At 59.2% G+C, this 114623-nt stretch carries 100 protein-coding genes (2 of these 100 only partly in view); 54 read left to right on the top strand and 46 right to left on the bottom strand.

What is annotated here, in order from left to right:
• Window positions 1-857: the 3' portion of an aconitate hydratase AcnA gene (acnA, locus tag ACF8YQ_RS17020; protein ID WP_396622095.1), read on the top strand. Its footprint begins 1903 nt before the window's first position; only the last 857 of its 2760 coding nucleotides appear in the window; its start codon lies off the left edge, out of view; the stop codon is at window positions 855-857.
• A gap of 110 nt (window positions 858-967) precedes the next feature.
• On the opposite strand, the gene ACF8YQ_RS17015 is transcribed toward acnA, so the two are convergent.
• Both ACF8YQ_RS17015 and ACF8YQ_RS17010 read right to left on the bottom strand, forming a co-directional pair.
• Entirely contained in the window at window positions 968-3013 is a 2046-nt protein-coding gene (locus ACF8YQ_RS17015) for a GAF domain-containing protein (protein WP_396622094.1), read from the bottom strand.
• On the bottom strand, window positions 3000-4724 hold the full coding sequence (locus ACF8YQ_RS17010) for an ATP-binding protein (protein WP_396622093.1): 1725 nt from the start codon (window positions 4722-4724) through the stop codon (window positions 3000-3002). Before ACF8YQ_RS17010 ends, ACF8YQ_RS17015 begins: the two co-directional genes overlap by 14 nt.
• 161 nt (window positions 4725-4885) lie before the next feature.
• Here ACF8YQ_RS17010 and ACF8YQ_RS17005 point away from each other — a divergent pair, with 161 nt between their 5' ends.
• From ACF8YQ_RS17005 to ACF8YQ_RS16975, 7 genes are all read left to right on the top strand, one after another.
• Complete coding sequence (locus tag ACF8YQ_RS17005) at window positions 4886-6571, top strand: diguanylate cyclase (protein WP_222562204.1); 1686 nt, start codon at window positions 4886-4888, stop codon at window positions 6569-6571.
• Window positions 6572-6595: 24 nt separating this feature from the next.
• A complete protein-coding gene (locus ACF8YQ_RS17000) occupies window positions 6596-7735 on the top strand; it encodes a response regulator (protein ID WP_222562205.1) in 1140 nt (379 codons plus the stop codon).
• A complete protein-coding gene (locus ACF8YQ_RS16995; RefSeq protein ID WP_114435218.1) occupies window positions 7732-8124 on the top strand; it encodes a response regulator in 393 nt (130 codons plus the stop codon). The genes ACF8YQ_RS17000 and ACF8YQ_RS16995 overlap by 4 nt, the downstream gene beginning before the upstream one ends.
• Before the next feature lie 69 nt (window positions 8125-8193).
• Window positions 8194-8514, top strand: coding sequence for a DUF2288 domain-containing protein (locus ACF8YQ_RS16990; protein WP_023012109.1), 321 nt, complete (start codon window positions 8194-8196; stop codon window positions 8512-8514).
• Between the two features lie 61 nt (window positions 8515-8575).
• On the top strand, window positions 8576-9484 hold the full coding sequence (locus ACF8YQ_RS16985) for a lysine exporter LysO family protein (RefSeq protein ID WP_224850430.1): 909 nt from the start codon (window positions 8576-8578) through the stop codon (window positions 9482-9484).
• A gap of 108 nt (window positions 9485-9592) precedes the next feature.
• Complete coding sequence (locus tag ACF8YQ_RS16980) at window positions 9593-10549, top strand: ABC transporter substrate-binding protein (protein WP_396622092.1); 957 nt, start codon at window positions 9593-9595, stop codon at window positions 10547-10549.
• Window positions 10546-12825 carry a diguanylate cyclase domain-containing protein gene (locus ACF8YQ_RS16975; protein ID WP_396622091.1) on the top strand — a complete coding sequence of 760 codons (2280 nt, stop codon included), beginning with the start codon at window positions 10546-10548 and terminating at the stop codon, window positions 12823-12825. Before ACF8YQ_RS16980 ends, ACF8YQ_RS16975 begins: the two co-directional genes overlap by 4 nt.
• Here the strand turns inward: ACF8YQ_RS16975 and ACF8YQ_RS16970 are convergent.
• The 3 genes from ACF8YQ_RS16970 to ACF8YQ_RS16960 all read right to left on the bottom strand — a co-directional run bounded on the left by ACF8YQ_RS16970 (window position 12807) and on the right by ACF8YQ_RS16960 (window position 16498).
• On the bottom strand, window positions 12807-14414 hold the full coding sequence (locus ACF8YQ_RS16970; RefSeq protein ID WP_396622090.1) for a Na/Pi cotransporter family protein: 1608 nt from the start codon (window positions 14412-14414) through the stop codon (window positions 12807-12809). The genes ACF8YQ_RS16975 and ACF8YQ_RS16970 overlap by 19 nt on opposite strands.
• A 69-nt stretch (window positions 14415-14483) precedes the next feature.
• On the bottom strand, window positions 14484-15692 hold the full coding sequence (locus tag ACF8YQ_RS16965) for an HD-GYP domain-containing protein (protein ID WP_396622089.1): 1209 nt from the start codon (window positions 15690-15692) through the stop codon (window positions 14484-14486).
• Window positions 15689-16498: a TatD family hydrolase gene (locus ACF8YQ_RS16960; RefSeq protein WP_014422913.1), complete on the bottom strand. Its 810-nt coding sequence runs from the start codon at window positions 16496-16498 to the stop codon at window positions 15689-15691. Before ACF8YQ_RS16960 ends, ACF8YQ_RS16965 begins: the two co-directional genes overlap by 4 nt.
• Before the next feature lie 119 nt (window positions 16499-16617).
• Between ACF8YQ_RS16960 and ACF8YQ_RS16955 the strand changes: the two genes are divergently transcribed.
• The gene (locus ACF8YQ_RS16955; protein WP_396622088.1) at window positions 16618-17448 is read left to right on the top strand and encodes a polyphosphate kinase 2 family protein; all 831 of its coding nucleotides are present in this window, start codon (window positions 16618-16620) and stop codon (window positions 17446-17448) included.
• Between the two features lie 10 nt (window positions 17449-17458).
• Window positions 17459-18730 carry a D-amino acid dehydrogenase gene (locus tag ACF8YQ_RS16950; RefSeq protein ID WP_396622087.1) on the top strand — a complete coding sequence of 424 codons (1272 nt, stop codon included), beginning with the start codon at window positions 17459-17461 and terminating at the stop codon, window positions 18728-18730.
• Window positions 18731-18732: 2 nt separating this feature from the next.
• Here the strand turns inward: ACF8YQ_RS16950 and ACF8YQ_RS16945 are convergent, their stop codons facing one another.
• On the bottom strand, window positions 18733-19413 hold the full coding sequence (locus tag ACF8YQ_RS16945; protein WP_396622086.1) for a tRNA/rRNA methyltransferase: 681 nt from the start codon (window positions 19411-19413) through the stop codon (window positions 18733-18735).
• Here ACF8YQ_RS16945 and ACF8YQ_RS16940 point away from each other — a divergent pair.
• Entirely contained in the window at window positions 19412-20656 is a 1245-nt protein-coding gene (locus ACF8YQ_RS16940) for a methyltransferase (protein WP_396622085.1), read from the top strand. The two genes, ACF8YQ_RS16945 and ACF8YQ_RS16940, sit on opposite strands and share 2 nt — an antisense overlap.
• A 76-nt stretch (window positions 20657-20732) precedes the next feature.
• On the opposite strand, the gene ACF8YQ_RS16935 is transcribed toward ACF8YQ_RS16940, so the two are convergent.
• Complete coding sequence (locus tag ACF8YQ_RS16935) at window positions 20733-21938, bottom strand: OmpA family protein (protein WP_226596078.1); 1206 nt, start codon at window positions 21936-21938, stop codon at window positions 20733-20735.
• A 168-nt stretch (window positions 21939-22106) separates the two neighbouring features.
• Window positions 22107-24431 (bottom strand): ATP-dependent helicase, encoded by a 2325-nt coding sequence (locus ACF8YQ_RS16930; protein WP_396623326.1) that lies wholly within the window; start codon window positions 24429-24431, stop codon window positions 22107-22109.
• A gap of 57 nt (window positions 24432-24488) precedes the next feature.
• On the opposite strand from ACF8YQ_RS16930, the gene ACF8YQ_RS16925 reads away from it, so the two are divergent.
• Both ACF8YQ_RS16925 and ACF8YQ_RS16920 read left to right on the top strand, forming a co-directional pair.
• Complete coding sequence (locus ACF8YQ_RS16925) at window positions 24489-26630, top strand: tRNA(Met) cytidine acetyltransferase TmcA (RefSeq protein ID WP_396622084.1); 2142 nt, start codon at window positions 24489-24491, stop codon at window positions 26628-26630.
• A gap of 69 nt (window positions 26631-26699) precedes the next feature.
• Complete coding sequence (locus tag ACF8YQ_RS16920) at window positions 26700-27287, top strand: ankyrin repeat domain-containing protein (protein ID WP_396622083.1); 588 nt, start codon at window positions 26700-26702, stop codon at window positions 27285-27287.
• 1 nt (window position 27288) lies between these two features.
• On the opposite strand, the gene ACF8YQ_RS16915 is transcribed toward ACF8YQ_RS16920, so the two are convergent.
• Entirely contained in the window at window positions 27289-28398 is a 1110-nt protein-coding gene (locus tag ACF8YQ_RS16915; RefSeq protein WP_396622082.1) for an enoyl-CoA hydratase/isomerase family protein, read from the bottom strand.
• Between the two features lie 215 nt (window positions 28399-28613).
• Here ACF8YQ_RS16915 and ACF8YQ_RS16910 point away from each other — a divergent pair, with 215 nt between their 5' ends.
• The gene (locus ACF8YQ_RS16910; RefSeq protein ID WP_396622081.1) at window positions 28614-28949 is read left to right on the top strand and encodes a c-type cytochrome; all 336 of its coding nucleotides are present in this window, start codon (window positions 28614-28616) and stop codon (window positions 28947-28949) included.
• Between the two features lie 20 nt (window positions 28950-28969).
• On the opposite strand, the gene ppnN is transcribed toward ACF8YQ_RS16910, so the two are convergent.
• Window positions 28970-30352, bottom strand: coding sequence for a nucleotide 5'-monophosphate nucleosidase PpnN (ppnN, locus tag ACF8YQ_RS16905; RefSeq protein WP_011787057.1), 1383 nt, complete (start codon window positions 30350-30352; stop codon window positions 28970-28972).
• A gap of 122 nt (window positions 30353-30474) precedes the next feature.
• Between ppnN and thiI the strand changes: the two genes are divergently transcribed.
• Window positions 30475-31929 carry a tRNA uracil 4-sulfurtransferase ThiI gene (thiI, locus tag ACF8YQ_RS16900; RefSeq protein ID WP_396622080.1) on the top strand — a complete coding sequence of 485 codons (1455 nt, stop codon included), beginning with the start codon at window positions 30475-30477 and terminating at the stop codon, window positions 31927-31929.
• On the opposite strand, the gene ACF8YQ_RS16895 is transcribed toward thiI, so the two are convergent.
• Window positions 31930-32943, bottom strand: coding sequence for a histone deacetylase family protein (locus ACF8YQ_RS16895; RefSeq protein WP_224850444.1), 1014 nt, complete (start codon window positions 32941-32943; stop codon window positions 31930-31932). It lies immediately after the preceding gene.
• A gap of 207 nt (window positions 32944-33150) precedes the next feature.
• On the opposite strand from ACF8YQ_RS16895, the gene ACF8YQ_RS16890 reads away from it, so the two are divergent.
• Window positions 33151-34599: an NAD-dependent succinate-semialdehyde dehydrogenase gene (locus tag ACF8YQ_RS16890; RefSeq protein WP_011787054.1), complete on the top strand. Its 1449-nt coding sequence runs from the start codon at window positions 33151-33153 to the stop codon at window positions 34597-34599.
• Window positions 34600-34666: 67 nt separating this feature from the next.
• On the opposite strand, the gene ACF8YQ_RS16885 is transcribed toward ACF8YQ_RS16890, so the two are convergent.
• The 3 genes from ACF8YQ_RS16885 to ACF8YQ_RS16875 are packed head-to-tail and all read right to left on the bottom strand — an operon-like array spanning window position 34667 to window position 37947.
• Window positions 34667-35080 carry a substrate-binding domain-containing protein gene (locus ACF8YQ_RS16885; protein ID WP_011787053.1) on the bottom strand — a complete coding sequence of 138 codons (414 nt, stop codon included), beginning with the start codon at window positions 35078-35080 and terminating at the stop codon, window positions 34667-34669.
• Between the two features lie 9 nt (window positions 35081-35089).
• Window positions 35090-36304, bottom strand: coding sequence for a hypothetical protein (locus ACF8YQ_RS16880; RefSeq protein ID WP_396622079.1), 1215 nt, complete (start codon window positions 36302-36304; stop codon window positions 35090-35092).
• A 29-nt stretch (window positions 36305-36333) separates the two neighbouring features.
• A complete protein-coding gene (locus tag ACF8YQ_RS16875) occupies window positions 36334-37947 on the bottom strand; it encodes a methyl-accepting chemotaxis protein (RefSeq protein ID WP_396622078.1) in 1614 nt (537 codons plus the stop codon).
• A 250-nt stretch (window positions 37948-38197) separates the two neighbouring features.
• Between ACF8YQ_RS16875 and uvrD the strand changes: the two genes are divergently transcribed.
• Window positions 38198-40363 (top strand): DNA helicase II, encoded by a 2166-nt coding sequence (gene uvrD, locus ACF8YQ_RS16870; RefSeq protein WP_396622077.1) that lies wholly within the window; start codon window positions 38198-38200, stop codon window positions 40361-40363.
• A gap of 389 nt (window positions 40364-40752) precedes the next feature.
• Here the strand turns inward: uvrD and ACF8YQ_RS16865 are convergent, their stop codons facing one another.
• The 5 genes from ACF8YQ_RS16865 to ACF8YQ_RS16845 form a co-directional block, all read right to left on the bottom strand.
• Window positions 40753-41550 carry an undecaprenyl-diphosphate phosphatase gene (locus tag ACF8YQ_RS16865; protein ID WP_396622076.1) on the bottom strand — a complete coding sequence of 266 codons (798 nt, stop codon included), beginning with the start codon at window positions 41548-41550 and terminating at the stop codon, window positions 40753-40755.
• 124 nt (window positions 41551-41674) lie between these two features.
• Window positions 41675-42745, bottom strand: a complete 1071-nt coding sequence (gene arsB / locus ACF8YQ_RS16860) for an ACR3 family arsenite efflux transporter (RefSeq protein WP_396622075.1) — start codon at window positions 42743-42745, stop codon at window positions 41675-41677.
• A 9-nt stretch (window positions 42746-42754) separates the two neighbouring features.
• The gene (gene arsH / locus ACF8YQ_RS16855) at window positions 42755-43471 is read right to left on the bottom strand and encodes an arsenical resistance protein ArsH (RefSeq protein ID WP_396622074.1); all 717 of its coding nucleotides are present in this window, start codon (window positions 43469-43471) and stop codon (window positions 42755-42757) included.
• Window positions 43472-43473: 2 nt separating this feature from the next.
• Entirely contained in the window at window positions 43474-43704 is a 231-nt protein-coding gene (locus tag ACF8YQ_RS16850) for a thioredoxin family protein (protein ID WP_310966476.1), read from the bottom strand.
• Between the two features lie 30 nt (window positions 43705-43734).
• Window positions 43735-45057: a permease gene (locus ACF8YQ_RS16845; protein WP_396622073.1), complete on the bottom strand. Its 1323-nt coding sequence runs from the start codon at window positions 45055-45057 to the stop codon at window positions 43735-43737.
• A gap of 143 nt (window positions 45058-45200) precedes the next feature.
• Between ACF8YQ_RS16845 and ACF8YQ_RS16840 the strand changes: the two genes are divergently transcribed.
• The 8 genes from ACF8YQ_RS16840 (at window position 45201) to ACF8YQ_RS16805 (ending at window position 52675) form a co-directional block, all read left to right on the top strand.
• Window positions 45201-45965 (top strand): metalloregulator ArsR/SmtB family transcription factor, encoded by a 765-nt coding sequence (locus ACF8YQ_RS16840; protein ID WP_396622072.1) that lies wholly within the window; start codon window positions 45201-45203, stop codon window positions 45963-45965.
• A 42-nt stretch (window positions 45966-46007) separates the two neighbouring features.
• Window positions 46008-47012 carry an ArsJ-associated glyceraldehyde-3-phosphate dehydrogenase gene (locus ACF8YQ_RS16835; RefSeq protein WP_396622071.1) on the top strand — a complete coding sequence of 335 codons (1005 nt, stop codon included), beginning with the start codon at window positions 46008-46010 and terminating at the stop codon, window positions 47010-47012.
• Window position 47013: 1 nt separating this feature from the next.
• Window positions 47014-48225 (top strand): organoarsenical effux MFS transporter ArsJ, encoded by a 1212-nt coding sequence (gene arsJ, locus ACF8YQ_RS16830; RefSeq protein WP_396622070.1) that lies wholly within the window; start codon window positions 47014-47016, stop codon window positions 48223-48225.
• The gene (locus ACF8YQ_RS16825) at window positions 48218-48889 is read left to right on the top strand and encodes an SDR family oxidoreductase (protein WP_396622069.1); all 672 of its coding nucleotides are present in this window, start codon (window positions 48218-48220) and stop codon (window positions 48887-48889) included. Before arsJ ends, ACF8YQ_RS16825 begins: the two co-directional genes overlap by 8 nt.
• A 7-nt stretch (window positions 48890-48896) precedes the next feature.
• The gene (locus ACF8YQ_RS16820; protein ID WP_396622068.1) at window positions 48897-49505 is read left to right on the top strand and encodes an ATP-binding cassette domain-containing protein; all 609 of its coding nucleotides are present in this window, start codon (window positions 48897-48899) and stop codon (window positions 49503-49505) included.
• Complete coding sequence (locus ACF8YQ_RS16815; RefSeq protein ID WP_396622067.1) at window positions 49492-50289, top strand: ABC transporter permease; 798 nt, start codon at window positions 49492-49494, stop codon at window positions 50287-50289. The genes ACF8YQ_RS16820 and ACF8YQ_RS16815 overlap by 14 nt, the downstream gene beginning before the upstream one ends.
• 78 nt (window positions 50290-50367) lie before the next feature.
• Window positions 50368-51543, top strand: a complete 1176-nt coding sequence (locus ACF8YQ_RS16810) for an MFS transporter (RefSeq protein WP_396622066.1) — start codon at window positions 50368-50370, stop codon at window positions 51541-51543.
• Between the two features lie 40 nt (window positions 51544-51583).
• Window positions 51584-52675, top strand: coding sequence for a DUF3524 domain-containing protein (locus ACF8YQ_RS16805; RefSeq protein WP_396622065.1), 1092 nt, complete (start codon window positions 51584-51586; stop codon window positions 52673-52675).
• Here ACF8YQ_RS16805 and ACF8YQ_RS16800 read toward each other — a convergent pair.
• Window positions 52672-53076 (bottom strand): acyl-CoA thioesterase, encoded by a 405-nt coding sequence (locus ACF8YQ_RS16800; RefSeq protein ID WP_011787037.1) that lies wholly within the window; start codon window positions 53074-53076, stop codon window positions 52672-52674. The genes ACF8YQ_RS16805 and ACF8YQ_RS16800 overlap by 4 nt on opposite strands.
• A gap of 192 nt (window positions 53077-53268) precedes the next feature.
• Between ACF8YQ_RS16800 and ACF8YQ_RS16795 the strand changes: the two genes are divergently transcribed.
• The 5 genes from ACF8YQ_RS16795 (at window position 53269) to phoU (ending at window position 58771) form a co-directional block, all read left to right on the top strand.
• Entirely contained in the window at window positions 53269-54321 is a 1053-nt protein-coding gene (locus ACF8YQ_RS16795; protein ID WP_396622064.1) for a substrate-binding domain-containing protein, read from the top strand.
• Window positions 54322-54462: 141 nt separating this feature from the next.
• On the top strand, window positions 54463-55851 hold the full coding sequence (gene pstC, locus ACF8YQ_RS16790; protein ID WP_396622063.1) for a phosphate ABC transporter permease subunit PstC: 1389 nt from the start codon (window positions 54463-54465) through the stop codon (window positions 55849-55851).
• Window positions 55844-57118 carry a phosphate ABC transporter permease PstA gene (gene pstA / locus ACF8YQ_RS16785; RefSeq protein WP_396622062.1) on the top strand — a complete coding sequence of 425 codons (1275 nt, stop codon included), beginning with the start codon at window positions 55844-55846 and terminating at the stop codon, window positions 57116-57118. Before pstC ends, pstA begins: the two co-directional genes overlap by 8 nt.
• An 11-nt stretch (window positions 57119-57129) precedes the next feature.
• Window positions 57130-58017 carry a phosphate ABC transporter ATP-binding protein PstB gene (gene pstB / locus ACF8YQ_RS16780; RefSeq protein ID WP_396622061.1) on the top strand — a complete coding sequence of 296 codons (888 nt, stop codon included), beginning with the start codon at window positions 57130-57132 and terminating at the stop codon, window positions 58015-58017.
• A 31-nt stretch (window positions 58018-58048) separates the two neighbouring features.
• A complete protein-coding gene (gene phoU, locus ACF8YQ_RS16775) occupies window positions 58049-58771 on the top strand; it encodes a phosphate signaling complex protein PhoU (RefSeq protein ID WP_226596055.1) in 723 nt (240 codons plus the stop codon).
• A 54-nt stretch (window positions 58772-58825) separates the two neighbouring features.
• Here phoU and ACF8YQ_RS16770 read toward each other — a convergent pair whose 3' ends face one another.
• From ACF8YQ_RS16770 to mnmH, 5 genes are all read right to left on the bottom strand, one after another.
• Window positions 58826-59191 carry a histidine triad nucleotide-binding protein gene (locus ACF8YQ_RS16770; protein ID WP_396622060.1) on the bottom strand — a complete coding sequence of 122 codons (366 nt, stop codon included), beginning with the start codon at window positions 59189-59191 and terminating at the stop codon, window positions 58826-58828.
• Between the two features lie 36 nt (window positions 59192-59227).
• Window positions 59228-60523, bottom strand: a complete 1296-nt coding sequence (locus tag ACF8YQ_RS16765; protein ID WP_396622059.1) for an FAD-dependent monooxygenase — start codon at window positions 60521-60523, stop codon at window positions 59228-59230.
• Window positions 60524-60600: 77 nt separating this feature from the next.
• Complete coding sequence (locus ACF8YQ_RS16760; protein WP_396622058.1) at window positions 60601-61158, bottom strand: aminoacyl-tRNA deacylase; 558 nt, start codon at window positions 61156-61158, stop codon at window positions 60601-60603.
• A gap of 160 nt (window positions 61159-61318) precedes the next feature.
• On the bottom strand, window positions 61319-62149 hold the full coding sequence (locus tag ACF8YQ_RS16755; RefSeq protein ID WP_396622057.1) for a mechanosensitive ion channel family protein: 831 nt from the start codon (window positions 62147-62149) through the stop codon (window positions 61319-61321).
• A 137-nt stretch (window positions 62150-62286) separates the two neighbouring features.
• Window positions 62287-63396, bottom strand: coding sequence for a tRNA 2-selenouridine(34) synthase MnmH (mnmH, locus tag ACF8YQ_RS16750; protein WP_396622056.1), 1110 nt, complete (start codon window positions 63394-63396; stop codon window positions 62287-62289).
• Between the two features lie 114 nt (window positions 63397-63510).
• On the opposite strand from mnmH, the gene ACF8YQ_RS16745 reads away from it, so the two are divergent.
• Window positions 63511-64167, top strand: a complete 657-nt coding sequence (locus ACF8YQ_RS16745; protein ID WP_396622055.1) for a 50S ribosomal protein L11 methyltransferase — start codon at window positions 63511-63513, stop codon at window positions 64165-64167.
• Window positions 64168-64630: 463 nt separating this feature from the next.
• On the opposite strand, the gene ACF8YQ_RS16740 is transcribed toward ACF8YQ_RS16745, so the two are convergent.
• Entirely contained in the window at window positions 64631-65035 is a 405-nt protein-coding gene (locus ACF8YQ_RS16740) for a teicoplanin resistance protein VanZ (protein ID WP_023012078.1), read from the bottom strand.
• 95 nt (window positions 65036-65130) lie between these two features.
• Here ACF8YQ_RS16740 and cysZ point away from each other — a divergent pair, with 95 nt between their 5' ends.
• From cysZ to ACF8YQ_RS16715, 5 genes are all read left to right on the top strand, one after another.
• Complete coding sequence (cysZ, locus tag ACF8YQ_RS16735) at window positions 65131-65880, top strand: sulfate transporter CysZ (protein ID WP_011787023.1); 750 nt, start codon at window positions 65131-65133, stop codon at window positions 65878-65880.
• An 18-nt stretch (window positions 65881-65898) separates the two neighbouring features.
• A complete protein-coding gene (gene rapA, locus ACF8YQ_RS16730; protein WP_396622054.1) occupies window positions 65899-68760 on the top strand; it encodes an RNA polymerase-associated protein RapA in 2862 nt (953 codons plus the stop codon).
• Window positions 68761-68898: 138 nt separating this feature from the next.
• A complete protein-coding gene (locus ACF8YQ_RS16725) occupies window positions 68899-71346 on the top strand; it encodes an acyl-CoA dehydrogenase (RefSeq protein ID WP_396622053.1) in 2448 nt (815 codons plus the stop codon).
• 14 nt (window positions 71347-71360) lie between these two features.
• The gene (gene crcB / locus ACF8YQ_RS16720; protein ID WP_141067373.1) at window positions 71361-71741 is read left to right on the top strand and encodes a fluoride efflux transporter CrcB; all 381 of its coding nucleotides are present in this window, start codon (window positions 71361-71363) and stop codon (window positions 71739-71741) included.
• Window positions 71742-72001: 260 nt separating this feature from the next.
• A complete protein-coding gene (locus tag ACF8YQ_RS16715) occupies window positions 72002-72208 on the top strand; it encodes a cold-shock protein (RefSeq protein WP_008172950.1) in 207 nt (68 codons plus the stop codon).
• Between the two features lie 62 nt (window positions 72209-72270).
• On the opposite strand, the gene ACF8YQ_RS16710 is transcribed toward ACF8YQ_RS16715, so the two are convergent.
• Window positions 72271-73074 (bottom strand): dienelactone hydrolase family protein, encoded by an 804-nt coding sequence (locus ACF8YQ_RS16710; protein ID WP_396622052.1) that lies wholly within the window; start codon window positions 73072-73074, stop codon window positions 72271-72273.
• Window positions 73075-73334: 260 nt separating this feature from the next.
• Between ACF8YQ_RS16710 and ACF8YQ_RS16705 the strand changes: the two genes are divergently transcribed.
• The 3 genes from ACF8YQ_RS16705 (at window position 73335) to ACF8YQ_RS16695 (ending at window position 78724) form a co-directional block, all read left to right on the top strand.
• Window positions 73335-73946, top strand: coding sequence for a Yip1 family protein (locus ACF8YQ_RS16705; protein ID WP_011787018.1), 612 nt, complete (start codon window positions 73335-73337; stop codon window positions 73944-73946).
• A gap of 211 nt (window positions 73947-74157) precedes the next feature.
• Complete coding sequence (locus ACF8YQ_RS16700) at window positions 74158-75888, top strand: alkaline phosphatase D family protein (protein WP_396622051.1); 1731 nt, start codon at window positions 74158-74160, stop codon at window positions 75886-75888.
• Window positions 75889-75991: 103 nt separating this feature from the next.
• Window positions 75992-78724 carry an HAD-IC family P-type ATPase gene (locus tag ACF8YQ_RS16695; RefSeq protein WP_226596044.1) on the top strand — a complete coding sequence of 911 codons (2733 nt, stop codon included), beginning with the start codon at window positions 75992-75994 and terminating at the stop codon, window positions 78722-78724.
• Here the strand turns inward: ACF8YQ_RS16695 and ACF8YQ_RS16690 are convergent.
• Window positions 78705-81125 (bottom strand): xylulose 5-phosphate 3-epimerase, encoded by a 2421-nt coding sequence (locus ACF8YQ_RS16690; protein ID WP_396622050.1) that lies wholly within the window; start codon window positions 81123-81125, stop codon window positions 78705-78707. The two genes, ACF8YQ_RS16695 and ACF8YQ_RS16690, sit on opposite strands and share 20 nt — an antisense overlap.
• 180 nt (window positions 81126-81305) lie before the next feature.
• On the opposite strand from ACF8YQ_RS16690, the gene ACF8YQ_RS16685 reads away from it, so the two are divergent.
• Entirely contained in the window at window positions 81306-81596 is a 291-nt protein-coding gene (locus ACF8YQ_RS16685; RefSeq protein WP_273031757.1) for a type VI secretion system PAAR protein, read from the top strand.
• On the opposite strand, the gene ACF8YQ_RS16680 is transcribed toward ACF8YQ_RS16685, so the two are convergent.
• The gene (locus ACF8YQ_RS16680) at window positions 81593-84196 is read right to left on the bottom strand and encodes an EAL domain-containing protein (RefSeq protein WP_396622049.1); all 2604 of its coding nucleotides are present in this window, start codon (window positions 84194-84196) and stop codon (window positions 81593-81595) included. The two genes, ACF8YQ_RS16685 and ACF8YQ_RS16680, sit on opposite strands and share 4 nt — an antisense overlap.
• A gap of 229 nt (window positions 84197-84425) precedes the next feature.
• Here ACF8YQ_RS16680 and pbpG point away from each other — a divergent pair, with 229 nt between their 5' ends.
• Window positions 84426-85352, top strand: coding sequence for a D-alanyl-D-alanine endopeptidase (pbpG, locus tag ACF8YQ_RS16675; RefSeq protein WP_396622048.1), 927 nt, complete (start codon window positions 84426-84428; stop codon window positions 85350-85352).
• Window positions 85353-85368: 16 nt separating this feature from the next.
• Window positions 85369-85848 (top strand): asparaginase domain-containing protein, encoded by a 480-nt coding sequence (locus ACF8YQ_RS16670; RefSeq protein ID WP_396622047.1) that lies wholly within the window; start codon window positions 85369-85371, stop codon window positions 85846-85848.
• A 10-nt stretch (window positions 85849-85858) separates the two neighbouring features.
• Here ACF8YQ_RS16670 and ACF8YQ_RS16665 read toward each other — a convergent pair whose 3' ends face one another.
• The 4 genes from ACF8YQ_RS16665 to ACF8YQ_RS16650 form a co-directional block, all read right to left on the bottom strand.
• The gene (locus ACF8YQ_RS16665; protein ID WP_396622046.1) at window positions 85859-86554 is read right to left on the bottom strand and encodes a pseudouridine synthase; all 696 of its coding nucleotides are present in this window, start codon (window positions 86552-86554) and stop codon (window positions 85859-85861) included.
• The gene (locus tag ACF8YQ_RS16660; protein ID WP_396622045.1) at window positions 86554-87582 is read right to left on the bottom strand and encodes a metal-dependent hydrolase; all 1029 of its coding nucleotides are present in this window, start codon (window positions 87580-87582) and stop codon (window positions 86554-86556) included. The genes ACF8YQ_RS16665 and ACF8YQ_RS16660 overlap by 1 nt, the downstream gene beginning before the upstream one ends.
• A 117-nt stretch (window positions 87583-87699) precedes the next feature.
• Entirely contained in the window at window positions 87700-88437 is a 738-nt protein-coding gene (locus ACF8YQ_RS16655; RefSeq protein ID WP_224850477.1) for a THxN family PEP-CTERM protein, read from the bottom strand.
• 153 nt (window positions 88438-88590) lie between these two features.
• Window positions 88591-89823, bottom strand: a complete 1233-nt coding sequence (locus ACF8YQ_RS16650) for a lytic murein transglycosylase (protein WP_224850478.1) — start codon at window positions 89821-89823, stop codon at window positions 88591-88593.
• Window positions 89824-90041: 218 nt separating this feature from the next.
• Here ACF8YQ_RS16650 and ACF8YQ_RS16645 point away from each other — a divergent pair, with 218 nt between their 5' ends.
• Window positions 90042-90938: a response regulator gene (locus ACF8YQ_RS16645; protein WP_022993202.1), complete on the top strand. Its 897-nt coding sequence runs from the start codon at window positions 90042-90044 to the stop codon at window positions 90936-90938.
• An 11-nt stretch (window positions 90939-90949) separates the two neighbouring features.
• On the opposite strand, the gene phoR is transcribed toward ACF8YQ_RS16645, so the two are convergent.
• The 5 genes from phoR to ACF8YQ_RS16620 form a co-directional block, all read right to left on the bottom strand.
• Complete coding sequence (gene phoR, locus ACF8YQ_RS16640) at window positions 90950-92272, bottom strand: phosphate regulon sensor histidine kinase PhoR (protein WP_396622044.1); 1323 nt, start codon at window positions 92270-92272, stop codon at window positions 90950-90952.
• 86 nt (window positions 92273-92358) lie between these two features.
• On the bottom strand, window positions 92359-93051 hold the full coding sequence (gene phoB / locus ACF8YQ_RS16635) for a phosphate regulon transcriptional regulator PhoB (RefSeq protein ID WP_011787004.1): 693 nt from the start codon (window positions 93049-93051) through the stop codon (window positions 92359-92361).
• Window positions 93052-93172: 121 nt separating this feature from the next.
• Window positions 93173-94057, bottom strand: a complete 885-nt coding sequence (gene ubiA / locus ACF8YQ_RS16630) for a 4-hydroxybenzoate octaprenyltransferase (protein WP_226596036.1) — start codon at window positions 94055-94057, stop codon at window positions 93173-93175.
• Window positions 94058-94123: 66 nt separating this feature from the next.
• A complete protein-coding gene (locus tag ACF8YQ_RS16625; RefSeq protein WP_396622043.1) occupies window positions 94124-94690 on the bottom strand; it encodes a chorismate--pyruvate lyase family protein in 567 nt (188 codons plus the stop codon).
• Complete coding sequence (locus ACF8YQ_RS16620; protein ID WP_396622042.1) at window positions 94671-95228, bottom strand: hypoxanthine-guanine phosphoribosyltransferase; 558 nt, start codon at window positions 95226-95228, stop codon at window positions 94671-94673. The genes ACF8YQ_RS16625 and ACF8YQ_RS16620 overlap by 20 nt, the downstream gene beginning before the upstream one ends.
• A 76-nt stretch (window positions 95229-95304) precedes the next feature.
• Between ACF8YQ_RS16620 and ACF8YQ_RS16615 the strand changes: the two genes are divergently transcribed.
• From ACF8YQ_RS16615 to tesB, 4 genes are all read left to right on the top strand, one after another.
• Window positions 95305-95442, top strand: coding sequence for a hypothetical protein (locus tag ACF8YQ_RS16615; protein ID WP_396622041.1), 138 nt, complete (start codon window positions 95305-95307; stop codon window positions 95440-95442).
• A 67-nt stretch (window positions 95443-95509) separates the two neighbouring features.
• Window positions 95510-95677, top strand: a complete 168-nt coding sequence (locus ACF8YQ_RS16610; RefSeq protein WP_008173532.1) for a rubredoxin — start codon at window positions 95510-95512, stop codon at window positions 95675-95677.
• 15 nt (window positions 95678-95692) lie between these two features.
• Complete coding sequence (locus ACF8YQ_RS16605) at window positions 95693-96850, top strand: NAD(P)/FAD-dependent oxidoreductase (protein ID WP_011787000.1); 1158 nt, start codon at window positions 95693-95695, stop codon at window positions 96848-96850.
• Window positions 96851-96975: 125 nt separating this feature from the next.
• On the top strand, window positions 96976-97836 hold the full coding sequence (tesB, locus tag ACF8YQ_RS16600) for an acyl-CoA thioesterase II (protein ID WP_278800059.1): 861 nt from the start codon (window positions 96976-96978) through the stop codon (window positions 97834-97836).
• On the opposite strand, the gene ACF8YQ_RS16595 is transcribed toward tesB, so the two are convergent.
• The 3 genes from ACF8YQ_RS16595 to ACF8YQ_RS16585 all read right to left on the bottom strand — a co-directional run bounded on the left by ACF8YQ_RS16595 (window position 97803) and on the right by ACF8YQ_RS16585 (window position 102080).
• Window positions 97803-100364: an EAL domain-containing protein gene (locus tag ACF8YQ_RS16595; protein ID WP_396623325.1), complete on the bottom strand. Its 2562-nt coding sequence runs from the start codon at window positions 100362-100364 to the stop codon at window positions 97803-97805. The two genes, tesB and ACF8YQ_RS16595, sit on opposite strands and share 34 nt — an antisense overlap.
• Before the next feature lie 107 nt (window positions 100365-100471).
• On the bottom strand, window positions 100472-100918 hold the full coding sequence (locus ACF8YQ_RS16590) for a flavodoxin (protein ID WP_206853685.1): 447 nt from the start codon (window positions 100916-100918) through the stop codon (window positions 100472-100474).
• Between the two features lie 67 nt (window positions 100919-100985).
• Window positions 100986-102080 (bottom strand): GGDEF domain-containing protein, encoded by a 1095-nt coding sequence (locus ACF8YQ_RS16585; RefSeq protein ID WP_396622040.1) that lies wholly within the window; start codon window positions 102078-102080, stop codon window positions 100986-100988.
• A 195-nt stretch (window positions 102081-102275) separates the two neighbouring features.
• On the opposite strand from ACF8YQ_RS16585, the gene ACF8YQ_RS16580 reads away from it, so the two are divergent.
• Together ACF8YQ_RS16580 and ACF8YQ_RS16575 are read left to right on the top strand one after the other, a co-directional pair.
• Entirely contained in the window at window positions 102276-103841 is a 1566-nt protein-coding gene (locus tag ACF8YQ_RS16580; RefSeq protein ID WP_396622039.1) for an inorganic phosphate transporter, read from the top strand.
• Window positions 103842-103941: 100 nt separating this feature from the next.
• Window positions 103942-104208, top strand: a complete 267-nt coding sequence (locus tag ACF8YQ_RS16575) for a hypothetical protein (protein WP_031210303.1) — start codon at window positions 103942-103944, stop codon at window positions 104206-104208.
• 69 nt (window positions 104209-104277) lie between these two features.
• Here ACF8YQ_RS16575 and panP read toward each other — a convergent pair whose 3' ends face one another.
• The 4 genes from panP to ACF8YQ_RS16555 all read right to left on the bottom strand — a co-directional run bounded on the left by panP (window position 104278) and on the right by ACF8YQ_RS16555 (window position 109026).
• Complete coding sequence (gene panP, locus ACF8YQ_RS16570) at window positions 104278-105954, bottom strand: pyridoxal-dependent aspartate 1-decarboxylase PanP (protein ID WP_396622038.1); 1677 nt, start codon at window positions 105952-105954, stop codon at window positions 104278-104280.
• Between the two features lie 181 nt (window positions 105955-106135).
• The gene (locus tag ACF8YQ_RS16565) at window positions 106136-106576 is read right to left on the bottom strand and encodes a DUF503 domain-containing protein (protein WP_396622037.1); all 441 of its coding nucleotides are present in this window, start codon (window positions 106574-106576) and stop codon (window positions 106136-106138) included.
• Window positions 106577-106702: 126 nt separating this feature from the next.
• Window positions 106703-108394, bottom strand: a complete 1692-nt coding sequence (locus tag ACF8YQ_RS16560) for an isovaleryl-CoA dehydrogenase (RefSeq protein ID WP_396622036.1) — start codon at window positions 108392-108394, stop codon at window positions 106703-106705.
• Window positions 108395-108396: 2 nt separating this feature from the next.
• A complete protein-coding gene (locus ACF8YQ_RS16555; protein WP_011786990.1) occupies window positions 108397-109026 on the bottom strand; it encodes a TetR/AcrR family transcriptional regulator in 630 nt (209 codons plus the stop codon).
• Window positions 109027-109035: 9 nt separating this feature from the next.
• Here ACF8YQ_RS16555 and ACF8YQ_RS16550 point away from each other — a divergent pair, with 9 nt between their 5' ends.
• The 5 genes from ACF8YQ_RS16550 (at window position 109036) to ACF8YQ_RS16530 (ending at window position 114241) form a co-directional block, all read left to right on the top strand.
• Window positions 109036-109299 carry a hypothetical protein gene (locus tag ACF8YQ_RS16550; protein WP_396622035.1) on the top strand — a complete coding sequence of 88 codons (264 nt, stop codon included), beginning with the start codon at window positions 109036-109038 and terminating at the stop codon, window positions 109297-109299.
• A complete protein-coding gene (locus ACF8YQ_RS16545; RefSeq protein ID WP_011786988.1) occupies window positions 109296-109517 on the top strand; it encodes a hypothetical protein in 222 nt (73 codons plus the stop codon). The genes ACF8YQ_RS16550 and ACF8YQ_RS16545 overlap by 4 nt, the downstream gene beginning before the upstream one ends.
• 149 nt (window positions 109518-109666) lie before the next feature.
• Window positions 109667-110716 (top strand): porphobilinogen synthase, encoded by a 1050-nt coding sequence (gene hemB, locus ACF8YQ_RS16540; RefSeq protein WP_049756904.1) that lies wholly within the window; start codon window positions 109667-109669, stop codon window positions 110714-110716.
• 52 nt (window positions 110717-110768) lie between these two features.
• Window positions 110769-112907 (top strand): polyphosphate kinase 1, encoded by a 2139-nt coding sequence (ppk1, locus tag ACF8YQ_RS16535; protein WP_396622034.1) that lies wholly within the window; start codon window positions 110769-110771, stop codon window positions 112905-112907.
• A 41-nt stretch (window positions 112908-112948) separates the two neighbouring features.
• Entirely contained in the window at window positions 112949-114241 is a 1293-nt protein-coding gene (locus ACF8YQ_RS16530; RefSeq protein ID WP_396622033.1) for a DUF945 family protein, read from the top strand.
• Between the two features lie 77 nt (window positions 114242-114318).
• Here the strand turns inward: ACF8YQ_RS16530 and coaD are convergent, their stop codons facing one another.
• On the bottom strand, window positions 114319-114623 hold the 3' portion of the coding sequence (gene coaD, locus ACF8YQ_RS16525; RefSeq protein ID WP_014422845.1) for a pantetheine-phosphate adenylyltransferase. Its footprint extends 178 nt past the window's final position; only the last 305 of its 483 coding nucleotides appear in the window; the start codon falls outside the window, past its right edge; the stop codon is at window positions 114319-114321.

Below are 114623 nucleotides of genomic sequence, written 5' to 3'. Positions count from 1 at the left end.
ACGGTGAGGTGTTCGAGGGCGACGACATCTGGAAGTCCATCAAGGTGCCGGAGAGCAAGGTGTACGAGTGGAGCGATAAATCCACCTACATCCAGCATCCGCCCTTCTTCGAAGGCATGGGTGAACAGCCCGAGGCCATTGATGACATAAAGGATGCCAACATCCTGGCCCTGTTGGGGGATTCGGTGACCACCGACCATATCTCACCGGCCGGTTCCTTCAAGCCGGATACCCCGGCGGGCAAATACCTGCAGGAACATGGGGTAGACCCAAAAGACTTCAACTCCTACGGCTCCCGCCGGGGCAACCACGAGGTGATGATGCGCGGCACCTTTGCCAACGTGCGCATACGCAATGAAATGCTCGACGGCGTGGAAGGCGGCTTCACCAAATTTGTGCCCACCGGGGAACAAATGGCCATCTACGATGCCGCCATGAAATACCAGGAGCAGGGCACGCCGCTGGTTGTGATTGCCGGCAAGGAATACGGCACCGGCTCCAGTCGGGATTGGGCCGCCAAGGGCACCCGGTTGCTGGGCGTAAAAGCCGTGGTAGCGGAATCCTATGAGCGCATCCATCGCTCCAACCTGATTGGCATGGGCGTGATGCCGCTGCAATTCCCGGAGGGGACTGATCGCAAGAGCCTGAAACTCACCGGGGAGGAAACGATCAGCATTCAGGGACTGTCTGGCAAGATCAAGCCGGGCCAGACCCTGACCATGACGGTGAAATACAAGGATGGCTCTACCGAAACCTGCGAGCTGAAGTCACGGATTGATACTGCCAACGAGGCAGTGTATTTCCAGCATGGTGGTATCCTGCATTACGTGGTGCGGGAGATGCTGAAAAACGCCTGAGGGGGCGGGGTGCTCAATGAAACGGGTGGCTCCCGGACTATGTCCTTTCTGGACATGGTCCGCCCGACGCCACCATTTCTTCACCCGCCTTTAACCTGGCGAACGTAAGTTCACATTAATGGCAATTCCAGCCAAAATGTTGATCCTTGCCCTTCGGTAGAAGTGAAGCCTACACTGCCATCCATCTGCGCCATGATTTCCTTGGTGATTGACAGTCCAAGGCCGGTCCCGCCTTGTCCGCGGGTAACAGAGCCATCTGCCTGCGCGAACTTCTGAAAGATCCTGGATCGGAAGCTCTCAGGTACGCCGATCCCCTGGTCTTTCACCGAGATGCGGACCGCCGATTCTGACGATTCAATATCGACGAGGACTTCGCCGTGCTCGTGTGAGAATTTGACGGCGTTGGACAAAAGGTTGGTGATAGCCTGTTTCAGCCGGATGCTGTCAAACAGCGCCGTGAGCCCCGGTGAACCGTCCCGCAGAGTGATGCGCACCTGACGCTGTTTGGCGAAGGGCTGGATTTCTTCAATGGCGGTGGTTACGCACGTTCCAATGTTCTGTTCCTCAGACGCGATGGGCATGTTGCCCGCAATCAGTTTTTCGATATCCAGGAGATCGTCTATCAGCAGCTTCAGGTGGTCGGCGTTGCGCTTTGCGATGGAGAGCATGTGACGGCCTTTCTCGTCGATGTTCCCCGTAACGCCACCCAAAATCAGCCCCAGGGACCCGGAAATCGAAGTGAGGGGAGTTCGCAATTCGTGGCTGACGGTGGAGATGAACTGATTCTTCATCTGTTCGGCTCCGTATCGCTCATTGATGTCTACGATATAGCCGTGCCAGAGAATGCTGCCATCCGGCAGTTTTTCGGGGTTGGCCTGCCCCTCGACCCAGTGCCAGTTCTGGCCTTGCCACTGAATCCGATAACGCTGGTGCCAACGGCTCAAGTTGTCTGCGGATTCTTGAATGCTCTCCGCAACCTGTGGAAGGTCTTCCGGGTGAATGACGCCGAAGACCGGGCTGGCATCGTTTGCCGCAGCTTCGGCGCTGATGTTGTAGATCTGCTGGATACCTTGGCTGGTGTAGGGAAAGGTGCTATGGCCGTCCGGCCAGAGGCGGTACTGGTAGAGCATTCCCGGCGCGCTGCTGACGAGTTTTTCCAGGGTGTCGGCCTGTCGGGACTGGTGAATGGCATCGGCAACCCAGCGGGCCAGCAGGTTTACAAACATCTTTTCCGTTTCGGTAAACGGTGGTTTGCGCGGTATGGAGGATGAAAAGTTCAGGGTTCCGAACAGTGTGTCATCTATCCAGATTGGCGCGGCCAGGTAGCTTTCCAGACCAAACTCGGCGTAGCAGGGGTGGTCCTGAAATCGCGAGCGCCCCATGTGGTTGATGGCGAGTACGTCACTCCGCTCGAGAAGAATGGAGCAGTAGGTTTGCTCAACGGGCAAGGTGAGTCCGTTCTCAAGCGCCTTGTTTCGGCGTGCATGGTGCCAGAGTATGGTGTAGGTGCCACCATTGATTTCGCTGACAATGGCCGTCTCTGTTCCGAGGAAATGGTTGGCCTTTTTGAGCGCCAGCGGAATGGCGGTATCAAGGTTGCCTTTCACTTCCAGAACGATTTCGTTCAGTGCATTCAGTGCCCGGGTGCGCTCACTGTAGTAGTTGCCCAGCTCCTGAAACTGGAGTTCGCGTTCGATGATATCGGCCAGGTCTCTGAGCGTTTTCTCGTCCCGGTTCGAAAAGTCCCGAGGTTTTTTGTCGATAATGCACAGGGTGCCAATGCGAAAGCCGGAGCGGTCTTCCAGCGGTGCGCCCGCATAGAAACGGATGTGAGGTTCTCCCGTGACCAGGGGGTTGTCGGAGAAGCGTTCATCGGCGAGGGCATCGGAAACCACGAAGGCTTCGGATTTCAGGATGGCATGGCCGCAGAACGAAATGTCACGACCGGTTTCCCGGACTCCCAGGCCATAGCAGGACTTGAACCACTGGCGTTCCCGGTCGACCAGTGACACCAACGCAATGGGCACATCGAACGCCTCGGCGGCAAGCCTTGTTACCCGATCGAAGCGCTCCTCCGGGGGAGTGTCGAGCAGCTTTGTCGCCTCCAGGGCGGAGAGCCGCTGTGGTTCTTCGGGTGGGTACTCAGGTGACTTCATGATCAGGCTCCCTTGAGGTCTCCTGGCGGGGAATGTCGAGCCAGAAATGGGCCCCTTGCTGGTAATAGTAGCCCACTTGGCCGTGCATCAGATGGGCCAGCTCACGGCAAATGGCCAGCCCCAGGCCAGTGCCGGACTGTGCCTGTTTTGAGGATGGATTGGCTTGTGCAAACCGCTCGAACAAATGTGGAATAAACTGCTCATCCACCCCCGGGCCGTGGTCCGAAACGATGAATCGGATGGTGTTCTGATTAACTGCTCGGGCGGACAGCTGAACGGCGGCGCCAGTGGGTGAGAACTTGATGGCGTTGCTGATAAAGTTGTCCAGTATCTGTCGCAGTCGTTGGGGGTCGGCTCGGACCACCAAGGGTTCAGCGGCCGGGACTGCGCACAAAGAGACTCCATAATGGGTGGCCATTGAGCGATTGCCCTCAATGGCCTGCTCCAGGGCTTCACTGGCCTGGATTGTGCCAATCTGCAACATCATTTTTCCGGCGATGGCTTTATTGAAATCCAGCAGATCTGAAATCAGCAGCTGCAGTTGTTCGCCGTTGCGCAGCGCTACTTCCACCATTTTCCTGGCCTTTTCCGGAAGCTCGCCGGCCGCCTCCCGGTCCAGCAGTTTCAAAGAACCGTTGATTGAGGTCAGAGGCGTTCTCAATTCATGACTCACGGTGGCCACAAACTGGTCTTTCATCTGGTCCAGAGCTTCCCGTTCCTCCATCAGCCGGTTGAAGGCCAGCGCAAGATTGCGGGTTTCCGGCGGGCCCTTGGGCTTCAACCGGCGGGTATCCGATGCGCCATCCACCATGGCCCTTATCCGTGTGGACATGTGTTCCAGGGGCCGGGTGGCGGTGCGCCCGAGTAGCCAGGCTGCGGTGGCCAGAATCAGTGCCGCCAGTACACTGAGCAGCAGAAAGCTTTCAAATGAGGCCCTGGCCGGGCCGGTCACGCCTTCATAGGGCTCGGCGCGCAGAAACAACCAGCCGACACGCTCCAGGTGACGGGTCGCATAAATCCAGCGTTTACCGGATTTGTCGGTCACGACACCCGATGTGACGCCAGACAGCGCAGCGTCAATAATCAGGTTCTCGCCGGGTGGTGGTAGCTCAGGCATCGGAGCCCCTGGGGTCAGCGAATCCACCTGTGTAAAGTGCCCGGTATCGAGCACCATGAAGATGGCGTTACTCCTTTCACTCAAGGAGTCGGGAATGATGCCTGATTCAGCCAGGTTGATGCTGCCGCCCGCCAAGCCCAGCAGATCGCCGTCGTCACTGACAATGGGAGCCAGAAAAGACAACAGCGGCAATCCGGTGGTGCGGCCGATAATGGGGCGGCTGATCACTGCTTGCCGGCTGGTCAGGGCTTCCCGGAAATGCGGGCGGTCTGAGTAGTTGGTGCCGATTCGTCTGGGCACAAAACGGTTCTCTGCAATGGCGACCCCCTTGTCATCAAAAATGAGCAGGCCGCCTTCGAAATAGCGTTCAAGACTGGGTTGGCGTCCGAGAAGTTCTTTCAGCTCAGGCAGAGGGCGCAGGTTGTCGCCGTCAGTGAGAAAAGCCGAGAAGGCCTTCAGGGCCTCCAGGCGAATCTGAAGTTGTTGGTCTACAACTCGGGCAGCCGAGTCAGTTTCCAGCAGCTGCCGTTGGGTCAGAACGCTCTCGAAATCCCTTACCAGCCCGTTGTAGGCAAAAAACAACACGGCTGCCATGGTCGCAATACTGCTGGAGATCGTAATCAGGGTAACGCGTATACCTAACGATGGGGATCTCAACGGTAATCCTTAGTGGCGTGGTCGAGAGCGGAAAAACGTGCTTACATAGAGCTTAGAGTATTTCCAGAGTCGGAAAAACCAGGATTCGGGGAGTTTTTTTGGATAACCAACGGCAAGACGACATCAGTGATCGCCTGAACGTTCTGAAACTGCGTTTTATCGAGCGTTTAAGGGGCGAGTTGACCTACCTTTCGGGGTTCGCGACCCTGATTCGAGAGGGCCGGGTGGATGAGCTGACCCTCAGTGACTGTAGCCAAAGGCTTCATAAGTTGGCGGGATCTGCGGGCACGTTTGGTTTCCCCTCCCTTGGAGAATTTGCACGAGAGCTCGAAAAACGTCTCAAGCGGGAGCAAAAAGTGTTGGTGGAGGAATCCGACGCCCAGTTCGATTGTCTTCCCGTTGATGAAAACTTGGCCGATCAGCTCGAACTCCTGATTGGCATCGCCGATCTGGATAACCCGTTGTCCACGGAGCGGGAAAGATCGACGCAACCTGATGAAGAGCTGGTCTCCCATGGCATGCAGGTTCGGCTGATCGTGGTTCTTGACGCCACGGATCAATTGGCGTCCTTGCCGGATGAATTGCAGAAATACGGGTTTTCTGTCGAGACGATAGAGAGCCGGGAAGGCGTGGTGCAGGCTTCAAGTACTGATCCTGGTAATGCCGCAGCCGTGATCTGCAGCGATGCCAGTATTGAAAGTGTGGCTCGTTGGTTGGAGGCCCATCCCCGCGGCGCCTATCAGCCACCGGTGCCGGTTGTTTGCATCGGACAGGCCGAAAACTTCGATCGTCGCTATCACGTTGCCCAGCACGGGGCACGTGCCTTCATGTCGGCGCCGGTGGATTTGCCCGAGCTGGTGGAGCGGCTGGAAACCCTGGTTCAGGAACTGGCCGCCGGCACCAAAGGCCGCGTGATGATCGTCGACGACGACCGGGAACTGGCCGAGCACTATTGCCTGGTGCTCAATTCTGTCGGTATTGAGGCCCATGCCGTATCGGACCCTTTGACGCTGCTGTCAGAACTCTACGCGTTCGAACCTGAGCTGTTGCTGATGGATATTGAGCTTGGCGCGCATTCTGGCGTAGTTCTGGCTCGAATGATCCGCTTCCATGCCCGCTGGTTGAGCCTGCCGATTGTTTACTTGTCTTCCGAAGATGATCCGGAGCGCCAGCTTCGGGCGCTGTCCGGCGGTGCCGATGAGTTCCTGGTCAAACCGATTTCCGATGATTACCTCATCCGGGCCGTCCAGATGCGCTGTCATCGGGCTCGGCAGCTGTCTGAGCTGATGAACCGCGATAGTCTGACGCGACTGCTGAAGCACTCGGTAATCAAACAGGAAGTGGAAAGGGAGCGTCAGCGTTGCACCCGGGGCGATTACAGCTCTGTTGCGGTACTGCTGGACATTGATCATTTCAAGCAGGTGAATGACACCTGGGGGCATGCACAGGGTGATGTCGTCATCCGGACTCTGGCCAATCTTTTGCGCAACCGGCTGAGGGAATCCGATGCCATCGGTCGCTACGGTGGTGAAGAATTTCTTGTGGTACTGCCGCATTGTGAGCCGTCAGCAGCCCTGCGACTGATGTCCGGTATTCTTGAGAGCTTTTCTGAACTGGAGTTTTCCAGTGAAGACGACGTGTTCCACGTGACGTTCAGCGCGGGGGTCGCAAAAATCAATGATTTTTCTGCCGGTGATCAAATCATCGAGGCGGCTGACAAGGCACTCTATGAGCGGAAACGAAACGGCCGCAATGGCGTTACGTTGTATACCGATAACGCGTAGGTCAATCATGTTGCGGAGAATGCCTTGAAAGCATTGGTGCTTGAAGACGATGATCTCTTTTCGGAGCTGCTGGAGACCGTAGTGGCGGGGCTCCGTCCAGGCATGCGGGTGACGGTGGCGAGCCGGCTGTCCGAAGCCTTCCGATATGTTGAAGATGACGATTTTGATCTGATTATTGCGGACTGGAACCTGCCGGATGGCTCGGGGCTGGAGCTGGTTCGCAGGGTGCGTTCGGCTAAAGCGACCATGCCCGTTGTGATCGTCTCGGCCCGGGCCGATCGGGACTCCGTTTTGAAGGCCGCCCATTACGGCATCAATGGCTATATCACCAAGCCTCTGGACGTTCGTGTCCTGCATCAAAGACTCACGGAGCTTCTTTCTGACACACCCGCCCGGTTGCCCGCGGTCTCGAGTTATCTGGCTGATGCTCTGGAGAACATCACGCAGTTGCCGTCCGATCTGGATGCTGCTGAGATTCTGGATTTATACCGGCGTCAGGAAGAGCTTTCTGCTTCGCAACTTGCAGAACGGTGGCGGGATCACCCAGCGCTGACGCTGCGCCTGCTGGATGTGGCCAACAGCACCTCCTTTCGCCGTACGGGTGAACCTCTGGATACAGTCCGGGACGCGATCAGTTCGATCGGGGTTGCGATGGCGTTAAACCAGGCGCTGGCATTGTCTCTGGATGTCTCGCGGAATATCCAGCATCCGCCGTTGCGCGCCCGGGCTGACGTCTATTATGGCCAGGCGCTCAGTGTCGCAAAATCCGCCCAGGCTCTGGCGCTGAGACTCAAAAAGCAGCCGATGCTGTTCCAGCAGGCTGGCTTGCTCAGTCGCCTTGGTGAGATGGCCCTGGTCAAAGTGCTGGATGAATACGTGGCGCTGGGTGGCGAGGTCGAGGAGGCCGCGTTTGAAGCCCTGTTTCGGGAATGGTCCGCACCGTTTGGAAACCGACTGAAAATTCACTGGCATCTGCCACTTGGTTTGAGGGAATTGATTGGGGCAGTGCATTCGCTTGGTTCTGACTGTACCCGTGAAGACCGGCTGCTGATGCGGGCGGCCTCTCTGGAAGCGGCGGGGGCGAAAGCCGGCGAAGAATGCCAGCGTTTACTGCGACGGCTGGGCCTGGATGAGACACAATCAGAGGAGTTAAAGCCCTCGTGAGCCAACAAGTTGATCGTGTGCTTTACGTTGAAGATGATGAGGACATTCGCAGTGTGGCTGAGCTGGCACTGGTGGATGTGGGCGGCTTCGACGTCTGCCTTTGTGCCTCTGGTCAGGAAGCCTTATCGCGCATTGAGGAATTTGGACCGGATCTGGTTTTACTGGATGTGATGATGCCGGGTATGGATGGGCCTCAGACTCTGAAAGCCCTGCAGCAGCGCCCGGAGGGGCTGAATATTCCGGTTATCTTTATGACCGCTCGTTTGCAGCCCTCGGAAATTGAAGAATACCGATCGCTGGGCGCTATCGGTGTCATTCCGAAACCCTTTGATCCCATGACTCTGGCCGATGATATCCGGCGTCTGGTGGCCGACCACCCGGAGCGTTGAACCGGGTGCGTCGTCATCGGTTTTAGGGTAGGCTGGCGCGCCGCAAATGAACTGATCACCGAGGTTGTCATGTCATCCCCCCAGTCGCCGGAAGAAATCAAGGCCAAACTCAACCTGGAGACCTCCCGCATTCACTGGCATGAGCTGCAAACCTATTATGCCCGTGGCCAGGTGGTGCGAGTGGCGCCAGAGCTGGATCTACTCAATGTGGCAACCCAGTTGGCGGCGGACAACAAGGCCCAGTTCGAGCACTGGATGTCCGGCGGGCAGGTGGGCGAGGTGGCACCTGACCTCGCGCGCGCCTGGTACGATCGCAACGCCGAACTCTGGGCGGTCGTCATTGCCCCCTGGGTGTTGGTACAGGACCGCTCCGGCGAGCGCCTGCACTGAACGCCCCTGATTTTCGCCGCAGCTGTCCTGCACTTTATTCCTGTATTCATTCGAGGTTGTCATGCTGACCGGTGCGCTCCTGATACTGGCTCCGTTGTTCCTGGGTTTTGCCATTGCCCTCTCCAATCGCCAGCTGATGACCCTGATTCACTATTCGGTGGAAGCCCTGGTGTATTTCATTCTGGCTCTGCTGGGATTGGGGCTGGGGCAGATGGAAGGGCTGCTGGGCCAACTGGGTACCATGGCCGCCCAGGTGGCGGGGCTGGTGCTGGTCTTGCTGGTGGCGAACATGGCGGGCCTTTGGCTGTTTCACCGCTGGCAGCCCATGCACACGGAGGCGGCTGAAACAGGTTCCAGGCCCGGTTATGGCCGCCTGTTCCTGGCCGGCCTCAAACCTCTATTGTCCGTGCTTATCGGTGCTCTGCTCGGGTATTTCCTGTTCCCGGAGCTGCCCATGGTGGACGATGTGGCTACCTGGGCGTTGATGTTGCTGCTGTTCCTTATAGGCCTGCAACTGCGCAATGCCGGCCTGTCATTGCGCAAACTGCTGATGAACCGCCAGGGGCTGGGCATTGCACTGGCCCTGGTGGTTAGCTCGCTGGTGGCGGGGCTGGCTCTGGTACCGGTGCTGGATATTCCCTGGCATCAGTCTTTGGCCCTGGCCTCCGGGTTTGGTTGGTATTCTCTCTCAGGCATTGTTATTGGCGATGCCCTGGGGCCGGCCTGGGGCGGTGTTGCTTTCCTGAACGATGTCCTTCGGGAGATCATCGCCCTGGCCCTGATTCCGCTGGTGATCCATGCCCGGCCGGCCATGGCCATCGGTTATGGCGGTGCCACCGCCATGGATTTCACGCTGCCGGTCATTCGCAGCAGTGGCGGCCTGGCCTGTGTGCCGGTGGCTATCGCCTCCGGATTCCTGCTGTCCTTGCTTTCTCCGGTGCTGATGGGCGTTTTTCTGTCGCTGGGATAGGTTGATTTTGCTCAATTTGACCCGGTGCAATGCTTTGGTCAGATTTACGGCTATAGTGGCTACGGATTAGTATGCAAAGAATAACCATCGCTTTTCCGGAGCCTCTGGATGCACCGCCGTCAATTTCTGCAACTGACGATAGCTGCCGCTGTTGCCGCGGGCGTGAGCGGTTGCACCCGGTCTGCCCCCCTGAGAACCGGTATCCACCCCTGGATTGGTTACGAACCCCTGTACCTCGCAGAAGAATTTGGTTGGCTGCCGGCAACGGTGCAACTGGTAAAAGGCCAGGCAGCCAGTGATTCCATCGGTGGACTGATTTCTGGCAACCTGTACGCCGCAGCCCTGACCTTGGATGAAACCCTGAGAGTTCTTGCCGCAGGTGTACCGGTGAAGGCTGTAGCCGTCACCAATGTCTCCGTGGGCGCGGATGTGCTGCTGGTTCGGCCCGAAATCACCGGTCTTTCGGGGTTGAGGGGCCGGCGGGTGGCCGTGGAACTCGGTGGCGTGTCCGGCATCCTGCTGTTCTCGGTGCTGGAGCGTGCGGGCCTGACCAGCAACGACATATCGGTGGTGGATTTACCGGTCAACGAACATATCCGGGCCTGGCAGCGTGGTGATATCGATGCTTCCATCAGCTACGAACCGGAGGCCTCCCGGCTGGTGGCCGAAGGTGCGGTACGTCTGTTTGACAGCAGCCAACTGCCGGAAACCATATTCGATCTGCTGGTGGTCACGGATGCTGCGGCCAGTCGGCAGCCGGCTGCGGTACGGGATCTGGTGAAAGGACATTTTCTTGGCCTGCAGCATCTGGTTCGCAACATGCACGATGCGGTCTATCGGGTAGCCACACGCCAGGAGGTGTCACCGGATATGGTGCGCCAGTCCCTGGCAAACGTGATGTTGCCGGAACTCTCGGCCAATCACCGGTACCTCACGCACAACGGTCGGCTGGAAGTGGTGGCGAAGACTCTGGAAAATATCATGGTTCGTGAGGGGCTGATGGATAAGCCTCTGCGCTATGAGCACCTGACCGATCCGGCTTTCCTGCCACGGAGCCTGCCATGATAAAGGCTTTGCTTTCCCACTGCCTGGTTTGGCTGTTGCTGGTTGCTGCCAGCGTGCCTGCACCGGTGGCAGCCGGGGACTCGGTAACGCTCGGCGTTTTTGCCTACCGGCCAGATAATGTGATCAATGAACGTTATCAGCCCCTGGCCGACTACCTGACCCTGGAAACCGGCATGCCGGTGAACCTGAGGGTATTCAATCAAGATGATATGAACCGGGCGCTGGCGGCCAACCAGATCGACTTCTTCCTCACCAATCCCAGTCATTTTCTGGTGATTCGCAGTGAACGCAGTCTGACCGGAGCCCTCGCAACCCTGCGCCGCAGCTGGCGGGGCGAAACCACGGGCAGTATTGGTGGCGTGATTATTACCCGTGTTGAACGGGACGATATCAACCGCCTGCAGGATCTGGAGAAAAAGAGTATTGCTATGCCGGGGCTGACGTATCTGGGAGGTTATCAGGCCCAGGCGCTGGAGCTGGTCAATGCGGGCGTGGATGTCCGCCGCCACAACCGGATGGTGTTTCTGGGCAATCACGATAGGGTAATCCGCTCGGTGCTGTCGGGCGATACCGATGTCGGATTCATCCGTACCGGTATCTATGAAGAACTGCTGAGCGAGAACCCGAACCTTGCCGGCGAACTGAAAATCATCAATTCGCAGCAGCTTCGAGGCTATCCGTTTGTGTTGTCCACCCGGCTGTACCCGGAGTGGCCTCTGGTTTCTCTGCCCCATGTCGATAGCCGGACGGTGCGCCGGGTAGCGTCGGCACTGTTTGCTCTGGAGCCAGAGCATGCCGCGGCGCAGGCGGCTGGTCTGGCGGGGTTTTCACCGCCAGCGGACTATCAGTCGGTCGAGATGCTGACTCGAACCCTGCGTATGCCGCCCTACGATCAGGTGCCGAGGGTAACCTGGGTGGACATACTCCACCAATACCGCAACTGGGTGATTACCGTTGCTGTATTGTTCGTACTGCTGGTGATCACCAGTCTCTGGCTTGGCCGCAAGAAGAAACAACTGGCTTCTGAAGAGCGTCGGCTGCGTTCACTGATTGCCAGCTGGCCCCAGCCGATGCTGATGATCCGTAATGGCGAGCTGGTGGATTGCAATCGGGCCGCAGTGGATCTGGTGGGCTACACGTCAGAAGCGTCGCTGCTGGGCAAATCCCTGGCGGCCTTCTCGCCCCATAGCCAGCCGGATGGAACTCCGTCGTCACAGAAGTCCGAGGCGCTTTTTGCCCGGGTGACGGCCGGAGAGGTGTCCCAGACAGAATGGTTGTTTGTACGCTCGGACGGGGGCCGGGTGTGGGTGGCCATGACCCTGGCTCCGGTTTATGAACACGACAGTGACATCCCTTCGGTACTTTGTTCCTGGCACGACATCAGCCGCCGAAAACAGGCCGAGGAACAGCAACGGTTGGCGCTGAGGGTGTTCAAGAATGCCCGCGAAGCCATATTCATTACGGATGCCCACGGCGTGGTGATGGATATCAATGAAGCCTATACCCAGATTACCGGGCGGGATCACAAGTCTGCCATTGGCAGTTTGCCGCCCATGCCGGTGGATGAGGGCAGTGCCATACTGGTGGCTGCCAACCGGCACGGTGTGTGGAGCGGGGAATTCGCCGCCCGGCACCAGGAAGGCCAGGCCATTGTACTGAACCTTACCCTGAGCAGCGTACTGGATGAGCAGGGCGAGCTGTCCCACTTTGTAGGTGTGTTCAGTGATATCACCCGACAGAAAGAGATCGAGAAGCAGCTCAAGATCATGGCGCACTACGACGCCCTGACCAATCTGCCGAACCGGGTACTGTTCTCGGATCGTCTGCACCAGTCCATGGCCCAGGCCCGCCGGCAGAATTACCGGTTGGCGGTTGTCTACATCGATCTGGACCAGTTCAAACCGGTGAATGATGCCTTTGGTCACGATGCCGGTGATGGCTTGCTGGTGGAAGTGGCCCGGCGAATGCGTGCGACCCTCCGGGAGGAGGACAGTCTGGCACGGTTGGGCGGCGACGAGTTTGCCGCCATCATCGTCAATGTCCCGGACGCGGCGACCCTGGATGTTCTGCTTTCACGGTTGCTAACGGTGATTGCCGAACCGGTGTGGGTGGCCAATCACAGCGTTGAAGTGTCCGCGAGTATGGGTTACACCCTGTACCCGCAAGGTGAGGAGATTGACGGTGATCAGCTGCTTCGCCAGGCTGACCAGGCCATGTATCGGGCCAAGCGCGAAGGCAAGAACCGCTACTGCTGTTTTCAGGATACCGATGCCTGATCATGGCTGTGGTTGAGTAACCCCACACCATCCTGCCAATACAGTGCCTTGCTCCACTGATCGGTGAGCCGGCGCACAGCGCTGAGTTCGTCCAGAACCTGGTCACCCAGGCTGGAACTGAACTCCCGCCGGATCATCTTCTGCAGGGTGGCGGCTTTAAGCTGATGGTAGACTGTTTCGGCTTCCTGGAACTGCTCCGGCGCTGGCGCTTCTGACGCCACCAGCACCCGAATAACCTCGAAATAACGGTTGAAAACCGGCTCCAGTGTGTCGAAATCCGTGCGGCGTGCCAGCGCCCGGAGCCTGACCAGATGCAGGGTCAGCTCAGTGGCTTCCGCCAGGTAACGGCAGGTGCGAATGCTCAGCGTCAGCGCATCCACCACCGACGGGTGCATTTTCTCGGCTCTCAGGCGCCCGATATAGTCGTTAATGGCTAGGTTCAGATTACGCACGGCATCGGCCTTCGGGCGCACATCGGATTCCCCCAGGCTTTCCCGATCCAGGCATACCCGCAGCAACCCCCGGCTGTGGCCAATCAACCGCTTCATCTCCTGATCCACGGCGCCGATGGCCAGTTCTGGTGTCGTCACCAGGGTGTCATCGAGATATCGCGGTTCGGCGTTGTCTTCTTCCTTGCTGCGGAATAGCCGGCCCAGAAAACGGGCGAATGGCAGGGTGAAGGGCAGCATGATGGCGGCACCCAGAACGTTGAACAGGGTATGGAACAGGGCCAGCGAAACCGCCGGGTTGGCTTCCAGATCCAGCCAGTCGGTCAGGATATTCACCAGCCAGAGCATGGCCGGCAGCACCAGCAGGGCGATGATGCCGGTGACCAGGTTGAACAGGATATGGCCGGTGGCCAGCCGGCGGGCGTTTGCCGTGGCTTTCAGGGCCGACAGCGCGGCGGTCGACGTTGAGCCCAGGTTGGCGCCAATCACCGCCGCCGCGGCGTTATCGAGCGAAATCAGGCCGCCGGCCGCAGCGGTGAGTACGATGGCCAGGGCGGCGCTGGAGGACTGGGTAAGAACCGTGGCCAGCAGGCCCATCAGCATGTAGGCCGGCAGGCCGTAGTCGGCATTGATCAGGTTGCCGTTCTGGAAGCCCAGGGCTGATGATTCGAGCGCGGTTTTGAGAATCGACAGGCCCAGGAAAAACAGCGCAAAGCCTGCCAGCGCTTCCCCCAGAAACTGGTTTCTCGGGTTGCGGCTGATCAGTTTGAAGCCCACCCCGGCCGCCAGCAGCGGCAGCGCCATGGCCTCGATCTTGAAGCCGAAGCCAATCAGGCTGACCAGCCAGCCGGTCATGGTGGTACCAATGTTGGAGCCGAAAACGACACCCAGGGACTGGGCCAGCGTCATCAGGCCGGCATTCACAAAACCGATGGTTGCCACGGTAACCGCCCCGGAATGCTGCACGATACCGGTAATGACAAAGCCGGCAAACAGACCGCGTAGCGGAGTCCTGGTCCAGTGTCCCAGCATATGGCGCAGATGATGGCCGGCGGCGTTTTTCAGACCGTTAGTCATCATCTCCATAGCCAGGAGAAACAGGGCCAGACCGCCCAGAACCTGGAAAACCGATGACAGCATGATGGAGTATCTTTGTTGTGGATGGGGCTCTACCACTAGCCTAGCAGAGCCCGGGCGGGTTTCGGAGCGTCAGATCAGAAACTTCCGGATATCGAGCTTGTAGTCTTCCGGGTCGACTGCCCTGACAATCCGGTCCTGATTGCCAGGCCGTGACAGATCAATGGTTTCCACAGTAATCGGCAGCCGGAAGCGGGTGTGGTACATCACACGCACTACGGGCAACCGCTGGTCGGCGTCGTTGGTTTCCACCACCACGCCCAGCCGCCCGCTCTCCAGCAGCACCAGCGAACCGACCGGGTACAGGCCAATGCAGCGGATAAACTGTTTTACCAGAACCGGGTCCAGATGGTCGCCGGACCATTCCAGCAGTTTTTTCAGGCCCTGGGTCGGCGTCATGCCTTTATGGTAGACGCGGTCAGAGGTGATGGCGTCGTAGACATCGGTTATGGCCACCATGCGCCCGTATTCGGTAATTTCTTCCCCTTTGAGGCCTTCTGGATAGCCGCTGCCATCGAGTTTTTCGTGGTGCTGGGCTGCCGTGATGACCGCGATTTCGCCAATGCCCTCGGTGCTGGCAAGAATATCCCGGGAGTGGCGGGCATGCAGTTTCATCACCTCGAATTCTTCCGCCGTCAGCCGGCCGGGTTTATGCAGAATCTCATCGGGGGTGAGGATTTTGCCCAGATCATGCAGCAGCGCACCGACGATGGTCTGGTGCAGGATGTCGGCCGCCAGTTTCCGATAACTGCCGAACAGCGACATCAGTACGCTCAGGTTGACCGAATGCTCCAGCAGGTAGTTGTCCTTTTCCCGGATCCGGCCAAGGCAGCTCAGCGCATTGGCATTGCGCAGCACTGAATTCTGTAATTCGTCAGCTAACTGATGGATAGGGGCCACATCGATTGCGCCACCGATCTTGACGTTATTCATGAAACTGCCCACCAGGTTCTGGGCCTGGCTGTGCACCCGCTGGGCAATGACAATTTCTTCTGCCAACGGTGCCCTGGGGGTATACCCCGGTTTCAGGGCTCCGGCATTCTGCAGGGCCGTTTCATTGCGCCGGTCCACCTCCGCCGCCGGCTCGGAATCCTGACAGTCGGCGCCCCGGCTGACATCAATGTAGACATACTGCACACCCATCCTGCGGATTTTCTCAATGGTCTCTTCCCGCTTGATAATCCCTTTCTTGCGCTGTGTGTTATGGGGGATCCAGTCGTTGTTGAGGTCGGTAATGTACATACCGACCTTCAGGGCAGAGATGGGAATGCGTTTGATCATTGATGGGGGAAAAACGTCCGCAGGCTGTTTTGATAGGTCTGGCTCAATACCTGATCCAGGGGCAAGTCCTTTACTGCGGCAATTTTCTCGGCCACGAACGGCAGGTAAAACGGTGCGTTTTCACGGCCGCGATAGGGCACAGGCGTCAGGAACGGGGCATCAGTTTCCAGCAGGATCTGCTCGATGGGTGTCATGCGCACAATGTCCCGCACGTTCTCTGCCTTGTTGAAGGTGGTGATGCCGTTGAAGCCCAGGCACCAGCCCTGGTCGATGGCGTATTGTGCCAGCCCGGGTCCGGAGGTGAAGCTGTGAATAACACCCCGGCGCTCCAGCGAATGCTCGAACTCTTTGAGAATCGCGATGGTGTCGTCATCGGCGTCGCGGCTGTGAATTACCACCGGGCGGTCGCTGTCGCAGGCAATCTGCAGTTGCCGGCGAAACACGTCCCGCTGCACGGCGCGATCGGCATTGTCGTAGAAATAGTCCAACCCGATCTCGCCCACGGCCACGATCTTGTCGTCGGTGGCATGCTGGCGAATTTCCGCCTCCACCTCATCGGTATAGGTTTCCGCTTCATGGGGATGAATGCCCTGGGTACCAAACACCCAGTCAGCCGAACCAGCCAGCTCGCGCACTGCGGCCAGGTTCTCAGGTGACACGGCAATGGTGATCACCTTTTCGATGTTGACCCGCTGGCTTTGCTCCAGGGTATCGGACAACGGCCGGTCTTTCAGGTAGTCCAGGTGGCAGTGGGTCTCGATGATCGGATGATCAAATACGGGAATCTCACGACGTTTCTTGCTCATGCCGGGGTACTAGACTCCATCAGGGTCGGTGTATGGATGCTATTCTGAGAAGCGAATCACACAAGTTTATCACTTTGTACGATTACTGACCTGCATCGTGGCGATAGGGAGTTTCCTTGATGAAGTATACGGCGTTTGCCCGTTCCTGGTTCCTGAATCCCGACAAGCCGGCTCTCGAAGGCTATCCCTCCCTGTACGAGGGCGAAGACAAGCTGCCTGCGCTTGAAGCCAGTCTTGAGGACATCGGAGAGTACCAGAGGCGGTTGTGGGCGAATCGTAAGCGGGCATTGCTGGTCGTCATCCATGGCCCGGACACCAGCGGCAAAGACAGCCTGATCCGGACGCTGGCCACCTATGCTGACCCGGCCGGCTTTCATGCCTGGTCATTCGGGCGACCCAATGAAACGGAAGCAGCGCATGATTTTCTCTGGCGGGTGACGCCCTATCTCCCCGCCTATGGCCAGATGGTGGCCTTCAACCGTAGTCATCATGAGGCCGTGATCGGGGAGCGGGTATGGCCCGTGCGTGATGCCGACACCTATCACTGGCCGGCCCGGTTCGAGGCGATACGACATTTTGAGCGTCACCTGGTCAGCGAAGGCACCTGTGTCGTAAAAATCTGGCTCAATCTCTCCGAGGATGAGCACAAACAGCGATTGCTCAAACGTCTGGACAAGCCCAGGAAGCGCTGGAAGTTTGACCGCTCGGACATCGAGGGCTGGAAACAGCGCACCCGTTATCAGGCCTTCGCCGAGGAAGCCCTGGCTCAGACCCACACCGAGGAAGCCCCCTGGTTCATTGTGCCCGGCGACCGCAAGCCCCAGGCCCGGGCGATTGTGGCGGCCTTGCTGGCCGGGGTGCTGAAACAGCTTGCGCCGGACTACCCGGCGGAACATCCGGATGTACTGGAAGACTATCGTCAGCTGCTGGCAGCGAATGGTGTCAGCTAATGGAGGAATTATGCACATCGCAGTGGTAGGGGGTGGCGTGGTGGGTGTTACCACCGCCAGGGAACTGATTCGCCGCGGGCACCAGGTGACTCTGCTGGAGCGACACGACCTTGCGGGTAATGAGACCAGTAAAGGCAACGCCGCCCAGCGGTCTTACGGTGTGGTTTACCCTTGGGCTGATCCCTCCATGGTCTTCAAGGCACTGCCCTGGCTGTTCAAAACCGACGGCCCGCTCAAGCTGCGGATGCCGCCTTCGGTGGAAGCCATCAAGTTTATGTTTGCCACCCTGCGCTACGCCTGGAGCCCGGGCCTGTTTGGCCTGAATAAGCGGGCCATGCTGCGTCTGGGTATCCACAGTCGGGAGCGCTTTCTGGCTCTGGAGCAGGAGCATGACCTGAACTTCGATGGCGACCACAAGGGCCTGCTGCACCTGGCCAGCAGCCCGGAGGCCATGGATGATTATCGTGAGATTCACGACCTGCTGAATGAGCTGGGCATCGCCTCGCAGCTGCTCACGCCCGAGCAGGTGCGAGCCGCAGAGCCGGGCATGACCGGAGACGGGCCTCTCTATGGTGCTATCAGCTATGACACAGACGGCACCGGCGATTGCCACCTGTTTTCCCGGGCACTGGCGCAGGTGTGTGAACAGCAAGGTGCAAGTTTTCACTATGGTGTCGAGGTTGAGCGGCTGTTGTTTGATGACGAGAAGGTGAACGGGATCGAGTATCGAACCCGCGGCGGCGAGTTAGCCACCCTGGAAGCGGATGCGGTGGTGGTTTGTGCAGGATGCTGGTCACCGCAGCTGGTTCGGCCCCTGGGGCTGGAGCTGCCGATCTATCCGATCAAGGGTTACAGCCTGACGGTACCCCTGAGTGATCCGGGCAAGGCCCCGGTCAGCACGATCCACGACGATAACCTGAAAGTGGTGTCGACCCGACTGGGCAATCGGCTCCGGGCCACGGGCTTTGTCGAACTGGCGGACTTCAATCGCGACATTCCCGAGGCGCGCATTGCCACCATCAAGAAATCCGTGCGTTCACGCTTTCCCGGCTGCGCGGATCTTGAGGCTGCCGAAACCTGGACCGGTTTCCGCCCCATGACTCCGGATGGCCCGGCCATCATCGGCCGAGGGCCACGCCGGAATCTGTTCCTGAATACCGGCCACGGTACTTTCGGCTGGACCCTGTCGGCGGGCAGCGCCTCGGTGATTGCCCAGGTTATCGACGGTGAAGAACCGGCCGTGCCGCTGGATGCGTTCCGGCCCGGAAGGTTCCAGGAGTAAGCTCAGAGTTTGTGCTCGAGGTTGCCGCACAGGGTGTGAGCAAAGCCGACGTCCCGTTCGGAAAGCATGGGCAGGCGCTGGAATACCCACTGCGACAGCTTGCTGTCGGCCGGTGCCTCCAGCGCCGGTAACAGTGTTTCCAGGCGTTGTCGCAAGGCGCCGAGGCTGGCATCTGAGGCGACCTCGGGCGTGCTGTTACTCTGGCGCGCCAGTCCGGACAGCTCCCAGGCATACAGCATGACCGCCTGGGACAGATTCAGGGATGGATAGCTGACCGCCATCGGAAAGCCGGTAAGCAGATCGCACAGGGCCAGTTCTTCATTGGCCAGGCCCCGGTCCTCACGACCAAACACCAGCGCCGCCGTCGCCACCGAGCCGCCTTTATTGGCCAGTACCGAGCGCAGTGCGCCAGGTTCATGCCAGTCCTGCCGATGATGGCGGGGCTTGGCTGAGGTGCCCATCAGCAAATCCGCGGAGTTTCTAACCGCGGCCAGATCGGGGAAAATGCGCGCATTATCCAGAATGTGGTCACTGCCATGGGCCAGCCAGTGGGCTTCGGGCCGCGTATGCAGGTCGGAATTGACCAGCCATAGCTCGGAAAAACCCATGGTGCACAGGGCCCGCGCAGCGGCGCCGACATTTTCCGGGACTTTCGGTTCAACCAGTACAAAGGCCAGTTTCATGACATTACCTCCGGCGGCGAGTTTACACCAAGCCTCGGGTTGTTTTTACCAGCGCTGGCAGTCTTTGAATGACTGGCTGCGGGAACTGGAGCCACTCTGGCGCCCCATCCCGTTCATGGAACCTGCCCCCGCCTGGCGCGACGCGCATCCGGACCTGGCGCGCTGGCTGGAGGCGCTTCCAGAGGGGTACTGTCAGGACTGGGAGGAGCGGCTCCCGGAACTGTCCTCGGTGTTAGCCAGGTATGTTCCGGCGCTGGCCCGGTACCGGGATCTGCTTGATTTACCTCGTCTGGCGACCGAGGCCGAGGGCCGGCAGGCGGAATTGGCGGAGGTGGCCGCCGTTGATATGCCTGGCCGAAAACGACAGCAGGCCGGCGCATTCGCCGCTGCAATTTCACCCCTGGGCTATCCGGTACTGGACTGGTGTTGTGGCAAGGGTCACCTGGGCCGGACCCTGGCCCAGCGGGGGGCGATGGAAGTAACCGGATTTGAATGGAATCCGGAACTGGTGACCGATGGCAACCGCCTGGCCGAGCACTATGGCGACCCGGTTCGCTTGTCTCATCAGGATGTGATGGTCGATGGCCTCAAACTGCCTGAGCGCCACCATGGGGTGGCGCTGCACGCCTGTGGGGATCTGCACCGCCGACTGATGCGCTCTGGTGCCCAGGCGGGTTTGCCCCGGCTCAGTCTGTCACCCTGCTGCTACCACCTGACCGGGGATGAACGGTATCAGCTTCAGGCCCGGCAAACCCGGGAGTATGGCGAGTGTTTGTCGGTAGACCGCAACGATCTTAGGCTGGCGGTTCAGGAGACGGTCACGGCACCGGAGAGAGTACGCGAGCAGACCGCGCGCATCAGTACCTGGCGTTTGGGTTTCGATGCGCTGCAACGGGAGCTGACCGGCAACAGGCTTTACCTGCCGGTACCGTCGCACCCGGCCCGGCTCAATAATGGCCGTTTCGAGGATTTCTGTCGCTGGGCGGCGGCAAAGAAACAACTGGCTCTGCCCACCGATGTTGACTGGGCAGAATGGCTGGCGCGCGGTGAGGAACGATACCGCCAGGTGCGCCGGCATGAACTGCTGCGGCACCTGTTCCGGCGGCCCCTGGAACTCTGGCTGGTCCTGGACTACGCCGTGTTTCTGGAAGAGCAGGGTTACCGGGTTCGGCTGGGTACCTTCTGTGATCGCCAGCTGACGCCGAGAAACCTGTTACTCGACGCGGTACGCGAGGGCGGTTGAAAGCCTGAGCGCTTTCTGAACGCGGGACAAAAAGAAAGGCGCCCGAAGGCGCCTTACCGAGGTTGCCCGGGTTGCCTTAACGGCGAACCTGGATGCGCGCCTCAACACGACGGTTCTGGGCACGGCCAGCCGGCGTATCATTGGTGGCAACAGGCTCGGCTTCACCATAGCCCACCGCGCTGACACGGTCCGGATCGACACCCAGAGGCCCGGTCAGTCGACCGGCAACCGCTTCCGCCCGGCGCTGGGACAGAAACTGGTTATAGCCTGCTTCACCGGCGCTGTCGGTATGGCCGGCGATCTCAACGGTGGTCTCCGGGTATTCCGCCATGAAATCGGCGACGCGACGGATTTCGTTGTCATAGGCGTTGTCGATAACAGAGCTGTTGGTGGGGAACTGAACCCGCAGTTCAATGGTTTCCACCGTTTCAGTAATACCTTCGCAACCGGTTTCATCCACAGTGGCGCCGGCAGTAGTGTCCGGGCATTGATCCTGGCTGTTCACCACGCCATCGTTGTCGCTGTCGAGCTCACAGCCGCGGCTGTTTACTTCTGCGCCGGCTGGGGTGTTGGGGCACTGATCGCGGCTGTCGGCCACACCGTCGTTATCGCTGTCCAGCTCGCAGCCACGGCTGTCGACACTCGCACCGGCCGGAGTGCCCGGGCACTGGTCGCGAGTATCGGGCACGCCGTCGCTGTCGGCATCGGCCGGTGCTTTCGGGGCCGGGGCAGAAACTGTGCGGGTAAAGGCCCAGCTCAAGCCAAGCGAGACCATGGTGTCGAAGGTGCTTTCATCAATGCCGTGGAATTCCCGCAGATCGCCACGAATGGAAATGCCATCACTGACGTTGTAGCGGAAGCCGGTACCCACGTTTACCCGGGTTTCATCGTGATCGGTGCCTGCCGTACGGTAGGAAATGGTATCTCCCAGCCCGAAGTCGGCATGGCCTGCACCCAGAGAAACGTAAGGGTTCCAGGCTGCTTCCGGGCCGGCGAAGTAGTAGGTGCCGTCAACCCGGATTTCGTCAAAATCGGACTCGCCAGACACATACTTGCGGTCGGCATCGGCCCGTGAGTACACGGCTTCAACTGACCAGTGGGGGCGGAACCGGTATTCGACACCAACACCGAACGTGCCGGTTTCACTCAGATCCCGTTTATCGTCAAACAGCTGGAAGCCGGCAAACGGATTCAGGTAGATGGTTTCCTGGCGTTCCGCCAGGGCTGGTGTGGCAAGGGATGTTGCAAGGGCGGCCAGAGCCACCGGGCGCATGAGTTTCATGCAGAACCTCCTGTCTGATTATTATGTCTTGAAGCTGTCTCCGATGAAAACGGATAAACTCCGGTAAAACACTACGTTACTGAAAATCTAGGCCAGTAAGCCATAAAACACAAAATTTGGCATCTTTCGGCGTCTTCGCAATTGTACGCAGCCTTCACACACGACAGATCAATCACCTGCGGGTGTGAAATACAGATGCGCGCTTTTTTTACTGAAATTCAGCGTGTCGCCATTGCCAAACCGGACCTCGAACGAGCTTTCATCTTCCGAGATAACCTCGCCTGTTCCAAAGATGGCATGGGACAGACGCTGCTGATGCCACACTGGTTCCGCCGTGTTTGGGCTGACCGTTCCTTCGCTTTCCAGCTGAACGCCCTCGCGTTCAGCGTATCGCAGACTCACGGGGGTTAACGGGTGGTCCAGCTTCAGGGGCTGGTCTGTCGGGGCAGTACCGGTATCCAGCGCGGAGCCGAGTTCCTGAGCTAATCCAAAGCACAGTTCGGAAACAAATCGACTGGGACCTTGGTCGCCCGCCAGATGCGGGCTGGCCGGGGTGGGCCGGGTAATCAGGTGTAGATGGTGGCGGGTGCGGGTCATGCCCACGTAAAGCAACCTGCGCTCGCTTTCCAGCAGGGCACGGGCGTCGTCCTGGGGTCGTGGGCTGTAGGGCAGGTATTTTTCCTGCAGGCCGGGAATGATTACCACGGGCCATTCCAGTCCCTTGGTCCGGTGAATGGTGGAAAGCAGGACACCCTCGTCCCGATGTTCGCTGGCCTGCTGTTTCAACAGGCTGAGGTGGTCCAGGGCGCCGTCGGCATTGACTTCCAGGCTTTTCAGATAGTCCCGGAAGCCCTGAATAGTATCAATCCGCTCCTCGGCGCTGTCATGGGTCAGTGCGAGACTGCGAATACCCTCATAGAGATCCGTGTGCTCGGCATAGACGGTGATCAGGCCAGCCACCGGCCCCTGATAGCGGTCGAGTTGCTGCAGGACTTCACCGAGTTTTTTCAGCTTTCTGGCCGCCATCGGCGCCAGTGCGTCGAAATCCAGACTGAGCAGCCGCTCGTGCCAGCCGATGTCGAACGCCGCCAGGAATCGCGCCAGGTTTTCCAGTTCCGGTTCTTTCAGGCCCACATGGGGGAACCTCAGAATCTGGCGGGCAATGTCCAGCCGGTCATTTTCTGCCAGCTTGTCGAGCCGACGGGTAACCACCAGCAGCAGGGCCTGCACCGCCTGAACCTCGCGACTGAACAGCGCGCCCTTACCGGCGTCGATCCGGTAGGGAATCTGGCGTGCCAGTAGTTTCAGTTCAATCGGCACGCTCTGGCTCCAGACCCGGAACAGGATGGCGCTCTGGCTTTGTTGGTCTGGCGCCAGTCCCTGCAGGATAGAAAGCACCTGGTTGCCATCGTTTTCGGCCTGATGCAGATGGATTTCGGTGTCGGGGGTACCCGGGTGGGAATGGCACATCACATCCCGGCGGCCGGTGTTGTGGCAGATCAGATGGTTGGCCAGCAGTGCCACCCGGTGGCCGTAACGGAAGGTGTAGCTGAGGGTCTGCTCCAGCGGGCTTTCAAACTCATCACTGAATTTGCGCAGAATGAACTCGGGCCGGGCACCACGGAATTCGTAGATGGTCTGGTCCGGGTCGCCGACCACGGTTACCCGGGCGCGGTCACCGGCCACATAACGCAGAAGCAGGTGCTGGATCTCGTTGGTGTCCTGGTACTCGTCCACCAGGATCAGATCCATTTTGTTACCCACCAGGCGCTGCAATGGCGGGTTCTGATGGATGGCCATCACCGGCTCATACAGCATGTCGGCGTAGCTGATGCGGCTTTCGCTTTTACGCCACTGCTCGAAGGCGTGGAACAGGTCGATCAGGTAGCGGTGTTTGTCGGAGTAGCCCAGCTCTTCGAATACCACCTCCGCGGGTGCCAGCCCGGTTTTGACCCGGTCGATAAAGCCGGTGGCGGTTTCGACAAAATCCTTCTTGTTGCGGCGGATTTCATCGGCCAGTTCCTCCGGTGCCAGCCGCCGGGTCAGCAACCAGGCCTGGAAGCTGATCTCCTGTTCGGTCAGGATCTTTTCCGAAAAGCCCGGCAGATAGCCTTCCCGGACGAACCGACGATACAGCCGCAGGCCCATGGCGTGGTAGGTACGGATTTCCGGCAGGGCCAGCCCGCTCTGCTCGCAGACGGACTGCAGCTTGCGCTCAAAGTCTACCTTGGCGCTGCGGTTGAACATCAGCACCAGCATCCGGTCCGGATCGTGGCCCTGGGCCAGCAGGTAGCGGATGCGCCAGGCCAGCGTGGAGGTTTTGCCGCTGCCAGCCACGGCCGTAATCACCGCATGCTCGTAACCGGCCGTGATGATGGCGCGCTGCTCGTCGGTCAGGTAATCCGGTAGGGACAGGTGGTCGGGGGCTTGGGTTTCGCTCGGCATGGTCGCTATTGTACTGGGCAACTGGTAGTGCGGATAGCGCTGCCGCATAATCCCGGCATAACTCAGGCTCCGATACATTCTTATGCCCAGCAGGTCCGAATTAACGTGAGTGATCAAACCGAGACAACAGCCTCTGACTGGTGCGGGTTCCAGCAAGCCCTGGCGGATAGCGGCCAGCGCCGGATGGTGTTGGTTGAGGGAGAGCGGCAGGTTGCGGTGGCGCGGGTAGCCGGGTTGTTGCAGGCGTTGTCGAGTGCTGAGGGAATTTGGGTCGGGCGCGAGCAGGATGCGGCCAGGGCTGGGCTCGGTCATCTGCGTGTTAAAGATTACCAGCGTGTACTGGGCCGGGAACTGCCCGTACTGGTCTGGGATGGCTGGGAGGGAACGTCTCCGGATGCGTTTGCGGCACTGTCCGGCACATTACGGGCCGGTGGATTGCTGTTCTGGTTGATGCCCCCGCTGGCGAAGTGGTCGGACTTTGACGATCCGGACTATGGCCGAACCGGGCTGGATCGGACGAGTGCTCATCCCTTTGCTGCCCGGTTGGCGGCGATACTGGCCGAAGATCCCGATGTCATTCGGCTTGCGGCGGCAGATGTTACCGTGACTGAGCTGAACCTGACGGAACCGGTCAGGACGGGCTTTCAACCCGGGCAGACGGCCGAGCAGCAGGCTCTGGTTGCCGACATTGTGCGCACTGGCCAGGGCCGCCGCCGACGGCCGCTGGTGGTTACTGCCGATCGCGGGCGCGGCAAATCTGCGGCACTTGGCATCGCTGCTGCTCGCTTGCTCGAATCAGGCCGGAAACGGGTGCTGGTGACGGCGCCTTCAGCGGATAACGTGGCTACCCTGTTCGGTCACGCCCGGCAGGAACTGGGTGATGCTCTGGCAATGGATACGCCGACTCAACTGACCACTCGGTTCGGTCATGAGTTGTGCTTTCTGCCACCACAGGAGTTGTTGTCGCAGCGGCCGGCGGCGGAAGTGGTCATGGTGGATGAAGCGGCCGGGTTGCCGGCGCAGTGGCTGAAAGCCGTGTTACTGGGCTGGCCGAGGGTGGTGTTTGCCAGCACGGTGCATGGCTATGAAGGTACCGGCCGGGGCTTTGCCTTGCGTTTCCGACAGATTCTGGAGCAGGAAACTCCACACTGGCGCGCAGTGAGCGTTCGTGAGCCCATTCGCTGGGCAGAAGGCGACCCGTTGGAACGGCTGATTTTCCAGCTGTATCTGTTGTCAGCGGACGCGCCGGAGCCGGAATCGGTTGTCGCCGGCGACGTACACATTGAACGCTGGCAACCTGCCGCGGCCAGTGAGCAGGCATTGGCTGAGGCCTTCGGTCTGCTGGTCAATGCTCATTATCGGACCACTCCCGGCGATCTGCGGCAGTGGCTTGATGACCCCGCCGCGCTGACCTGGCGCGCCAGTGTGAAGGGGCAGACCATCGGCGTGCTCTGGGCATCCACAGAGGGTGGCCTGGCTCCGGACCTGGCGGATGAGGTTGTCGCTGGAAAACGGCGGCTCCGGGGCCATCTGCTGGCCCAGTCACTGGCCAATCATGGGGGGATGCCCGCCGCCGCTGCTCTGAAGACCCTGCGAGTCGTCCGTGTAGCCGTGGCTGAGTCGGCACGCAGGCTTGGGGTCGGGCAACGGCTGGTGGCGGCCGCCCGTGAAGCCTGTGTCCAGCTTGGAATAGATGCACTGGGTACCAGCTTTGGTGGCGAGTCGGGGTTGTTGGCGTTCTGGCGTCGATGTGGTTTGCGAGTCGTACGCATGGGCCTGAGCCAGGAGGCTTCCACCGGCGAGTTTCCCCTGCAAATGCTGAAGGGCACGTCTGGGCCGGGGCTGCGGCTTCAGCAACAGCTCGGCACCCGTTTCGCCAGACACTGGCTAGCTCTGATGCCCCGCCATTGGCCTGAGCTGGACCATGAGCTGTTGCTGGCCGTCTCCGAAGCTTTGCCCTCACAGACAGGGCTGGACGACGATGATCGGCGGGATCTGACCCACTTTGCGTATGGCTTTCGCGGCTTTGAGCTCACCTTGCCGGTCTTGCAGGGGCTTTCTGTCTGCAAGGGTATGCCTCAACGAATTCAAAGCCATCCGGAGGCAATGCTCTGGTGTCGTGCCGTATTGCAGGGCTGGTCCTGGGCACAGTTGCAGGAGGCCGGGCTTTGCCGGGGCCAGCGAGACGCCGAAACGCAACTGCGATTGCTGGTTCGTGAACTTCTGCAAAACGAGGCGGAGTTGTGACCGGTTCGATTTAATTCCGGTGACTGGCTGATCAGAATAGCTGCAAAACGCAAACAAGAGATTTCAGACATGGGCAGGGACGCGAGCAGCTATTTCCACCTGGTATTTTTCCTGGCACTGGCGCTGCTGGCCGGATGCAGCACAACCGGGTCAGCACCTGAAGCCGAAGAGGCCGGTGCAAACCCCGAGGAACTGATGGCCGCGGTGCGCGCCAATGAGGATCGGGCAGTACTGGAGCTGCTGTCCAGCGGGGTGAGCCCGGATGCCCAGGCCGGAGCGGAGCAAACCCCGCTTATGGTGGCGGCCACCAACGGCAACCGCCGTATTGTCCGGTTGTTACTGGCCGCTGGCGCAGACGTGAATGCCCGTAGTGCCGACGGCTACACCGCGGTTATCCAGGCCGCTGAAAACGGCCACCTTGCGGTGGTCAGGGCCCTGCTGGCGGCGGGCGGTAATGTGAACGTCAACCAGGGTGGAGAATCTCTGTTGATGAAAGTAGTGGCCAGTGGTGACCTTCTGACCGCCGAAATGCTGCTGGCGGCCGGTGCCGATGTACACTATCGCCGTGCTGATGGCACCACCGCCCTTGACTTGGCCCGCGCCAGCAACAACCAGGATCTTGAAATGCTGCTGGTGCAGGCGGGCGCCGCCCGCTGATTCAGAGGCTGTCCAGCATCATTGGGTCGGTCGTGTCATCCCACACCGGCTGAAAATGCCGTTCAACCACCTCTTGCGGCACTTCGACAACCGAGGCGTAAGACCACTCTGGGGAGCGGTCCTTGTCTACCAGCAGGGCGCGAATGCCCTCGGCCAGATCGGGTCTCCGGGTGCACTCTTCGGCCATGGCCAGCTCCATTCGGAACACATCCTTCAAAGACATCTGCTGGCCTTTCTGTATCTGGTGCCAGATCAGCCAGGCCGTGACCGGGCAGCCGGTTTTCAGGGTGTGGATGCACTCCTGCCACCAGGAATCGGTACTCTGCGAATTCCCAAGTTTCTCAACGATGGCCGGTAGCTCGTCGCCTGCGCTCAGCCTTGCGATGGTCTGTTCGTGCTGTTCCAGGTGTCCCGGGGCCAGTGTGCGGTAATCGAGTGCCTCCAGCTGGTTCAAAAGGCGGAACAGACGGTTGTCGTCGGCGGCGGTTTCACCGGTCCAGCGTTCCTCCTGCAGCCGTTCAAGCAGGGCGCTGCTCTGGTCTGCTTCGATCACCATATCAGCCAGGCCCACTCGCAAGGCGTCGGCGACATTCAGGCGGGCGCCGGTCAGGCCCATGAACAAGCCGAGCCGACCGGGGAGGCGGTTCAGGAACCAGCTGGCGCCAACATCGGGGAACAGGCCGATGCTGATCTCGGGCATAGCCATGGTGACATTCGGGTAGATTAACCGGTAACGGCAGGCCGCCAGCAGGCCCAGGCCCCCGCCCATGACAATGCCGCCGGCCATGCCCACCACCGGCTTGGGGAACCGGTGCAGGGTAAAGTCGAGACGGTATTCCGCCGCAAAGAACCGCGCGGGCGCGGCTTTGTCGCCATCGCCTGTCAGTGCCGGGTACAGGGCCCGGATGTTGCCTCCGGCACAGAACGCCCGGTCTCCCGCCCCCTGCAGAACCACCAGGCAGATACGGGAATCCTCGGCCCATTGCGCCAGCGCCTGTTGCGCCTGGTTGACCATTTCCTCGGTCAGGGCATTGAGGGTGCCCGGCTCGTTCAGGGTGAGCAGGCCGATGTGTCCTTCCCGGCAGGGGAGCTCCTGTACCTCAACTGGCATGGCTTGGTTCTCCGGTGGTATCTCTGATTGGGTATTTGTGGTTTGTTCGTACTGTCGTTCACAATGCTCAGGCGTAAAAGAGGACTATGGTCGCACGAAAGTCCTTGATCTATCACATTTGAGCTCACGGGCGGGTGTGCTATAAGTGAAACCTGAGTTACTGACCGGTTCTTATGCCGGAATGTGAACGTTAAAACGATGAGAGGGTGAACACAATGAATCTGAAGCATCTTGCAGTAGCGGGCCTGTTCGCAGCTGGCGCGATGGTACCGGTCGCTTCCATGGCCGCTGGTGACATCGAAGCTGGCAAGGCCAAGGCTGCGGTCTGTGCCGCGTGCCACGGCCAGAACGGTATCTCTCAGGTGCCCATCTACCCGAACCTGGCAGGCCAGAAAGAGCAGTACCTGGTTGCTGCCCTGAAAGCTTACAAGGCGGGTCAGCGTCAGGGTGGCCAGGCTCCGGTCATGCAGGGCCAGGCAACTGCCCTGAGCGATGAAGATATCGCTAACCTGGCGGCTTACTTCGCAAGCCTGCCGGCTGGCGGCAAGTAATTGCCCAGCAGTGGTGCGGCTCAGGCCGCACCACTGACAATCCGGTAACTGGGCCGATAAGCGGATGACCCCGGCAGTTTCATCCGGTTCTGCGCCACAAACTGCTCCAGCATGGCCTCCAGAGGCTTGATCAGCGTCGGGTCACCGGCGATTTCAAACGGCCCTTTCTCCTGCACCTGCCGAATTCCGCTTTCCTTCACGTTACCCGCCACAATCCCGCTGAACGCTTTGCGCAGATTCGCCGCAATCAGGTGAACCGGTTGATCGCGATGCAGTTCCAGAGCCCGCATGTTGTCATGGTTCGGCTCGAACGGTAGCTGGAATACCGGATCTATCTTCAGCATCCAGTTGAAGTAGTAGGCATCCTGCATGGCGCGGCGGAAGGTCTCCACGTCTTTCATGCCCTGCTTCATGGTCTGGGCGACCCGTATCGGATCATCGATGATGATCTCGTATTTGCTGGCAGCCTCATCGCCCAGGGCGTTGCGGATAAACTTGTCGATCATTTCGAAGTATTCGGCATTTTCCTGGCGGCCGGTAAACACCACCGGGAAAGGCAGGTCAACGTTGTCCGGGTGCAGCAGAATGCCGAGCAGGTACAGAATCTCCTCTGCGGTGCCTACGCCGCCCGGGAATACAATCACACCATGGCCACAGCGAACAAAGGCCTCGAGACGCTTCTCGATATCCGGCATGATCACCAGCTCGTTTACAATCGGGTTTGGCGCCTCGGCACCGATAATGCCCGGCTCAGTAATGCCGATGTAACGGCCATTCTTCACCCGTTGCTTGGCGTGGCCGATGGTGGCGCCTTTCATCGGGCCTTTCATGGCGCCCGGGCCGCAACCGGTGCAGATACTCAGGCCGCGCAGCCCCAACTGGTGCCCGACATCCTTGCTGTACTGGTATTCGTCGTGGCTGATGGAATGGCCGCCCCAGCACACCACCAGGTCTGGCTGACGCCCCGCCTCCAGTACCCTGGCGTTGCGCAGAATGTGGAACACCAGATTCGTTAGGTCTTCGGGGTTGTCTTTGCGGAAGCCCGCCACGCTGTTGGGCAGGGAGTGGCTGTAGACGATATCGCGCAACACGGAAAACAGGTGTTCGCGGATGGCGCGCAGCATTTCGCCGTCCACAAAGGCGTGGCCGGGTGCGTTGATCAGCTCCAGTTTCAGCCCCCGGGGCTGGGGTACCAGCCGCACATCGAAATCGGCGTGGGCTTCCATCAACTCCTTACAATCGTCGGTTTCGACGCCGGTATTGAGCACGGCCAGTGCACACTGGCGGAACAGGCGATACAGACCACCCTCGCTCTTGTCCTTGAGCCGGTTTACCTCGTAGTTGGAAAGGATCTCGAGGCTGCCCTCGGGGGAGACCAGGGCATTCATGGTGGTTTCAGTCATCGTTGGTGAAGCTCCTGATGGTTTCGGCAATGACGGATTTTGAGCCAGTCTGGCGAAAGGGTACACTAAGGTCTTTCTGGCTTTTACGCCACCCGACGTTATTCCGATCAAAGTCTTTTTTTATGAAATTGCTGATTCGTCCCGCCCCGGAAGTGGCTATCAAGAGTAAACCCGTTCGCCAGCAGCAGATGCGCCAGTTGCGGCAGAATATCCGTAAATTACTGGCCCGGCTGGATCCGGAGATCCGTGTGGATGGCAGCTGGGACCGGGTGGACGTGGATGTGCCCGATGGCCGCAGCCTTGCCGGCCCGGTGATTGATGAGCTGGTGCGCATTCCCGGCATCTCGACCATCCAGGAGATCGGGGTGTTTCCGTTTGTCGATCTTGACGATGTGGGCGAAAAGGCGGTGCAGGCCTATGCCGAACGCCTGAAAGGCAAGACGTTTGCCGTTCGCGCCCGCCGTCATGGCGATCATGATTTCCGTTCCATTGACCTGGAGCGTTCAGTGGGCGCGGCGTTGTTGCAGGGCTCCGACGCCAAAGGCGTAGATCTGAAATCACCGGATTTGGAAGTTCGTATTGAGGTAAAGGACGACAGCTACCATATTGCCCATCGTCGCCACGAGGGTCTTGGCGGTTATCCGCTGGGGACGGTAGAAACGGTGATGACGCTGATTTCCGGCGGCTACGACTCGTCGGTGGCTGCCTACCTGATGATGCGCCGTGGTATTCGCAGTCATTATCTGTTCTTTAACCTGGGCGGTGCGGCCCATGAAGTGGGCGTGCGCCAGGTGGCTCACTACCTGTGGGAGCGTTATGGTTCGTCCCACAACGTCAAGTTTATTTCTGTGCCGTTTGAGGGTGTGGTCGCCGAGATCATGCGCTCGGTCAACCATCGCCACTGGGGCGTGGTGCTCAAACGGATGATGCTCAAGGCCGCTGCCGAGATCTCCCGGGATTACAACGCCTCGGGGCTGGTCATGGGCGATGCGGTGGCCCAGGTCTCCAGCCAGACCCTGACCAATCTGAATGTGGTGGACCGTGCCAGTGACGAGGTGGTGCTGCGTCCGCTGATTGCCATGGACAAGCAGGAAATCATTCGAATTGCCAAGGACATCGGTACCGAGCCGTTTGCCCGCAACATGCCGGAGTATTGCGGCGTGATTTCCAGCAAGCCGGTCACCCGCGCCAAGCTGCATCGGGTGGAGGAAGAAGAGGCGAATATGAACCCGGCCGCCCTGGCCGATGCCATTGCTAACCGCACCGACACCATGGTCAGCCAGCTACTGGACAGCACCCAGACGCCGGAAGAGGTGGAGTTGATCCAGACGCCGTCGGTAGATGACGTGATCATCGACGTTCGCCACCCGTCAGAAGAAGAGCGCTCGCCACTGACCCTGACCAACAACGATGTGCTCAAAATTCCTTTCTACGAGCTGAATCAGCAGGTGGCGGAACTGCCGGGCAACCGCCAATACCTGCTGTACTGCGACCGGGGCACCATGAGCCGCATGCACGCCGGCCACCTGAAGGCTGAGGGGCATGGCAACATCAAGGTGTATGCCCCGGCGGTCTGATCAGCCCTCCAACCCCTTGAAAAACTGCTGGACGTTCTCGCTGAGGGCGTCCAGATCATACCCGCCTTCCTGCACCACCAGCGTGGGTAAGCCCAGCTGACGAAGGTGCGTGCTCAGCCGACAGAAGCCTTCGGAAGTCACCGAAACTTTCGCCTGCGGGTCGTTCTTGTAGATATCGAAACCCAGGGTCAGGATCAGCACATCCGGCTGGTACAGGCGAATGGCGGCCAGGGCTTCATCCAGTTTGGCGAAGAAATCGTCCTCGCTGGAGCCGTGGGGCATGGGCAGGTTGATGTTGTAGCCATAGCCTTCGCCTTCCCCGCGTTCGTCCTCGAAGCCGCTGACCACCGGATAGAAGTTGGTGGGGTCGCCGTGGATGGAGATGTACAGCACGTCGCTGCGGTCGTAGAAGATCTCCTGAATGCCCTGGCCATGATGCATGTCGGTGTCCAGGATCACCGTTCGCGGGAACCGGCTCTTCATGTGCTCGGCCGCGATGGCGGCGTTGTTCAGGTAGCAGAATCCACCGGCGGCGTCCTTGCGGGCGTGATGGCCCGGTGGCCTGCACACGGCGTAGGCGTTGCGTTCTCCGGCGATCAGCGCGTCGGCGGCACCCAGGGCGGTCTGGGCCGACCAGTAGGCCGCTTTCCAGGTATTCTCGCCAATGGGGCAGCTGCCGTCTGCCAGGTAACAGGCGGCTTCGGCCAGGATGCCCCGCATGGCGTTGGGGGAACGTACGAAAATATTCGACATTACCTCGTCGCCCCAGTCTTCCATTTCCATCCAGCGCCGGTGGGCGGATTCGAGGAATCGCAGGTAACCCAGGTCGTGCACCTTGGAGATCGGGCCGGCGCCCTGGTCGGCCGGCTGCAGTACCGGGATGCCCATGGCTTTAAGGCCTTCAAGCATCTGGCCAGTGCGATCAGGCACCTCCTGAGGCTGGCGCATCTGGCCTCGGGTGAAATACGTCTTCGGGATGTGCAGGTCCTGCGTCGGATGAAAAAATGCTTTCATGAATCCGTCTCCTTGGGGTGTCAGGGAGAGCCTGTAAAAACTCTCCTTCGAGTATAGGCAGTGACAAGCCCGGGTCAAAAATCGCCGGCCTGAAAAAATCCCCTCTGACTTTACAGCTTAGCGCTCAGCATCCACTATGAAAGGCACGCTTTGCTATTGAAGCCCGCCCCGCACCGGGGCGTCACCAGTCATGCAAGAGGAGCCGAGATGATCGAGTCACCACTACTGGAAAACCTCACAGGCTACATTGGCGGGCGCTGGAAAGACTCTGCCGGCGGTGCCACGTTCGACGTTTACAACCCGGCCACCGGCTCGGTGATTGCCAAGGTGCCGTCGATGCCGGAGGAAGATGTTGTGGCAGCGGTGGAGGCTGGACAATCAGCGCTCCGGCTCACCAATCCCTGGCCGATTGAAACCCGCCGCAAGTGGCTGGAGGATATTCGTGACGGCCTGAAAGAAAACCGCGAAGAGATTGGCCGCATCCTGTGTATGGAGCATGGCAAGCCATGGAAAGAAGCCCAGGGCGAGGTGGATTACGCCGCCGGTTTCTTCGATTACTGTGCCAAGCACATCAGCGCGCTTGATTCCCACACGATTCCGGAAAAGCCCAAGGATTGCACCTGGACGGTTCACTACCGGCCCGTGGGCGTAACTGGGCTGATTGTGCCCTGGAACTTTCCCATTGGCATGATCGCCAAGAAGTTGTCGGCGGCCCTGGCGGCGGGTTGTCCCTCGGTCATCAAGCCGGCCAGCGAGACACCGCTGACCATGATCGCCTTTTTCAGCGTGATGGATAAACTCGACTTGCCGGATGGCATGGTCAACCTGGTGATGGGTAAGGCCAGCGTGATCGGCAAGGTACTGTGTGAACATAAAGATGTACCCATGCTCAGTTTCACGGGCTCTACCGAAGTGGGCCGCAAACTGATTGTGGACACCGCCGAGCAGGTGAAGAAGCTGGCACTGGAGTTGGGTGGTAATGCCCCGTTCATCGTCTTTGACGATGCCGACCTGGAGGCCGCCGCCGATAACCTGATTGCCAACAAGTTCCGCGGTGGCGGCCAGACCTGTGTCTGCGCCAACCGGATTTTTGTGCACGAAAAGGTGGCGGATGCCTTTGGCCAGAAGCTGGCCGAACGTGTGAACAAGATGACCGTCGGTGACGGCATGAACGATGGCATCGACATCGGCCCGCTGATCAACAAGCAGGGTTTCGACAAGGTGAAGCGGCACCTGCAGGACGCCCTCGACAAGGGCGCCAGCCTGGTGGCTGGCAAACAGCCAGCGGAACTGGGTGATGGCCTGTTTTTCCCACCCACGGTGGTGCAGGGCGTGGACCGGGAGATGTGCTGTTACCAGGAGGAGACCTTCGGTCCGCTGGTGCCCATGGCGCTGTTCCGGACCGAGGAAGAAGTCATTGATGCCGGTAACGACACGGAGTTTGGCCTGGCCTCCTACGTGTTCACCGCCGATGCCGAACGTGCCCAGCGGGTGGCTGCCGGCCTGCGGTTTGGTCACGTTGGCTGGAACACCGGCACCGGTCCAACGCCGGAGGCGCCGTTTGGCGGTATGAAAGCCTCGGGTATTGGCCGGGAAGGTGGTCTGGAAGGGCTGTTTGAATTCGTGGAAGCCCAGACCGTGCCGAGAGGGTTCTAGGCGACTGTTTCCCAAGTAGCAAAAAGGCGAGCCGAGGCTCGCCTTTTTGCGTTCTGCACGGCTGAGATCAGGGCGTCAGGATAACCTTGACGCTGTCGTCCACATCCGCGGAATCAATGTAGCCGATGGCGCCCGGTGTGGAGGCGACCTGGGCCTTCATGCCCGAAGCACTGCCGGCTTCCGCCGGCGGCTGACCACGACCGGTGAACACCTGCTGGGACCAGAAGGCCTTCAGTTGGGCGTCGTTACGGCCGGTCACCTTGTCATGGAATTCGGCACGGGTGGCGTTGCCTTCCGGGAGTTCAAACGGCTTCGCGCTCTGGCCATTCGGCAGGGCTTTGCTGCGGTTCAGATACAGATCCCGTACTTCGTTGGCGCTGATGCTGTCCGGGCCGGACGGGTTGCCGATCACCACGACTTCAGCCAGGGCCAGGGGGCTTGCCAGCAAGCTGGCCGCAAACAACAGGCTAAGCTTTTTCATGGGGCCTCCTTAGAATGCCGAGTCGATTTTGAGGGTGTAGACGTTGGTGCTGTTGGCATTGCCAGATATAGGCGGCAGGAAATATTCCGTGTTCAAGTTGCCAATACCTTTGTCAAAGCCCCGTACATGGGTCATGTCAGCCTTGATGGCCACGCCCGGAGTAATGTCCCAGCGGGTACCGATGCTGTACTCGTTGCGCTGATAGTTCAGGATGGACTCGGGGACGGCGCCGGGGATGAAGAAACCGGTGCGCTCGTCGTCATCCTTGCTCTCGGTCCAGCCGGCTGCAACGTAAGGTGTCCAACTGCCAAACCGATGGCCCACAGACAGGTAAGCAGAATCGGTATCGGCAAACTTGCCGTCCACTTCAACGCGGGTGATTTCACCGATGATCTGCCAGCTGCCGTCGTCGTAGCTGGCGCCCAGGCCGAAGAAGTTGCCACGATCACCATCGGCAAGTTGAAGAATGTTGTCCGGCAATGTAATACCCTTTTCCTTCGCCAAAGCACCGAGACGGGTTGCTTTGATATCCGCCTCGGCGGTCGCCGCCACACCACGCAGGGTCCAAACGTAGTCGGTCCAGGTCAGGTTCACGCCAGCGACATTGCGCAACTGCACATCGCCGGAGTTGCCATCTTCATCGGTAAAGCCGGTGAAGCCGGTTGCGGTCAGCGAGGAGTTGTCGAAGTTCAGGTTGTAGCTGGCATCCGCACCAACATAGCTGGTCACGGCAATCGGGCCATACACGCTCTGGGGCGGGCGGGCCCACGGCTGGGCGTAGCCGACTTCCAGGGAGTCGGAGTACATGAAGAACGGAATCCGCATCTTGCCGGCCCGAATCTGCAGGTTGTTGGTGGGGCGGTGGCTCAGATAGGCCCACTCCACCTGGGGTTCCCAGTCATCTTCGCCCCGGCCGACCAGTTGCATCACAATCTGGCTCTTCTGTGTGACGTCAAAGGTGCCCTGCAGGGCGAACAGGCTCAGATCCGCCACTTCGGATTCGTCGGTGATTCCGGCGTAACCGGCATCGTTGCTGGCCCGGGCGAAACCGGTGCTGAAAAAGCCGTTGAAGCGAATGCCGGTGTCTTTCGCGGAGTTCAGCTGTTGTTGCATGGTATTCAGCTGCTGCTGCATGCGCTCAAGGGTTTCCTCGGTGCTCTGGGCCAGTGCCGGGGTGGCGGCAATGGCGAGCGCCAGGGGCGCTGCAGAGAATAGTCTCTTCATCAGGAGTATCCTTTTTCTGGGGTTTTCAATTAAACGCGGAACTGGCCGGCCACGCTCTGCAAGCCGTTGCTGACGTCCTGGATCTTGCGGCTGACCGTATCCAGCTCGTCGGTGCTTTCCATCACGGCTTCGGCGTTGCGATGCATGTCGCCCATGTGGCCGGTGACTTCGCTGAAGGTGGTGCTTTGTTCATAGGTGGCAGCAGCAATCTGCTCGTTCAGCTCGCTGATCTGCTGAACGCTCTCAAGTATCTTGCGCAGTACGTCGCCGGATTCGGTGGTGGCTTCCACGCCCTGTCGGGCCATATCCACGCTGCCCTGCATGGAATGCACGGCAGCACCGGAGGCTTTCGACAACTCGGAAATCACCTGCTGGATTTCTTCGGTGGCCTTGTGGGTGCGCACGGCCAAGCCACGAACCTCATCGGCGACCACGGCAAAACCACGTCCGTGCTCGCCGGCCCGTGCGGCTTCAATGGCAGCATTCAGAGCCAGCAGATTGGTTTGTTCGGCGACAGTCTGGATGGTTTCCAGCAGGCCGCCCACTTTCACGGAGAACTCGTCAAACTGGTTGACCAGGCTGGCGGTGTTCTCGATTTCTGCCATCAGTCGCTGGATGGTCTGTATGTTGCCCTCGACCTTTTGCTGCCCCGTGGTCGCGAACTTGGAGGCATCCTGGGTCTGGTCAGAGGCGCTGGAGGCAAAGCCCGCAACTTCTTCCACGCTCTTGACCAGTTCTTCCACGGAATTGCGGGTGGAGGAGATTGCCTGGGCCTGCTGGCTGATGCGTTCAAGATTGGTGCGGCTGGTGCTGCCCAGATGTGTGGCAACGCCGTTCAGCTCGCCAATATCCTGCTGGATGGTGGCAAAGGACTTGTGCAGTTTTTCAACAAACCGGTTGAACTGGTCCACCAGATCCCGAAGTTCATCCTTGCCGGTGTAGTCAATGCGGGAGGTCAGATCGCCTTCACCGGAAGCCATGTCCCGTAGGGAGGTAATGATCTGTTGCAGGCTGCCGGATACCGACCGGCCAATGATCAGGCTCAGCGCAATCAGCACCACCAGCGCGACCACCACAATGGTGACGGAGACGGTGGCGGCTTCACTGCTGGCAGCGGTGGTGTCGTCGATGGCCTGGGTCAGGCGGCTTTCCATGGCGTTGCGCATCTCGTCCAGATCAGAGCGCAGGCCGGCCAGCCGCTCGGCGTTGGCGGAGGCTTCCTGGCCGATGCGGTTGAAATCCGCCGTACCTTCTATGATTGCGGTGGCGATTCGGGTGGCGGTGTTGTAGTAACCGTTCAGCTCGGATTTCAGGGCCTTCACCTGATCACGCAGAGCCGGGTTCAGCGTGGCGATGCGGTCCAGATTGGCGGATATTTCTGCCAGTTGTTCCCTGGTGGCGGCAATCTGTTGATCATCACCGGTGGTGACGGCAGTGTTGATCTGGTTTTCAATCAGTTGCAGCAAACCGCGGTTGATCGTGGACAATTCCAGGGAGGGGTAGAGCTGGTCGCGAACTTCGCTGAGGCGTTCGGAGTTATTGCGCTCGGTGACAATGGAAAAGGCCTGGCTGACCACAAAGGCAACAATGGCAACGATGACCAGCAATGCCAGTTTGTGAGAAATCTTCAGTGATGAAAGCATGTTGTAGTCCTTGTCCGCCCGGCCTAAGACTTTGGTCGGGGGCGATTCTAGGTCGTTTTTTGAACGTATGACACAGAATTCATGTGTCAGTGTGTTAAGGCGTGTATCGGCTGACGGCAGGAGATCTGAACCAAGGTGGATGTTAAATGCCTCGAATTTTTCCGGCAGTCGGGCGGCTGGCAGAAAGGAAGTCTTTGCGTTGTGCTGATATAATGCCCTGTAAATTTAACCAGTAGTGAAGCCTTGCTCCATGGATGTCTCTCATATTATCGATTCCCTGAACGACGCCCAGCGTGAAGCGGTTACCGCCCAGAACGACCATCTGCTGGTGCTGGCCGGTGCCGGCAGTGGCAAAACCCGGGTGCTGGTGCACCGGATGGCATGGTTGATGTCGGTTGACCGGGTGCCGCCCACCTCTATTCTTGCGGTGACCTTTACCAACAAGGCCGCCAAGGAAATGCGTTATCGCGTGGAGCAGATGATGCAGATTCCCACCCGTGGCCTGTGGATCGGCACCTTTCACGGAATTGCCCATCGTTTACTTCGTTCCCACTGGAAAGACGCCGGCTTGCCGGAAAACTTTCAGGTGCTGGATAGCGATGATCAGTTACGGCTGATCAAGCGGGTGATGCGGGAAAACCGCATTGATGAGAGCCAGTGGCCGCCGAAACAGGCCCAGTGGTTTATCAATAGCCAGAAAGATGAGGGTTTGCGGGCGGATCATATTCAGGAGAACCCGGGCGATCACTTCACCAATACCATGCTGAAGATATACCGCCAGTACGAGAAGCTCTGCCAGCAGGGCGGCCTGGTGGATTTTGGCGAACTGTTGCTGCGGTCCCACGAACTCTGGCTGCATCGTCCGGAATTGTTGAGCCACTACCAGCAGCGGTTCCAGCACATACTGGTGGACGAGTTCCAGGACACCAACACCATTCAATACGCCTGGCTGCAGGTGCTGGCCAGCAACCGGGTGCCGCTGACCGTGGTGGGCGATGATGACCAGTCCATCTACGGCTGGCGGGGCGCCAAGATCGAGAACATACAGCAGTACCAGCGAGACTTCCCCAACGCACGGCTGGTGCGGCTGGAGCAGAACTACCGTTCCACCAAGACCATTCTGAAAGCCGCCAACTCGGTGATTGCCAACAACCAGGGGCGTTTGGGCAAGGAACTCTGGACTGACGGGGTGGAAGGTGAGCCGATCAGCCTGTACGCCGCGTTCAACGAGCAGGATGAAGCCAATTATATTGCCGATTCCATCTCGGCCTGGGTCAGCGAGGGCAATCTGCGCAGCGAATGCGCCATTCTCTATCGTTCCAATGCCCAGTCCCGGGTGCTCGAAGAAGCCCTGATGCGCCAGGGTATTCCTTATCGAGTTTACGGCGGGTTGCGGTTCTACGACCGTCAGGAAATCCGAAACGCGCTGGCTTATCTGCGCCTGGTGCATTACCACCGGGACGATGCCGCTTTTGAGCGGGTGGTGAATATTCCCACCCGTGGGATTGGTGCCAAGAGCCTGCAGGAAATTCGTGAATACGCCACCGGCCAGGGTATTTCCCTGTGGGAATCGTCCGAGCGGTTACTGGCCGCGGGCCAGGTGAAGGGTCGGGCGAAAACCGGCCTGCAGCAGTTTATGGAGATCATCAACACGCTGTCTGAAATGGCGGGGCACGCTTCCCTGCAGGGGCTGATGAAGCAGGCCATAGAGTCCAGCGGCCTGAAGGATTATCACGCCAGTGAGAAGGGCGAGAAGGGCCAGGCCCGGGTGGAAAACCTGGAGGAACTGGTCAGCGCGCTCGCGGATTATGATGTAGAAGAAGGCGTAGATCCGCTGGCGGAGTTTATTGCCCAGGCGGCGCTGGATGCCGGCGAATCACAGGCCGATGCCCATGAGGACAGTGTGCAGTTGATGACGCTGCATTCCGCCAAGGGGTTGGAGTTTCCGATGGTGTTCCTGGCAGGTGTTGAGGAGGGTTTGTTCCCGCACAGTATGTCGCTGGAGGAGCCCGGGCGCATGGAGGAAGAGCGCCGCCTGGCCTATGTGGGCATTACCCGGGCCATGAAGAGGCTGGTACTTACTTACGCGGAATCCCGTCGCCTGTATGGTCAGGAGAAGTTTCATGCACTGTCCCGGTTTGTCCGGGAGATCCCGGGGGACTGCCTGCAGGAGGTGCGGTTGCGTAATACGGTGACGCGGCCGGCGATGGTGGAGCGACCGAATGAGAGTCTGTTTGCCCAGGATTCGGCCCAGCAGTCTGGCTTCAGTCTGGGGCAGCGGGTTCGGCATCCGAAGTTCGGTGAGGGTATCGTGATGAACTCAGAGGGCACCGGGCATCACACCCGCGTGCAGGTGAACTTCGATGAGGGCGCCAAGTGGCTGGTGCTGGCCTATGCGCCTTTGGAGGCCTGCTAAGCTTGGTTGCAGGCGTCTTGTAGCCTGATGGTTTTGGTGGTGGCATGGCGGTGGGCACGTCTTTCCAAAAAGCGCTCGAGCCGTCCATGGGCGCTTGTGTTCCGCCATCCATGGCTCCACAAATTTTTGGAAAGACGTGCCCACCGCCATGCTTCGGCCTTTCTGAAATCCCCAGCGGCATACAGCCACTACAGGCGCAAGATTCAACCGTTGTTTTGAAAGCTGGCCGAGAGGATCGGGGCTGGTATCGGGGTGGGCCTTCCAAAAATTTGCGGAGCCATGGATGGCGGAGCAGAAGCGCCACATGGATGTGCCGTAAGGAGCGCTTTTTGGGAGGCACACCCCGATAGCTGCCTGACTCCAAGGTCAGCAATTCAAACTGCAGACGGTCACATCAAGACGGCGTAAATTACACCCGCCAGAATGATCCGGTAGATCACATACGGCCACATGCCCACCTTGTTCAGCCACTTCAGGAAGAAGTGGATGGCGGTAATGGCCATCAGGAATGAGGTGACGCCGCCGATCAGGAAACCATTCCAGTCCACGATTACGTCGGATGTGGCCACTTCCAGCAGTTTTACCGCCGACGCCAGCACGATAATCGGAATCGCCAGCAGGAAGGAAAACCGCGAGGCGGTTTCCCGGGTCATGCCCAGGAACAGGCCGGCGGTGATGGTGACGCCCGAGCGGGAGGTGCCGGGGACCAGAGCCATGGCCTGGGCGACGCCAACGATAACAGCGTCTTTCCAGTTCAGGGAATCCATGGTGCGCTGGCGTTTGGGGAGCCAGTCGGCAATGCCAAGAAGGATGCCGAACACCAGGGTGGTGAAGAAGATCACCGAGGCGCCCCGCAGTTCGTTGTCGATCATGTCGAGCAGGGCCAGGCCCGCGAGGCCCGCCGGGATGGTGCCGATCACCAGATACCAGGCCAGGGCACCCTGGCCGATGATTCTGCGCTGGCCCATGGAAATCAGGCCGTCCCGGGCGATGCCGAAGACATCCCGGCGGAAGTAGAGCACCACGGCCAATAGCGTGCCCACGTGCACCGACAAGTCGAAGCCGACGCCCTGGTCTTCCCAGCCAAAGAAGGCCGGTGTCAGGATCAGGTGGGCGGAGCTGGATATGGGCAGGAATTCGGTCAGTCCCTGGAGGAGGCCAAGGAAAAGGGCCTGGAAAATATCCATTCTTTTAATTCCGGTCGGTGGTGCTGATTAACGGGTTCGACGCTCAAAAAACGAGCGCGATATTAGCAGGGTGGTTGTCGGCTGAACAGGCGCGGATAGCGACGCGCCTGTTCAGCTTAATCGTTCAGGCCGGGAACTTGTCCCGGGTGTTATTGGCGATGCGCACCAGGGCGAGCATCAAGGGCACTTCCACCAGTACGCCCACCACCGTGGCCAGGGCCGCGCCCGATTGCAGTCCGAACAGGCCGATGGCCGCCGCCACCGCCAGCTCAAAAAAGTTGCTGGCACCGATCATGGCCCCTGGGGCGGCGATGCAGTGGCGCACGTTCCACAGCCGGGCCCAGCCATAGGCCAGCAGAAAGATAAACACGGTCTGGATAACCAGTGGCACCGCAATCAGCAGTATGTGCAACGGATTTTGCAGAATGACTTCACCCTGGAAGGCGAACAGCAAGACCAGGGTGACGATCAACGCGGCAGGCGTCACCGGGCTGAGGCGTTTCATAAATACGTTGTCGTACCACTGTTCGCCGTGGCGTGCGATCAGGGTCCGGCGGGTCAGGTAGCCGGCGGTGAGGGGAATCACGATGTATAAGACCACTGACAGAATCACCGTATCCCAGGGCACCTGGATGTCGGAAATCCCCAGGAGGAACACCACAATCGGCGCAAAGGCAAACAGCATGATGATGTCGTTCAGGGACACCTGCACCAGGGTGTAGGCGGCATCGCCTTTGGTCAGGTAACTCCAGACAAATACCATGGCGGTGCAGGGCGCAGCCCCCAGTAGAATGGCGCCGGCCAGGTATTCGCTGGCCAGTTGTGGGGCGATCCAGGGTTTAAACACCACCATCAGGAAAAACCAGGCAATGGCGAACATGGTGAAGGGTTTGATCAGCCAGTTCACGATAGTGGTGATGGCGAGGCCCTTCGGCTCTTTTCGCACCCCGATCACGGCGCTGAAATCGATCTGCGCCATCATCGGGAAAATCATCGCCCAGATCAGGATGGCGATAGGGATGGACACCTGGGCGTATTCAAAGCGGGACAGGGTCTCGGGAATCGAGGGGGCAAGCTGCCCGAGGGCTACACCGGCCACAATGGCCAGTGCCACCCACACGGACAGGTAACGCCCGAACAGGTCCAGGCCGCCGTCAGTGGTTTCAACCGTGTTCACATCGCTTTTGCTGCTCATGGCATATCCTTAAATGGAACGTTGGTTCACACGCTTCGACAGTTCTTCGGCGCTTTCCTTGCGTTCGGAGTAGCGGTCGGTGAGGTAATCACTGCGGTCCCGTACCAGCAAAGTGAATTTTATCAGCTCTTCCATGACATCCACGATGCGATCATAGTAAGGCGAGGGCTTCATGCGATCATTGCCATCAAATTCCATGAAGGCTTTGGGCACCGAGGACTGGTTCGGAATGGTGACCATGCGCATCCACCGGCCCAGCACCCGCAGCTGATTAACGGCGTTGAATGACTGGGAGCCACCACATACCTGCATCACTGCCAGGGTTTTGCCCTGTGTCGGCCGAACCGCACCCAGGGACAGCGGTATCCAGTCGATCTGGGTTTTCATGATGCCGGTCATGGCGCCGTGGCGTTCCGGGGAGCACCACACCATGCCTTCACTCCACTGCACCAGTTCCCGCAGCTCCTGAACCTTGGGGTGGCTGGCATCTTCGGCATCGGCCAGGGGCAGTCCCCTCGGATTAAAGACGCGGGTTTCCGCACCCATCGCTTCCAGCAGGCGGGCGGCTTCTTCCACCGCCAGGCGGCTGAACGAGCGCTCGCGCAGGGAGCCGTACAGCAGCAGAATCCGTGGGCGGTGGCCTGAAGGGGCTGCGGCGAACAGGTCGTCGTTGGTCGGGGCCCGGAACAGCCCGGTATCGATGTTGGGTAAATCAGATGAAGTCATGCTCAGCCCAGCAGTTTCTTGATGTCGTCGGCGCTGGCCACCTTGCCTTCCACGGCAATCTCGCCGTCTACGGCCAGGGCGGGTGTGCGCATGATACCGGCATCAATGATGTCATTCACATCGGTCACTTTTTCCACTTCGTAGTCCAGCCCGAGCGCCTTGGCGGCCTCCTCGGCATTCGCTGTCAGTTGTTTGCACTTGGCACAGCCACTGCCATAGATGGTGAATTTCATGGTCATCTCCTTCGGGTTTGTGCGGGCGGGTTATACCCACCAGTTTCCGTAAATAAAGCCGGTAATGGTGGCCATCAGCACCACCAGGGCGCAGTACACCAGGGTTTTCCGGGTACCCAGAATGGTGCGGATTACCAGCATGTTGGGCAACGACAAGGCCGGGCCAGCCAGTAACAGCGCCAGGGCCGGGCCCTTGCCCATACCGGAGCCCATCAGGGCTTCGACGATGGGCACTTCGGTGAGGGTCGAAAAGTACATCAGGGCGCCCAGCACCGACGCCAGAATGGTGGAAAGCAGGGAGTTGTCGCCAACCGCGGCGGCGACCCATTCCGAGGGGATCATGCCTTCGTGGCCGGGTCGGCCCAGGGCAAAGCCGGCCACAAACACTCCGGCCAGCAGCAGCGGCAGGATCTGTTTGGCAAAGTCCCAGCTCTGAACCGGCCATTCCCGGTCCTCATCCCGCAAGGTGGCAATCAGCATCAGGCCGCCGATACCGATCACAAACGGCAGCTCCGGCATGCCGGGTGCCAGGGTGGCGAATGCCGAAACCACGGCCGCCAGAATCAGCAACTGGCCCGGTGGCCAGTGCCAGCGCCTTACCAGTAGCACACCCAGGACAGCGGCCAGGGCTGCAGTGATGGGCCATTTCAGGTCATAGACCGCCATCCAGGCCTGGTTGTCGGCCGCCGCCCAGTTGGCGAATACAAGGATGCCCACCATCAGGGCAAAGAACAGGGCAATGATACCGACCGGCTTGTCAGCCTCGTCGCCGCCGAAGCCCCGGGCATTGCTCACCGAGCGCTCGGCTTCTTCCTTGCGGTAGATCAGGTGCATGATGGCGCCGATCACTACGGCAAAGACAATGGCGCCAATGGCCCGGGCCAGCCCGATTTCAGCCCCCAACACCTTGGCGGTGACCACAATAGCCATGATGTTGATGGCCGGGCCGGAATACAGAAAGGCCACCGCCGCCCCCAGCCCGGCGCCACGACGATAAATACCGCCGAATAGCGGTAGTACGGTGCAGGAGCACACGGCCAGCAAGGTGCCCGACACAGAGGCCACGCTGAACGCTACCGGCTTGGATGCAGCGGGGCCCAGATAGCGCATCACCGAACCCTGGCTGATGTACACCGCCATGGCGCCGGCAATCAGGAACGCCGGCAGCAGGCACAGAATCACGTGTTCCCGGGCATACCAGTTGGTCAGGCGGAAGGCTTCCAGCACCGCGTTGTCAAAGCGTTCGGTGCCCGCAGGCATGAAGAAAATGGCCAGAAAGGCCAGGATCATGAAAAACAGCAGGTTGCCTTCCCGCTGATTGCTTCGATAGATATCCAGCAGTCTTTGTGTCATGGCCCTTTCCGGTGTCCTTTGGCTGGCTAGCATCGTTCTGGCCTGAGTGATCTGGCCGGGTGTTGCTGTCTTTACTCTGTCACAGTTGACGGCTATTATCGCAAAAACTGAATATATGGCAATTCGAATATACGGAATCTCGCATGAAAAGAAGAGTCCTGTTTGTATGCACCGCCAACAGCGCCCGCTCCCTGATGGCAGAAGCTTTGCTCCGGCACATGGCGGGAGACCGGTTCGAGGTGGCCAGTGCCGGCACCGAGCCCGGTGAACCGCACCCGCTGGCGCTGCAGGTGCTACAGGAAGCCGGCATTGCGGTGGATGGGCTTTATAGCAAGTCGCTGTCTGAGCTGCAGGGCCAGTACTGGGATTACGTGATTACCCTGTGTGAAAAAGCGGCCAGGGAATGCACCCGGGTGTCGTCCGGCGCCCAGCAGATTGCCTGGGACTTTCCGGACCCGGCCGAGGCGAACCGGCACGCCACCTTTGCCTTGACGCTGAAAGAGATCAGGGAGCGTATCGGCCTGTTCACCCTGGTGCATCAGAAAGAGACTAGCCTGAAACCGGCGGACTACAACCCGGTGACCGTGTTCAAGGCCATGGCCGACGACCTGCGCCTGGCGGCCCTGCTGCTGATCAAGGATCAGGGCAAGCTGTGCGTGTGCGAGCTGACTGAGGCGTTTGAAGTCTCCCAGCCAAAAGTCAGCCGTCACCTGGCCTCCCTGCGGGATGCCGGCCTTCTGGAAACAGAGCGCCGGGGCCAATGGGTCTATTATTACCTTCATCCGCACCTACCAGACTGGATAGTGCGGGTTCTGGAGGAAACTGCGCGGAACAATGAGGCACTGATCGGGCAGCCCCTGGCCAGGTTGCAGGCCATGGCCGACCGCCCGGCGGTGCAGTGCCCCTGATCACGAATTTACAAGGATTGCGAACCTCGCAAGGAGAACACCATGAGCAAGATCAAGGTAGGTATTAACGGATTTGGTCGCATTGGCCGTTTGGCTCTGCGGGCCGCCTGGGATTGGCCGGAGCTGGAATTTGTGGCCATCAACGACCCGGGGGCGGACACCAACACGCTGGCGCACCTGCTGAACTTTGACAGCGTGCATGGCCGCTGGAACCACGAAGCCACGGCCGATGGCGATGACATGGTGATTGACGGCCAGCGCATCCGCGTGACCCACAACAAAGCCATTGCCGATACCGACTGGTCCGGCTGCGACCTCGTGATTGAGGCCAGTGGTGTGAACAAGAAAGTTTCCGTGCTGCAGGGCTACCTGGACCAGGGTGTGAAGCGGGTGGTGGTGACCGCGCCGGTGAAAGAGCAGGGCGCGAAGAATATTGTCATGGGCGTGAACGAACACATTTTCGATCCGGCCAGTGACCGCATCATCACGGCGGCCTCCTGCACCACCAACTGCCTGGCCCCGGTAGTGAAGGTGATTCATGAAAAGCTGGGCATCAAACACGGTTCCCTGACCACCATCCACAGCCTGACCAACACCCAGACCATCATCGACGCACCCCACAAGGATCTGCGCCGGGCCCGTGCCTGTGGCAGTTCGCTGATTCCCACCAGCACCGGTTCCGCCACCGCGATTATCGAAATATTTCCGGAGCTGAAAGGCAGGCTGGATGGCCACGCGGTGCGGATTCCGCTGATCAACGCGTCGCTGACCGACTGTGTGTTTGAAGTGGAGACGCCGACCGACCGGGATACGGTCAACCAGCTGTTGAAAGAGGCCGCCGAGGGCGAACTGAAGGACATCCTGGGCTACGAAGAGCGCCCACTCGTATCCATCGACTACAAAACCGACCCCCGTTCTTCCATCGTCGATGCCCTGTCCACCCTGGTGGTCAATGGCACCCATGTGAAAATCTATGCCTGGTACGACAACGAATGGGGCTACGCCAACCGCACCGCAGAACTGGTCCGCAAGGTAGGGCTGGCCTGAGATGAGCGCTGCCATCCGCCAGTACCTGGTGATCACCGGCAACTACTGGGCTTTCACCCTGACCGATGGCGCGCTGCGAATGCTGGTGGTGCTGCATTTCCACCAGCTGGGTTATTCGCCGCTGGAAATCGCCCTGTTGTTCATCTTCTACGAGTTTTTCGGGGTGGTGACCAACCTGGTGGGCGGCTATCTCGGCGCCCGCATGGGACTGAACCGCACCATGAACATCGGGCTGTTCCTGCAGATTGTCGCATTGGCGATGCTGGCGGTGCCCGCGGCCATGCTCACGGTGCCCTGGGTGATGGCGGCGCAGGCTCTGTCCGGCATTGCCAAGGACCTGAACAAGATGTCCGCCAAGAGCGGCATCAAGTTGCTGGTGCCGGATGAACAGCAGGGCACCCTGTACAAGTGGGTGGCGATTCTCACCGGCTCCAAGAACACCCTGAAAGGGGTGGGCTTCTTTCTGGGCGGCGTGCTGCTGATGGCCGCTGGCTTTACCGGCGCGGTGATCCTCATGGCAGTGGCGCTGGGCCTGGTGTGGCTGGCGAGCCTGTTCCTGCTGGGTCAGGATCTGGGTAAGAGCAAAGCCAAGCCGAAGTTCAGTGAGATTCTGTCCAAAAGCCGGGCCATTAACGTGTTGTCGGCCGCCCGGATGTTCCTGTTCGGCGCCCGGGATGTCTGGTTTGTGGTGGCGTTACCGGTGTACATGGCCACGGTTTTCGGCTGGGACCACTGGCAGGTGGGCGGTTTTATGGCCAGCTGGATTATCGGCTATGGCTTTATCCAGACCATTGCACCCAAAATCACCGGACACTCCAACGGTAAATCCGGTGTGGTGTTGTGGGCGGCCTTGCTGGCGCTGGTTCCGGCCGCCATTGCCGGGGCTCTGATGGCCGGCTGGTCGGCACAGGCGGCGGTGATCGGCGGTTTGCTGCTGTTCGGGGTGCTGTTTGCGATCAACTCCTCGCTGCACAGCTACCTGATTGTCAGCTACGCCCGGGGTGACGGTGTATCGCTGGATGTGGGGTTCTATTATATGTCTAACGCCGCCGGCCGGCTGCTGGGCACCATTCTCTCTGGCTGGGTGTACCAGGCCTACGGGCTGGAAGCCTGTTTATGGATTTCCGCTGCCCTGGTAGCCACAGCGGCAGCGTTGTCAGTATGGTTGCCGGAACGAGCGGAGAAACCAATAGGAGAAAAAGGCTATGTCTGATTCCAATGTGGTGGTCATTACCGGTGCCAATCGGGGTATTGGTCTGGAGCTGGCCCGGCACTATGCCGCTGAGGGCTGCGAGGTCATTGGCGTATGCCGACAGTCCTCGGAAGAGCTTGCCGGTGTGGCGGGTCAGGTGATCGACGGCGTGGATGTCACCACCGATGCCGGCATCGATAAGCTGAAATCCGGTCTGGCGGGCAAGCGTATCAGCCTGCTGATCAACAACGCGGGCCTGCTTCAGGACGAGCAGCTGGGCAGTATCGATTTCGATTCCATTCGCACCCAGATGGAAATCAACGCCTACGCGCCACTGCGCGTGGCTGAAGCCCTGGTGCCTCTGATGGGGCAGGGCAGCAAGATCGCCAATATCACCAGCCGGATGGGCTCTATCGCCGATAACGACTCCGGCGGCCGGTATGGCTATCGGGCCTCGAAGGCTGCGCTGAACGCTTTCGGAAAATCCCTGGCGGTGGATCTCAAACCCAGGGGCATTGCCGTGGCGCAGTTGCATCCGGGCTATGTGAAAACGCGCATGGTGAACTTTGGCGGGCTGATCACGCCGGAAGAGTCTGCCAGGGGGCTGGCCGAGCGCATTGCCAATCTGACCCTGGAGAATACCGGGTCATTCTGGCACAGCAACGGTGAGGAACTGCCCTGGTGACCCGGCTTTGACAGGGCTGTTGCTTCAAGATGTCAGCATTGGCGTTCTGAATGCGGTATCGCTGACCGTTCCCCGCGGACAGGTGGTGTGCCTGGCGGGCCCCTCTGGCAGTGGCAAGAGCCGACTGCTGCGCGCTGTGGCCGATCTGGAACCCCACGGTGGCCGGATTTCGCTGGATAACCTCGATCAACAGAGTGTGCCGGCACATCAGTGGCGACGGCAGGTGGTGATGGTGCCGGCGGAAAGCCAGTGGTGGTTTGATGAGGTAAGCGCCCACTTTCCCGAGGGGGCTGGTGAGCGTTTGCCTGCTGCTCTGGGTTTCCCTGCCGAGGTGATGGACTGGTCGATCAGCCGGTTGTCCTCCGGTGAGCGACAAAGGCTCGCGTTGTGGCGGGCCCTGGTTCTGGAACCAGACGCGCTGCTGCTGGATGAACCGACCGCCAATCTGGATAACGAATCGACAGAGGCGATCGAACGCTGGCTGTTGCAGGAGATTGAACAGCGGCAGATCGCCACTTTGTGGGTCGCCCATGATTCCGCCCAGATTCATCGGGTAGCCAACGTTCACTATCGGATTCGAGGATCCGCACTGGAGCCTGTCCATGGAAGTGATTGACCTGGCCTGGTGGAAACTGGGCCTGGCGGCTTTGCTGGTACTGGCGTTGGCAGCGACGGCTTACCTGGGGCGGCTGGGGATCACCCGCAGCCTGTTGGTGGCGGCCATACGAACGGTTATTCAGCTGGCTTTGATTGGCCTGGTACTGGAAGCCCTGTTTGCCTCTTCCGCCTTCTACTGGATTGCGCTGCTGGCGGCGGTCATGCTGCTGGTGGCTGGCCGGGAAGTGGTGGCGCGCCAGGGCCGACGCCTGAAAGGCGGGTGGGCGTTCGGGATCGGCACCGGCGCGATGTTCGTGTCGTCGTTTACCGTGACCGTGCTGGCACTGGCGGTGGTGATTGGTCCGGAGCCCTGGTATACCCCACAGTACGCGATTCCTTTGCTGGGTATGATGCTGGGCAACACCATGACCGGGGTCAGCCTGGCCCTGGACCGCCTGAATGACTCGGTCTGGCGCCAGCGGGCAATGATCGAGAACCGGCTGATGCTGGGCCAGACCTGGCAGCAGGCACTGGAAGACATCCGTCGGGAAGCCATGCGCAGTGGCATGATGCCCTCCATTAACGCCATGGCAGCAGCCGGCATTGTCAGCCTGCCCGGCATGATGACCGGTCAGATACTGGCGGGCAGCCCGCCCGCGGTCGCCGTTAAGTACCAGATATTGGTTATGCTGATTATTACCGTCGGCACGGGGTTTGGCGCGGTGATGGCGGTCAGTTGGGGAGGCCGGCGGCTGTTTGATGACCGGGAGCGCCTGCGGCTGGATCGTTTAACCAAACCGTGACCGGGCACCAAAGTCGCATGGGGTCTCAGTCGAGTTTCGAGCTAGGCTTGGCTTTCCGGTAACCACAAAGACAATAATATGACCAGCCTACTGCAACGTTATCCTTTGCCAGTCATTGTGCTCGCACAATTGTTCGGCACCTCCCTCTGGTTCAGCATCAACGGAGTCTGGCTATCCCTGTCCGCCGAACTCGGGTTAGCGGAATCGGATCTGGGCCGGCTTACGCTCTCTGTTCAGTCGGGTTTTATTGCCGGTACGCTTGCTCTGGCTGTGACCGGCCTGGCGGATCGTTTCGGCGCGAGCCGCATCTTCCTTATTTCGAGCCTGATGGGCGCACTGGCGAACGCCGGCTTTGTAGCGGTTGCCGGGGTGATTCCGCTGGACAGCCTGCTGCGATTCGCCACCGGCTTGTGCCTGGCCGGCATCTACCCCCTGGGTATGAAACTGGTGATTGCCTGGACACCCAAGTACGCCGGTGCGGCTCTGGCCTGGCTGGTGGGAATGCTGACCCTGGGCACCGCGCTGCCCCACCTGATGCGTGGGGCAACGCTGGGTATGCCCTGGGAGTGGCCATTGCTCGCATCTTCCTGCCTGGCACTTCTGGGCGGGTTGTTGGTATTTCTGTTGGGCGATGGGCCGCACCTGCCCAAAGCCAGTGGTCGTCTCCCGCTCAGTCAGGGTCTGGCCGCTTTACGTATTCCCCGGTTCCGCGCCGTGGCGGGCGGTTATTTTGGCCACATGTGGGAACTGTATGCTTTCTGGACGCTGGTGCCGCTGTTGATCGGGCGAGAACTTCAACGGCTGGGGCAGGGTGAGGCTTTGATACCCTGGCTGTCGTTTGCGGTGATCGGGATTGGTACTGCAGGCTGCATTGGTGGCGGTTGGCTCAGTCGAACGCTTGGCAGCGAGTGGGTGGCCCGGCGGGCGCTGATGGTGTCCGGGGCCTTGTGTCTGCTCTATCCCTGGGTGAACGGGCTGCCACCGGCGTTGTTGATGGCTTTACTGCTGGTTTGGGGCGTCGCTGTGGTGGCCGATTCCCCGCAATTTTCCGCGCTGGCCGCAGCAACGGCCCCGAAAGAAACCGTTGGCTCATCTCTGGCGGTCATGAACGCGGTCGGCTTTGGCCTGACCCTGCCCGCCATCTGGCTCACCAGTGGGCTCTGGAATGCCTGGGGTGTCTGGGTAGCGTTGCTGCTTTTGCCGGGACCGGTGTTCGGCCTGTGGTCCCTGAGCCGGGGAAAGCCCGAGGCCTGATATACTTGCCGATTACGTCGACCTTCTGCTTTGGACCGTCATGACCCAACGCATTCTGTTATTGTCCGCTTATGATGCTGCCAGTCATCAGCGCTGGCGCGAGCAATTGGTCGCCATGCTGCCCGATTATCATTGGCAGACGCTGGCGCTTCCGCCCAGGTTCTTCCAGTGGCGGATTCGAGGTAATCCGGTGAGCTGGCTGGATCAGCCCTGCCTGGAAGAATCCTGGGACCTGGTCATTGCCACCTCCATGGTTGACCTGGCCACATTGCGCGGGTTGCACCCCTCGCTGGCAAACACGCCGTGCCTGCTTTATATGCATGAAAACCAGTTCGCCTTTCCGGTCAGCGATCAGCAGCGGGGCCGGGTAGAGCCGCAAATGGTCAATCTCTACAGCGCGCTGGCGGCCGATGCGGTGGTCTTCAACAGTGCCTGGAACCGGGACAGCTTTCTGCAAGGCGTTGAAGGCTTTCTGAACAAAATGCCGGATGCGGTGCCTTGCGGGGTGATAGAAACGCTCAGGGAAAGGTCTTCGGTGCTGCCGGTGCCGATTGAAGACCGGTTGTTTATCGAGCAGCCACGGTCCGTGAACCGGGAACGGCCGCATCTGTTATGGAATCATCGCTGGGAATACGACAAGGGGCCCGACCGGTTGTTCGGCCTGCTGGAACAGCTGGAGCAGCGCAAGCTGGACTATCGCATCAGTGTGGTGGGTGAAGGTTTCCGCAGCCGCCCGCAAGCCTTTGACCGGATTTACCGGCAATTTGCCGGCCGGATTGAACACTGGGGCTTTCTGGCGCATCGGGAAGACTACGACCGGCTGCTGCGCAGCGCCGATATCGTGGTGTCGACCGCCCTGCACGATTTTCAGGGCCTGGCGATGCTGGAGGCCATGGCATCGGGGTGCTTGCCGCTGGCGCCAGATCGCCTGGCCTACCGGGAATATGTGCGGGAAGACTGTCGATACAGCAGCATGGAATCCGATCCCGGCGGCGAAGCCCTGGCGGCGGCTGAACGGCTGGTGCTGCTGTTAAAGCAACCACCGGAGCCTAACCCGCCCCGAGGCTGGCGGACGTCAGAACTGGCCCCGAAGTACCAGGCGCTGATTCAGCAGCTGATGGCGCGGGCTTAGTGATTCTGCTCCGGGACTTCCCGGATGCGCCCGTGTTCATCAATGGCCACGTACACAAACAGGCCTTCAGTCACCTTGCGGGGTGTCTTGGAGGCGCGGTCCAGCGTCCAGACTTCCACGTTGATTTTCATGGAGCTGCGGCCGATATCCACCAATTCACAATAGCAACCCACCTGGGAGCCCACCCGCAGCGGAGACAGAAACTCCATCCTGTCCATCGCGACCGTGGCGTTGCGGCCCTGGGAAATGCGACCGGCCATGGTCGCTGCCGCAATATCCATCTGTTTGACCAGCCAGCCGGCGAAGACGTCGCCGTTGGCATTGGTGTCTGATGGCAGTGGCACCACCTGCAGCATCATCTCGCCCCGGGGGGCCGGTTTGTCATCATCGTACGCAGTCATCAGGATCGCCTGTACAGCTTGTGAGTTGTTTTCTGTGCATGGTAACGGGCTGGCGCGGGGCTGCAAGAAAATTTGAACAATGACAGCTATATTTCAAAAGCTGTAACAAAGTTGTCACAGAGTGCCCCTAGGATGCAGTCATCGGTAAAGCACATCCGACACAACGTCCAAAGTAAATAATGGAGACTCGACGTGATGAAACTGAACAAAGCACTTGCAACCGTTGCGCTGGCCGGCTCTGTTGCCGCCCTGTCTGCACCGGCCATGGCCCGCGACACCATCAGCATCGTGGGCTCTTCCACCGTGTATCCGTTCGCTACTGTGGTAGCCGAGCGTTTTGGCGCCAACACCGATTTCCCGACACCCAAGCTGGAATCCACTGGTTCCGGTGGCGGCCTGAAGCTGTTCTGTCAGGGCGTAGGCACCCAGCACCCGGACATCACCAACGCTTCCCGTCGTATGAAACCGTCCGAGTTTGATCTGTGCCAGAGCAATGGCGTGAAGGACATCACCGAGTTCCGCATTGGTTCTGACGGCATCGTGATCGCCAGCTCCAAAGAAGCCGAAAATCTTGAAGTAACTCTGGAGCAGCTGTTCCTGGCGCTGGGTAAAGAAGTACCCAACCCGAAAAACGAGAATGAGCTGATCGCCAACCCCTACAAGAACTGGAGCGACATCGATTCCAGCCTGCCGAACAAGCCGATCCGTGTGATGGGTCCGCCTCCGACTTCCGGTACCCGTGACTCCTTCAACGAGCTGGCTCTGCAGGGCGGCTGTGAAGACCTGCCTGCGGTTGCCAACATGAGTGAAGATGACATGGAAGGTGTGTGTCAGAGCATTCGCGAAGACGGCGCTTTCATCGAAGCGGGTGAGAATGACAACCTGATCGTCCAGAAGCTGATTGGTGATACCGGCATGTACGGCGTCTTCGGTTACAGCTTCCTGGAAGAGAATGCTGATCGTCTGCAGGCCGCTACCCTGAACGGCAAGGTTCCGACCGCCGAAGGTATTGCTGCCGATGAGTATCCGGTTGCCCGTTCACTGTTCTTCTACGTGAAAAAAGCCCACGTGGGTGTGGTTCCCGGTATCCAGGAATACGCTCAGGAGTTCACCGGCGCTGGCGCCATGGGCCCGAATGGCTACCTGAAAAGTGTTGGTCTGATTGTTCCGCCGCGCGATGCGCTGATGGATCTGCAGGACAAGGCTGAGAAGATGCCTAACCTGACCAAAGATGAGCTGATGTAAACGCGGTTTACCGCGAGTACTGAGCGAAAGGGTGCGGCTCTGAAGGGCCGCACCCTTTCGCACGTAAGATAGTTGAAAGTGCGAATTGATTTTTAACGCTTTACACTTGTGACCTGCTAAACGTGTCAAACAGGAATTTTCATGCAACCGGCTAACCTCATGCTATTGGTCATCGCCTTCGTGGTGGTGGCTTATGGTCTTGGATATGCCCGCTCCCGCTCATTGGCCATGCCCATGGGTGGTATCCGGCATCTCAAATCCCTGCCGTTCTATTACGGTGCCCGCGCTGCGCTCTGGTGCGGCATTCCGGCATTGATTGTGCTGGCACTGTGGGCGGCATTTCAGGGTAAAGTCATTCAGTTGCTGGTGATCGGCTCCCTGCCACCAGACCTGGTGCCGGAAGGGGCAGGGCAAGCCAGTCTGCTGCTCAGCAAAATCAGCAACGTGGCCAGTGGCGCCCTGCCTCCGGGCTTTGTCGAGGCTCCGATTGCTGAGGCGGCCGAACGGTTGCAGGCGTTGCGTGCACAAAGTCGGCTCTACATGTCGGTTTTGGTGGTGGCCGTTACGGTGCTGGCAGGCTTTCTGGGCTGGATCCGGATCAGCCCGAAGCTGAACGCCCGGAGCCAGGTTGAGACCACTCTGAAGTGGATCTTTTTCGCATGCGCTGCGCTGGCGATCCTGACCACGGTTGGCATTGTCTTTTCGGTGGCTTTTGAAACCTTCCGTTTCTTCCAGAAGATTTCCTTCTTTGAGTTTTTCTTCGGCACCCAATGGAGCCCCCAGACCGCCTTGCGGGCAGACCAAGTGGCGGCCGAAGGCGCCTTCGGAATGGTGCCCCTGTTCACAGGCACGCTGCTGATCTCTGCCATTGCCATGGTGGTTGCGGTCCCGGTAGGACTGTTGTCCGCTATCTATCTTTCTGAATATGCCAACAAGCGGGTACGGGGTATTTTCAAGCCGCTGCTGGAAATGCTGGCGGGTATTCCGACCGTGGTTTACGGCTTTTTTGCCGCCCTGACGGTGGCGCCGTTTATCAGTGATTTCGCGGCTTCTCTCGGTATCAATGCGTCTTCCCAAAGTGCTCTGGCAGCCGGCGGGGTGATGGGCATCATGATTATTCCTTTCGTGTCTTCTCTTTCCGACGACGTTATCAACGCCGTGCCGCAAACACTCAGGGACGGTTCACTGGCGCTGGGCGCGACCCAGTCCGAGACCATGAAGAAGGTTATCTTCCCGGCGGCGCTGCCCGGGATCATGGGCGGGATACTGCTGGCGGTATCCCGGGCCATTGGTGAAACGATGATTGTGGTGATGGCTGCAGGCCTGGCGGCGAATCTGACCGCTAACCCGCTGGAATCGGTGACCACTGTAACCGTGCAGATTGTCACCCTGCTGACCGGTGACCAGGAGTTCGACAGCGCCAAAACTCTGGCCGCCTTCGCCCTGGGTGCGATGCTGTTCCTGGCCACGCTCCTGCTTAACGTTATTGCTCTGAAAATTGTCCGCAAATATCGGGAACAGTATGACTGATCAACGTTCACAGGCGGAACTTGTCCGCCAGTCACTCAAGCGCCGTTACCGCAAGGAACGCCGCTTCCGTGCCTATGGTATCGCTGCCATCGCCATTGCCCTGTCGGCTCTGGTGATCCTTTTTGCCGATATTATTGGCAAGGGCCATACCGCCTTTATCAAAACCACCGTTACCCTGGAGGTGGATATCGACGGTGAGGCCATGTATCTGGACGACGCGTCCGACGAACGCCAGATGAAAATGGCCGACTTTGTCGAGCCCTTGATCCGCGCCTTGATGAAAGAAATCCCGGAAGCCGGGGAGTCGGACAGGGAAGATGTCCGAGATCTGATCAACCCCTATGCCTCCAATCAGCTGCGGGATGCACTTCGGGAAAACCCGGAGTTGCTTAATACCACCCAGACCATGACCTTCCTGTCCCATACCGATGTGGATGTGTACGTCAAACATGCCGGGGATGAGAACTACTCCATCAAGCTGAATGAGAAGCAGCAGGCGTGGGTAGATGCATTGTACGAGCGCGGCGTGGTGGATACCGGATTCAATGACGTGTTTTTCAGCCGGGGCGATTCCCGGGATCCGTCCCGTGCCGGCATTCTCGGGGCGATTGTTGGCTCTTTGCTGACCATGGTTGTGACTCTGGCGCTGTCGTTCCCGATCGGGGTGGCTGCGGCCATCTATCTGGAGGAGTTCGCGCCCCAAAACAAACTGACGGACTTCATTGAGGTCAACATCAACAACCTGGCGGCGGTACCCTCGATCATCTTCGGTCTGCTGGGTCTGGCGGTGTTCATCAACCTGTTCGGCATGCCGCGTTCGGTGCCGGTGGTGGGTGGTCTGGTACTGACCCTGATGACCCTGCCCACTATCATTATTTCCAGCCGTGCGGCGATCAAGAGTGTGCCGCCTTCCATCCGTGAGGCGGCCGAGGGCATCGGTGCCTCCAAAATGCAGGTGGTGTTGCACCATGTGCTGCCGCTGGCCATGCCTGGCATGCTGACCGGTTCCATCATCGGCATGGCCCAGGCGCTGGGAGAAACTGCACCCTTGCTGTTGATTGGCATGGTGGCCTTTATCGTGGATGTGCCCGATGGTTTCTTCGATTCCGCCACGGTATTGCCTGTACAGGTGTTCCTGTGGGCCGGCAGCCCGGAGCTTGCCTTTATCGAACGAGCGTCTGCAGCCATCATGGTGCTGCTGACTTTCCTGATTGGAATGAATGCATTGGCCATCTGGCTTCGTAAGCGTCTTGAGCGCCGGTGGTGAGGAGGAGTTTTATGAATATCCTGAATACAACGGTAACCAGTGAGGCAGATGTGCCCGAAGAGAAGGCCATTCCGGTGCAGGACGAACGACCGGCAGAGACAGTGATTGAAGAGGGTAAAACGGTCGGAACGCCGTTTGCCGACGATCCCAAGTTCAAGTTGCGCAACGTCGAGGTTTTCTACGGTGAAGACCGGGCCATCAAGAACATCAGCCTGGATATTGCCCGTAACGAGGTGATTGCGTTTATCGGGCCGTCGGGCTGTGGCAAGTCCACCTTCCTGCGTTGCCTGAACCGCATGAACGACAGCATCGACATCTGTCGAGTCAAGGGCTCGCTGCAGCTGGACGAGCAGGACATCTACGATTCCAAGCGGGATGTGGTGGAGTTGCGTGCCCGAGTGGGCATGGTGTTCCAGAAGCCGAACCCGTTTCCCAAGTCGATCTACGATAACGTGGCGTATGGCCCACGCATCCACGGCCTGGCCAATCGCAAGTCCGATCTGGATGACATTGTGGAGAACAGCCTGCGCAAGGCGGGGCTCTGGAACGAAGTAAAAGACCGTCTGGATGCCACCGCCACCGGGATGTCCGGTGGCCAGCAGCAGCGGCTGTGTATTGCCCGCGCGATTGCCGTGAGCCCGGAGGTGGTGTTGATGGACGAACCCTGTTCCGCACTCGACCCGATTGCCACGGCCAAGGTTGAGGAGCTGATTGCGGAGCTGTCCGAGAGCTATACCATTGTCATTGTGACCCACTCCATGCAGCAGGCGGCCCGGGTGTCCCATCGCACCGCCTACTTCCACCTTGGCCACCTGGTGGAAGTGAACGAAACCGACAAAGTATTCACCTCTCCGGAACATGAGCTGACGGAGTCATACATTACCGGCCGTTTCGGCTGATGCATGTTCGGGGATAACGGAGACAGACACTATGCCTAATAAAAAGGACGACGTTTACGGGGATCACATTTCCCACAAGTTCAATGATGAACTGATGGAGCTGAAGACCCAGTTCCTCAAGATGGGTGGAATGGTGGAAACCCAGGTCGAAAGGGCAGTGCAGGCCCTGGTTGATGGCGATAGCCACCTGGCGGAGGAAGTGCGCGCCAACGACAAGAAAGTCGATAAAATGGAAGTGGATCTGGACGAAGAGGCCACCCTGATCATCGCCCGTCGTCAGCCCACTGCCCGGGACCTGCGCCTGGTGATTTCTGTGATCAAGATGGTGGCGGATCTGGAGCGGGTTGGAGACGAAGCCAAAAAGATTGCCAAAATGGCCATCAAGCTGGTGGAGGAAGGTCAGGCGCCCCGCGGTTACGTCGAAATCCGTCACATTGGCAACCATGTGCTGACCATGCTGCATGATGCACTGGATGCCTTTGCCCGGCTGGATTCCGAGCAGGCACTGCGGATCATGAAAGAGGACAAGCGAGTGGATGAAGAGTACCAGGCTGCTGCCCGCACCCTGCTGACCTTCATGATGGAAGATACCCGCAATATTTCCCGCTGCATGTCAGTGATGTGGGTGCTTCGTGCTCTGGAAAGGGTGGGCGATCATGCCTGCAACATTGCCGAGAACGTGATCTTCATGGTCAAGGGCGAAGACGTTCGCCATACCCCGATGGAGGAAGCGGAACGGGTGGTCAGTCGCTGACCAATGCCTTAAATAACCGCGATTACAGGGCTGCCATCGACAGCCCTGTTCCGTTCAGGCCTGTTTCATCTTGTCGGTGTACGGCGGCCAGCCCAGAGGCTTGCCGGCGAGCAGGTGCAGGTGAATGTGGAATACGGTCTGGCCGGAATTCTCACCGCAGTTCATCACTACCCGGTAGCCATCGTCGGCAAAGCCCATGTCTTTGGCCAGCTTTGCCGCCACCCAGTAAAGATGGCCGACCAGCTCCCGGTCGTCTTCCTCAATGTCATTGATGGTGGCAATGGCTTTCTTCGGAATGATCAGCAGGTGCACCGGGGCCTGGGGGTTGATGTCCTTGAACGCCAGGCTGATGTCGTCTTCATACACAACGTCGGCGGGAATTTCCCGGTTGATGATCTTGGTGAAGATGGTTTCAGACATAACGGCTCCTTGTGTCGAGTAAATGCGCGTACGCCACTATAGGCCACCCAGGCCGGGCAGGCGATTAACGATTTGTTGAATGGGCGCGGGTAACTGTTCATCCAGGCCCATGGCGTAGCGGGCCACGCGATTGCGTGCGAACGGCAGCGCCCGGGCGGCGCCAAGCCCGAGATTGCGGGCCAGGTGTACGGGCGGAATGGCGTTGCTGAACAGGTGGTAGAACAGATCCATGGTCAGCATCATCCGCTGGTTTGCGGGCCGCCGTCGCTGTTCATAGCGTTTGAGCCAGTGCTCGCTGGCCAGGTCTTCGCTACCGCGCCGGGCTTCTTTCAGCACGCCCTGCAGACACTGGGCATCCTGGAAGCCCAGATTGACGCCCTGGCCGGCCAGCGGGTTGATGGTATGGGCGGCGTCGCCTGCCAGCACTACCCGGTTCTGGTAATAGTGTTTGGCATGTTGGCGGGCGATGGGAAAGCTGGCCCTGGCGTCAATGTGGGTCAGTTCCGGTAGCCGTTCGGGGAAATTCTGCTGGATCTCGGCCATCAGGCGCTGTTCTTCCATGGCCTTGAGTTCGTTCAGCCGGGCCGGGTGGTCGTACCACACGAGGGAGCCCCAGCTTTCTCCGGGGTATTGTTCACCAGCGCTGTGCAGGGGCAGGAAGGCCCGGGGGCCTGAAGGGTAGAAGCCCTGCCAGGTAATGTCTTCCACGCCGCCTCGATAGCGCACCGAAATCACCATGGCCTGCTGCTCATACTGATCCCGGGTAACACCGATACCCGCCAGCTCCCGCACCCGGGACATAGCGCCATCGGCACCGACCACCAGCTGGGCCTGCACCTGGCTGCCATCATCCAGAGTCACCGTGGCGTACTCCGCGCCCTGGGTCAGATCCCGAACGCTGTGGCCTGTGATCAGGGTGACATCAGGTTCCGTTTCGGCGGTTTGCCACAGAGCCAGTTGGGTAATGCTGTTTTCAACGATATGGCCAAGATGTGGCGCGCTCAGGCTGTTGGCGTCGAATTCCACCTCGGTCAGGCTTCGGGGCACCAGTCGTTTGAGCGGATTTGGTGTCTCGTCCCAGACCGCCAGGCGGCAATATGGGGTAGCGCGCATGGCCAGTATTCGTGGCCAGGCACCCAGGCTGGCCAGATAGCGTTCGCTGCCGGCGCTGAGGGCAGATACCCGGATATCCGGGTGGCTGTCTGCCTGATAAGGGGCGGGGGAAGCTTGGTCGATCAGCGCCACGCGGATGCCCTGTTGGCCCAGCCCGGTCGCAAGTGCGGCGCCGACCATGCCGGCGCCTACGATGATGGTGTCAAAGGTCTGTGTCATATCCGGTTCCTGTCTGCTGGCCTCAGTTTACGCGATGCCGTGCTGCAGACAAGCGACCGGGGTCAATCCCGGGTGGATCAGTAGCCGGCCATGGAGGTGGCCGCTGTCTCCTCCCGGTTGCCGGAGCGGCGCGGGTTGCGGACCAGCCAGGCCGGTTTGCGGGCGCCCGGACGGGTGAAGCCCTGGTTGATGACCATGGGTTGTACCAGATTCAGGAAGTCCCGGGTGTTCATGTGGATCGACTCGGTGTGGCTGCCGGCGGCAAAGGCCAGTTCCGGCTGTTCGGTCAGAGCCTCGGCACAGTAAACGCTCATGCCAAAGAGGTTGCCAAATGGTGGCATGGCGCCCACTTCGCAATCGGGGAAGCGATCCCGAAAGGCCTGTTCGTCGGCCAGGTCGACAAAGTCGGTGTCCAGAATCTTGCTCAGTCTGTCCCAGCGCACGCGCCAGGTGGCGGGCATCACCAGCATGGCCATTTTGCCATCGAGTTCGATGATGACGGTTTTGACAACCCGGTCGCCGGCGATCTTGACGTGGTGAGCCAGCTGCTGGGCCGTGAAGGCAGGGGGATGGGAGAGGCACATGTATTCCACACCTGCCCCGTCGAGGAACTCTGTTAACTGCTTCACCGGCATAGTCACAACCTCCTGACAGCATGGTCGGTGTTGTGGAGCCATCCGCCTTCCCGGGCCTGGCCCCGATGGCAAGAGGGGCTGGTGCCCCTTCTTACCGTCAGCTTAGCCCAGGTTGAGCTGTTTGCGAGTATCCATCTGTATTTGTGTGTAACCGTTCGCGTCATTCGGCCTTGTACATGTGTACATCGCGCTGAGGGAACGGAATGGTAATGCCCTCTGCGTCAAAGGCCTTTTTCACTTTCTCCTGCATGTCCCAGTAGTATGGCCAGAGGTCGTCAGTCGCAACCCAGGCACGGAATATGAGGTCAACAGAGCTGTCACCGAGGGCACCAACACAAATTCGCGGTGCCGGGTCTTTCAGTGAACGCTCATCTTCGTCAAACAGGCGTTGAAGAATGGCTTTGGCCTTGTCGATGTCGTCGTCATAGTGAATGCCGAAGGTCATGTCGCAGCGGCGTTTGTCGTAGATGCTCACGTTAACCAGTGTTGCGTTGGACAGGCTGCCGTTGGGGATCACAATTCGACGGTTATCGAAGGTGTTTACCACGGTGTAAAGAATCTGGATTTCGGCGACCGCACCGAGGTAACCCTGGGCCTCAATGGTGTCGCCCACCTTGAAGGGCTTGAAGATCAGGATCAGTACACCACCGGCAAAGTTGGCGAGACTGCCTTGCAGCGCCAAGCCAATAGCCAGACCGGCGGCACCGATAACCGCGATGAACGACGTGGTGGCAATGCCGATCATGGAGGCGGCCGAAATCAGCAGCATGATCTTGAGCACGGCGCTAATCAAACCGCACAGGAACTTGTTGAGGGTGGGGTCTTTCTTGCCCAGTTTGTTGTCCAGCACGCCGACAAAGCGATTGATCAGCCACAGGCCGACAATGAGGGTGATGATGGCCAGTACTACTTTCGGGGCGTAGGCCATAACCAGGGCGATGCCCTGGTCAATCCATTCAGACGCTTGTCCGTTATTGATGATGTCTTCCATATAGAAGCTCCTTGATCGTTAGTATTTTCTGAGGTGGCTAAAAACCGACAAATGATTGCCAGCGCAATATTTATCTGACAAAGGGTATATAGCAGACATATTAAATGTCAGCGTCAGAAAATGTTGCTACGCAGCGGTTAGTTATACGGATTGTGATGCTCTCTGGCATATGCCGTGATTTCATCGGGGCCGCCCCGCACCAGGATCCGGCCCTGTTTCTGGGTAAGCTGGTAGTCGTACATGGGGTCGTAGTAGTCGGTCAGCAGGGCTTCAATCCAGCCGTGGTGTCCTTCCAGGGAGCCATTGGCTTCCTGCTGATCCAGAGCCTGTAGCATCAGATTGCGGAGTTTCTGATAACGCTCGCCGCCCAGGCGTTTGCGAATGCGGTCGATGGCGCTCAAGAGGTAGTCCCGGAAGTTCAGCCAGCCGGCGTCTTCACCGTCCCGGGCCCGGTAACTGGCCAGCATATCTTCAACGTAGTCGGCCCGGATGATGGCAATGCGCTCTTCCATAGCCTGTTCCAGAATCAGCAGGGGCGATTCCGACATCCTGGCCCGAAGGGTTTCCGGAAGGGCGCAACGGCCGATCAGGCGGCTTTCGTCTTCAAGGTAGATTGGCCCTCCCACCTGGTGCCTGGCCTTGAGCATGGCCACCGCCAGTCGGTTCTCGAAGTCGATCTGGGAGGGTTGGGGAGTTACCTGCCGGCCAAAGCTGGAGCCCCGGTGATTCGCCAGGCCCTCCAGATCGACCGGATTGGGCAGTTGCATCAGTACCCGGGTCTTGCCAGTACCGGTGCGGCCGCTGAGAATCCGGAACTGACCGGATTCGATCTGTGCTTCCAGGCTGTCAATGAGGAAGCGACGCAGGGCCTTGTAGCCGCCTTTCACCAGCGGGTAGTCGATGCCGGAGTCCCTGATCCACTGCTGGGTCAGGCGCGAGCGCAATCCGCCCCGGAAACAGAACAGATACCCCTCCGGGTGTCGTGCCACAAAGCGCTTCCAGGCTTCAATTCGCTGGGCCTTGATGTCGCCGGAGACCAACTGGTGCCCCAGTTCAATGGCCTTGTCCTGGCCCTTTTCCTTATAACAGATACCCACCCGGTGCCGTTCTTCGTCGTTCATCAGCGGGGCGTTTTCTGCAGACGGGAAGCTACCTTTGGCAAATTCCACCGGCGCCCGGACGTCCATCAGCGGCACATCGTTCAGGAACAGGTTGAGGTAGTCGTCGGTATCGGGTCTGCTGGCCATATCAACGGATCACTGTGATTCAGGGTGAGGCGGCAGTATACCGAACCGGCGATATCCCGGCATCCCGGACAAGGGTACAATCCCACGTCCTTTCAGCACTGGCGAGGGAAAATTATGCGCCCCGATGTTCTCAATCGGCATCTTCAGAAAACCCTGAGTCGAGGTCGGGTGGCGGTTTCGGCGCCTGCGGGCTGCCCGGATATCCAGCTGTATCTGTTTGACCCGGGGGTGCTGGATGGACCGTTGAGCCATGATGAAGCCCAGGCTGTGGTGGCCGAGCCGGCGTACTGGTCGTTCTGCTGGGCCAGCGGGCAGGTGCTGGCCCGGTGGATTCTGCAGCATCCGGACGTGGTGGCTGGCAAGACCGTGCTGGATTTTGGCTCCGGTTCAGGGGTAGTGGCTGTCGCCTCCGCACTGGCCGGTGCTGCCCGGTCCATTGCCTGCGACATCGACGCGGCAGCGCTGGATGCCGCGGCCGCCAATGCCCGCCGGAACAATGTGGAGATTGATCTGTGTGACGACTGGGCAAACCGGCCCGGGAGGGTCGATCTGATTACCGCTGCGGATGTTCTGTACGACCCTGAAAATCGCCCGTTACTGGCGGCCTTCGAAGCAGCCGCGCCCCAGGTGCTGCTGGCGGATTCGCGAGTCAAGGACCTTGGACATCCCGGTTATGTGCAGAAGGCTGTGATCGAAGCCAGAACCTGGCCGGACCTGAATGAGTTTGAGGAATTCAACAAGGTGAGGATCTATCTGGCCGGCGGAGACTGAATTCTTCTGACCAGAAAAAACAAAGGGCAGCCATCAAGCTGCCCTTGAACAGGTACTGAACCGCCGTCCGGGGCAGTTCAGATTCGGAACAGGTTGGCGCCTCCGTGCGCGATGGGCAACTGCCGTGTTGCCATTCCTTGCTGCCGTTCCCTGGTGCCAGCATCCGAGCCGACGATCCGATTCGTTATCCCTTAAGCGAAGCGTCCCTGTGTCCCTGCTTCTCCCCGCAGTCCGTGCCGGGGTGCATCCAGTGCGTCGTCCTTTCCCTGTCATCCTTGACGGTGTTCATATTACCAATGCCAGCTTTACAAACGTGTGAACTATGCACGCAGAGCGCGCTGCCGAACTCGCCAAACACGGGAAAGTTGTTACAAATCATTCATGTAGATTTTGGTCTGTAACTGGAGTTACAGACTGCGTACGAGATGTCACAGGGAGTTCCTACAGGTTTGTAGGAAATATCTCACAAGGATTCGGGCGATTTTCGCAAATCCGTTTCTTGAACCAGCCGAAGTCCCGGCCAAGGCAGCAGGCCAAGCCCGATGCCAACGGCATCCGCTGTCAGATCTGCGAGGGAGAAATCCCGGTACGGCAGGTTGGCTTGCACCACCTCCAGTATCAGGCCGAAAACCAGCAAGGCGGGGGCATACCAAAGCACAGAAAGCCGCGGCCATGCCAGGCGGGTCACCAGGGTGAGCTCCAGAAAGGCAATCAGATGATTGATCTTGTCATTGGGCGCCGCAGGGATGGGGTAACTGTTACTGGTGGTTGCCAGGTAAAGGATCGCAGCAATGGAAACAAACAGCGCTGCCTGCCATAGCCGTTGCATGGCCAGAATGGAGACGATAATGGAACGGATGCGGGGCATAGTGGAATCCGAGAGTCCTCGCGGGCTGTGGGAATGGTTCCGACATGATATGCTTTGCGCCCCGTTATTGTCATGGCAGCGGAGGATCACCAGTAATGCTCAAGGGTAACTTTTTTCGTGGGCTGGGCTATCTGGGGGAAGGCTTCGGGCTGATTCGCCAGCCAGGCCTCCGGTTGTTTGTTGTCATCCCGCTGATCATCAACATCCTGCTTTTCGGTCTGCTGTTCTATTTTCTGGCTGAACTGTTCACCGCCATGATCGCTGCGGCCATGGCCTGGTTGCCGGACTGGGCCTGGTTGCAGGCTCTCGATTGGCTTTTCTGGCTGCTGTACGGCGTGGTGATCCTGCTGATGCTGGCCTATGGCTTTGTGATCGTGGCCAACCTGATTGGCTCTCCCTTCTACGGTTACCTGGCAGAGCTCACTGAAAAACAGCTGACCGGTCAGGAAGTATCTACTGACGATAGCTGGTCCGCCATTATCAAGGACATTCCCCGCGCGCTCTGGCGGGAGGTTCAGAAGATTGCCTATTACCTGCCCAGGGCTCTGGGCTTATTCATTATTGGCCTGATTCCCGTGGTCAACCTGGTGGCCGCTGTGCTCTGGTTTCTGTTCAACAGCTGGATGATGGCGCTGCAATATGTGGACTATCCGGCCGACAACCACAAGGTCAGTTTTCCGGCTCTGCGCAAGCTGTTGGGAGACACCCGGCTGTCGGCTCTCGGGTTCGGCCTGCCGGTCGCCCTGGCGGCGATGGTGCCGGTGCTCAACCTGTTTGTGGTGCCAGCGGCGGTGTGTGGTGCAACGGCCTATTGGGTTCGGGAAAACGGTTCAAACACTCAGTAATCAGTCATCGGAGGTTTCTTGGAAACATCGGAATTTATCATCGGCCAGCGTTGGGTCAGCCACAGCGATACTGCCCTGGGTCTGGGTATCGTAACGGACATTTCAGGTCGCCGAGTCACCCTGGGATTCCCCGCCGCCGATGAGGAACGCACCTATGCCATCGACAATGCGCCCCTGTCACGGATCGTGTATCAACAGGGCGAGGAAATAGAGACCTTTGACGGTGAGCGCTATACCGTGCGCGCAGTGGAAGATCTCGATGGCGTTCTGGTGTATCACGCCGATGACGGTGAGAATCTTCAGCCGATTTCCGAGGTTAAGCTGGCGGGCTCTGTGAATTTTTCCGCGCCTCATCAGCGCCTCTTTGCCGGCCAGTTTGATCGCAACGGTGCCTTCCGGCTTCGAGTCGCCACCCTTCAGCACATGGACCGTCTGCGGGCGTCGCCGGCCCAGGGGCTGATTGGGGCACGCACCCAGCACCTGCCGCACCAGCTTTATATTGCCCACGAAGTGGCACGCCGGCATGCTCCCAGGGTTCTGCTGGCCGATGAGGTTGGTCTGGGTAAAACCATTGAGGCAGGTCTGATTCTTCATTATCAGCTGCAGACCGGTCGAGCCCGCCGGGCGCTGATTGTGGTGCCCGATTCACTGATCCACCAGTGGCTGGTGGAAATGCTGCGGCGTTTCAATCTGCGCTTTTCCATTATTGATCAGGCCCGGTACGACGACCTCAAGGCCGAAGAAGATGATGTCGACGCTCTGGTTAACCATATTTTTGGTGATGACGATGCGGTTAACCCGTTTGAATCTGACCAGTTAGTGCTGTGTAGCCTCGACTTCCTGGTGCGCAGCGAGAAGGCCCGCAAAGACGCGGTGGCGGCGGGCTGGGATCTGATGGTGGTGGACGAAGCTCATCACCTGGCCTGGTCGCCGGAACAGTCCAGCCCGGAATACGATGTGGTTGAGCAGTTGTCCGGTGCCAGCCAGGGCCTGCTGCTGCTGACCGCAACACCGGAACAGATCGGCGTGGCCAGCCACTTTGCCCGCCTGCGCTTGCTCGACCCGGCCCGGTTCCACAATCTGGAGACCTTCCGGGAAGAAGAACAGCACTATGAAGTGATCAATCAGGTGGTCCGGCGCCTGCAGCAGGCGCCGGATACTATCTCAAAAGACGATCGGCAGGCCCTGGCCGGTTGGCTGGGAGATGAGCTGGACGAATTGCTGGCCCGGAATGATGCCCACCAGGCGGTGATTGATGCGTTGCTGGATCGTCACGGCACCGGGCGAGTGTTGTTCCGGAATACCCGGGCCGCCATTCAGGGCTTCCCGGAGCGACAGCCGTTACCGGAACCCCTGCCGTGCCCGGACCTGTATGAACACCATCAATACGGTGTCACCGGGCTGGCGCCCGAGCAGTCAGTGGATGAAGAAGACTGGCTGGCTCAGGATCCCCGGGTGAGCTGGCTGGAGAAGAAACTGGCCAGCCTGCGCCCGGCCAAGGTGGTGGTGATCTGTGCCAAAGCCAGCACGGCCATGGCGCTTGAGCATTATCTGCAGTTACGGGCCGGTATTCGCAGTGCAGCCTTCCACGAACACCTTAGTCTGATTGAGCGCGACCGGGCCGCGGCCTATTTTGCTGATACGGAGCAGGGGGCGCAGGCGCTGATCTGTTCGGAAATCGGCAGCGAAGGGCGCAACTTCCAGTTTGCCCACCACCTGGTGCTGTTTGATCTGCCGGCCAATCCGGATCTGCTGGAACAGCGCATCGGTCGCCTGGACCGGATCGGCCAGACTGAAGCCATTCGAATCCACATTCCCTATCTTCAGGGCACCAGTCAGGAGGTGCAGTACCGCTGGTTCCAGGAAGGGCTGAATGCGTTTGCCGAGAGCTGCGCCGTCGGTGTTGCTGTTCAGGAACATGTTCAGGACCAGTGGCAGCAGGCCCTGGACGGAGACGAAAGCCAGTTGGAGCCACTGGTGGCGGCCAGTGCGTCTGAGACGGCGCGTCTGAAAGACATATTGCACAATGGCCGGGATGCGCTGATTGAACTGAACTCCTGTCGTGTTGATGAGGCTGAGGCTTTGATCGCCGGGATCGAAGAAGAGGAGAACGCCGCTGAAGTCCGGGATTACATGATTCAGGCTTTCGATATCCTCGGCGTTGATCTGGAAGACCACAGTGAGCATGCGGATATCCTGAAGCCGGGCGAGCAGTTCCAGGCCGGTCTGGTGGCGGAGCTTCCGGAAGACGGGCTGACCGTTACCTGGGATCGTCAGCAGGCGTTGCAGCGCGAAGATATGGCGTTCATGAGCTGGGAGCACCCGATGGTTACCGGGGTGATGGATTCGGTGAATAGTTCCGGGCTGGGCAAGGCTGCTCTGGCGAATCTCTCGGTCAAGGCTCTGCCCCCGGGGACGCTCCTGCTGGAAGCCGTATTCGCGGTGCATTGTCCGGCGCCTGAATCGCTGCAGTTGACTCGGTATCTGCCAGTTTCGCCCCTGCGCCTGGTGGTGGATGTGAATGGCCGGGACCTGTCCATGGCTCTGCCCCATGAACGGCTGAATGAGCTTTGCTCCAATATCCGGCGACGAACGGCCCAGGCCATTGTGCCGAAAATCCGGGCCGAGGTGGAAACCATGGTCGACCACGCCGAGACACTGGCGGAGCCGCATCTGTCGCCGCTTCGCGAACAGGCGCTGGGGAGGGTAGAAGACAGCTTCATGCCGGAGATTCGGCGTCTGGAAGCACTGCAGAAAGTGAACCCGGCCATCCGCAACGAAGAAATCGACTTCCTGCGCACTCAGCTGGATGCCGCTCGCAGTGCCGTAGAACATGCGTCTCTGGCCCTGGAAGGTATCCGGGTGATTGTCACATCGTAATGGTGCTAACCGACTGAACGCCGGTCATTATCTGGCGGACAGACATCTGTTAGGGTAAGTTGAACGTAACGAAGTGTAGTCAAAGGGCTCCGGCACTGGCCGGAGACTCCAATCCATGGAAGACAGAGAGATCCTGAGATGACTTTGATTCTTTTTTTGGTGGCTCTGGCCGGCCTGTTGTACGTGATGCGCCGGGAATCCGGTGCCAAGCCCGCCATTGGCGTGATGGTTGTGGTGGGTGTGCTGTCCCTGTTTATGGCCTCTGGCTGGCTTGCCTTTGTACTGCTGGCGGGCGCGGCCATTACCGCAATGGCGGGTCTGCCCCAGTTCCGGCAGAGCTGGCTGACCCCGCGGGTGTTTGCCATGTTCAAGAAGGTGGCGCCCAAGGTGTCAGACACTGAGAAAGTGGCTCTGGAAGCGGGTACCGTTGGTTGGGATGGTGAACTGTTCACCGGTCGCCCGGATTGGCACAACCTGCTGATTAACCGTCACACCGGTTTGAGTGAGGAAGAGCAGGCCTTCGTCGACGACCAGTGCACCCAGGCCATTTCCATGTGTAACGCCTGGGATCTGGCGGTTGAGCGTGCCGATCTGCCCAAGGAACTCTGGGATTTCCTGAAGAAAGAGAAGTTCTTCGGCATGATCATTCCGAAGGAATACGGTGGCCTCGGGTTTTCCGCCAAGGCCCAGACTGCAGTGCTGCAGAAGCTGGCTGCCAACGAAATGCTGATGGTCACAGTCGGCGTGCCCAACTCCCTCGGCCCGGGCGAGCTGCTGGTGAAGTACGGTACCGAAGAGCAGAAAGACTATTATCTGCCGAGACTGGCCGATGGCCGGGAAGTCCCCTGTTTTGGCCTGACCGGGCCTCGCGCAGGCTCTGATGCCACTTCGCTGCCAGACACCGGCATCGTCTGCAAGCAGGAAGTGGATGGTAAAGAAGTGGTGGGTATCCGCCTGAACTTTGAAAAGCGCTGGATTACGCTGGCGCCAGTCGCCACGGTGGTCGGGCTGGCCTTCCGGATGTTTGACCCGGACGGGCTGCTGGGGGACACCAAAGACTACGGCATTACCTGTGCGCTGATCCCCCGTGATACCGAGGGCATGGAAATCGGCCGGCGCCATTGCCCCATCGGGTCCCCGTTCATGAACGGCCCGATCAAGGGCAAGGATGTGTTCATCCCGCTGGACTATATTATTGGTGGCCAGGAAATGGCGGGCCAGGGCTGGCGTATGCTGGTTGAGTGTCTCTCGGTGGGTCGCTGTATCACCCTGCCGTCCGGTGCTGCCGGCGCCGCTGCCTATGCTGTGGGCACGGCCGGTGGCTTTACCCGAATTCGCCGCCAGTTCAATACGCCGGTGGCGGAGATGGAAGGGGTACAAGCCCCGCTGGCCCGCATTGCGGCTAAAACCTACATTGCTCAGGCGGCGGTTAATCACACCGCTAACATGATCGATCGGGGCGAGAAGCCGGCGGTACCGTCCGCTATCCTCAAGTATCACCTGACCGAATTTCAGCGTGAAATCCTCACCGATGCCATGGATGTGCACGGTGGTAAAACCGTAACCCTTGGACCCCGCAACTACCTGGGCATTGGTTACAGTGGTGCGGCGGTGTCGATCACCGTTGAAGGCGCCAATATCATGACCCGCAGCCTGATGATCTTCGGTCAGGGTGCCATCCGTTGTCATCCGTATGTGCTAAAAGAGCTTGCCGCGAAGGACAATGACGATATCAAGGCGTTTGATGAGGCGTTCTTTGGTCATGCCGGGCTGATATTTGGCAATGCTGCCCGGGCCTTTACGCAGGCGTTGGGCCTGGGCAAGGCTGATGTGCCATTCGACAGTGCCTCTCGCAAGTATGCCCAGGCCCTGGCGCGGTTTAGCTCTGCCTTCGGCCTGTGTGCCGATGCGGCCATGACAACCCTGGGTGGTGAACTGAAAATGCGCGAGCTGATTTCGGCACGCCTGGGTGACATGCTGGCGAATCTGTACCTGGCTTCCATGGTGCTGAAGAACTGGCACGAAACCCAGCCGGTGGATGGCGAGAAAGAACTGATGCAGTACAGCCTGGCCTATCTCCTGCATCGTACCGAGCTGGCACTGGACGAGTTTCTCCAGAACCTGCCGAACCGACCGGTGGCATTGGCTCTGCGAGCTATTACCCTGCCGCTGGGATGCCGTTGGGATGCGCCCCATGATGATCTGGCGCGCAAGCTGGCCCGTTCCATCACCACCGATACTCCGGTTCGCAACAAGCTGATGGCTGGAGCCTGGACTACAGACGGCGAAGGCACGGTGGAGAATCCGGTCGCCCGCTATAACGGTTTGTTGAAAGACTACGACAAGGCCGAGCAGCTGTATCGGAAGGCCACCAAGGCTTACGCCAAGGGCGAACTGCCGATGACCGCACTGCATCCCGAGGAGCGTTTCGAGGCCGCCCTGGAGGCCGGTGTATTCAGCAAGGAAGAAGCCGACTTCATGCGCCAGTATGAAGAGGTGGTGCTGGAAATGCTCACCGTGGATGATTTCCCGTTTGACGAGTTTGCCCGTAACCGGGAAACCCTGATCGACCACAACCCGGCCTGAGGTGGCCGGGTAGCATGTGGTGGTCGGTTCTTGCAGTCAGCGTTGGCGCCGTCATTGGCGCCAACCTGCGCTGGGGTCTTGGGCTCTGGCTTAACGCCAGTTATCACGCCGTTCCCTGGGGCACGCTGGTTGCCAACTTGAGTGGTGGCTGGCTGATTGGCCTGTTGATGGCGTTTTTCAGCCACAGCAGTGTGCTTTCGCCGGAATGGCGACTGTTTGCAGTGACAGGTTTGTGTGGCGCCCTGACCACCTTCTCGACCTTCTCGCTGGAGATGTTTGCCGCGCTTCAGGAAGGCAAGTGGGGCATGGCCCTGGTCGGAATTCTGGCCCACGTGGTTGGCTCTATCCTGATGACAGCACTCGGGTTTCTGACCTTTTCCCTGGTGCGTGGGTAAGCCGACAGGCGAGGTGAAATCTGTGGGTATCACTACCTACACAAATTATTGAAATTACGCTTGGCAAGCCCGAAATTCCAGAGTAGAGTGGGTTCGTAGGAAAGAATCAGCAAAGCAGTTCATGAATAAGACGTACCTCCGCAGTTAGTAGTGACCGTCCTGTTTTTGATCCCGCGAGTTCTGTTTTTCCGTAACACGCTGACCAGCACCATACGAGTGTGTGGCAGCAGATAATATGATTGATTTCAGGAAGTTTAAGTATGTCTACTACTACCGGTACTGTTAAGTTCTTCAACGAAGCAAAAGGCTTTGGCTTTATCACTCGTGAAGGCGGCCCGGACGTATTCGTTCACTACAGCGCCATTCAGGGCTCTGGTTTCAAGACCCTGGCCGAAGGCCAGCAGGTCGAGTTCACCGTAACTCAGGGCCAGAAAGGTCCTCAGGCGGAGAACGTTGTTGCTCTGTAATCCCCTGAGGATTCAGCAATAACCCAAAAAAGGCAGCCGAGGCTGCCTTTTTTGTTGCCTGTTTATTCTCCGAAAATTTCCTCGTAAAAGCGCATGGTGCCCTGCCATGAGCGCCGCGCAGCTGCTTCATCATAGGCGATTGGCATGCCGAACTGTTCGGCCACCTTATCGGCATTGGGATTGGTGAAGGAATGTTTCACGCCGGGAAAGCTGACCAGCGTCAGATCCACTTCGGCATTCTGCATTTCCCGAACCAGCCCGGCCACCTGTTCCGAGGGAACCATGTCATCTGCGCCGCCTGTGTAAACCTGCACTTTTGCTTTCACAGCGCCAGCTTCGGCCTGCAGCGGGCTGCCCAAGGCACCGTGGTAGCTGACTACGCCATCCAGATCCACGCCCATACGAGCCATGTTCAGGACCACGGCACCACCGAAGCAATACCCCTGGGCAGCAATACGGTCTGGATCAACGCTGTCATGGTTCTGCAGTAGTTCCTTGGCTTTCAGGAAGCGTGCTTTGACCTGCTCCACGTTACTGGTTGCCTCCTGCATGAACTTCTGGGCAGTATCCGGGTGGTCGGCCTGTTTGCCTGAGCCATACATATCCAGTGCGAAGGCGGTATAGCCGGAGGCTGCCAACTTTTCCGCCTGCTCCCGGGCAAAGTCATTGTGGCCCCACCATTCGTGTACCACCAGCACGCCGGGGCGTTTCTGGTCGGACTCGTCGTCCCAGGCCAGGTAGCCGGTGAAGGTTTGGCCGTCTACGGTGTATTCAATGGTTTCGGTCTGCATTTCTGCAAGCGCCTGTGTGCTGGTCATAAAAAGGGAGAGGATTGCTGTGGGTACTGCGGTTCTGATACGGATCATCGCGTTTTTTACTCCTTGCCAGGATTGGTGACACTTCCATGATTACGTTGGCAGCCAGAAAATCGATCCAGACTCACTGGCGCGCCCTGTTCTCAGAACAAAACGGTCTTATAGGCCGGATCTGATAAGTAAAGAGAATCAATGCCGGCTTTCCCGAATCTGATTCTTGACTATAGTTAAGAACAGGAACGGTTTTAAGTCCGAAATGGTTCGGGCACCGTATCCACCCATACCAACAACAGCAATAAAGGGGGTGGTTTATGCTTCTGTCCCATGCGTTTGGTCTCTTCACCCACCCGGAAGATGAGTGGGTATCCATTAAGAAAGAACACGAACATCCAACTCGTCTTTATGTGGCGTACGTCGTCGTTCTGGCGGCCATAGCGCCAATCTGTGCCTACATCTCGACGGCCCATTTTGGTTGGTCTATCGGTAGCGAACGGCTGATCAAGCTCACCGAAATCAGTGCCCTCCAGATGAGCGTTCTGACCTACCTCGCCATGCTGGTGGGGGTCTTCGCCCTCGGGTACGCCATTAACTGGATGGCGAAAACCTATGGCGCCAAGGAAGAGCACGTGCCGTCTAACGGTATTGCCCTGGCAGCCTATTCCTGTACGCCACTGTTCCTGGCCGGTTTTGCGCTGCTGTACCCGGTGCCCTGGTTCAATGCTGTGGTGTTTCTGGCAGCGGCCTGTTACGGCGCCTGGCTGATGTACGACGGCTTACCGATCGTCATGGGCATCGAAAAGGAGCGGGCAGTCATGTACGGAGGGGCACTGCTCACGGTGGCACTGGTGATCCTGGTATCCACCCGAGTCGGTTCGGTCATTCTCTGGAATCTGGGGCTCGGGCCGGTGTTCGTCAGCGGCTAGCCAAACACGTTATTCACTCTGTCATAACGGGAGCTTCGGCTCCCGTTTTTTGTGACTGCCGTCTGCTTGCGATGCACCTGTCGGAATTTGCCACAGCCCTGTCGCAATCCGGCAACGCGTTCTTCATATCTCTGGTCTAGCTTTTCAGGCCAACCGGTTTTGGTTTCCGGACACGATAAAAAGCATATGACGAACATGACAGGGGTGGACAATGGCTAGACTGACGAGACGGGATTTTCTGAAAGCATCGGCACTGGGTATGGGGGCGGTGGCGATTTCCACCGGCCTGGCGGGGTGTGTGCTGGACAGCGACGACAAACGGCGGGTTGATTATACCCATGGTGTGGCCAGTGGCGATCCGCTACAGGACAGCGTTATCCTCTGGACCCGGGCCGTGCCCGAGCGTGGCAGCAAGGTAAAAGTAGGTTGGGAAATCGCCACCGACGCGGAATTTGCCTCGGTGGTGCGCTCAGGAACCGCAGAAACCACCGAAGCCCATGATTTCACCATCAAGGTGGATGCCCAGGGTCTGATTCCGGGCCAGCGCTACTTCTACCGTTTCCGCTCTTCTGGTGCCACCTCACCCGTAGGTGCCGCGTCTACCTTGCCGGAAGGGGCGGTAGAGCAGGTTCGACTGGCCGTGGTGTCCTGCTCCAACTACCCGGCCGGTTACTTCCACGTTTACCGGGAAGTGGCAAACCAGACGGACCTGGATGCTGTGGTGCACCTCGGTGACTATATCTATGAGTACAGCAGTGACCCGGACAGCTATGCCTCGGAAGACGCTCAGGAGTTGGGCCGTACCTTCCCCGAGAACAATAACCGGGAGTTACTGACGCTGGCCGATTACCGCCGCCGGTATGCCATTTACCGGGAGGATCCGGACCTGCAGCTGGCACATCAGCGGCTACCGTTTATTGTGGTGTGGGACGACCATGAAGTCGCCAACGACACCTGGCGTAACAGTGCTGAAAATCACGACGATTCTGAAGGCGACTTTAATCAGCGCAAGCTGGCGGCGCTGCAAGCCTTCTTCGAATGGATGCCAATCCGGCCGGTGATCGAAGGCAACGACGAGGCCATCTATCGCAGCTTCCGCTTTGGCGATCTGGTGGATCTGCACATGCTGGACACCCGTGTTATCGGGCGCGATCAGCAACTGGATTACCTCAACTATCTCAGCGAAACCGGACTGAACGTGGATCAATTCACGGCCGATGTGACCGATCCAAGCCGGACACTGCTGGGAGCAGAGCAGCGGCTGTGGTTGCAGAACAAGCTGGCTACGTCGACCGGGCGATGGCAGGTGCTGGGGCAGCAGGTGTTGATGGGGCGTATGGATTTGCCTGCGGAATTGTTGCTGGGTATTGCCACGGGAAACGTTTCGGAACTGCCGCAAGCCCTGGCGGAACTCGCGACTATCAAATTCCGAGCCCTGCAGCGCGACCCCACACTCACTGAGCAGGAACTGAGCCGAATCAACACGGCCGCGCCCTACAATCTTGATGCCTGGGACGGCTATCAGGCCGAAAGAGAAGTCGTTCTGGGCATGGCGCGGCAATTCGACAAAAACCTGGTGGTGCTGGCCGGAGATACCCATAACGCCTGGGCCAATAATCTGAAGGATATGAATGGCAACCAGGTGGGTGTGGAATTTGCCACTGCCTCGGTGTCTTCTCCCGGACTGGAGGACTATCTGGGACTGCCTGATGCCCTAATTGCCGATGCAGAGCAGGGTATTGGCCTGCTGGTGGATGGTCTGGACTACCTGAACATCAATCAACGTGGTTATATGGTGGTTACGTTCACTCAGGAGGAAGCCCTGGCTAACTGGTATTTCGTGGATACCGTCAAGAGCCGGGAATACACCGTTGATAACAGTCGGTCTGCGGCACGGAAGACCTTGCCGGGTGCCGGGAACCGAACGGTCGATCCGGTATAGCCAACCGGGTGCAGCTATACCGGCCATCGGTTTGACCTGGCGCATTGGCGGTACCGGCAGAATCCTGTGTAGTTGACCCAGACCTCAGGCAGGGAGCAGGGATATGTCAGATGTCAGCACGCCAGGTTCAAAGCGGACAGTGGCCGGGGGCGCACAGTCTCAGGCCTGGCATGCCCTGGCCGCAGAACAGGCGCGGGTTCTTCTGGAAGCGCCGGAGCCTTTGACCGACGAAAGTGCGCGGGCCAGGTATGAGAGGTTTGGTCCCAACCAGTTGCCAGAGGGTAGGGCGTCCGGCCCCCTGGCCCGGCTCGGTCGCCAGTTACGTAATTTCCTGATTTATGTACTGATGACCGCAGCGGCCATCACCGGTGCTCTCGGACACTGGGTCGACGCCGGGGTGATTCTGGCGGTGGTGATTGTCCAGACCCTGGTCGGCTTTATCCAGGAAGGTCGGGCCGAGCAGGCATTGTCCGCTATCCGTCATATGCTGGCTCCCCGCGCCCGCATTGTCAGGGCCGGCGGCCAGCATCAGGTGGATGCCGGCGATCTGGTACCAGGTGATACGGTGCTGTTGGAGGCTGGTGACCGTGTGCCCGCCGATCTTCGCCTGGAAAAAACCAACAACCTCAAGATTGAGGAAGCTATCCTGACGGGCGAATCCGAGGCGGTGGACAAGTTCCCCGACCCGGTGGACGAGCAGTCGGCCCTCGGCGACCAGACTGGCATGGCGTTCTCCGGCACCATGGTGGCCACAGGCACCGCCCGGGGCGTTGTCGTACGTACCGGTATACATACCGAAATCGGCCGCATTTCCGGCCTGTTGGCTGATACCACCAGTCTTAAAACTCCGCTGCTGGAACAGATGGACCGGTTTGCGCGGGGGCTTTCTCTGATTGTCATCGCGACCGGCATTCTCATCTTTTTTGGCGGTCTGGTGTTCAGTGGCCTGGAATTCCGGGAGTTGTTCATGGCGGTGGTGGGCCTGACGGTGGCAGCCATTCCTGAAGGCTTGCCTGCCATTCTCACCATTACCCTTGCCATTGGTGTGCGCCAGATGGCGCGTCGCAAGGCGGTGGTACGCCGGATGCCGGTGATCGAAACCCTGGGCGCGGTTTCAGTCATCTGCTCTGACAAAACCGGCACGCTCACCCGTAACGAAATGATGGTGACTACCGCTGTGACCTCCGGTGAGCGCTATGAGATTACCGGCGAAGGTTATGGTAGCGATGGCATGGTCTGCCGGGAGGGGCAGCCGGTCACCGGCGATGGGGTGCTGGCTGAGCTTGCCCGGGCGGCGGCACTGTGTAACGACGCCAGCATTATTGGCAAAGACGGGCAGCCTTCTATTCATGGTGACCCCATGGAAGCCGCGCTGAAAGTGTTTGCCGGCAAGGCGGAATTTGATCATGTGGACAGTGCCTCCGCCTGGCCACGGGTTGATGAGGTTCCCTTCGATACCCGCATACAGTTCATGGCCACATTGCATCACGACCACCACGGTCACGGTATTGCCTATCTCAAAGGCGCTCCGGAACGGATTCTGGCCATGTGTGCGCACCAGGTATCCACCGACGGTGGAACAGAGCCGCTGAGCACGGAGCACTGGGAACGGATCATCACGGAAATGGCTTCCGAAGGCCTGAGGGTGCTGGCACTGGCGCGCAGGCCAATGGCGAAAGGCAGCCGGGAACTGGTGCTGGAGGAGCTGGAACAGGGCGCTGAATTGCTGGGGGTGGTGGGCTTGCTGGATCCGCCCCGGCAGGAGGCTATCTGCGCTATCAAAGAGTGCCACGATGCCGGTATTCGGGTGAAGATGATTACCGGCGACCACGCCCTGACGGCCGGTGCCATTGCCCGAAAACTCGGGCTGCGTAATGCCGACCGGGTACTCACCGGCAAAGAGCTCGATGACCTGGATGAAGATCAGCTCCGGAGTCTGGCCGGAGAGGTGGATGTGTTTGCCCGCACCAGCCCCGAGCACAAACTTCGGTTAGTGAAAGCGCTGCAGGCACTGCACGGTGTGGTGGCCATGACCGGTGATGGCGTCAACGATGCACCGGCGCTGAAGCGGGCGGATGTTGGCATTGCCATGGGGGTAAAGGGCTCGGAAGCGGCCCGGCAGGCGTCATCGGTGGTGCTGCTGGATGACAACTTTGCCAGCATTGCCGCGGCTGTCCGGGAAGGGCGCACGGTTTACACTAACCTGCGTAAGGGCATTGCCTTCATGCTCCCGATTAACGGGGGTGAATCCGTCAGCCTGATCACCGCCTTGTTGCTAGGGCTCACGCTGCCCATTTCCGCCTTGCAGATTCTCTGGGTGAATATGGTCAGCTCGGTGCTGCTGGCCATGACCCTGGCGTTTGAACCGCCCGAGCCCGGAGTCATGCGGCAACCTCCCAGACCACGGGATGAATCCTTGCTGCAGGGTTTTGTGGTCTGGCGGGTAGCGTTTGTTTCCTTGCTGTTTCTGGTGGGTATCTTCGCGGCCTGGTTTTGGGTGATGCATCGCCATCAGGATCCGGTGCTGGCCAGCACATTAGCGGTCAACACCCTGGTGGCGATGGAGGTCTTTTACCTGTTTGCGGTGCGTTATCTTGATAGCGCCTCAATTACCCTGCGGGGGGTACTCGGCACGCCCGTTGTGCTGGCAGCGATCGCGGCGGTGGTGGTGCTGCAGCTGTTGTTCACCTATCTGCCCTGGTTCCAGCACACCTTTACCACCGCCGCACTGAGCCTGGAGCAGCTGGCATTTTCCGTGGTGGCCGGTGTCGTGGTCCTGGTGGTGCTGGAGCTGGAAACCGCGATACGTAACCGGCTCAAGGCAGCCCGCGGGTAATCACTCCCGGATCCCCCCGGCCGTCCACAGCGGCCAGTTCGGCGCTGGAGAGCCATTCTCCGGGAGGTTTGTCCATCACCTCGGCGCAGGCCGCCAGGGCATGGCCCCATGAGCAGCGGTTGGCGAACAGCATGCCTGCTTCATTCAGGGTGCCGCCCCGGTTGATATAACCCAGCACCCGGGATTGTCCGGGCTGCGGGAACAGTGTGTGCAGGTGTCCGCGGAACACTTCCGGCCGCATATGGGTCAGGGCGACCCGCCGGTGCATGCGATGAGGGAAAAGGCGCTCACGCTCAAACTCGGTCAGGCAGGAGGCCGCTTCCATCGGATCCCGGGGTTGGCGGAAGCGCCCCGGTTCCTGCAGATAGACCAGCCGGAACGGTGTGCCGGTCTCGCGCAAACGCTCGCAGGCCCGTATGGCTTCGGAAAGCTGATAGGCGCCGTTGGCAATCAGCAGCAGGGGTTCTTCGCCAGCTGAGGTATCCTCGTCCACCACCAGTGCGCCGTGTTTTGCCAGTGCTTCGGCTTCGCTGCCGTTGAAGACGCACGGGCGCTCCCGTTTCGGGATAACGAGGCAACTGATGCGGCCCCGCTCCCGGTAAACCGATGGCAGAATCGCCAGGGCGCTGTTGTAGTCAGCCGGGAAAATCACCCGGGAGACATCGCTCATTTCTCCCAGTAAAGCCTCACAGAAGCTGGTGTCCTGGTGGGATTGCTCGTTCTTGCCGTTTTCCCATGTGTGCGAGGTGGCAATCACTGGCAGTCCCAGCCATTGGGGTGGCCGGCCCACTTCTTTCTGATGTCGGGCGAAGATCAACTCCTGGCGGATAGCGCCGAGCATTTTCACGCAGAAGGCTTCGTAGCTGGCCACCAGATTCAATCCCGCTTTATTGGCCAGGCAGGCAGAGACGACCGCCTCTTCATTCAGTGCCGTAATGATCTTGCCGTGTACTGACTCGGCCTCGTTCTCCGGGTCGTTCACGCGGTGCTTGAGGCTGTCGAGCACGCCTTTGAGTCGATTGCTGGCGAGTTCGTCCGGGTTGCCGACCCGGGGCCGGAGTTCCGGGTTGTCCGCGACCAGAGCCTTGAAGAATTCATCAACGGCAGTCATGGGTGAGCATTTGTTCTGAGCCCAGGGCAAAACCGGAATGGCAGGTTCCGAGGGGCGGCGAAGCGCCAGCGGGTGATCCCGCTCAAGTGGCCGGCCCTGTTGGCTGTGTTCATTCAGCTCAGATACCGCCAGGTTCAGCTCCTGCGGTTTTACCCATAGCGGCGTTGCATACTCATTGAACAGCTCCCGGGATCTGGCATCCATGCGTGGACTACCCGGCAGAGGCAGATTGTGCGCTGCGTTTTCTCCGGCGCCAAAGAAACCATAGCCTTTTACGGTCTCGGCGATGCCGTAGGGTATGCGAACCGGGTAGCTGGTCTCACCTTTTTGAGCTGCGGCGCCATGGGCTGCAAGAGCCTGCTCCATGTCATACATGGCGCAGACAAAGGCGGCGGGGTCACGGCCGTCGAATCGTACCGGATCAAAGCCCCGGTGCTGCAGGTGCTGCTCAAACCGTTCCAGGCCCTCACGGGTACCAAGCTCGGTTCGTTGTTCAATGCGCCGGCCATTGGCAATCATCACCGGCAAGACCAGTCCGCAGTCCTCGGCGCGCCACCATCGGGGTATCCAGTCACTTCCGCGCTGTTCTTCGGCGGCGCCGTCGGAAAGGAAGGCCACCAGAGATTCACCGGGCAGAGGCATATGTGCGTACTGCAGCTCTGCAAACCCAAGGTAGCCGCCTTCGATAATGCCCCCGGCGGTATGGGGGTTTACGTGGCTGCCCAAGGGAGCGGCCATCGTGCCGTCCGGTTTCTGGCGATAGCTGTAGAAGTCGGATGCCAGTCGAGATAGTCCCTCAGGCGCCAGGTACCGGGTGCGTTGCTCGGGATGCAGGTTGCCGGTCAGCACGTTGAGGGCATCCACGGCGGCCACGCAATGCCCTTGCCCCATCAGCCAGCTGCGGGTTGTTCCGGTCAGATTGTTGAGGGCCAGATAGGCCGCGTAGGCAGGCACCATGTTCAGGGCGCCTCCGGTATGGCCTTCCGGCGAGGCCTTGAAATCCTGGGCGACCAGGGGCGCGCCGGCAATGTCCACCCGGTTGCAATAGGTCATGTGCACCACCAACCACAAGCCGGCGCTGGCGAGCCGGTCCAGGGCAATGAGCTTCCGGTAAACCGTGTCTTCATCCGGTTGGTGCCCGGCGCTGACCAGTTTGCCGGCCAGTTCCCGGACTCTGGCGGAGGTCTGCTCGGAGTGCCGGATAACGCCATAGCCCTGCTGCCAGCACTGGAAGGCTGAGCCTGGTGTTGCGTCGTTGGGTGCCTGAACGGGTTCAGTGGGCGATGACATGACGGCCTCCATGGCTGATGAGTGTGAAGGAAGTGTAAAACGGACCGCCGTCAGCCCCCTTGATGCAGGTCAGTCGTATCTGCATCTTTTAGCATGCACTGAGCTGGTGCGGGACTTGGGTCCGGGCGGATTTCGGTATAGGATGGCAACCCAGGACTCAATGATGAAAGGAATCAATCCATGAGTAAGGCCATTGTATTGCTGGGCGATCTCGGTATGGACCATGCGGGATTTCCGCCCACACCGGTGATTGCCGGTTCCCCCGATGTTCTCGTTGACGGCAAACCGGTTGCCCGGGTAGGCGATCCGCTGCAACCCCATTCGAAGCCCAAGCACCCGCCCCATCCCCGGGCCATTGCGGCCGGTTCCGGCACCGTGATGATCAATGGCAAGCCGGCTGCAGTTACCGGTGGTGCTGTATCCTGCGGCGGTGTCACCGTTGGCAGTGGAACGGTAATAATCGGCAGTTAACGGTTTTTGTGCTCCAGGCTGAACGGGCGGCCCCAGTAATAGCCCTGCCCATGCAAGCCCGGGAACTGGTGTAGCCAGAGGGCGATGGTTTCGTCTTCCACGCCTTCGACCACCACATCCAGATCCAGGGCTGTGCCCAGCTCCAGGGCCGCACGCAGAATTTTCTGTCTTGAGGGATAATCCAGCACACCCTCCAGGAAACTCCGGTCGATTTTCAGCTCATCCAGCTCGAACTGTGCCAGGGCTCCGAGTGACGAGTGGCCGGACCCGAAGTCATCCAGTGCAATCCGGAAGCCCATCGCGCTCAGGGTCCGGATGGTACTGCGGGCCGTGTCCGGATCGGTCATCATGGCGGTTTCAGTAATCTCCAGGCTGACATTGGCCGGTTCCAGCTTGTGCCGTCGAACGATGGCACCTGCCTCCTCGTGGAACAGGCTGTGGGCCAGGTCCTTGGCGGAAATGTTCACAGCTACGGTGATATCGCGGCCATACTGTTCACGGAGCTGATGGCTGTCCCTGCAGGCACGGTCCAGCACCCAGAGTGTAACCGTGTGAATGATCCCCACTTCCTCGGCCAGGGGAATCCACTGGCTGGGCGATATCCTGCCGAATTCTGGGTGCTGCCAGCGAATCAGGGCTTCCAATGAGCCAATCCGGCCATCGCGGATGTTGATCTTGGGCTGGTACTCCAGCCACATTTCGCCGGAACGCAGCGCTTGTTCTACATCCAGCATCAGCATTTGCTGGCGGTATTGCCATTCGGCAATGGCCGGATCATAAACCACCAGCGGCAGGCTTTCGTCCAGTGAAGCAAAGCCGGCACAGGCGAGTACGCCGGCCGGTTCCGCACCGTGTTCCGGGGCGTGGGCGACGCCAATCGAGGCGGCCCAGGAAAATGAAAAGCGCCCCTCGCGGAAATTCTCGGACAACCAGCGGCTGATGGCCTGCAGGCGTTGTCTCTCCAGCGTCTCGTCGGGATGGCGCAACAGCGCAAAGGCATGGTTGACGGTGTCCAGGGTAGCCACGCTGTACCCGTTGATCATCACCAGTTGATCGCCCACTGTTTGCTTGAGATATCGGTTGAGTTGCCGGAGATACTGCTTCAGGAGCTCTTCTGCGGCACGGTAGCCCAGGGCCTGTTCCAGTTCATTGAACCGGGCCAGGCGAATCATGCACAGGGTGTAGGGGGTTTTATGGCAGTCCAGAGCGCCCAGGGTTTCCTCCAGCATGGGCCGATTGGGCTTGCCGGTTACCCTGTGGGTTTTCAGTAAACGGTCATAATCACGCTCGATGCTGGTCCGGAGTTTCTGTTCCTCCTGCACCCGTATGTCTGAGCTCATGCGTTTCTTGCGTTCTTCCAGCAGCAGTTTGCCCACACCACTGGTCAGGATCAGGGAGCCGGTTGCGGCGCCCAGGAAAAAAGCAGAGTCAGTCAACGCATTTACGGGCAACCAGCCAACGGTACGAAGCGATGAGGTGACAGCCCCGATCACGATCGCCAGTACCGACAAGGCATAGTAGCGGGCGTAAACGTGGCTGTTCAGCTGGCGCAGGCTCAGGACAAAGATGAACAACCCGCCGATGGCGCTGCTCATCAGGAAAGCGTGTTGTCCCAGGAACTGGAACCCCAGAGGTGCAGCCAGGAGGTGCGCTCCGGCAAGGAGGCTGAAGGCCCGGAGTATCCGGGCCTCAGTGCGGGCCAGTTGGAGAAAATGCGGGGTAAATTCGCAAAGCGCGATCAGACACAGGGGCAGACTGATGTTGAGCAGGGCGTTGAGCTCTGGCAGCGCCGGCCAGATCAGCCACAGCCCCAGGCCGTCCATCACCAGCTGACTGTAGATAACGCTGATCATCAGCACACTCAACCAGGCCAGTCCCGGTCGGCGAAGCTTGGCGACGATGCTGAGGTTGAGTAACAGGGCAAACACCAACAGGCCGGTGACAAACGATTTCCAGGCGGTGATGGCAGTGCCAGCGCCGAGCGCCTCAGCGCTGTCTGACAGGGTGACCGGCAACAACACCGGGCCGTGATTCTGTACTTCCATCAGCAGCGTGGTGGTGCCCGGCTGCAGTGTGACTGGCCAGACCCACTGCGGCAACGCCAGGTAGCGTTGATCGAAGGGATATCGATCGCCCATCGCAGGCAGGCGTTCAATCTGGCCGTCCGGGTGAATCAGGGCCGGCTGCAGGTGATCCAGGTAGGGTGCGGGCACCGTCACCTGGCTGGTCGCAGGTTCTGACGCCGGGTTCTCAAGTGTCAGCCGGAACGTGGAGGGCTTGTAGGGGTAGCCGATTCCGGAATAGCCGGTATCCGTGCGGCTCCAGGCTTGGGATTGCCAGAGTTTGTCTTGCAGTACTTTGCCCAGAGGGTGGATTAGATATTCGATCTGGCCAGCGATCCGGGGGCCGGTTGCGGAGCTGTCGGTCTGAACCGAAGGACTGACCGACAGGGTCGGCAGTTCCTGCCAGAAGGTGGTGGCAAGTCCGTACGTGATGGCCAGGAGAAGGATGACAAACGGAAATGACTGGTGCAGCCACGCCGGTAATCTGCCCGAGCGGGTTTCCCTGGAGACAGTCTGGCCGAGCGACGGAGAGTCCATCCTGAACGCATCCTGAAACTGAAAAGCGGCACCGTTACACTCTGGTTACAATGATTAACGATATGTAACGAATTGATTTGACTAATATTTTACATGAATTTAAGATTTTTTGCATTTGCTGTTTAAAACGCATGATTGAAAATGAGACCTGCGCCCGGCCCATGTGCGCTGATATAGTTCGCGCTATCGATCAATTCCCAGTTAAGGCCTAAGAGGCAGGTAGTTCACCATGCGTTACTCCGTATTTCTCACTGTTGTCGTCTTTCTCCTGGCGGTGTCCTGCCAGAGTGCTGCCAGTACGGAGCGGGTTCCGAACCTGGCGTCGGTGCAGGCAGCGGCGGCCGAAGTTGGCAAAGAGGGTCTGCTGTTCGGTAAGCACGCCGATCGTCCGGTACCGGTGGCGTCGATCACCAAGCTGATGACGGCACTCGTGGTGGTGGAATCGGGACAGGATATGGACGAGTGGCTGACCTTCGAGAAGCGTCATGTCGAGGCTGCTGCGAACGCCTGGAGCAGGATCCGGGTGGGCTCTCAGCTTCGGCGCCGCGACGTGCTGCGGATAGCCCTGATGTCATCCGAGAACTTTGCTGCCTACACTCTGGCACGTACTTATCCCGGCGGCTTTGACGGTTTTGTGGCCGAGATGAACGCCAAAGCCAAAGCCTTGGGGATGCTTCAGACCCGATTTGTTGACCCGACCGGTCTCTCTACCGGCAATGTGTCCACGGCAGCGGATCTGGTAATCCTGGCGCGTGCTGCGCTCAAGCATCCCGAAATTCGTGAAGCCTCGACCACCGGCTACTACCGGGCCGAGTTCCGCAAGCCCCGGTACAGCCTGTCGTTTGGCAATACCAATGCGTTGGTGCATCGGGACAGCTGGGGCGTGAGCCTGAGTAAAACCGGATACCTGACAGAGGCGGGGCGTTGTCTGGTGATGGTGTCGGAGATGAACGGAACGCCCGTGATCACGGTTTTGCTGGACTCTCTGGGTACCCGGTCTCCGATGGGGGATGCCGGCCGAATCAAGCGCTGGCTTGCCACGGGTCAACCAGGCTCGGTGGCGCCGGCCGCGAAGCGTTATGCACAGGAAAAAAATTCAGCTCTGATGGCGGCAGAGGCAGAACAGTCTCGAACCACCACGGCGTCCTCACAATAAAGGAACAGCTCAGACCATGATTGAGATACTGACCACCGGTGGCACCATCGATAAGGTCTATTTTGATGCCAACAGCAAGTTTGAAATCGGGGCCAGCCTGTTGCCGGAACTGTTGACGGAATCCAACATCCATGACGGCTATGAGGTTCGCCCCCTGATGCGCAAGGACAGCCTGGAGCTGACCGATGCGGACCGCCAAACCATTCTGGAAGCAGTCAAGGCTTCGGCCAGCCAGCGTATCCTGATTACCCATGGCACCGATACCATGGCGCAGACCGCCGAGGTTCTGAAATCGGTAGCCGATCGCACGATTGTGCTGACGGGCGCCATGCAACCTGCGCGCATGCGGCGCAGCGATGCTACCTTCAACGTTGGCTTTGCCTGGGCTGCGGTGTCGCTGTTACCGGCGGGGGTCTACATTGCCATGAATGGCGAGGTGTTTGAGGCAGGTTCGGTGCGGAAAAATCTGGAAGCCCAGAGGTTTGAGCGCGCCTAGGCCGAGGCCTTCACTCTGTTACTGAGCGGATTTCCTGAGAGGTCAGTGCCCGGAATTCTCCGGGCGCCAGCTTATCATCCAGTTCAATGCTGCCGATACGGAAACGGTGCAGGGCCTCAACACGATTGCCAACCGCCGCCAGCATCCGTTTGACCTGGTGGTAACGGCCCTCGCCGATGGTCAGGTCGATCAGCTGGTTGTTGTGTACACGAACTTCGGCGGGTCTGGTCTCTGTGGTTTCACCGTTCAGCATGACTCCCTTCTCAAGTGCCCGGCAGGCCTGTTCCGGGATAGCCTCAGCCAGCCAGACCCGATAGCTTTTGCGGCATTCCCGCCGAGGGGATGTGACCGCGTGGGACCATTGGCCATCACTGGTCAGCAACAGCAAGCCAGTGGTGTCCTTGTCCAGCCGCCCGGCGATATGAACCCGACTGGCCAGGCCGCGGGGCAGCAGGTCGAGTGCCGTTGGCTGGCTGCTGTCGGTGGTGGCACTGAGCACTCCGGCGGGTTTATGCATCATCAGGTAGATATCGCCAGGTAAGGTAACCGGCGTACCGTCAAGATGAACAGATTGTTCGGCCTCCACCCGGCGGTTGGCTTGCCGACAAGTTTCTCCGTTCACCTTCACACGCCCCGCCGACACCACCTTTTTTGCCTCCTTGCGGGAAAGTTCTGTAGCGTTCGCCAGATACTGGTCCAGCCGCATCAGCAAGAGCTCCCCTGGTTGGGAACGGATAGGGTCGCCAGGCACAGTACCGGCACCTGGCCGGTCATTCGATCCCACAACAGGGGCAGTGCGGCCCGGTTAAGCGCCGGGCGGGGCAGACGATCGCTGGCCAGCGGCTGCAGTCCGTCTTCGGCGGTTTCAGCCAGGATGAAGGTGAAAGGGTGAGCGCCGGGTATGCCCAGCCGGATATCCGTTGCGGTTATCTGAGTGCCGTTCTGCTGGTAGTCCAGAAAACCACCGGTAAACCATTCCAGTCGCTGGGCTTCCGGCAGCTCGGCGACAAGGCGGGCAAGCTCTGGTTGCCGCGGGAAGCGCTCCAGCACCAGCTCACCGCTGGCATCAAGAAAGCCGGTCACCACTTCGATTCTTTGCTCTGCACTGACTGCCGTGGCGCGCCACAGTACAGTGTTGAATGGCATGGGTTGAACCATCAGGGCTGCCTGCTCCATACCGGCGTTCGCCAGCGCTGGTCGCACCCGATCGGTGATGATCTGTTGTGCAACCAGGGTCCAGCCGAGATAAAGGCTGGAAATAAGCAATCCGGCGGCAACGGTTCTCGACGCTGGCGGTCGATACAGAAAGGCCAGGCATCCTGCCAGCAGTGGCAAGGTATAGAGCGGATCAATGATAAAGATACTGTTGATCGCCACGGGCGGGCCAATGGGCCAGAACAGCTGGGTGCCGTAGGTGGTAAAGGCATCCAGCAACGGGTGCGTGATCAGGATCAGGCCAACCAGTGCCAGCCATCGCTGATAGGAAATGAGCGGTTTCCAGCGCCACAGGCCCCAGGCGATAAGCAGAGACAGTGGTGCCAGAATAAACAGAGAGTGGCTGAACCCCCGGTGCTGGGTAAAGTTGGCAACGGCTGTGCCATAGTCGATGACCACATCCAGGTCGGGTAATGTGCCGAGCAACGCACCGGTAAGAAGGGCCGATCGCCCCAGGGTTTTGCCGGCAACCGCGCCCGCAATGGAAGCGCCAAGGGCGGCCTGTGTGATGGAGTCCATAATGTCCCGATTCGTGGTGACTGGGTGATACCAGTATTATGCGCGGATTCGGGATTCAGATCACGGGAGGTAGGAATCGCCGGCAGCACAGGGTACTGCCGGCGAAGAGGGGATTGCTCAGACCTTACGGCGGCGCGCCAGTCCCAGGCCGGCCAGACCGAGGCCCAGCAGCGCGAGAGTGCCGGGTTCCGGAACGGAGCGAACGTTCAGCTTGGCCAGCAGATCGACAGAGGTTGCCTTGCCTTCCTGGGTTTCAATTTCATTCAGGCCATTGGCAAAGCCAAGCAGAGACAGAGAATAGATGTTGGAGCCGAACTGGAACTCGGAACTCTCGATCATGTTGTCAAGAATAACGACATCATCAACGTCCTGTTCGACGCTCCAGCAGAATACCCACCAGCATTCCTGACCGACATTCGGTGTTTCGTTGTGAATGAAGTCAAAGGTATAGGGGCCGGTTACCGTGTTGTTGCTTACCGTTGTGGAGAAGGTGGCGAATACATCCAGGCTCACGCCGGTGATGCTTTCACCGGTAATCCGGTTGTTGAAATGTGTAAAGGTTCCCAACACAAATGGGTCGTTTGAGGTGATGGTTTGTGGCAGATTGGCCGGTCCCTGAAAGCTGAAGCCACTTTGAGGTCCATTTGAGCATGTCTGCCACCACCACGGACCAGAGCAGGTCTTCTCGCCAGTGCCCCATTGGAGTGTATCCGTACCAACGCCTTGAATGTTGCTGCCATTGCTTGGTGTACCCCAAGATCCTGATACAGAATCAAGATCGACCGGGAAGGCCCAGGCAGTTGCGGCGAATCCAAAAGTGACCGCCGCTACGATTCCTTTCATTAATTTACGCATTGTTCACACCTTACTACTCACAGTTGTAGGTTTGCCTGGAAATGGCCAGGCGCTGCTAAGGTGTTTAGCTAAATGCGTGCCAGTATTTTTTGTCTATGAAATACAATTCCTTATAGTTTTTCGCTTCTTTAAGTGTAAAAAAGTTGGACGTTTTCAGGAGCCGCTGTAAACCCCGAGAGCCGCTAATACCTGTTCGGAGGGGAAGCCGTCAGCCACCAGGCCTTCCGCTCTCTGGTACGCGCGAATGGCCTTGCGGGTGTTGGAGCCCAGGATGCCATCGGGTTCGCCGCTCGGGTAGCCTTTGTCATTCAGTGCCTGTTGAAGCTCCAGCACCTGATTCCGTGACAGCGCGGGCTGATCCTCCGGTGGTGGGTTCTGAAGCTTTCCGGCGCCGGCAATCCGGTCTGCCAGATGGCCAACGGCAATGGCGTAGAACTCGGACCGGTTCCAGCCCATGATCACCCGGAAATTACTGTAAACCAGGAAGGCCGGGCCCTGGTGGCCGCTGGGCACGATCAGGGCCGCCTCAATGGGCTCGTTGGCCAGGCGGTTACCGAAGGCATCGGTGATGCCCATCTTGCGCCAGTCTGCCAGGGGCAGACGACGACCATCGGCCAGACTGAAATCAAAGTTGTCGGGTAACAGCACCTCTCGCCCCCAGCGATAGTCGCCATCCCAACCCATGGACTGAAGAAAACGACCGGCAGACATCATGGCGTCTGGAAGGCTGTTCCAGAGATCCCGGCGCCCATCACCATCGGCGTCGACCGCGTGTTTCAGGAATACCGTCGGCATGAACTGAACATGGCCCATGGCACCGGCCCAGGAACCTTCCATCTGGTCAGCCGGAATGGCGCCTTCGTCAATAATGCGCAATGCGGCGATCAACTGTTCGGTGAAAAAGCTGCTGCGCCGGGCATCGCAAGCCAGGGTGGCGAGGGCGCTGGGCACCTGCATCTTGCCGAAGTAGCTGCCATAGTTGGTTTCCAGGCCCCAGAATGCCGCCAGATAGGGGGCCGGAACGCCGGTTTCCGCGGTCACGCGGTTCAGGAGTTCACGGTGTTCGGCCAGCAATTCGCGGCCTTTGCCGACCCGGGTGTCGTTAACCCGTCGGTTCAGGTAATCGGCAAAGGTGGTGGTAAATTCGGGCTGTCTCCGGTCCAGCTCAATCACTCTGTCGAGGTGCACCACGCCGGCCATCACCGACTGCACCGTGGATTCACGCACACCGGCGGCGACGGCTTTCTCTCCGAGTGCCTGTTTGCACTGCTCAAACCCCGGTGTGTTGGTTGTCTCGGTTTCTGCCCTGGCAACCAGCGCCAGCGTGCTCAGGGAAATCGCCACCAGGGAGCGGCGAATGGCAGTCCGGAAGGTCAGGTTGGGCACGGGAATCCTCGCAATAGAGTCATTAAGGCGTTGGCTGCCATGTTAGCGCGTTTTCCGTGTTGGAAAATACCGCCATAGCCTACAGTGCCGCGTGTTTTTTTGGTTGGGAATCTTCTTGTCGCACTCCGGTTTTGTCGTCTTTTTGTAGCACTCCGGTCACGTCAAGACCGGGATGTTCTATAGTTGGAGCATGAGTAGAATCCGGAGCGGATGTCGTTATGGCAACACTGAAGGCGCTGGTGGTCGATGACGCCAGTTTTGTGAGAGATCTGGTGAAACGGACAGTGCGCCAGCGCTTTCCCGTCATCGAAACCACGGATGCCCAGAATGGCCGGCGGGCCCAGTCCCTGATGTCCAGAACCAGTTTTGACCTGGTGCTGTGTGACTGGGAAATGCCGGAGATGTCCGGGCTGGAACTGCTGCAGTGGATGCGCCAGCAACCGCAGTACCAGAAGGTACCATTCATCATGATCACCAGTCGCGGCGACAAGGACCATGTGATTGAAGCGGTCAAGGAAGGGGTGTCTGAATACCTGGGCAAGCCTTTTAGCCCGGAGGGGTTGAGCAAGAAAATCATCAAGGTAATGGGCCGCCGCCTGAAGGACGCCATGGATCGCAGCGGCAAATCACTGGAGGGGCCGGCGGATGCGTTCAAGGAATCCGCCACCCTGCTCACCCAGAAGCGGGAGGCGCCGGCACCAAGGCCGGAAGCCTCAAAGCCTGAACCCGCGGCTGATAACCCGCTGCTGAATGCCGGTAGCGCTAAAGCGGCTGCAGGCAAGCCTCAGGCTCGTGGTGCCATGAGTATGGCATCTGTAAGGTTTTCCGACAGTACCCTGAAGTCGGTGGTCAAGGACATAAACCTGACGGAAGTACGGGTGATCGCCAAGCGGGATCAGGAATTCCCGGGTATTCTTGATCAGGCCGTGGTGGATATCGACATGGGGGATGGTCAGATGGCTCGCCTGAACGGTTACGTGCACCAGCTGCAGGCGGTGGATAAGCGCCAGGATACCGACTTTGTCAGTGTCACTATCCGCTTCGTGGATGAAGACCCGAAGAAGCTGGAGGACCTGTCACGGTTCGTGGCCAGGTTCCGGGCCTCAAACCGTTAAACGAGGGCGCCTCAGTCCTCCGGAACCTGTTCGGGAATCCGTTCGACCAGGCGCTCCCTTGGAAAATGGCAGATAAATTCGCTGCCGTCGCCGACTTTGCTGCGAATTTCCAGATTGCCGTCGTGATTGATCAGCACATGCTTGACGATAGCCAGGCCCAGGCCGGTTCCGCCGGTATCCTTGTGGCGACTGGGATCGGCGCGATAGAACCGTTCGGTCAGCCTGGGGATGTGGATCGGGTCAATGCCGATGCCGGTATCCTTCACCGAAAGGTGGGCGCCGTCGCGATTGGTGCTCCAGACAACCGCGATGGCTCCGCCGGCCGGCGTGTATTTCACCGCATTAAACACCAGGTTGGAAAACGCACTGCGTAGCTGGCTTTCATCGCCCTGCAGCAGGCGGTGGTCGCTGATCTGGACACTGATCTGGTGGCCCTTGTCGCCGCTCAGGGCCCTTGCATCGTGACAGATCTGGTTCAGCAGGGCATCGACATCGGTCAGGGTGTCGTCCACGGTGTGTTCGCCGGTCTCGATGCGGGACAGCAGAATCAGGTCTGTAATCAGGGCCTCCATCCGTGATGCCTGTGCCGCCATGGTATTGATGGCCCGGCGCCACTTGGGTGGCAGCTCGTCGCCATGATCTACCAGGGTTTCAAGGTAGCCACTGATCACGGTCAGCGGCGTGCGCATTTCATGGGAAACGTTGCCGACAAAGTCGCGCCGCATTTGTTCAAGCTGATACAGCCGGGTGACATCCTTGGCCACGATCAGGCGGTCATCGTCGCCGAACAGGCTGATCTGGATCTGCAGATGGATGTGGGGCTTGGCTGGCGAGTTGATTTCCAGGGGCTCGCGGTAATCCCGGGTATCGAAATAGGCCTTGAATGCCGGGTTGCGGATCAGGTTATGGATGTACTGACCCTGATCGGTGCTGCGGCGGAAACCCAGCAGGTATTCGGCTGAGCCGTTCCACCACTCCATGGCGCCACGGGCATCGGTCATGATAACGCCGTCGCGCATGGCGTTGGTGGATTCCTGAACCCGGTTGATACGGGCCCGCAGGCGATCCTGGGTCATCAGGTGGTTCTGGTTCAGCTTGTGCAGGTTGTCGAAGATATCACCCCACAAGCCGATGCTCTGGGGAGCCTCATCGGAAGCGCTGGGATTGCCCAACCACTGGTACAGGCGCCGGGCCTGGATCAGGGTCCACCAGAGATAGGCAACAAGTCCCACCAGCAGCCCGTAGAGCGGCTCGCCGAAATAGAACCCCACCAGTGTGGTGCCTGCGAGCGCGGTGATGATCAGTCTCAGGTAACGGGACCAGTTGTGTTGCATCCACTACTGCCTTGTCGTGTTGCCGGCGCTGATGCCGTGATCGCCGGACGATGAGGGGCGGTCCGGGGCTGTCGTCAGGGAGTAAATCAGGCCACTTTGGTGGAAAACCGGTAGCCCGTTCCCCGCACGGTCTGAATCAGATGATCGTACCTGTCTCCCAGCGCCTTGCGCAGGCGGCGGATGTGAACATCGACGGTGCGTTCCTCGACATACACGTTGCCGCCCCAGACCTGATCCAGCAGTTGAGACCGAGTATAGACCCGTTCCTGGTGAGTCATAAAGAATTGCAGCAGGCGGTACTCGGTCGGGCCCATATTAATGGCACCGTCGACCGTGGTCACACGATGGCCGATCGGGTCCAGGGTAAGACCGTCCACTTCGATGGGGCTGTCGACACCCGGCGGTGTGGCACGACGCAGAACCGCTTTCAGGCGGGCTACCAGCTCACGTGGGCTGAACGGCTTGGTGATGTAATCGTCGGCACCGACTTCCAGGCCCTGAATCTTGTTATCCTCTTCCACCTTGGCGGTCAGCATGATGATAGGGATATCGGCGGTGGCCTCTTCTTTCTTCAGCCGGCGCGCAAGTTCGACACCGCTGGTGCCCGGCAGCATCCAGTCCAGCAGGATCAGGTCTGGTTGCTTGTCGATAATCAGGGCATGGGCTTCACGGGCATCCGCTGCCTCCAGGTAGTCGTAATCCGCCATTTCGAGCGCGACAGCAATCATTTCACGGATAGGCGCTTCGTCATCGACGATCAGGACAGTTTTTCCACTCATATACATCAACCTGTGTCAGACCTCGGGAGTTCTCTGATCAGAGGTGCGAACACACTCCCTTGTAATGTTGCCGAGTCATTACAACGCGTCTTTGTTACAAGTATATGACATGGGCGGGTAGTCAGAACGCCAGATCCAACGCCAGCCCCAGAAACACTGCAAAGCCGGCCCAGTTGTTATTGAGAAATGCCTTGAAGCATTCTTCCCGGTTCCGCTCCCTGGCCAGGTACTGGTGGTAGACGAAGAGCGTGGCCATGGCCACGACACCGAGATAATAGAAAGAGCCCAGTTCCGCCCGCTGGCCCACCATCACCAGAATCACCACCACCATGGTCTGCAGCAGAGCAATGATCGCCCGATCTGCATCACCAAACAGGATGGCTGTCGATTTTATGCCGACTTTCAGGTCGTCATCCCGGTCGACCATGGCATAGAGGGTGTCATAGGCGACCGTCCAGAGCACGTTGGCGGTAAACAGCAACCAAGTGAGCTGACTGAGCTGGTTGGCCTCAGCTGCCCAGGCCATGGGAATGGCCCAGGAAAAGGCGGCGCCCAGAAACAGCTGGGGCAAATGGGTGTAACGCTTCATAAACGGGTAGATAAAGGCCAGCAGTGCACCACCGAATGACAGATACAGGGTCAGGGTGTTGGTGAACAGCACCACCATCAGAAACGACACCAGGCATAGCCCGGCAAACAGGGCGACGGCTTCCCAGGCACGGACCCGGCCGGCGGTGAGCGGGCGATCCTTGGTGCGTTTGACATGGCGATCCCAGTCCCGGTCGGCAAAATCGTTGATAGCACAGCCTGCCGCCCGCATAAAGAAAACGCCCAGGGTGAAAATCACCAGATTGGCAAATGACGGGGCCCCCTTGGCCGCCAGCCAGAGTGCCCAATAAGTTGGCCACAGCAGCAACAAAGTGCCGATCGGGCGGTCGATGCGCAGCAGGCGTGCGTAATCAACCAGGCGGGTATGAATGTGGGTGGGCAGGGCGATCTGCAACATAGGAGCTGGTATCCGCGTGTTGATGCGTGAGAGTGCATCCGATTATAGCCAGCGGCAGCGGTAGGGTTAACCCCGGCTGGGCGACTGGTATAACCGGGGCAGAAGATATTCCTCCACCAGAAGAGCGCAGGAACCCCGGTGGAATAGGGATCTGCGGGCAAGACGAGGGTGGTCGTTGCTACGGACTTTACAGAGACCTGTTTCCAGAGGCCCCCGCTGCCACTCCGGGCTGCTGAACAGATAGGCGCCCAGGGGCTTGTTGCCAAGATTGCGCAGGCGGCGGCCATGGCCATGCAGACAGTTCTGCGGGATAACTGTCCGGGCCAGCACCCACGGGCGGCCGTCACCGCAAAGGCGAACTTCCCGGACCCAGGCGAGCTGGCGCGGTGCCAGGTTCAGGCGCTTTGCCTCTTCAGGGGTTGGGGTCGAAAAACCCTCCCTGAGAATCTCAACGTGAAAGCGTTCCTGACATTTTTGCTGCAGGGCCCGGGTAAACGATCCCTCCACCGTTAGCCAGTAGCGGGCCGGGCCATGAACCTCAGGACAGTAAAGGCCGGCCGCCACCAGCGACCGGTACCAGAACGTGGGAGGTATGCTCAGCTCGGGGGGGGGGTCACAGTCCTTTAACGGCATAGATTCCCGGAGCGTTGCGCCAATAGCCTTTATAATCCATGCCATAGCCGAACAGGAATCGATCCTCAACGTAAAGGCCGGTAAAGTCTGCCTTCAGGCCGGGGCGTGCCTTGCGATCGTGCTCCTTGTCTACCAGCACCGCAGTCAGGACCTCGCTGGCGCCATGGGCCAGGCAGTAATCTGCAATGGCGCACAGCGTCGTACCCTCGTCCAGGATGTCGTCGACGATCAGAACCGTGCGGCCTTTCATGTCGGCTTCCGGCTGAAGTTTCCATTCCAGAATGCCGCCGGTGGTCTCCTGGCGGTAACGGGTGGCGTGCAGATATTCGGCCTGAACCGGAAACTTCAATCGTGGCAGGAGTTGACCGGTCAGGATCAGGCCGCCGTTCATGACGCAGAACAACAGCGGGTTACTGTCTTTGAGGCGATCGGTGATGGCGCTGGCCATGGTGTCGATGGCGGTATGCACCTGCTCTTCGGGAACCAGGCAGTCAGCGTCTGCCATGACCTGGTTCATTTCAGCGACGGTATCGGTCATAACGATCGGGTCCTGTCCAAAACGCCGGATTATACCGAAGTGGGGCGATCGAAGGGAGGGGCGTGGCGGTATTGCCATGTCTGTAATTATGGCTATTGGCAGAAAACCCCGGCCCCGGCTGTCGGTGCTGGCATTGGTCAATGCCGGTGTCGCGGTTATGATGGCAGCCAATCGGGTGAGTGGTGGTCGGCTGGAACTCGGTCGCATTTTGTGACCCTTCTGCTTGATTGCTTTATTGTTCGACAATAATATCCTCGCAGACAAATCGGTGGGAGTTAGTTATGAAGAAGTGGCAGTGTGTGGTGTGTGGTCTGATTTACGATGAAGCCGAGGGTTGGCCGGAGGACGGTATTGAGCCCGGCACCAAGTGGGAAGATGTGCCCGAGGACTGGGTTTGCCCGGACTGCGGTGTGGGCAAGGAAGATTTTGAAATGATCGAAATCGGCTAAAGGCAGGACAGAGTCATGACCGAGCAGACACCTATTGTGATCGTTGGTACCGGTTTGTCGGGTTACTCACTGGTACGGGAATTTCGCAAACTGGATAAGGAAACCCCGGTCATTATGGTGACTGCCGACGACGGCGTCAGCTATTCCAAGCCTATGTTGTCGACCGGCTTTACCAAAGACAAGGACGCGGATGGTCTGGCCCAGGCCAACCCTGAGGCCATGGCCGAGCAACTGGGAGTGGAAATTCGTCCTTGGTCCACGGTTACGGGCATTGATACCGATGCCCATGAGCTCAAACTGGGCGACCAGCGCATACGTTATGCCAAGCTGGTTCTGGCCTGGGGCGCCGACGTCATCCGCCTGAGTCTGGATGGTAACGCGCAGGACCGGGTTCATTCCATCAACGACCTGATGGATTACCGTGCCTTCCGTAAAGCCCTCGCCGAGGGCAAGCGGGTCGCGATTATGGGGGCGGGCCTGATCGGGTGTGAGTTTGCCAATGATCTGCGCAATGGTGGCTACGAAGTGGACGTTATCGCCCCGGACTCATCTCTGATGCCCAGCCTGCTGCCGGAGGCAGCCGCCGGTGCCGTGCAGGCCGAGCTGGAGAGGCTTGGGGTGCGGTTTCATTTGGGGACGGTGGTTGAGCGGGTAGAGAAGCAGGGCAGTGGTGTCGAGCTGACGCTCGGTAATGGTGAGCAACTCCAGGCCGACCTTGTTGTCTCTGCAGTGGGGCTGCGCCCCCGCACTGAACTGGCCCGCGAAGCCGGGATCCGTTCCGGCCGGGGTATTCAGGTGAACCGGGCTCTGGAAACGTCCGCACCGGATGTCTTTGCCCTGGGCGACTGTGCCGAAGTGGATGGGCGCGTTCTGCTCTATGTGCTGCCGTTGATGGCCTGTGCCCGGGCGCTGGCGAAAACTCTGGCCGGTACGCGCACGGAAGTCAGTTACGGCACCATGCCGGTGATGGTAAAAACACCCTGTTGCCCGACCGCAGTCTGCCCACCACCGATGGATGCCGAGGGCGAATGGCAGGTGGAGCAGGACGGGGCTGATGTCAAAGCCCTGTTCCGGAGCCCGGACGGCGACACGCTTGGCTTCGCAGTGACCGGCCGGTTCGCTCTGGAAAAGCAGACACTGGCGAAGGAAGTTCCTCCTATTCACCGGGACTGAAGCCTGCGGCTACCAGTGAGGTTGGCTGGTAGCCGATTGCCGTCTTTGGCAGTTTCAGCCGTTGCGAAATTTTCCTGTCTGGGGTAGAAAACCCGTTCGTGAGCTAACAAAAGACAGGAGCGCGCATGCTGGATGTAACCCGAAAACTGGTGGAGTTGCTGGATCTTTCCCCGATCGGAGACGATCATTTTCAGGGCGACAGTGAGGATCTGGGCTTTCCGCATGTATTCGGGGGGCAGGTTCTGGGGCAGGCCCTGATGGCGGCCAGCCGGACCGTCGAAAATCGCCTCTGCCACTCCCTGCACGCCTATTTTCTGCGCCCTGGCAATCACAGCATGCCGATCGATTATGAAGTTCAGCGGGTTCGGGATGGCGGCACGTTCTCGGTGCGCCGGGTGATTGCCCGTCAGGACGGCAAGGAAATCCTGACCGGTTCCATGTCGTTCCAGGTCGCAGAAGACGGATTGGACCATCAGGTTGCCATGCCGGCAGCGCCGGACCCCGATACGCTCAAGTCGGAGCAGGACTGGGGCAAGCTGATCGCAGATAAAGTGCCGGAGAAAATGCGGGACATGCTGATCCGTGACCGGCCCATAGAGATCCGTCCGGTAGACCCGATGAATCCATTCAAGCCGGAAAAGCGCCCGCCCCATCGCCAGAACTGGTTTCGGGCCCTCGGACCTTTACCGGATGACCCGGTACTGCATCGGTGTCTGCTGACTTATGCTTCTGACTTCTCCTTTCTGGGAACGTCCCTGACTCCTCACGGGCGCACCTTCATGAGCAAGAATATGCAGGTTGCCAGCCTGGACCATGCCATCTGGTTTCATCGGGATTTCCGTATGGATGACTGGCTGCTTTATGACAAGGACAGTCCGAGTGCATCGGCGGGCAGGGGCTTCAATCGGGGCAATTTCTTTACCCGGGATGGTGTTTTGGTGGCCTCCACCACTCAGGAAGCACTGATCCGGGAACGTAAGGCCTGAGGATTGTAGTTGCCGAGCCAGTCAACCATTTCGTTAAAGGGTAGCGGTCGGGTTAGGAAGTAGCCTTGTACCAGATCGCACCCCATGTCGTGCAGCAGTGACAGGGTTTCCTCATCTTCCACCCCCTCGGCCACCACGGTGTAGCCGAGGCTGTGGCACATATCGATGGTGGTGCGCACGATCACTCTGTCCTGCTCTCGTTCCGCGATATCGGTAATCAGCGAACGGTCGATCTTGATTTCTCCAGCCGGCAACTGCTTGATGTAGGACAGGGACGAATAGCCGGAACCGAAGTCGTCAATGGAGAGCGGAATGCCTGCGGCATCAAGCGCATTCAGCGCCCGCAGGGAATTGGTGGGGTCCTGCATCATGGAGGTTTCCGTGACCTCGAAGGTGATGGCCCCGGAGTGGATCTGGTAGCTTTGCATCAACCGTTGCACGAACACGGCAAAATCCGGTTCCCGTAAATTGTTGGGCGAGATGTTGACGGCGATTCCGGCATCCCAGCCGATCTCCAGCAGCCGCCCGCGCATTTCCAGCGCCTCTTTCAGTACCCAGCGCGTCAGCGGTTTGATTAGCCCGGTCTGTTCGGCCACTGCGATGATTTCATCGGGCCGAACCGGCTGTTCCCGCCCTGGCCAGCGAATCAGTGCCTCAAATCCGGTAATGGCTCGGGTTCGCAGGCACAGCTTGGGTTGCAGGAACAGCGTCAGTTCGTCGTGATCAATGGCGTGCCGCAGGTCGGAGACCAGGGTCAGTCGGTCGGCGCTGTAGGAATCCCGGGAGGATTTGTAGTAGGCAATTCCGCGGTCTCGGGCGCGGTCAGAACCTTCGGCAATCACCGCACGGCGAATCAGGGTGTTGGCATCGTTTCCATGAGTCGGGTAGAAAGCCACGCCCAGTTGCGGGTTCAGAGGAACCTGCATGCCAAGGAAATCCACCGGATAGCGGATTTCTTCAATGCTGCGCAGAACGATGCGGGGCACCGACAGCGCCTGGTCGGCATCTACCACAAAGGCAAAGGTTTGTGGGTCGAGGCTGGCCAGGAAGAAGGTTCGGTTGTCCGCCTGCTCCAGGGAGATGGCGCCGGGTACATCCTTGATCACTGCGTTGTAGTGTTTGGAGGCCAGTTCCAGTATGCGGTCGGTGTTGCGGTGGCCCAGGGTCTTGGTGACCGCATACAGGTTGTCCAGATGGATGATGACCACGCCGAAGCGTTTGCCGCGCTGGCTCCGGATCAATTCGTTCAGGCGCATTTCATAGCTGCTGCGGTTAGGCAGACCGGTGAGCGGATGATGCAGGGCCTGGTCCATCAGCCGTAGTTCGGCCGCGCGTCGGGCTTCAAGCGCCTTCAGTTCGGCCTCCTGGGCCAGCACTTTCTCCTGGCGTTCGTGATATATCCGGATGGCAAGGGCAAGGCTCAGGAGTATGGCCTGGAAGGCCGAGCCCAGCTGCATGCCATACACAGAGAAGAAGCTGGTGGCAATCAGACCGTACTTATTGGCGGCGGTAATGGCACTGCCCAGAGTGACGGCCCCCCAGGCCAGCGTGTAGTAAACCGCCTGTGGATTGCCTCTGGCCCACTGTATCGGTCCGACAACCGTTAACAGCAGGCAACTCGGCATGGCCAGAGCGACCGCCAGACGGATACCCGTGCCATAGTCAATCACAGTTGTGGCAAGAGCAAGAGCCAGGGCGCCGTTTAGCAGGATAGTGCCGAGTATGAGTCGATCGAGTTGGGGGCTGCATTGCTCCAGTTTCAGAAAGGATCTGGCGAACATGAGTGTGAAAAGCAAGGCCAGTGGTATGGACAGGACCATGGCGTTGCTTTGCAGGCCAGGGAGCGCGGGCCAGATAAACTGGTAGGTAATACCGTTCAGAGTGCCGATCAGGATCAGGTAGCCCAGAGTCGAGAGTACATAATAGAGGTAGATAGACTCCCGGAGCGCCAGGAATACAAACAGGTTGAAGCAGATGGCGGTGATCAATATGCCGTAGTACAGGGCGTGAACCTGGCTTTCTACGGAGGTCTTCTCGAAAAAGCTGCGATTGTTCCACAGCCGTAGCGGCACCTGCATGGCACCGTCGGTGTCGATTCTCAGCAAGATGCGGTAGTCGTGACCGGCTTCAAGCTGGAACGGAAACAGGAAATGCGGATGCTCCACCGGGCGCTCCGAGAACAGCATGCGGTCACCGGTCTGGTAGTTCAGCTGGATTTCGCCGTCCCGTAACAGATAGAAATCGATCCGGTCGAGGTGCGGGTAGGTGATCTCCAGGAGATTGGTGGTCTGGGGACGGGTGATGGGGAACCTCAGCCAGACCTGGTCACGGGTGTAACCAAAATTAGGCGTTTGTTCGTTCAGGATCTGCCAGTCGCCGGATTCCAGGGCCTGTTGCGGGCTGCGTTGGTCGTCCGGTGCCAGTCTCAGGTACTCAATGACTGGAATATAGCCATCACTGGCAGCCATGGCGGGAAGCGAAAGCGCCAGAAGAATCAGCAGGGCTGCCAGGAGTCGGGCCAGTTGCATCAGAATCACAGGTTACCGTTCTTGTCGTTATGGCCTGAGTATGGCCTGTCGTCTAGGGCGGCTCAAGCTGTAACCGGCAGACTTTTGGTAACTTGTGTAATTATTGGTCAAATGCCGTTAATCCAATTCCGTACCCAGGGCAGGGCCTCGGCTTCCGGCTCCAGAGTTTCCAGCGCATCAATCCGCAGGGTGTCGCCGACCTTGCGGGCGCCGGTTTCGTAAAGCGCTTCCTCCATCAGGTCTCCGGCACCGCAAAAGGTATCGCCATAGGAGCTGTCGCCCAGCACGATCACGCCAAAGGGGCGGCCGGGTTGTTGGGGGAGTTGTTCGCGCAAATCCAGATAAAACGGTAACAGGTTGGCAGGGACTTCCCCCTGGCCGGTGGTGGAGGTGCATACCAGCAAGGCATCGCGGTTGTCGCTGATATCGGCCAGAGTTGGATTCTCCAGAACTGTGACGGTATGCCCTTCGGGTTCCAGTTCCTGCTTGATACGGCGCGCTGTCAGCAGGGCGCCCCCGTAAACGCTGCCGGTTAGAATGCGGATTGCTGCCATGACCACTGCCTGTGTTGGTGGGGTGGGAATATTCGGGAGCAGATAGTAATGGGGTGGCGGGTTCGGCTCAAGCCGGCGTCTGTGGGCTGGGGCCGGCGTCCTGGCTCCTTACCCGGGGTGAAATTCGATTCCGGCCGCTCTCCTTGGCGTTGTAGAGCTGCACATCTGCTTGCTTGAGTAGTTCGTTGATCGATCCGGATTTGGAAATCGAGCATACCCCGGCACTGATGGTGACCGGCAGGGTCTGTTCCCGGTGGTGAAAACGGGTGGCCGCCACTTCGGCGCGCAGGCGCTCAGCCAGTGTGAGGGCCTGCAACAAGGTGGTGTCGGGCAGTAGAAGCAGAAACTCTTCGCCGCCCCAGCGGGCAGCCACATCCGACTGGCGAACCATTTGCCGGACCAGATCGGCGAACTGGCGCAAGACCTCGTCGCCGGCATCATGGCCGAAATCATCGTTAATGCGTTTGAACAGATCCAGATCGATCAGCACAACAGAAAAATGATGGCCGGAGCGCTCGAACCGCGAGAATTCGGTGTTCAGCCGACTCTGCATGTCCCGCCGGTTGGCCAGCCCGGTCAGTTCGTCAGTGCGGGCGGCGTGTTCGTGGGCCTGAGCCAGTGCCACCAGTTTGTTGCGGGCTCGTAAACGTCCGGCCTCCAGCACGAAACAGAAGATCGACTCGAAGGTAAGTGTGGCGAAGAAACGGATCTTGAAGTCAGTGCTGTATTCGGCACTGACGCCGGGGATATTGGGAAACTGAAAAACCAGGACGGCCAGCAGGTAGCAGAACAGCAGGATGGCGGTGCCACCCTTGAGGCTGGTCAGGTAGAACAGCAGCGGTGGGAACACATAGAACCAGAGTGGGCCCGTGTTGCCCTCGCCGCCGGAGGCAATCAGGTAGGTAAATAGCAGGCCAACAATAACCAGCAGGCCCCTTTTCTGTACCGTTCGATCCCGGCGCCAGGCGTACCAGCCTATATTGGCGACTATTGGAACAACAAATGCCCAGAGCACCCAGGCGTGCATATAGTGCTCGGCATACCAGGCCTTGGCCCCGATACCGGCCAGGAACAGGACCGCCATGGCTGACAGGCCATTGAGCAGCCGGGAGATCTGAAGCTCTTCATGCTCGCTGGACTGGATTTGGCTGGCATTTATCATTAACTGTTGTTCTTTTTGACATATTTTTCGGAATTATGCGTCAAAAACCATCTGAATTGCAGCATTAACTATCAGGATTGTGAAGGGGGCCGTCAATCGGGATTTGTTTCAATTTGATGGCAAAAAATTTATAGTTTGCCCCCGGCGAATACTGCCGAACCCCCTTCTGTCCACAAGACAAGAGAATCAATTGGTATGGCCCGTTCCAGCAGCTTTCTGGATAACCTTCTCACCAGCCCCTCCACGGAACGGTACAGGGTCGGATTTAGCGTACTTTTCCTTCTTTGTGTCTGGCTTGTGGTTGGCTCCTTCAGCCAGGGCCTGCCTAACGCCATGTTATTGATGGCCGCTGCGGTCATTGGTGGCTATATGGCAATCAACATCGGCGCCAACGATGTGGCCAACAATGTCGGGCCCGCGGTCGGGTCCGGCGCCCTGTCTCTGGGTGCGGCAGTGCTTCTGGCCGCTGTATTTGAAGCCGCGGGAGCGTTGATTGCCGGCGGTGATGTGGTGTCGACCATCAAAGGTGGGATTATCGATCCGACCACTCTGGAAGATCCGCGTGCGTTTGTCTGGTTAATGACGGCGGCTTTGCTGGCGGGCGCCCTGTGGCTGAACCTGGCTACCTGGATGGGCGCGCCGGTCTCAACTACCCACTCTATCGTTGGCGGCGTCCTGGGGGCCGGTATTGCGGCCGGGGGCTGGGCCATTGCGGATTGGGTCGTGATGGGCAAGATTGCCGCCAGCTGGGTGATTTCGCCGGTTCTGGGTGGTGCCCTGGCGGCGCTGTTCCTGTTCGCGATCAAGAAAACCGTACTGTATCGCCAGAATCTGGTGTCCTCTGCCCGTACCTTTGTACCCTGGCTGGTGGCGATTATGGCCTGGGCCTTTGCCACCTATCTGATGATCAAGGGCGTCAAGAAGATCGTCAAAGTGGATATGGTGGAAGCCTCGGTGATCGGCCTGGTTGTGGCGGGTGTGGTGTTCTTTGTGATGCGCACCCTCGTGGGTCGCAAGGCCTCGACCATGGAAAACAGCGCTAAGGGTGTGAATACCCTGTTCACCTGGCCGTTGATCTTCGCCGCGGCCCTGCTGAGCTTTGCCCACGGCGCCAACGACGTGGCCAACGCCATTGGCCCTTTGGCGGCCATCAATGATGCCATTCAGGCCGGTGGTGGTGTGGTTACCTCAGCGCAGATCCCGCTTTGGGTGATGCTGGTAGGTGCTCTGGGGCTGGCGGTCGGGTTGATGCTGTTCGGCCCGCGCCTGATTAAAACCGTGGGTACCGAGATTACTGAGCTGGATAAGACCCGGGCTTTCTGTATTGCACTGTCTGCGGCACTGACGGTGATTCTGGCTTCCCAGCTTGGCCTGCCGGTCAGTTCCACCCACATTGCCATTGGCGGCGTTTTCGGTGTCGGCTTCCTGCGTGAGTACCTGAAATCCAACTACGCGACCCAGTTGCACAAAATCATCGAACAGCATGACCCGACCGATCAGGAGCGCCTCAAGCCGTTCCTGGATGATTTTCGTAATGCCTCTGTGGAGGAAATGGAGAAGCTGCTGAAGCAGGCGAAGAAGAAAAAGCAGCAGGTGCCTTTGTCCAAGTCGGAGCGCAAGCGCCTGAAGAAGATATACCGTGAGGAGATGGTCAAGCGCTCCCATCTGGTGAAGATTGCCGCGGCCTGGATCATTACCGTGCCGGCGTCAGCGATTATGGCGGCGTTCCTGTTCTTTACCCTGCGTGGCCTGATGGTCTGACCGTCGTGCGGGGCTGGTGATGGCCCCGCGCTTTGTCCATACTATAGGCAATGCATCCGGCAGGCGTGGCCTGTCGCTATCCATATTCGGGGAGTACAACATGAGTTCATCTGTCGAGAGCCGTCAGGCGCGGATGATTGAAGAGTTGCGGGTGTTCATCAAGAAAGTGATGAGCGATCCGACGATTGCCGTGAAATCCATGGAGATTGCCCGCAAGTACAAGGGCGAGGCCAATGCCGATGAGCTGATGGCTCGTGAGATCAGTGCCAATACCACGATCCGGATTCCGGAGAGCTGGAGTGAGGCCGACAAGATGTTTCTGGAAATCCTGCACGAGGTGCTGGATGACGAAGAGGCGCTTTACTGATTCTGGCTTTGGAGTAGGTTGGGGCTCCCACAAGCCCCACCCCAAAGCTTTGAAGCGGCTTCGCTAAGTTCAGGCCTGCCTGGCCTCTTTCTGGTTCTGCTTCAAAACCGCCGCAGCCATCTGGTGCAGGATGCCGATTTCATCGGCAATCCCATCTTCCTTCGACAGTTCCCTTTGCTCCCTGAGAATATCTTCCAGAATATCCGGCGTTGTTAACGGGTTGGCCAGAACCACCCGGAACACAATGCACGGGAAGTGATAGTAACGGGCTGGCTCCAGTCGGGTTCGGGAGACGAATGCTTTGCCGCGTTCCCGTTGGGTTTTCTGGATGAACTTGGTGATGCGGTTCAGGCAGGTATTCATCTTTTCTGCCTGCAGCTCATCGGCCATGGCCAGTGCCTGGCGTACATCTTCCGGGCAATAGCGGTAGGTCAGTATGTTCAGTTCCGGGCGGGTGACCAGTTCAAAATCCGGTTGTTCATCGATCATGTTGGCAAAGGTTTTGGCTTTGTCGATGCCCTGGTCGATGAGAATTTCGTAGCCTTCTCTGGCGAGGATTTTCAGGCCTGAGTGGATCAGCATGGCCATGCCCGGGCGCGAGCCTTCCAGGGTGGTGCTGCCGAGGTCCCGGGAACCTTTCCGGATGATGTACTGGGCGTGGTGTTCTACCGCGCTGGCCAGACTGGGATCCTTGAAGACCACCAGGCCGGCGCCCATGGGTACGTAGAGCTGTTTGTGGGCGTCGAAGGTGACCGAGTCGGCTTTCTCGATGCCGCGTAGCAGGTGTTTGTGGGTGCGGGAGAAAAGAGTTGGCCCACCCCAGGCGGCGTCGACGTGGAAGTGGGCGCCGAATTCCCGGGCGATGTCGGCCATGGCGTCCAGCGGGTCGACGTTGCCGGTTTCGGTGGTGCCGGCCACGCCGCAGATGGCCATGACTTTGATTTTCTGTTTCTGCAGCTCCAGGCATTTGTCGCGCAGGGCGTCGGTCTGGATGCGGTTGAATTCGTCGGTTTCCACCGGCACCAGGGCATCCCGGCCAAGGCCGAGGACATCGGCGGCTTTGCGCAGGGAGTAGTGGCCGCGTTTGGAGACGACGATGGCGGCGCCTTCATGGCCGTAGTATTTCAGGGCGCGGAACAGGCCTTCTTCGTGCAGGCCGCGGAAGCTGCCTTCGGCCGGGAAGGCGCGATTGCGAGCTACCCACAGGGCGGTAAGGTTGGCGACCGTGCCGCCCGAGCACATGGCGCCCAGCGCATGCCGGGGGTCGTGCATCCATTTCCGGTAGAAAGAACCGTCTTCCTGGTACACCAGCCGGTGTATCTGCCCGAGTACCTGGCGCTCCATGGGGGTGAACGCCTTGGAGGTTTCGGTTTTCACCAGGTTCTGGTTCAGGGCAATCATGATCTTTGACAGCGGCAACATGAAGTAGGGCAGTGCGGAGGTCATGTGGCCGATGAAGGCGGGTGACGCGGTATGAACGGAGTTGGCCACCAGTTTGTCGAGCAGGAACTGGGTCTGCTCGGAGACAAAAACGGGTTTCTCCGGGATGACGTAGTCGGAGAAGTCTTTCTCGACTTCGGACAGGTCCCGTTCGATGGCGACGATGTGCTCCTGCAGGAATCCGGCCAGGTTGCGGGAGATGTCCTGGTCGATCCGGCTCAGGGTCGACTCCGGCGCTTCGGGCACCGTGAACACGCGATACATTGCCTCTAATGAGGCCTGGGCGGATTTTTTCTTTCCGGTCATAGCACCACACACATTCAGTGGTATCCGATGGGTTGGTTCCGGAAACCCGTCGGATGGAGCCGGGCGTGGCCCGGTTGCGAAAATGTCTGCCAGCCGCCAAGCGGGGCATTGGTTCCCTGAGGCTGCGTAGTATAAGACCTGTCAGGCAATGACGCCATGCCTGACGGGCCACTGGTCCGGGTTAGAGGATTTCCCGGTGCACATCCAGGATGGCGGCGTCGATGCGGTCCTGGATGTCTTTTTCGACCTGATCGAGGCGCTGGGTGATCTGCTGGGCGCTGGCGCCGAGGGCGGCGATGGTCCAGGTGGCACAGTCGAGGGCTTCCTGGTCGGCGGTTTCGGCGACGGCGAGGTCGGGTTCTCTGCCCCAGATGGCCTTCATGGCGGTGAAGGCTTTGCGTTTGGCTTTCAGGTCTTCGCAGCCGTAGAGCTGGAAGTGCAGGGTGAGGACGCCTACGTGGGGGGTAATATCCTGGTGCTGTTGTGGGGTTTTGCCTTCTTTCAGCAGTTTTCTCAGGGCTTCTGACATCTGTTTTTCCAGCTTCGGTGCCTGAGCAGGCAGGGATTGGCTTTCCAAAAAACGCTCCTTCGGCACATCCATGTGGCGCTTCTGCTCCGCCATCCATGGCTCCGCAAATTTTTGGAAAGCCAATCCCCGCCTGCTCTCGGGCATTGTTCGGGGAGTCTCCTGGACTGTTCTAGCAAAACAAAGTTGTGTACGTCGTTTGCCTACCCAGGGGCTGTATCCTCAGCCTACTACAGGCGTCCCCCGTTTGATAATCGCCGCCGGGTTGGTGCCAGAAGGCAGGTTGCCGTAGTTCATGCCACCGCCGCTTTGCAGGCGGGAGGCGCAGAATGCGTCGGCGACGTCTTTGTCGCCAAAGCGCAGCAACAGGGAGCCCTGCATGGCCAGGGCCATGCGATCGACCAGGTTGCGGGCCCGGTACTGGAAATCGCTGATGTCGGCGAAGTCGTGTTGCAGTTGTGCCAGATACTGGTCGAAGCGGCGGTCGGTGCCACGGGCTTCGGCCGCTTCTTTGAAGAAGGCGTCGAGGGTTTCTGGTTCTTTCTGCAGGGCGCGCAGGGTGTCCAGGCACTGGACGTTGCCGCTGCCTTCCCAGATGGCGTTGACCGGCGATTCCCGGAACAGGCGGGGCATGATGCAGTCTTCCATCACGCCGCTGCCGCCGATGCATTCCATGGCTTCGTAGGCGTGGTTGGGGGTGCGTTTGCAGATCCAGTATTTGCCGACGGGGGTGGCCAGGCGGGCCAGCAGGCGTTCGTGTTCGTTGTTCTGGTTGTCCATGGCCCGTGCGACGCGCATGGTGTAGGCGAGGGCGGCTTCGTTTTCGATGATCAGGTCGGCCAGGACGTTTTGCATCAGCGGCTGATCGCTGAGGGTGGCGCCGAAGGCGCTGCGGTTGTGGCAGTGGTGTGTCGCCTGTGCCACGGCCTGGCGCATGCCGGCGGCGCTGCCAATCATGCAGTCGAAGCGGGTCATGGCGACCATTTCAATGATGGTTCTGACGCCGCGGCCTTCCTCGCCCACCATCCATGCAAGTGCACCGCGGATTTCCACTTCGCTGGAGGCGTTGGCAACGTTACCCATTTTGTTCTTGAGTTGCTGTACCTGCCAGGGGTTCTTGCTGCCATCCGGGCGCCATCTGGGCATCAGGAAGCAGGACAGGCCATTGGTGGTCTGGGCCAGTACCAGGAAGGCGTCGCACATGGGGGCGGAAACGAACCATTTGTGGCCGACCAGTTCGTAGGCCTGTCCGGGACCTTCCTGGCCTGTCGGGTAGGCCACGGTGGTGTTGGCGCGCACGTCGCTGCCACCCTGTTTTTCGGTCATGGCCATGCCGATGGTGACGGAGGTTTTGTCGCCGTCTGGCACGTTGCGGCTGTCGTATTCGTTGGCCAGGATTTTCGGGGCCCAGAGTTTGGCCAGGTCTGGCTGGTTCTGGATGGATGGGATGGCCGCGAAGGTCATGGTGACCGGGCAACAGTGAGCGGCTTCCACCTGGGAGTGCAGGTAATACTTGGCGGCCCGGGCCACGTGGGCGCCTTTGCCCGGGTTGGTCCAGGGGGAGCTGTGCAGGCCGTTTTCCAAGGCCACGCGCATGAGTTCATGGTAGGCAGGGTGGAAGGTGACTTCGTCTACCCGGTGGCCGTAGCGGTCGTGGGTACGGAAGCTGGGTTTGTTGGCGTTCGCCAGGTTGCCCAGCTCGATGGTGTCGGCCTTGCCGGCCCAGGCGCCGAAGCGGCTGAGGTCTTCGCTGGCGTGGCCGGCGCCTTCTCGCAATACGGCTTCCCGGAGCGCGCTGTCCTGTTCGTAGAGGTTATAGTTTTCCAGCGGTCGGGGCTGGTTGATGACCTCGTGAGTGGCTGACAGATAGTGGCTGTCGGCGTTGGACTCGGTCTTGCGCTGCGGGCTGTTCATGGTTAGCTCCTGGTGCCGGTTAACCCCCGTAGGCAAAAGCAAACGATGGTGTCGACCAGCTCATCTTCGTTGTTGTCGTGTCCCGGTGGTGTTTCTGTCTGGGTCGGTGACAGCGGCCCTACCAGGGATTCCGAGATGGCGCCAACCAGGCAGGTGCTGGTAAGGCGGGCATCCTGATCCGGTATGCAGCCCTCGGTTATGCCGCTCCGGATCGCTTGTTCAAACAGGTTGGCGTAGGCTTTGCGGTATACCAGTCGCTCTTCTTCGACTTTCGGGTCTACCGGCTCGGCAATCAGTGCCCAGGCTTTCATCGGGCCTTTCAGTGCCCGGCGGGCGAACTGACGCAGAGCGTTGTCCAGGCGTTCAACCGCACTACCGTCTACCGCGAGTGCTTCGGCGACCTTGTCGACTTCACGTTGGGTGGCCAGGCGAAAGATTTCCGCAAACAGGTCCTCCCGTGACTCGAAGTGGCGGTAGATGGTGCCAGTGGCAACGCCGGCCAGTCCCGCGATGCGGGTAATGCGCGCGCTGCGGAACCCGCCTTCGGATACGCACTCCCAGGTGCATTCAATGATCTTTTTCCGCGCTTCGGCTTTGCGCTGGCGCATTTTTTCAGTTTCGCGGTAGGCCATGCCGGCTCCTTGCAAGCATTGAATCAATATTCATTCTTTGTGTCAATTATGTGTGCCGTTAAAGGGCTGTTATCTGATCTTTTAAAACAATGGGTTATCTCCAGTTACAAAAAATTACAAAAAAGTGGTTGTCAGGAAATAGCGTCGGTCGTGAAAGCAGATTATAAAGACGCCAAGACGGGCCGTCAGATGGCCGGCAGTCGAGACGGGGTGCGTCTTCCAGAGCATCTGGCCACCCGTAAAGCTGTTTTCGTTGATGGAGATAAGCCATGAGTGAATTCGACGAAAGCAATCTGGAGCAGTCCAGCAACTGGACCAGCGACAGCGACGATAACCATTCCATTGCCGGCCGTGCCCGGGTTCGGGCCCAGTTGCAGGCAGATATTGAGGCCTTCCTGCAAGGCGGCGGAAAGATACAGGAGGTGGACACCACCTTCCGTTCTGATACCCCGCGCAAGGTGGAGATCGGGTTCAACAACCGTTCCCTCTGATGGCGTTTCCTCGCCGGGCAGCGGCTTCCGTTGCCCCGGCAACTCTGTTTTTCTGTCATCTCTTTGTCATCTGTCAACGGCACACTCGGCTCAGGCCTGCAACGGGCGGCTTCTGGGGTGTATGATGTCATCACTTTCCAAGGCCATCCATGTTCAGGAGGTTATCCGTGTCGAAGCCGCGTCTTGCGCACTCCAGTCGAGCCTATCCGTTCACCCGTTTGCGTCGCAATCGTGCCAGTGATTTTTCCCGTCGTCTGGTTCGGGAGAACCAGTTGTCACCCGATAACCTGATTTTCCCGGTGTTTGTGCTTGAAGGCGAGAATCAGCGTGAATCCGTACCCTCCATGCCGGGTGTCGAGCGCCTTAGCGTCGATCTGCTGGTGGAGCAGGCGGCGGAACTGGTAGAGCTGGGTATTCCCGCCGTGGCGCTGTTCCCGGTAGTGCCGGCGGAGAAAAAGAACCTGTCCGGCTCCGGCGCGTGGGATTCTGATGGCCTGGCCCAGCGGGCGGTTCGTGCCCTGAAAAAGGCGCATCCGGAACTGGGTGTGATTACCGATGTGGCACTGGACCCGTTCACCACCCACGGGCAGGACGGCATTATCGACAACGATGGCTATGTACTGAACGATGTTACGGTGGAAGCCCTGGTCAATCAGGCGCTGTCCCATGCCGATGCCGGTGCCGATGTGGTGGCACCGTCCGACATGATGGATGGTCGGGTGGCGGCCATTCGTGAGGCTCTGGAAGGGGCCGGCTATGTGAATACCCGGATTCTGGCCTACTCTGCCAAGTATGCGTCCAGTTATTACGGGCCGTTCCGGGATGCGGTCGGCTCGGCTGCCAACCTGGGCAAGGGAAACAAAGCGACCTATCAGATGGACCCGGCCAACAGTGATGAGGCCATTCATGAGGTGGCCATGGATCTGGCTGAAGGTGCTGATATGGTGATGATCAAGCCCGGTATGCCCTATCTGGATATCGTGCGCCGGGTGAAAACCGAACTGCAGGTACCAACGTTTGTGTATCAGGTCAGTGGCGAATACGCCATGCACATGGCAGCGGCGCAAAACGGCTGGCTGGATGGCGATGCGGTCATGATGGAGAGCCTGATGGCCATGCGCCGTGCCGGTGCCGATGGCATTCTGACCTATTTCGCCGTGCGCGCCGCCAGACTGATGCGGGAGCGACAGCGATCATAACCGGGCAGCGGCTGGTGGCCGAAGCCCGCCTCAACGATGGATATAAAGAGCAATGACAAGCGAAACCGTGACAGAGACAGGCAGTGAACAGAGCGTCCCGGCGCCGGTGGATCTTCCTCCCGTTGGTGAAGAAGTGAATCTGGATGCCAGCGAGAACTACTTCAACCGCGAACTGAGCCAGCTGCAGTTCAATTACCGGGTGTTGAAGCAGGCGCTGGATACCACGCATCCTCTGATCAACCGTTTGATCTTCTGCTGCATTTTCAGCAGCAACATGGACGAGTTCTTTGAAATCCGGGTGGCGGGTCTGCGCCAGCAGATGAAGTATGGCCGCGAAACCGTGGGTGTCGACGGCATGCTACCGGAACAGGTGCTGGCGGAGATCAGCCGCGTTGCCCACGACTATATTCATGAGCAGTACGATATTCTCAATAATGTCCTGATTCCGGAGCTGGAGCAGGAGAACATCCACTTTGTCCGACGCCGTGAGTGGACGCCGGCCCAGGCCGAGTGGGTACGTAATTACTTTGACGAGGAAATTCTGCCGGTGGTCAGCCCGATCGGGCTGGATCCGTCACACCCGTTCCCCCGCCTGGTGAACAAGAGCCTGAACTTCATCGTCGAGCTGGACGGCAAGGATGCCTTTGGTCGCGAGACCGGGATGGCGATCGTGCCAGCGCCTCGCTCCCTGCCGCGCCTGGTGCGTTTGCCGGATGAGGTGTGCAACGGCGGTGATAATCTGGTGTTCCTGTCTTCGATGATCCACGCCCACGCTGATGAGCTGTTCCCGGGTATGGAAGTGAAGGGTTGCTATCAGTTCCGGCTGACCCGGAACGCGGACCTTGAGCTGGAAGACGATCTGGAAGACCTGGCCTCGGCCCTGCGCGGCGAGCTGCTGAGCCGCCGGTTCGGTGATGGCGTTCGTCTTGAGGTGGCGGATAACTGTCCGGAGGAGCTGGTGCAGTTCCTGCTGCGGGAATTTGGCCTGACCGAGCGGGATCTTTACCAGGTCCATGGCCCGGTGAACCTGACCCGCCTGATGGCGGTGGGTGGTCTGGTGGACCGGCCGGACCTGACCTATTCCAGCTTCTCACCGTCGATTCCGCGCCAGATTCGCAGCAAGGAATCCATGTTCGATGCGATCCGAAAGCGGCCACTGTTGCTGTTGCATCCCTATGAAAACTTCAGCCCGGTGGTAGATCTGTTGCGCCAGGCGGCCAAGGACCCTCAGGTGCTGGCCATTCGCCAGACGCTCTATCGTACCGGTGCCGATTCGGAAATTGTCGAGGCCCTGGCCGATGCTGCGCGTCGCGGCAAGGAAGTGACGGCGGTTATCGAATTGAGAGCCCGTTTCAGCGAGGCCGAGAACCTGGAGCTGGCCAGTCGGCTGCAGGAAGCTGGCGTGATCGTGGTTTACGGTGTGGTCGGGTACAAAACCCACGCCAAGATGATCCTGATTGTCCGTCGGGAAGAAGGCCGCCTGCGGCGCTACGTGCATTTGGGCACCGGTAACTACCATGCCGGGAACGCACGCCTGTACACCGACTACAGTTTCATGACCTGCGACGAGTCCATTGGCGATGATGTCAACAAGCTGTTCCAGCAGTTGACCGGCATGGGCAAGGCCCTGAAGATCAAGAAGCTGTTTCACGCGCCATTTACCCTGCACAACCGTTTGATCAGTCTGATTGAACGGGAGGCCAGTTACGGTGAGAAGGGGCGGATTATCTTCAAGTTCAATGCCCTGACCGAGCCGCAGATGATCAAGGCCTTGTATCGGGCCTCACAGGTCGGGGTCAAGATAGATCTGATCATCCGCGGCATATGCTGCCTGCGGCCGGAAGTACCGGGGCTTTCGGACAACATTCGGGTGCGCTCGGTGATCGGGCGCTTCCTGGAGCACACGAGAGTGTACTATTTCGGTAATAGCGGCCGGCCCGAGGTGTATTGTTCCAGCGCCGATGGCATGGAGCGCAATCTGCTGCACCGGGTCGAAACCGCATTCCCGGTTGAGGAACCCGCCCTGATTGCCCGCCTGCGGGAAGATCTGGATACCTATCTGGCGGACAATTGCCAGGCCTGGGTGTTGCAGCCCGATGGCAGTTACATTCAGAATCAGCCCGGGGAAGGCGAAGAGCGACTGGCATCACAGCTGGTCCTGCTGGAACGCCTGACCGGCAAACCTAACTGAGGCCGGCGGGCCGGCACCGAAAAAATCACAGGACGGATACCTTGAAACTGAAAAAATGGACGCTGGCCGGTCTGGCCGTACTGCTGGTGGCTGGCGGTGCTCCCTGGGGTGTGGGCTATGTCACCGAGCAGCACTGGCGTGAAGCAACGCTGGAAGTAAACCGGGCCCAGCCCTTTCTGAACTTTGAGACCGAGCAGTATCGTCGTGGGGTGCTTGGGTCCGAGGTGTCCGCTACCGTGACCCTGAGAGATCCTGAAACCGGTGATTCTCATACCATAGCGATCGAAATCCAGGTGTCCCATGGTGTCACTGGCAGCCTGATGGATTTCCGGCCGCGCCAGGGTTGGCAGCCCGAAGGCGCTGACTGGTTTCCGGACGATGAGCCCAGTCTGACGCTGGAAACCCGCCTTTGGGGCAGTGCCACGCTTGAGCTGGAAGCGCCGGTGATGAACATTGATAACCCGGAGCGGGAAACGGCCCTTCAGAGCAGTGGCGGTCTGGTGCGGATTGATGTCGGGCGTCTTGGTGAAGCGGCAGACTTGTTGGTGGTCTGGCCGGCGATCCGGCTCAGCGATCCGAAAATGGATGTGACGATTGATAACGTCCATATGGAACAGAGCATGGAATGGCTGGTGGGGGATATCTGGACCGGCTCTGGTGTGATGACCGTGGATAGCCTGACCTTGCAGGGGGCTCAGGCCCCGGCAATGACCCTGATCGGGATGTCGCTTGAAAGCGCCAGTGATGCCAGCCAGAACGGCGAGCGCCTGGACTCGAGGGTTACCCTGTCACTGGAATCGGCCGCTCTGGCGGATCAGGCCTTTGGGCCGCATCGGCTGGAAGTAGCGTTGGAGAATCTGGATGTGGCCAGCTGGAATGACTTCAGTGGCGCCATGGCGGATATGCAGTCATTGGCGTTGAGCGCCGGGGACGACCCGAGGGCCGCGTTTGAACAACAGATGGCGGTGATGCAGCGTTTTAACGAAGCGCTCCGCAGTCTTGCTGCCGAAGGGTTTTCCATGGGGATCCGGGAGCTCAGTCTGGCAACGCCTGAAGGGGAAGTTACCGGCTCACTGGACATCAGCCATCCGGAGCTCTCCGATCAACAGCGTGACAACATGTTGATGGTCATGCAGGCGCTGACCGGGAGTGTGAATTTCAGCATGCCGGTTGCCCTTGCGGAAGACTATCCCGCCGTGCGTATGCAGGTGGCGCCATTGATCAAACAGGGCCTGCTGGTTCAGAACGGTGAGCGCCTGGTCATGGATGGCCGGATGGAGGATCTGGTACTCACCGTAAACGACGTGGAAATCCCCCTGCCTCCGCTGCTCTGAATCTCAACGACCCGCCAGCTGCTGGTACTTCGCCATCAGCTGCGCTTCGGTGATCATCAACGCCCTTCGGGTTTTTCTCAGGATTCGCTGAACTTTTGTTGCAGGGCTTCTGCCACAGCCGGATCTACAAACTCGGAAATGTCCCCGCCCAGCGAGGCAATTTCGCGAATCAGGGTGGAGGAGATGTAAGAGAGGTGGTTGGCGGGAGTCAGGAACACGCTCTCAACTTCCGGCGCCAGTCGGCGGTTCATGTCGGCAAGCTGGAATTCATATTCAAAGTCAGAAACCGCGCGCAGTCCCCGCAGGATAACGGAGGCGTTCTGTTCGCGCACGAAGTCGGCGAGCAGGTTGCTGAAACCGGTGACGCTGACGTTGGGGAGGT

The organism is Marinobacter sp. W-8 (assembly GCF_044342215.1).
Classification (GTDB): domain Bacteria; phylum Pseudomonadota; class Gammaproteobacteria; order Pseudomonadales; family Oleiphilaceae; genus Marinobacter; species Marinobacter nauticus.
The sequence above is the reverse complement of the archived record's forward strand: the minus strand, read 5'-3'. Positions and strand labels throughout refer to the sequence as shown.

Bases quoted from the DNA above. Each gene is read 5' to 3' on its own strand.
- ACF8YQ_RS16695 (WP_226596044.1), top strand. From the start codon at position 75,992: ATGTCAGATGTCAGCACGCCAGGTTCAAAGCGGACAGTGGCCGGGGGC.
- thiI (WP_396622080.1), top strand. From the start codon at position 30,475: ATGAAATTGCTGATTCGTCCCGCCCCGGAAGTGGCTATCAAGAGTAAA.
- ACF8YQ_RS16980 (WP_396622092.1), top strand. From the start codon at position 9,593: ATGCACCGCCGTCAATTTCTGCAACTGACGATAGCTGCCGCTGTTGCC.
- arsB (WP_396622075.1), bottom strand. From the start codon at position 42,745: ATGAGCAGCAAAAGCGATGTGAACACGGTTGAAACCACTGACGGCGGC.
- cysZ (WP_011787023.1), top strand. From the start codon at position 65,131: ATGCTCAAGGGTAACTTTTTTCGTGGGCTGGGCTATCTGGGGGAAGGC.
- ACF8YQ_RS16555 (WP_011786990.1), bottom strand. From the start codon at position 109,026: ATGGCCTACCGCGAAACTGAAAAAATGCGCCAGCGCAAAGCCGAAGCG.
- ACF8YQ_RS16685 (WP_273031757.1), top strand. From the start codon at position 81,306: ATGAGTAAGGCCATTGTATTGCTGGGCGATCTCGGTATGGACCATGCG.
- ppk1 (WP_396622034.1), top strand. From the start codon at position 110,769: ATGACAAGCGAAACCGTGACAGAGACAGGCAGTGAACAGAGCGTCCCG.
- ACF8YQ_RS16930 (WP_396623326.1), bottom strand. From the start codon at position 24,431: ATGCGGCAGCGCTATCCGCACTACCAGTTGCCCAGTACAATAGCGACC.
- ACF8YQ_RS16875 (WP_396622078.1), bottom strand. From the start codon at position 37,947: ATGCTTTCATCACTGAAGATTTCTCACAAACTGGCATTGCTGGTCATC.
- ACF8YQ_RS16645 (WP_022993202.1), top strand. From the start codon at position 90,042: ATGGCAACACTGAAGGCGCTGGTGGTCGATGACGCCAGTTTTGTGAGA.
- ACF8YQ_RS16700 (WP_396622051.1), top strand. From the start codon at position 74,158: ATGGCTAGACTGACGAGACGGGATTTTCTGAAAGCATCGGCACTGGGT.
- ACF8YQ_RS16560 (WP_396622036.1), bottom strand. From the start codon at position 108,394: ATGAACAGCCCGCAGCGCAAGACCGAGTCCAACGCCGACAGCCACTAT.
- ACF8YQ_RS16565 (WP_396622037.1), bottom strand. From the start codon at position 106,576: ATGGCGGAGCAGAAGCGCCACATGGATGTGCCGAAGGAGCGTTTTTTG.
- tesB (WP_278800059.1), top strand. From the start codon at position 96,976: ATGCTGGATGTAACCCGAAAACTGGTGGAGTTGCTGGATCTTTCCCCG.
- uvrD (WP_396622077.1), top strand. From the start codon at position 38,198: ATGGATGTCTCTCATATTATCGATTCCCTGAACGACGCCCAGCGTGAA.
- ACF8YQ_RS16985 (WP_224850430.1), top strand. From the start codon at position 8,576: ATGCTGACCGGTGCGCTCCTGATACTGGCTCCGTTGTTCCTGGGTTTT.
- ACF8YQ_RS16610 (WP_008173532.1), top strand. From the start codon at position 95,510: ATGAAGAAGTGGCAGTGTGTGGTGTGTGGTCTGATTTACGATGAAGCC.
- ACF8YQ_RS16605 (WP_011787000.1), top strand. From the start codon at position 95,693: ATGACCGAGCAGACACCTATTGTGATCGTTGGTACCGGTTTGTCGGGT.
- ACF8YQ_RS16990 (WP_023012109.1), top strand. From the start codon at position 8,194: ATGTCATCCCCCCAGTCGCCGGAAGAAATCAAGGCCAAACTCAACCTG.
- ACF8YQ_RS16760 (WP_396622058.1), bottom strand. From the start codon at position 61,158: ATGCCGGTGAAGCAGTTAACAGAGTTCCTCGACGGGGCAGGTGTGGAA.
- ACF8YQ_RS16745 (WP_396622055.1), top strand. From the start codon at position 63,511: ATGCGCCCCGATGTTCTCAATCGGCATCTTCAGAAAACCCTGAGTCGA.
- ACF8YQ_RS16920 (WP_396622083.1), top strand. From the start codon at position 26,700: ATGGGCAGGGACGCGAGCAGCTATTTCCACCTGGTATTTTTCCTGGCA.
- ACF8YQ_RS16575 (WP_031210303.1), top strand. From the start codon at position 103,942: ATGAGTTCATCTGTCGAGAGCCGTCAGGCGCGGATGATTGAAGAGTTG.
- ACF8YQ_RS16975 (WP_396622091.1), top strand. From the start codon at position 10,546: ATGATAAAGGCTTTGCTTTCCCACTGCCTGGTTTGGCTGTTGCTGGTT.
- ACF8YQ_RS16835 (WP_396622071.1), top strand. From the start codon at position 46,008: ATGAGCAAGATCAAGGTAGGTATTAACGGATTTGGTCGCATTGGCCGT.
- ACF8YQ_RS16840 (WP_396622072.1), top strand. From the start codon at position 45,201: ATGAAAAGAAGAGTCCTGTTTGTATGCACCGCCAACAGCGCCCGCTCC.
- ACF8YQ_RS16615 (WP_396622041.1), top strand. From the start codon at position 95,305: ATGTCTGTAATTATGGCTATTGGCAGAAAACCCCGGCCCCGGCTGTCG.
- ACF8YQ_RS16725 (WP_396622053.1), top strand. From the start codon at position 68,899: ATGACTTTGATTCTTTTTTTGGTGGCTCTGGCCGGCCTGTTGTACGTG.
- ACF8YQ_RS16910 (WP_396622081.1), top strand. From the start codon at position 28,614: ATGAATCTGAAGCATCTTGCAGTAGCGGGCCTGTTCGCAGCTGGCGCG.
- ACF8YQ_RS16770 (WP_396622060.1), bottom strand. From the start codon at position 59,191: ATGTCTGAAACCATCTTCACCAAGATCATCAACCGGGAAATTCCCGCC.
- ACF8YQ_RS16915 (WP_396622082.1), bottom strand. From the start codon at position 28,398: ATGCCAGTTGAGGTACAGGAGCTCCCCTGCCGGGAAGGACACATCGGC.
- ACF8YQ_RS16965 (WP_396622089.1), bottom strand. From the start codon at position 15,692: ATGATCAAACGCATTCCCATCTCTGCCCTGAAGGTCGGTATGTACATT.
- ACF8YQ_RS16595 (WP_396623325.1), bottom strand. From the start codon at position 100,364: ATGCAACTGGCCCGACTCCTGGCAGCCCTGCTGATTCTTCTGGCGCTT.
- ACF8YQ_RS16755 (WP_396622057.1), bottom strand. From the start codon at position 62,149: ATGGAAGACATCATCAATAACGGACAAGCGTCTGAATGGATTGACCAG.
- ACF8YQ_RS16670 (WP_396622047.1), top strand. From the start codon at position 85,369: ATGATTGAGATACTGACCACCGGTGGCACCATCGATAAGGTCTATTTT.
- ACF8YQ_RS16955 (WP_396622088.1), top strand. From the start codon at position 16,618: ATGAAGTATACGGCGTTTGCCCGTTCCTGGTTCCTGAATCCCGACAAG.
- phoB (WP_011787004.1), bottom strand. From the start codon at position 93,051: ATGAGTGGAAAAACTGTCCTGATCGTCGATGACGAAGCGCCTATCCGT.
- phoR (WP_396622044.1), bottom strand. From the start codon at position 92,272: ATGCAACACAACTGGTCCCGTTACCTGAGACTGATCATCACCGCGCTC.
- ACF8YQ_RS16580 (WP_396622039.1), top strand. From the start codon at position 102,276: ATGGCCCGTTCCAGCAGCTTTCTGGATAACCTTCTCACCAGCCCCTCC.
- ACF8YQ_RS16845 (WP_396622073.1), bottom strand. From the start codon at position 45,057: ATGACACAAAGACTGCTGGATATCTATCGAAGCAATCAGCGGGAAGGC.
- phoU (WP_226596055.1), top strand. From the start codon at position 58,049: ATGCCTAATAAAAAGGACGACGTTTACGGGGATCACATTTCCCACAAG.
- ACF8YQ_RS16715 (WP_008172950.1), top strand. From the start codon at position 72,002: ATGTCTACTACTACCGGTACTGTTAAGTTCTTCAACGAAGCAAAAGGC.
- ACF8YQ_RS16690 (WP_396622050.1), bottom strand. From the start codon at position 81,125: ATGTCATCGCCCACTGAACCCGTTCAGGCACCCAACGACGCAACACCA.
- pbpG (WP_396622048.1), top strand. From the start codon at position 84,426: ATGCGTTACTCCGTATTTCTCACTGTTGTCGTCTTTCTCCTGGCGGTG.
- ACF8YQ_RS16880 (WP_396622079.1), bottom strand. From the start codon at position 36,304: ATGAAGAGACTATTCTCTGCAGCGCCCCTGGCGCTCGCCATTGCCGCC.
- ACF8YQ_RS16810 (WP_396622066.1), top strand. From the start codon at position 50,368: ATGACCAGCCTACTGCAACGTTATCCTTTGCCAGTCATTGTGCTCGCA.
- ACF8YQ_RS16705 (WP_011787018.1), top strand. From the start codon at position 73,335: ATGCTTCTGTCCCATGCGTTTGGTCTCTTCACCCACCCGGAAGATGAG.
- ACF8YQ_RS16940 (WP_396622085.1), top strand. From the start codon at position 19,412: ATGACATTACCTCCGGCGGCGAGTTTACACCAAGCCTCGGGTTGTTTT.
- ACF8YQ_RS16585 (WP_396622040.1), bottom strand. From the start codon at position 102,080: ATGATAAATGCCAGCCAAATCCAGTCCAGCGAGCATGAAGAGCTTCAG.
- ACF8YQ_RS17010 (WP_396622093.1), bottom strand. From the start codon at position 4,724: ATGGCAGCCGTGTTGTTTTTTGCCTACAACGGGCTGGTAAGGGATTTC.
- ACF8YQ_RS16850 (WP_310966476.1), bottom strand. From the start codon at position 43,704: ATGAAATTCACCATCTATGGCAGTGGCTGTGCCAAGTGCAAACAACTG.
- ppnN (WP_011787057.1), bottom strand. From the start codon at position 30,352: ATGACTGAAACCACCATGAATGCCCTGGTCTCCCCCGAGGGCAGCCTC.
- ACF8YQ_RS16800 (WP_011787037.1), bottom strand. From the start codon at position 53,076: ATGACTGCGTACGATGATGACAAACCGGCCCCCCGGGGCGAGATGATG.
- ACF8YQ_RS16710 (WP_396622052.1), bottom strand. From the start codon at position 73,074: ATGATCCGTATCAGAACCGCAGTACCCACAGCAATCCTCTCCCTTTTT.
- pstA (WP_396622062.1), top strand. From the start codon at position 55,844: ATGACTGATCAACGTTCACAGGCGGAACTTGTCCGCCAGTCACTCAAG.
- ubiA (WP_226596036.1), bottom strand. From the start codon at position 94,057: ATGTTGCAGATCGCCCTGCCCACCCACATTCATACCCGCCTGGTTGAT.
- ACF8YQ_RS17015 (WP_396622094.1), bottom strand. From the start codon at position 3,013: ATGAAGTCACCTGAGTACCCACCCGAAGAACCACAGCGGCTCTCCGCC.
- ACF8YQ_RS16865 (WP_396622076.1), bottom strand. From the start codon at position 41,550: ATGGATATTTTCCAGGCCCTTTTCCTTGGCCTCCTCCAGGGACTGACC.
- ACF8YQ_RS16620 (WP_396622042.1), bottom strand. From the start codon at position 95,228: ATGACCGATACCGTCGCTGAAATGAACCAGGTCATGGCAGACGCTGAC.
- ACF8YQ_RS16660 (WP_396622045.1), bottom strand. From the start codon at position 87,582: ATGGACTCCATCACACAGGCCGCCCTTGGCGCTTCCATTGCGGGCGCG.
- arsH (WP_396622074.1), bottom strand. From the start codon at position 43,471: ATGACTTCATCTGATTTACCCAACATCGATACCGGGCTGTTCCGGGCC.
- ACF8YQ_RS16890 (WP_011787054.1), top strand. From the start codon at position 33,151: ATGATCGAGTCACCACTACTGGAAAACCTCACAGGCTACATTGGCGGG.
- hemB (WP_049756904.1), top strand. From the start codon at position 109,667: ATGTTCAGGAGGTTATCCGTGTCGAAGCCGCGTCTTGCGCACTCCAGT.
- ACF8YQ_RS16825 (WP_396622069.1), top strand. From the start codon at position 48,218: ATGTCTGATTCCAATGTGGTGGTCATTACCGGTGCCAATCGGGGTATT.
- ACF8YQ_RS16970 (WP_396622090.1), bottom strand. From the start codon at position 14,414: ATGCTGTCATCGGTTTTCCAGGTTCTGGGCGGTCTGGCCCTGTTTCTC.
- ACF8YQ_RS16805 (WP_396622065.1), top strand. From the start codon at position 51,584: ATGACCCAACGCATTCTGTTATTGTCCGCTTATGATGCTGCCAGTCAT.
- ACF8YQ_RS16545 (WP_011786988.1), top strand. From the start codon at position 109,296: ATGAGTGAATTCGACGAAAGCAATCTGGAGCAGTCCAGCAACTGGACC.
- ACF8YQ_RS16945 (WP_396622086.1), bottom strand. From the start codon at position 19,413: ATGAAACTGGCCTTTGTACTGGTTGAACCGAAAGTCCCGGAAAATGTC.
- pstB (WP_396622061.1), top strand. From the start codon at position 57,130: ATGAATATCCTGAATACAACGGTAACCAGTGAGGCAGATGTGCCCGAA.
- ACF8YQ_RS16765 (WP_396622059.1), bottom strand. From the start codon at position 60,523: ATGACACAGACCTTTGACACCATCATCGTAGGCGCCGGCATGGTCGGC.
- ACF8YQ_RS16625 (WP_396622043.1), bottom strand. From the start codon at position 94,690: ATGCCGTTAAAGGACTGTGACCCCCCCCCCGAGCTGAGCATACCTCCC.
- ACF8YQ_RS16740 (WP_023012078.1), bottom strand. From the start codon at position 65,035: ATGCCCCGCATCCGTTCCATTATCGTCTCCATTCTGGCCATGCAACGG.
- ACF8YQ_RS16655 (WP_224850477.1), bottom strand. From the start codon at position 88,437: ATGCGTAAATTAATGAAAGGAATCGTAGCGGCGGTCACTTTTGGATTC.
- ACF8YQ_RS16680 (WP_396622049.1), bottom strand. From the start codon at position 84,196: ATGGACTCTCCGTCGCTCGGCCAGACTGTCTCCAGGGAAACCCGCTCG.
- ACF8YQ_RS16815 (WP_396622067.1), top strand. From the start codon at position 49,492: ATGGAAGTGATTGACCTGGCCTGGTGGAAACTGGGCCTGGCGGCTTTG.
- ACF8YQ_RS16590 (WP_206853685.1), bottom strand. From the start codon at position 100,918: ATGGCAGCAATCCGCATTCTAACCGGCAGCGTTTACGGGGGCGCCCTG.
- panP (WP_396622038.1), bottom strand. From the start codon at position 105,954: ATGACCGGAAAGAAAAAATCCGCCCAGGCCTCATTAGAGGCAATGTAT.
- mnmH (WP_396622056.1), bottom strand. From the start codon at position 63,396: ATGGCCAGCAGACCCGATACCGACGACTACCTCAACCTGTTCCTGAAC.
- pstC (WP_396622063.1), top strand. From the start codon at position 54,463: ATGCAACCGGCTAACCTCATGCTATTGGTCATCGCCTTCGTGGTGGTG.
- crcB (WP_141067373.1), top strand. From the start codon at position 71,361: ATGTGGTGGTCGGTTCTTGCAGTCAGCGTTGGCGCCGTCATTGGCGCC.
- ACF8YQ_RS16960 (WP_014422913.1), bottom strand. From the start codon at position 16,498: ATGAGCAAGAAACGTCGTGAGATTCCCGTATTTGATCATCCGATCATC.
- ACF8YQ_RS16950 (WP_396622087.1), top strand. From the start codon at position 17,459: ATGCACATCGCAGTGGTAGGGGGTGGCGTGGTGGGTGTTACCACCGCC.
- ACF8YQ_RS16895 (WP_224850444.1), bottom strand. From the start codon at position 32,943: ATGAAAGCATTTTTTCATCCGACGCAGGACCTGCACATCCCGAAGACG.
- ACF8YQ_RS16935 (WP_226596078.1), bottom strand. From the start codon at position 21,938: ATGAAACTCATGCGCCCGGTGGCTCTGGCCGCCCTTGCAACATCCCTT.
- ACF8YQ_RS16665 (WP_396622046.1), bottom strand. From the start codon at position 86,554: ATGCGGCTGGACCAGTATCTGGCGAACGCTACAGAACTTTCCCGCAAG.
- arsJ (WP_396622070.1), top strand. From the start codon at position 47,014: ATGAGCGCTGCCATCCGCCAGTACCTGGTGATCACCGGCAACTACTGG.
- ACF8YQ_RS16885 (WP_011787053.1), bottom strand. From the start codon at position 35,080: ATGAAAAAGCTTAGCCTGTTGTTTGCGGCCAGCTTGCTGGCAAGCCCC.